General features: G+C 72.2%; 102 protein-coding genes, 3 pseudogenes and 1 riboswitch (1 of these 106 running past the window's edge). Of the genes and pseudogenes, 67 read left to right on the top strand and 38 right to left on the bottom strand.

The features are described 5' to 3' along the window. Positions 1-137: 137 nt before the first annotated feature. Positions 138-303 (top strand): annotated as a pseudogene (locus tag RLT58_RS05450) (IS256 family transposase); the annotation flags it as partial. A 604-nt stretch (positions 304-907) separates the two neighbouring features. Then, the gene (locus RLT58_RS05445) at positions 908-1690 is read left to right on the top strand and encodes a hypothetical protein (protein WP_311309249.1); all 783 of its coding nucleotides are present in this window, start codon (positions 908-910) and stop codon (positions 1688-1690) included. Between the two features lie 226 nt (positions 1691-1916). On the opposite strand, the gene RLT58_RS05440 is transcribed toward RLT58_RS05445, so the two are convergent. After that, a complete protein-coding gene (locus tag RLT58_RS05440; protein ID WP_311309248.1) occupies positions 1917-2525 on the bottom strand; it encodes a TetR/AcrR family transcriptional regulator in 609 nt (202 codons plus the stop codon). A gap of 123 nt (positions 2526-2648) precedes the next feature. Between RLT58_RS05440 and RLT58_RS05435 the strand changes: the two genes are divergently transcribed. After that, the gene (locus tag RLT58_RS05435) at positions 2649-2945 is read left to right on the top strand and encodes a putative quinol monooxygenase (RefSeq protein WP_311309247.1); all 297 of its coding nucleotides are present in this window, start codon (positions 2649-2651) and stop codon (positions 2943-2945) included. Positions 2946-3133: 188 nt separating this feature from the next. Here RLT58_RS05435 and RLT58_RS05430 read toward each other — a convergent pair whose 3' ends face one another. The 3 genes and pseudogenes from RLT58_RS05430 to RLT58_RS36070 all read right to left on the bottom strand — a co-directional run bounded on the left by RLT58_RS05430 (position 3134) and on the right by RLT58_RS36070 (position 3831). Then, complete coding sequence (locus tag RLT58_RS05430) at positions 3134-3286, bottom strand: hypothetical protein (protein WP_311309246.1); 153 nt, start codon at positions 3284-3286, stop codon at positions 3134-3136. Then, a pseudogene (locus tag RLT58_RS05425) lies at positions 3283-3474 on the bottom strand (IS3 family transposase); the annotation flags it as partial. The pseudogene RLT58_RS05425 and the gene RLT58_RS05430, both read right to left, overlap by 4 nt. A gap of 147 nt (positions 3475-3621) precedes the next feature. Beyond that, complete coding sequence (locus RLT58_RS36070; RefSeq protein WP_399131830.1) at positions 3622-3831, bottom strand: hypothetical protein; 210 nt, start codon at positions 3829-3831, stop codon at positions 3622-3624. Between the two features lie 386 nt (positions 3832-4217). On the opposite strand from RLT58_RS36070, the gene RLT58_RS05420 reads away from it, so the two are divergent. The 3 genes from RLT58_RS05420 (at position 4218) to RLT58_RS05410 (ending at position 7013) form a co-directional block, all read left to right on the top strand. Further along, entirely contained in the window at positions 4218-5495 is a 1278-nt protein-coding gene (locus tag RLT58_RS05420) for a bifunctional 3-oxoadipate enol-lactonase/4-carboxymuconolactone decarboxylase PcaDC (RefSeq protein WP_311309245.1), read from the top strand. 13 nt (positions 5496-5508) lie between these two features. Continuing rightward, complete coding sequence (locus tag RLT58_RS05415; protein WP_311309244.1) at positions 5509-6171, top strand: MBL fold metallo-hydrolase; 663 nt, start codon at positions 5509-5511, stop codon at positions 6169-6171. 62 nt (positions 6172-6233) lie between these two features. Then, a complete protein-coding gene (locus tag RLT58_RS05410) occupies positions 6234-7013 on the top strand; it encodes an exodeoxyribonuclease III (protein ID WP_311309243.1) in 780 nt (259 codons plus the stop codon). Here RLT58_RS05410 and RLT58_RS05405 read toward each other — a convergent pair. Beyond that, positions 6916-8193, bottom strand: a complete 1278-nt coding sequence (locus RLT58_RS05405; protein WP_311309242.1) for a Cmx/CmrA family chloramphenicol efflux MFS transporter — start codon at positions 8191-8193, stop codon at positions 6916-6918. The two genes, RLT58_RS05410 and RLT58_RS05405, sit on opposite strands and share 98 nt — an antisense overlap. Positions 8194-8676: 483 nt before the next feature. Here RLT58_RS05405 and RLT58_RS05400 point away from each other — a divergent pair, with 483 nt between their 5' ends. The 5 genes from RLT58_RS05400 to RLT58_RS05380 all read left to right on the top strand — a co-directional run bounded on the left by RLT58_RS05400 (position 8677) and on the right by RLT58_RS05380 (position 12452). Further along, positions 8677-9117 (top strand): DUF6278 family protein, encoded by a 441-nt coding sequence (locus RLT58_RS05400; protein WP_311309241.1) that lies wholly within the window; start codon positions 8677-8679, stop codon positions 9115-9117. A 135-nt stretch (positions 9118-9252) separates the two neighbouring features. After that, positions 9253-9996 (top strand): amino acid ABC transporter ATP-binding protein, encoded by a 744-nt coding sequence (locus RLT58_RS05395; RefSeq protein ID WP_311309240.1) that lies wholly within the window; start codon positions 9253-9255, stop codon positions 9994-9996. A 14-nt stretch (positions 9997-10010) separates the two neighbouring features. Continuing rightward, entirely contained in the window at positions 10011-10922 is a 912-nt protein-coding gene (locus RLT58_RS05390; RefSeq protein ID WP_311309239.1) for a glutamate ABC transporter substrate-binding protein, read from the top strand. Positions 10923-10938: 16 nt separating this feature from the next. Next, positions 10939-11583 carry an amino acid ABC transporter permease gene (locus RLT58_RS05385; RefSeq protein WP_311309238.1) on the top strand — a complete coding sequence of 215 codons (645 nt, stop codon included), beginning with the start codon at positions 10939-10941 and terminating at the stop codon, positions 11581-11583. After that, a complete protein-coding gene (locus RLT58_RS05380; protein ID WP_311309237.1) occupies positions 11580-12452 on the top strand; it encodes an amino acid ABC transporter permease in 873 nt (290 codons plus the stop codon). Before RLT58_RS05385 ends, RLT58_RS05380 begins: the two co-directional genes overlap by 4 nt. A gap of 113 nt (positions 12453-12565) precedes the next feature. Here the strand turns inward: RLT58_RS05380 and RLT58_RS05375 are convergent, their stop codons facing one another. Continuing rightward, the gene (locus RLT58_RS05375) at positions 12566-13789 is read right to left on the bottom strand and encodes a L,D-transpeptidase (RefSeq protein ID WP_311309236.1); all 1224 of its coding nucleotides are present in this window, start codon (positions 13787-13789) and stop codon (positions 12566-12568) included. Positions 13790-14014: 225 nt separating this feature from the next. Here RLT58_RS05375 and RLT58_RS05370 point away from each other — a divergent pair, with 225 nt between their 5' ends. From RLT58_RS05370 to RLT58_RS05350, 5 genes are read left to right on the top strand one after another with little or no spacing between them, the layout of a single operon-like run. Continuing rightward, positions 14015-15178, top strand: a complete 1164-nt coding sequence (locus tag RLT58_RS05370; RefSeq protein WP_311309235.1) for a lipid II:glycine glycyltransferase FemX — start codon at positions 14015-14017, stop codon at positions 15176-15178. Continuing rightward, positions 15175-16866 carry a murein biosynthesis integral membrane protein MurJ gene (gene murJ / locus RLT58_RS05365; RefSeq protein WP_399130948.1) on the top strand — a complete coding sequence of 564 codons (1692 nt, stop codon included), beginning with the start codon at positions 15175-15177 and terminating at the stop codon, positions 16864-16866. The genes RLT58_RS05370 and murJ overlap by 4 nt, the downstream gene beginning before the upstream one ends. A gap of 54 nt (positions 16867-16920) precedes the next feature. Beyond that, positions 16921-17604 (top strand): response regulator, encoded by a 684-nt coding sequence (locus RLT58_RS05360; protein WP_311309234.1) that lies wholly within the window; start codon positions 16921-16923, stop codon positions 17602-17604. Then, complete coding sequence (locus tag RLT58_RS05355) at positions 17601-19037, top strand: sensor histidine kinase (protein ID WP_311309233.1); 1437 nt, start codon at positions 17601-17603, stop codon at positions 19035-19037. The genes RLT58_RS05360 and RLT58_RS05355 overlap by 4 nt, the downstream gene beginning before the upstream one ends. After that, on the top strand, positions 19034-19564 hold the full coding sequence (locus tag RLT58_RS05350; protein WP_311309232.1) for a hypothetical protein: 531 nt from the start codon (positions 19034-19036) through the stop codon (positions 19562-19564). The genes RLT58_RS05355 and RLT58_RS05350 overlap by 4 nt, the downstream gene beginning before the upstream one ends. An 18-nt stretch (positions 19565-19582) precedes the next feature. Here the strand turns inward: RLT58_RS05350 and RLT58_RS05345 are convergent, their stop codons facing one another. Beyond that, on the bottom strand, positions 19583-20329 hold the full coding sequence (locus RLT58_RS05345; protein ID WP_311309231.1) for a hypothetical protein: 747 nt from the start codon (positions 20327-20329) through the stop codon (positions 19583-19585). A gap of 104 nt (positions 20330-20433) precedes the next feature. Here RLT58_RS05345 and ggt point away from each other — a divergent pair, with 104 nt between their 5' ends. Together ggt and RLT58_RS05335 are read left to right on the top strand one after the other, a co-directional pair. Beyond that, positions 20434-22242 carry a gamma-glutamyltransferase gene (ggt, locus tag RLT58_RS05340; RefSeq protein ID WP_311309230.1) on the top strand — a complete coding sequence of 603 codons (1809 nt, stop codon included), beginning with the start codon at positions 20434-20436 and terminating at the stop codon, positions 22240-22242. Positions 22243-22386: 144 nt separating this feature from the next. Beyond that, complete coding sequence (locus RLT58_RS05335; RefSeq protein ID WP_311309229.1) at positions 22387-23202, top strand: glycoside hydrolase family 75 protein; 816 nt, start codon at positions 22387-22389, stop codon at positions 23200-23202. 26 nt (positions 23203-23228) lie between these two features. On the opposite strand, the gene map is transcribed toward RLT58_RS05335, so the two are convergent. Next, a complete protein-coding gene (map, locus tag RLT58_RS05330; protein WP_311309228.1) occupies positions 23229-23996 on the bottom strand; it encodes a type I methionyl aminopeptidase in 768 nt (255 codons plus the stop codon). A gap of 41 nt (positions 23997-24037) precedes the next feature. Here map and RLT58_RS05325 point away from each other — a divergent pair, with 41 nt between their 5' ends. The 5 genes from RLT58_RS05325 (at position 24038) to RLT58_RS05305 (ending at position 28863) form a co-directional block, all read left to right on the top strand. Then, positions 24038-24307: a helix-turn-helix domain-containing protein gene (locus tag RLT58_RS05325; protein ID WP_311309227.1), complete on the top strand. Its 270-nt coding sequence runs from the start codon at positions 24038-24040 to the stop codon at positions 24305-24307. 38 nt (positions 24308-24345) lie between these two features. After that, positions 24346-24726, top strand: coding sequence for a PPOX class F420-dependent oxidoreductase (locus RLT58_RS05320; protein WP_311309226.1), 381 nt, complete (start codon positions 24346-24348; stop codon positions 24724-24726). Positions 24727-24880: 154 nt separating this feature from the next. Beyond that, entirely contained in the window at positions 24881-26557 is a 1677-nt protein-coding gene (locus RLT58_RS05315) for a hypothetical protein (RefSeq protein ID WP_311309225.1), read from the top strand. A 183-nt stretch (positions 26558-26740) separates the two neighbouring features. Continuing rightward, the gene (locus tag RLT58_RS05310) at positions 26741-27583 is read left to right on the top strand and encodes a nitrilase-related carbon-nitrogen hydrolase (RefSeq protein ID WP_311309224.1); all 843 of its coding nucleotides are present in this window, start codon (positions 26741-26743) and stop codon (positions 27581-27583) included. Beyond that, positions 27580-28863 carry an aspartate aminotransferase family protein gene (locus RLT58_RS05305; RefSeq protein WP_311309223.1) on the top strand — a complete coding sequence of 428 codons (1284 nt, stop codon included), beginning with the start codon at positions 27580-27582 and terminating at the stop codon, positions 28861-28863. The genes RLT58_RS05310 and RLT58_RS05305 overlap by 4 nt, the downstream gene beginning before the upstream one ends. Positions 28864-28911: 48 nt before the next feature. Here the strand turns inward: RLT58_RS05305 and RLT58_RS05300 are convergent, their stop codons facing one another. Continuing rightward, positions 28912-30456 (bottom strand): alkaline phosphatase family protein, encoded by a 1545-nt coding sequence (locus RLT58_RS05300; RefSeq protein ID WP_311309222.1) that lies wholly within the window; start codon positions 30454-30456, stop codon positions 28912-28914. 362 nt (positions 30457-30818) lie between these two features. On the opposite strand from RLT58_RS05300, the gene hydA reads away from it, so the two are divergent. From hydA to RLT58_RS05285, 3 genes are all read left to right on the top strand, one after another. Further along, positions 30819-32219 carry a dihydropyrimidinase gene (hydA, locus tag RLT58_RS05295; protein WP_311309221.1) on the top strand — a complete coding sequence of 467 codons (1401 nt, stop codon included), beginning with the start codon at positions 30819-30821 and terminating at the stop codon, positions 32217-32219. Between the two features lie 166 nt (positions 32220-32385). Beyond that, positions 32386-32841, top strand: coding sequence for an SRPBCC family protein (locus tag RLT58_RS05290; RefSeq protein ID WP_311309220.1), 456 nt, complete (start codon positions 32386-32388; stop codon positions 32839-32841). Between the two features lie 59 nt (positions 32842-32900). Further along, a complete protein-coding gene (locus RLT58_RS05285) occupies positions 32901-34508 on the top strand; it encodes a phytoene desaturase family protein (RefSeq protein ID WP_311309219.1) in 1608 nt (535 codons plus the stop codon). 109 nt (positions 34509-34617) lie between these two features. On the opposite strand, the gene RLT58_RS05280 is transcribed toward RLT58_RS05285, so the two are convergent. After that, entirely contained in the window at positions 34618-35355 is a 738-nt protein-coding gene (locus RLT58_RS05280) for a dienelactone hydrolase family protein (RefSeq protein ID WP_311309218.1), read from the bottom strand. Positions 35356-35710: 355 nt separating this feature from the next. Here RLT58_RS05280 and RLT58_RS05275 point away from each other — a divergent pair, with 355 nt between their 5' ends. Both RLT58_RS05275 and RLT58_RS05270 read left to right on the top strand, forming a co-directional pair. Continuing rightward, positions 35711-36379: a hypothetical protein gene (locus RLT58_RS05275; protein WP_311309217.1), complete on the top strand. Its 669-nt coding sequence runs from the start codon at positions 35711-35713 to the stop codon at positions 36377-36379. Positions 36380-36431: 52 nt separating this feature from the next. Beyond that, positions 36432-37034 (top strand): class F sortase, encoded by a 603-nt coding sequence (locus tag RLT58_RS05270; RefSeq protein ID WP_311309216.1) that lies wholly within the window; start codon positions 36432-36434, stop codon positions 37032-37034. A gap of 88 nt (positions 37035-37122) precedes the next feature. Here the strand turns inward: RLT58_RS05270 and cobF are convergent, their stop codons facing one another. Then, positions 37123-37914: a precorrin-6A synthase (deacetylating) gene (gene cobF, locus RLT58_RS05265; RefSeq protein WP_311309215.1), complete on the bottom strand. Its 792-nt coding sequence runs from the start codon at positions 37912-37914 to the stop codon at positions 37123-37125. Positions 37915-38094: 180 nt separating this feature from the next. Continuing rightward, a riboswitch (cobalamin riboswitch) is annotated at positions 38095-38274 on the top strand. A gap of 229 nt (positions 38275-38503) precedes the next feature. On the opposite strand from cobF, the gene RLT58_RS05260 reads away from it, so the two are divergent. The 5 genes from RLT58_RS05260 to RLT58_RS05240 are packed head-to-tail and all read left to right on the top strand — an operon-like array spanning position 38504 to position 43935. Beyond that, positions 38504-40003, top strand: a complete 1500-nt coding sequence (locus RLT58_RS05260) for a CoA-acylating methylmalonate-semialdehyde dehydrogenase (RefSeq protein ID WP_311309214.1) — start codon at positions 38504-38506, stop codon at positions 40001-40003. Positions 40004-40008: 5 nt separating this feature from the next. Further along, complete coding sequence (locus RLT58_RS05255; protein WP_311309213.1) at positions 40009-41157, top strand: acyl-CoA dehydrogenase family protein; 1149 nt, start codon at positions 40009-40011, stop codon at positions 41155-41157. After that, on the top strand, positions 41154-42221 hold the full coding sequence (locus RLT58_RS05250) for an enoyl-CoA hydratase/isomerase family protein (RefSeq protein ID WP_311309212.1): 1068 nt from the start codon (positions 41154-41156) through the stop codon (positions 42219-42221). The genes RLT58_RS05255 and RLT58_RS05250 overlap by 4 nt, the downstream gene beginning before the upstream one ends. After that, positions 42215-43156, top strand: a complete 942-nt coding sequence (mmsB, locus tag RLT58_RS05245) for a 3-hydroxyisobutyrate dehydrogenase (RefSeq protein ID WP_311309211.1) — start codon at positions 42215-42217, stop codon at positions 43154-43156. The genes RLT58_RS05250 and mmsB overlap by 7 nt, the downstream gene beginning before the upstream one ends. Continuing rightward, positions 43153-43935: an enoyl-CoA hydratase gene (locus RLT58_RS05240; RefSeq protein ID WP_311309210.1), complete on the top strand. Its 783-nt coding sequence runs from the start codon at positions 43153-43155 to the stop codon at positions 43933-43935. The genes mmsB and RLT58_RS05240 overlap by 4 nt, the downstream gene beginning before the upstream one ends. An 8-nt stretch (positions 43936-43943) precedes the next feature. Here RLT58_RS05240 and RLT58_RS05235 read toward each other — a convergent pair whose 3' ends face one another. Then, positions 43944-45389: a short-chain fatty acyl-CoA regulator family protein gene (locus RLT58_RS05235; RefSeq protein WP_311309209.1), complete on the bottom strand. Its 1446-nt coding sequence runs from the start codon at positions 45387-45389 to the stop codon at positions 43944-43946. Between the two features lie 199 nt (positions 45390-45588). On the opposite strand from RLT58_RS05235, the gene RLT58_RS05230 reads away from it, so the two are divergent. The 3 genes from RLT58_RS05230 to RLT58_RS05220 are packed head-to-tail and all read left to right on the top strand — an operon-like array spanning position 45589 to position 49202. Next, complete coding sequence (locus RLT58_RS05230; protein ID WP_311309208.1) at positions 45589-47109, top strand: MmgE/PrpD family protein; 1521 nt, start codon at positions 45589-45591, stop codon at positions 47107-47109. Further along, the gene (prpB, locus tag RLT58_RS05225; protein ID WP_311309207.1) at positions 47109-48014 is read left to right on the top strand and encodes a methylisocitrate lyase; all 906 of its coding nucleotides are present in this window, start codon (positions 47109-47111) and stop codon (positions 48012-48014) included. Before RLT58_RS05230 ends, prpB begins: the two co-directional genes overlap by 1 nt. Positions 48015-48056: 42 nt before the next feature. Next, on the top strand, positions 48057-49202 hold the full coding sequence (locus RLT58_RS05220; RefSeq protein ID WP_311309206.1) for a bifunctional 2-methylcitrate synthase/citrate synthase: 1146 nt from the start codon (positions 48057-48059) through the stop codon (positions 49200-49202). Positions 49203-49232: 30 nt separating this feature from the next. Here the strand turns inward: RLT58_RS05220 and RLT58_RS05215 are convergent, their stop codons facing one another. Next, a complete protein-coding gene (locus RLT58_RS05215; RefSeq protein ID WP_311309205.1) occupies positions 49233-49934 on the bottom strand; it encodes a TetR/AcrR family transcriptional regulator in 702 nt (233 codons plus the stop codon). Between the two features lie 115 nt (positions 49935-50049). Here RLT58_RS05215 and RLT58_RS05210 point away from each other — a divergent pair, with 115 nt between their 5' ends. The 3 genes from RLT58_RS05210 (at position 50050) to RLT58_RS05200 (ending at position 54069) form a co-directional block, all read left to right on the top strand. Continuing rightward, positions 50050-51198 (top strand): FAD-dependent oxidoreductase, encoded by a 1149-nt coding sequence (locus RLT58_RS05210; RefSeq protein ID WP_311309204.1) that lies wholly within the window; start codon positions 50050-50052, stop codon positions 51196-51198. A 258-nt stretch (positions 51199-51456) separates the two neighbouring features. Beyond that, positions 51457-52458 (top strand): TIGR03842 family LLM class F420-dependent oxidoreductase, encoded by a 1002-nt coding sequence (locus tag RLT58_RS05205; protein WP_311309203.1) that lies wholly within the window; start codon positions 51457-51459, stop codon positions 52456-52458. A 60-nt stretch (positions 52459-52518) separates the two neighbouring features. Continuing rightward, entirely contained in the window at positions 52519-54069 is a 1551-nt protein-coding gene (locus RLT58_RS05200) for an NCS1 family nucleobase:cation symporter-1 (protein ID WP_311309202.1), read from the top strand. On the opposite strand, the gene RLT58_RS05195 is transcribed toward RLT58_RS05200, so the two are convergent. After that, entirely contained in the window at positions 54032-54805 is a 774-nt protein-coding gene (locus RLT58_RS05195) for a hypothetical protein (RefSeq protein ID WP_311309201.1), read from the bottom strand. The two genes, RLT58_RS05200 and RLT58_RS05195, sit on opposite strands and share 38 nt — an antisense overlap. Positions 54806-55023: 218 nt before the next feature. Here RLT58_RS05195 and RLT58_RS05190 point away from each other — a divergent pair, with 218 nt between their 5' ends. Beyond that, positions 55024-55377 (top strand): hypothetical protein, encoded by a 354-nt coding sequence (locus tag RLT58_RS05190; protein WP_311309200.1) that lies wholly within the window; start codon positions 55024-55026, stop codon positions 55375-55377. On the opposite strand, the gene RLT58_RS05185 is transcribed toward RLT58_RS05190, so the two are convergent. Together RLT58_RS05185 and RLT58_RS05180 are read right to left on the bottom strand one after the other, a co-directional pair. Beyond that, positions 55361-55657 (bottom strand): hypothetical protein, encoded by a 297-nt coding sequence (locus RLT58_RS05185; RefSeq protein WP_311309199.1) that lies wholly within the window; start codon positions 55655-55657, stop codon positions 55361-55363. The two genes, RLT58_RS05190 and RLT58_RS05185, sit on opposite strands and share 17 nt — an antisense overlap. Further along, positions 55654-56328, bottom strand: a complete 675-nt coding sequence (locus RLT58_RS05180; RefSeq protein ID WP_311309198.1) for a hypothetical protein — start codon at positions 56326-56328, stop codon at positions 55654-55656. The genes RLT58_RS05185 and RLT58_RS05180 overlap by 4 nt, the downstream gene beginning before the upstream one ends. Before the next feature lie 185 nt (positions 56329-56513). Between RLT58_RS05180 and RLT58_RS05175 the strand changes: the two genes are divergently transcribed. Continuing rightward, the gene (locus RLT58_RS05175; protein ID WP_311309197.1) at positions 56514-57980 is read left to right on the top strand and encodes an amidase; all 1467 of its coding nucleotides are present in this window, start codon (positions 56514-56516) and stop codon (positions 57978-57980) included. A 20-nt stretch (positions 57981-58000) separates the two neighbouring features. Here RLT58_RS05175 and RLT58_RS05170 read toward each other — a convergent pair whose 3' ends face one another. Next, positions 58001-58921: an alpha/beta fold hydrolase gene (locus tag RLT58_RS05170; protein ID WP_311309196.1), complete on the bottom strand. Its 921-nt coding sequence runs from the start codon at positions 58919-58921 to the stop codon at positions 58001-58003. Between the two features lie 130 nt (positions 58922-59051). Here RLT58_RS05170 and RLT58_RS05165 point away from each other — a divergent pair, with 130 nt between their 5' ends. Next, positions 59052-59963: a LysR family transcriptional regulator gene (locus RLT58_RS05165; RefSeq protein WP_311309195.1), complete on the top strand. Its 912-nt coding sequence runs from the start codon at positions 59052-59054 to the stop codon at positions 59961-59963. Here the strand turns inward: RLT58_RS05165 and RLT58_RS05160 are convergent. Next, positions 59960-60433: a MarR family winged helix-turn-helix transcriptional regulator gene (locus tag RLT58_RS05160; protein WP_311309194.1), complete on the bottom strand. Its 474-nt coding sequence runs from the start codon at positions 60431-60433 to the stop codon at positions 59960-59962. The two genes, RLT58_RS05165 and RLT58_RS05160, sit on opposite strands and share 4 nt — an antisense overlap. A gap of 146 nt (positions 60434-60579) precedes the next feature. On the opposite strand from RLT58_RS05160, the gene RLT58_RS05155 reads away from it, so the two are divergent. After that, complete coding sequence (locus RLT58_RS05155) at positions 60580-61539, top strand: quinone oxidoreductase family protein (RefSeq protein WP_311309193.1); 960 nt, start codon at positions 60580-60582, stop codon at positions 61537-61539. A 6-nt stretch (positions 61540-61545) separates the two neighbouring features. Here the strand turns inward: RLT58_RS05155 and RLT58_RS05150 are convergent, their stop codons facing one another. Next, on the bottom strand, positions 61546-62610 hold the full coding sequence (locus RLT58_RS05150) for a lipoate-protein ligase LplAB (protein ID WP_311309192.1): 1065 nt from the start codon (positions 62608-62610) through the stop codon (positions 61546-61548). 368 nt (positions 62611-62978) lie between these two features. Here RLT58_RS05150 and RLT58_RS05145 point away from each other — a divergent pair, with 368 nt between their 5' ends. The 15 genes and pseudogenes from RLT58_RS05145 to RLT58_RS05075 all read left to right on the top strand — a co-directional run bounded on the left by RLT58_RS05145 (position 62979) and on the right by RLT58_RS05075 (position 84044). Further along, entirely contained in the window at positions 62979-63962 is a 984-nt protein-coding gene (locus RLT58_RS05145) for an ABC transporter permease (RefSeq protein ID WP_311309191.1), read from the top strand. A 1-nt stretch (position 63963) separates the two neighbouring features. Next, the gene (locus RLT58_RS05140) at positions 63964-64905 is read left to right on the top strand and encodes an ABC transporter permease (protein ID WP_311309190.1); all 942 of its coding nucleotides are present in this window, start codon (positions 63964-63966) and stop codon (positions 64903-64905) included. Further along, positions 64902-66986, top strand: coding sequence for a dipeptide ABC transporter ATP-binding protein (locus RLT58_RS05135; RefSeq protein ID WP_311309189.1), 2085 nt, complete (start codon positions 64902-64904; stop codon positions 66984-66986). Before RLT58_RS05140 ends, RLT58_RS05135 begins: the two co-directional genes overlap by 4 nt. Positions 66987-67047: 61 nt before the next feature. After that, entirely contained in the window at positions 67048-68730 is a 1683-nt protein-coding gene (locus tag RLT58_RS05130; protein WP_311309188.1) for an ABC transporter family substrate-binding protein, read from the top strand. Between the two features lie 361 nt (positions 68731-69091). Then, positions 69092-70375 (top strand): ricin-type beta-trefoil lectin domain protein, encoded by a 1284-nt coding sequence (locus RLT58_RS05125; protein ID WP_311309187.1) that lies wholly within the window; start codon positions 69092-69094, stop codon positions 70373-70375. Next, the gene (locus tag RLT58_RS05120) at positions 70375-71772 is read left to right on the top strand and encodes a ricin-type beta-trefoil lectin domain protein (protein WP_311309186.1); all 1398 of its coding nucleotides are present in this window, start codon (positions 70375-70377) and stop codon (positions 71770-71772) included. Before RLT58_RS05125 ends, RLT58_RS05120 begins: the two co-directional genes overlap by 1 nt. Before the next feature lie 50 nt (positions 71773-71822). Continuing rightward, complete coding sequence (locus RLT58_RS05115; RefSeq protein WP_399130929.1) at positions 71823-74072, top strand: pectate lyase-like domain-containing protein; 2250 nt, start codon at positions 71823-71825, stop codon at positions 74070-74072. A 91-nt stretch (positions 74073-74163) separates the two neighbouring features. Further along, positions 74164-75480 carry a ThuA domain-containing protein gene (locus RLT58_RS05110; protein WP_311309185.1) on the top strand — a complete coding sequence of 439 codons (1317 nt, stop codon included), beginning with the start codon at positions 74164-74166 and terminating at the stop codon, positions 75478-75480. 385 nt (positions 75481-75865) lie between these two features. Then, positions 75866-77251, top strand: a pseudogene (locus RLT58_RS05105) (ABC transporter substrate-binding protein). Further along, positions 77248-78201: an ABC transporter permease gene (locus RLT58_RS05100; RefSeq protein ID WP_311309184.1), complete on the top strand. Its 954-nt coding sequence runs from the start codon at positions 77248-77250 to the stop codon at positions 78199-78201. The pseudogene RLT58_RS05105 and the gene RLT58_RS05100 overlap by 4 nt, the downstream one beginning before the upstream one ends. Before the next feature lie 14 nt (positions 78202-78215). Then, positions 78216-79088, top strand: coding sequence for an ABC transporter permease (locus RLT58_RS05095; RefSeq protein WP_399131828.1), 873 nt, complete (start codon positions 78216-78218; stop codon positions 79086-79088). Then, entirely contained in the window at positions 79085-80179 is a 1095-nt protein-coding gene (locus RLT58_RS05090) for an ABC transporter ATP-binding protein (protein ID WP_311309183.1), read from the top strand. Before RLT58_RS05095 ends, RLT58_RS05090 begins: the two co-directional genes overlap by 4 nt. 65 nt (positions 80180-80244) lie before the next feature. Next, positions 80245-81219 (top strand): ABC transporter ATP-binding protein, encoded by a 975-nt coding sequence (locus tag RLT58_RS05085; RefSeq protein ID WP_311314419.1) that lies wholly within the window; start codon positions 80245-80247, stop codon positions 81217-81219. 68 nt (positions 81220-81287) lie between these two features. Continuing rightward, the gene (locus RLT58_RS05080; protein ID WP_311309182.1) at positions 81288-83153 is read left to right on the top strand and encodes a gamma-glutamyltransferase family protein; all 1866 of its coding nucleotides are present in this window, start codon (positions 81288-81290) and stop codon (positions 83151-83153) included. A gap of 63 nt (positions 83154-83216) precedes the next feature. Then, complete coding sequence (locus tag RLT58_RS05075) at positions 83217-84044, top strand: inositol monophosphatase family protein (protein WP_311309181.1); 828 nt, start codon at positions 83217-83219, stop codon at positions 84042-84044. A 15-nt stretch (positions 84045-84059) separates the two neighbouring features. On the opposite strand, the gene RLT58_RS05070 is transcribed toward RLT58_RS05075, so the two are convergent. After that, a complete protein-coding gene (locus tag RLT58_RS05070) occupies positions 84060-84905 on the bottom strand; it encodes an SDR family NAD(P)-dependent oxidoreductase (protein WP_311309180.1) in 846 nt (281 codons plus the stop codon). A 90-nt stretch (positions 84906-84995) separates the two neighbouring features. Here RLT58_RS05070 and RLT58_RS05065 point away from each other — a divergent pair, with 90 nt between their 5' ends. Continuing rightward, complete coding sequence (locus RLT58_RS05065; RefSeq protein WP_311309179.1) at positions 84996-85427, top strand: MarR family winged helix-turn-helix transcriptional regulator; 432 nt, start codon at positions 84996-84998, stop codon at positions 85425-85427. 9 nt (positions 85428-85436) lie between these two features. Here RLT58_RS05065 and RLT58_RS05060 read toward each other — a convergent pair whose 3' ends face one another. After that, complete coding sequence (locus tag RLT58_RS05060; RefSeq protein WP_311314418.1) at positions 85437-86222, bottom strand: nucleotidyltransferase domain-containing protein; 786 nt, start codon at positions 86220-86222, stop codon at positions 85437-85439. Between the two features lie 150 nt (positions 86223-86372). Here RLT58_RS05060 and RLT58_RS05055 point away from each other — a divergent pair, with 150 nt between their 5' ends. After that, positions 86373-87806, top strand: a complete 1434-nt coding sequence (locus tag RLT58_RS05055; RefSeq protein WP_311309178.1) for a phytoene desaturase family protein — start codon at positions 86373-86375, stop codon at positions 87804-87806. Between the two features lie 57 nt (positions 87807-87863). Beyond that, complete coding sequence (locus tag RLT58_RS05050; protein WP_311309177.1) at positions 87864-88403, top strand: O-acetyl-ADP-ribose deacetylase; 540 nt, start codon at positions 87864-87866, stop codon at positions 88401-88403. Positions 88404-88427: 24 nt separating this feature from the next. On the opposite strand, the gene RLT58_RS05045 is transcribed toward RLT58_RS05050, so the two are convergent. Further along, a complete protein-coding gene (locus RLT58_RS05045) occupies positions 88428-88736 on the bottom strand; it encodes a UBP-type zinc finger domain-containing protein (protein ID WP_311309176.1) in 309 nt (102 codons plus the stop codon). A 195-nt stretch (positions 88737-88931) separates the two neighbouring features. Between RLT58_RS05045 and RLT58_RS05040 the strand changes: the two genes are divergently transcribed. Both RLT58_RS05040 and RLT58_RS05035 read left to right on the top strand, forming a co-directional pair. Next, positions 88932-90419, top strand: a complete 1488-nt coding sequence (locus RLT58_RS05040) for an AlkA N-terminal domain-containing protein (RefSeq protein WP_311309175.1) — start codon at positions 88932-88934, stop codon at positions 90417-90419. Next, the gene (locus tag RLT58_RS05035; protein WP_311309174.1) at positions 90416-90940 is read left to right on the top strand and encodes a methylated-DNA--[protein]-cysteine S-methyltransferase; all 525 of its coding nucleotides are present in this window, start codon (positions 90416-90418) and stop codon (positions 90938-90940) included. Before RLT58_RS05040 ends, RLT58_RS05035 begins: the two co-directional genes overlap by 4 nt. A gap of 69 nt (positions 90941-91009) precedes the next feature. On the opposite strand, the gene RLT58_RS05030 is transcribed toward RLT58_RS05035, so the two are convergent. Next, positions 91010-91594, bottom strand: coding sequence for a TMEM165/GDT1 family protein (locus RLT58_RS05030; protein ID WP_311309173.1), 585 nt, complete (start codon positions 91592-91594; stop codon positions 91010-91012). A gap of 263 nt (positions 91595-91857) precedes the next feature. Then, positions 91858-92355: an NUDIX domain-containing protein gene (locus RLT58_RS05025; protein WP_311309172.1), complete on the bottom strand. Its 498-nt coding sequence runs from the start codon at positions 92353-92355 to the stop codon at positions 91858-91860. A 119-nt stretch (positions 92356-92474) separates the two neighbouring features. On the opposite strand from RLT58_RS05025, the gene RLT58_RS05020 reads away from it, so the two are divergent. Continuing rightward, the gene (locus RLT58_RS05020) at positions 92475-93602 is read left to right on the top strand and encodes a glycerate kinase (RefSeq protein ID WP_311309171.1); all 1128 of its coding nucleotides are present in this window, start codon (positions 92475-92477) and stop codon (positions 93600-93602) included. Between the two features lie 237 nt (positions 93603-93839). On the opposite strand, the gene RLT58_RS05015 is transcribed toward RLT58_RS05020, so the two are convergent. From RLT58_RS05015 to RLT58_RS05005, 3 genes are all read right to left on the bottom strand, one after another. Next, positions 93840-96212 carry a discoidin domain-containing protein gene (locus RLT58_RS05015; protein WP_311309170.1) on the bottom strand — a complete coding sequence of 791 codons (2373 nt, stop codon included), beginning with the start codon at positions 96210-96212 and terminating at the stop codon, positions 93840-93842. Positions 96213-96437: 225 nt separating this feature from the next. Further along, positions 96438-98582 (bottom strand): bifunctional serine/threonine-protein kinase/ABC transporter substrate-binding protein, encoded by a 2145-nt coding sequence (locus tag RLT58_RS05010; RefSeq protein WP_311309169.1) that lies wholly within the window; start codon positions 98580-98582, stop codon positions 96438-96440. Between the two features lie 31 nt (positions 98583-98613). Beyond that, positions 98614-99465, bottom strand: coding sequence for a hypothetical protein (locus tag RLT58_RS05005; RefSeq protein ID WP_311309168.1), 852 nt, complete (start codon positions 99463-99465; stop codon positions 98614-98616). A gap of 284 nt (positions 99466-99749) precedes the next feature. Here RLT58_RS05005 and RLT58_RS05000 point away from each other — a divergent pair, with 284 nt between their 5' ends. The 3 genes from RLT58_RS05000 to RLT58_RS04990 are packed head-to-tail and all read left to right on the top strand — an operon-like array spanning position 99750 to position 101085. Continuing rightward, positions 99750-100172, top strand: a complete 423-nt coding sequence (locus tag RLT58_RS05000) for a hypothetical protein (protein WP_311309167.1) — start codon at positions 99750-99752, stop codon at positions 100170-100172. Further along, positions 100172-100867, top strand: coding sequence for a DUF6338 family protein (locus RLT58_RS04995; RefSeq protein ID WP_311309166.1), 696 nt, complete (start codon positions 100172-100174; stop codon positions 100865-100867). The genes RLT58_RS05000 and RLT58_RS04995 overlap by 1 nt, the downstream gene beginning before the upstream one ends. Continuing rightward, a complete protein-coding gene (locus RLT58_RS04990) occupies positions 100864-101085 on the top strand; it encodes a hypothetical protein (RefSeq protein ID WP_311309165.1) in 222 nt (73 codons plus the stop codon). The genes RLT58_RS04995 and RLT58_RS04990 overlap by 4 nt, the downstream gene beginning before the upstream one ends. A 46-nt stretch (positions 101086-101131) precedes the next feature. Here the strand turns inward: RLT58_RS04990 and RLT58_RS04985 are convergent, their stop codons facing one another. From RLT58_RS04985 to RLT58_RS04935, 11 genes are all read right to left on the bottom strand, one after another. Further along, entirely contained in the window at positions 101132-103966 is a 2835-nt protein-coding gene (locus tag RLT58_RS04985) for a CHAT domain-containing protein (RefSeq protein WP_311309164.1), read from the bottom strand. 175 nt (positions 103967-104141) lie between these two features. Continuing rightward, positions 104142-104996: a CDP-diacylglycerol--serine O-phosphatidyltransferase gene (gene pssA / locus RLT58_RS04980; protein WP_311309163.1), complete on the bottom strand. Its 855-nt coding sequence runs from the start codon at positions 104994-104996 to the stop codon at positions 104142-104144. Beyond that, positions 104983-105630, bottom strand: coding sequence for a phosphatidylserine decarboxylase (locus tag RLT58_RS04975; protein WP_311309162.1), 648 nt, complete (start codon positions 105628-105630; stop codon positions 104983-104985). Before RLT58_RS04975 ends, pssA begins: the two co-directional genes overlap by 14 nt. 181 nt (positions 105631-105811) lie before the next feature. Beyond that, entirely contained in the window at positions 105812-107017 is a 1206-nt protein-coding gene (locus RLT58_RS04970) for an acyl-CoA dehydrogenase family protein (RefSeq protein WP_311309161.1), read from the bottom strand. Then, positions 107014-107547 carry a MaoC family dehydratase gene (locus tag RLT58_RS04965; protein WP_311309160.1) on the bottom strand — a complete coding sequence of 178 codons (534 nt, stop codon included), beginning with the start codon at positions 107545-107547 and terminating at the stop codon, positions 107014-107016. The genes RLT58_RS04970 and RLT58_RS04965 overlap by 4 nt, the downstream gene beginning before the upstream one ends. A gap of 2 nt (positions 107548-107549) precedes the next feature. Continuing rightward, positions 107550-108524, bottom strand: a complete 975-nt coding sequence (locus RLT58_RS04960; RefSeq protein WP_311309159.1) for an HpcH/HpaI aldolase/citrate lyase family protein — start codon at positions 108522-108524, stop codon at positions 107550-107552. After that, positions 108521-110533: an ethylmalonyl-CoA mutase gene (locus RLT58_RS04955; protein ID WP_311309158.1), complete on the bottom strand. Its 2013-nt coding sequence runs from the start codon at positions 110531-110533 to the stop codon at positions 108521-108523. Before RLT58_RS04955 ends, RLT58_RS04960 begins: the two co-directional genes overlap by 4 nt. Position 110534: 1 nt before the next feature. Then, the gene (gene ccrA, locus RLT58_RS04950; protein ID WP_311309157.1) at positions 110535-111872 is read right to left on the bottom strand and encodes a crotonyl-CoA carboxylase/reductase; all 1338 of its coding nucleotides are present in this window, start codon (positions 111870-111872) and stop codon (positions 110535-110537) included. Positions 111873-112244: 372 nt separating this feature from the next. Beyond that, a complete protein-coding gene (locus RLT58_RS04945; protein ID WP_311309156.1) occupies positions 112245-113057 on the bottom strand; it encodes a GNAT family N-acetyltransferase in 813 nt (270 codons plus the stop codon). 54 nt (positions 113058-113111) lie between these two features. After that, the gene (locus RLT58_RS04940; protein ID WP_311309155.1) at positions 113112-113927 is read right to left on the bottom strand and encodes a TetR family transcriptional regulator; all 816 of its coding nucleotides are present in this window, start codon (positions 113925-113927) and stop codon (positions 113112-113114) included. Positions 113928-114018: 91 nt separating this feature from the next. Continuing rightward, positions 114019-115019, bottom strand: partial view of a 3-hydroxyacyl-CoA dehydrogenase family protein gene (locus RLT58_RS04935; protein WP_311309154.1) — the 3' portion only. Its footprint extends 781 nt past the window's final position; 1001 of the gene's 1782 nt are visible here — the last part of the coding sequence; its start codon lies beyond the right edge, outside the window — the gene reads right to left on this strand; its stop codon occupies positions 114019-114021.

Raw genomic sequence — 115019 nt, 5'->3', positions numbered from 1 at the left:
TTGGGGCTCGTTGTCGCCGTCCTCGTGCTTGCGGCCTCCGCGCGCGAGGACACCGCCGGCCTCGCCCTGCTGGACCGGATCGCCGGGCGGGAGCGACGGTGTGAAGCAGGCCCTGGCAGACCAGGGCTTCAAGGCTCGGGCACTTCCCCAACGAGCAGGCCGCCCTGAAATGCGTCTGCATGGCCATCATGAGCCTGGACCCCACGGGTAAGGGCCAAGGCGTGCTGGACCATGCGCTGGAAGACCGCCCTGAATACCTTCGGCATCTCCTTCGACGGACGACTCTCCGCAGCCCGCCAGTAACCCCAACATCCCCAGTAGTTGCAGCGCTCGTCTGACAGATCCTGTCCAGCCCCGTCGAGTGGAGCCAGACCAACTTCTTACGCAGCGGAGCCACTTTCAGCCCGTGGGGTCGAGCCCAAAGAAGTGCTTGCAGGCAGCCGTCCGGACTCGCCCGGACAGGGGCCGGCGGCTGCGGGAGGAGGGCTCGACCATCCTGTTCGCGATCAACGCGGACGGCGTCACCCCGCTCGGCGAGGTGATGCTGCGACGCGCCCCGGAGGGCATGGAGCTGGGTTACGCCGTGGGCGCCGCCCACCATGGCTGCGGACTGGCCGCACGTGCGGTACGGCTGATGGCGGGGTGCGCCGGAACCGCGGGCGGGCAGGCCGCGTCTTTTGCCCCACACCATGAAAGGGACTCCCCCCACGCCGTGAAAGGGACTGAGATGGCCCCTGACTTACGAAGTCCGCGACCGCCTTCCCCTCCTCCGTACCCGCCCTGCCCTCCCCACCCCCCACGAGGTCCAGGCAACACACCGCGGCCGTACATGCCGTTGTACCGTCGGCTGCGTGAGGACGAATGGCCGCCATTGCGTGAGCTGGTGGGCGGCCGGGAACCCGGGAGCGTGCGGCCCGTCGTATGGGTGCTGATGGTCCCGTGCATGTGGTGGCTGACGGTGGTGCTGGTGACCTCCTACGTGGTTGCCCGGAACGCCCGCCGCGCTTTTCCTCCGCGCCCCGAGGGACGCATCGAGGACCGCACGGTACTGAAGGTGCAACGAGGTCGGGCGTGGGCGGCCCTCGCCATGTCGGGCGGGCTGCTGGCTGTCTACGGCGGGGTGTCGGACGCCTGGGATCAGTTCGTGCAACGGCTCTACCTGGCACCCTGGTTGGCGCTCGCGAGTGCGGTGCTGGTGGCGGCGGTGCTGTACTGGGCGGCCCGCCCGGAGAGGCGACTGCTCATGCGGGCGCAGTTCAGAGGCGCCAGCCTGTCCATCCTGGGGTACATCGGTGCCTGGGTGCTCGTACCGGTGCTGTTCGTGGCGACGCTCATGATCATGGGTGCCCTGCTGCCGCACACCGTCACCGAGGTGACCATGTTCCTCATGTACGTGCCCGTACTGGCCCTCTGGGCGCCGTTCTGGTGGATCGTCTACTTCGTGTGCTTCGCCTCCGGACCGGCGGTCCGCAACGGATGCAGCCTCTCCGCCGCCCATCCGGCGCTCCCCGCACTGACGACGTGCGCCGCGGTCTGGGTGTTCGCCCTCGTCAGCCGGGCGACAGCAGGCGGTCTGCCGCCGGTCCTGGAGCCGCTGGCGGCCTTCGGCGGCCCGGCATCGGTGACGGTACTGGTGTGGTGGGAGATTCACCGTCTGCGGCATCAGCACGGCATGCGCTGGCGGGGCTGACCTCACCCCGCGTCATGAAGGTGGCAGTGGTGGTCTGGATATCGGTGGCGGCAGGAATCATCGTGCTCTGTCCCGGCGTACACGAGGCTTACGGCCAGCACAGGTGTATTGATCACTAGGTTGGTGACACGAAGCATCAAGCGGGACCAGGGGCCGGCCGCCTCCAGCCGGATGCGCTCACGAAACGCCCGCAGCCCGGCTGCCGGACCGCCACGCTGCGGATACCTCATGACGCCGACGGACCGCCGCGGGCCTCGGGCGGCGCTTGCCGCGTCAGAAGGGGCAGTGCAATGCCGTCGACAATCCGTTCGATGGCTTCGTTGGAGACGGGCTTCAGTGTCATGAGGACCTCGTGGCGGAAGAGGTCGAAGGCTAGCGAGATAAGGCGCGGCTCCAGCAGGGATGCGTCCACCTCCTCCCTCTGGACGGCTCGCTGGACAATCGTCTCCGCAGCCGAGCGCCGGCCTGCCAGTATCTGTTCGCGGAGCTGATCCGGATTGGATCCCGTCTCCGAGAAGTACCCGTCGAGGAGGATCGCGGTCGCCACAAGGAGGTCGGTCCGCGATGCGTTGGCCGCCTGCATGATCGCGATCAGGTCGCCACGGAGTGTCCCCGTGTCCGGGATGTCGATGACCCGCTGAGAACTCGCGTGAGCGATGGCCGCCTGGACCATGACCGTCTTGTTGGCCCAGCGGCGATACATCACCGGCGTGCTCGTACCGGCCCGCTTCGCCACCGCCTCCAGCGTGAACGCCGCGTATCCCCGCTCCGCCAGCTCGGCCCACGCCGCCTCCAGCAGCGCATTCTCCAGATCCTTGCCTCGCCTGCGCTGCACTGCCTCTCCCTGCAGTTTACGTTTGTGCACCTTGCGGCGCCGCTGTATCCTCGCAAATTAAGAAGCACTAGCATATCTTATTTTCCCATGCTGGGCGGCCACACAGCACAGGAGCGCCCACTCGTGAGCAACGAGAGCACCATCACAGTCCTTATCGAGATCCACGCCAAGGCCGGGCAGGAGACGGAAGCGCGCGACGCGCTGCTCCACGCGATCCGGACCTCCGAGAAGCCGGGCCTGGTCAGCTCCACCGAGTACGAAGACGACAATGACCCCGCAGCCTTCTATGCCATCCAGGTCTGGGAGAACGCTGACGCCTTCCACGCACACATGGAGGATGCCGCCAAGTCCGGCATGAACGAGGCGATCCAGGTCCTGCGGGAGCGTCCCAAGACCGCCGTACTGCGCAGCATCAGCTGAACGCGCCTTGAGGAGCCGCATCTCAACCGAACGTGATCCCTTGATTTCATCTGGTCAGGCATGGTTTCGCTCGGGGTGAGGGAGGCATGCGGGAGGAGCTGGTCGAGGCTCTGGCCGTATCAGCCGGTGCGGATCACAGCGGCCAGGGCGTCGACGACCAGTTCGGTGCGCATGTGGTCCGCGATCGCTCAGCCGGTCAGACGGAGTGAGGCGAGGTCGATGACGATGGCCGGATAGAGGAACGTCCCGCCGTCCAGCGGGAGACAGGTGATGTCACCGACGTACTTGGTGTTCGTCTCGGCGGTGGTGAAGTCCCGGCCGATCAGGTCCGGGGCCTTCACCGAGGCCGGATCCGCCACCGTGGTGCGGTGCCCGCGCCGTAGCCGGACCCCTGCGGGCCGGTGCTCCGCATCACCCGCGCGATCCGCTTGTGGTTGATCCGTTCGCCGGCTTCGCGGAGCTCGGCGGTGATCCTCGGGACACCGTAGGTGCCGTGCGATTCGTGGTGCACGACCCGTATCCGGGCAGCGAGCGCGGCGTCCGCGGCCTGCCGGGCCGCCCGGTCATTGACTGTCGGTCGCCAGTAGCAAGCTGGAGCGGGCGATACCGAGGATGGCGCACGGCCGCTTCACGCCGTAGCGGCGGCGGTGGTGGCAGGCGACGAACTGGAAGCGGTTCACCAGCGCGTCTCCCCGGCGAAATACTTCGCCGCCTTGCGCAGGATCTCGCGTTCCTTCTCCAACTCACGCACCTTCCGCCGAAGAGTGGAGTCTTCCGCCTCCAGCGGCATCGGCGGCTCGGCCGGTGCGGCCGCCCGGCGGCCGCGAGGCCGGCTCGCACGGGCGTCCCGGACCCAGTTGCGAAGCGTTTCGGAATTGATCCCCAGATCGGCCGCGACTGGTACAGCGCAACCGCGTCCGCCTTGAACTGCGGCGGGTAGTGGTCCATGACCACGAGATGTCCGTCCTCAGATCCCCAGGAGCCAGTGTCTCGTGTGCCCAAGATCAGGGGCCAAGCCCCCAGCCTGGTCGTCCCGGCCTTTGGGAGGGCGCCATGCGATTTGCTGCAAACTCGAAACTGTCGGCAGCTCTGCTGATGAAGGAAGCGGCGCCTCGACGCGCTGACCAGGCGCGAGCGCGGCCGGCGGGACACGCTGCCTACAGGGCACCCGTGCACCTTGAGGATGCTTGAGGAGCCGAGCCGCGGACGCATCGGGCTGGCCGTCTTCCCCCGGCTGCGTGACATTTCGTGAGACGTGAGAGGGTGCGGGGCGTGAGTGATATACCGTCGAACACCCTGCAATACCGCTTTGACGGGCCAGAAGACGCCCCGGTCCTGATCCTCGGTCCCTCACTGGGTACCACCTGGCACATGTGGGACCGGCAGATACCCGAGCTCACCCAGCACTGGAGAGTCTTCCGCTACGATCTGCCCGGTCACGGCGGTGCGCCCGCCCGTCCGGCGTCCGCCGTCGGGGAGCTCGCCGACCGGCTGCTGGCCACGCTCGACGGGGTCGGGGTGCGGCGGTTCGGGTACGCGGGGTGTTCCATCGGCGGGGCGATCGGGGCCGATCTCGCGCTGCGGTATCCGCAGCGGGTCGCCACGCTGGCGCTGGTCGCCTCGTCGGCGCGGTTCGGGAGTGCGGACGAGTTCCGGCAGCGCGGGGTGATCGTCCGTACCAACGGGCTCGAACCCATGGCGCGTACGGCCCCGGAGCGCTGGTTCACCCCGGGGTTCGCCGCCGCGCAGCCGGCCATCGTCGAGTGGGCCGTCCAGATGGTGCGTACCACCGACCCCGGGTGCTACATCGCCGCCTGCGAGGCACTGGCCGCCTTCGACATCCGTACGGAACTGGCGCGCATCGGGGTCCCCACACTCGTCCTGGTCGGGGCCGAGGACCGGGTCACCGGGCCAGGGGACGCGCGCACCCTGGTCGCGGGCATACCGGACGCCCGGCTCGCCCTCGTCCCGGGCGCCTCGCACCTCGCCCCGGTCGAGCAGCCCGGGGCCGTCACCGATCTGCTGCTCACCCACTTCTCCACCGCCTGGCAGGACACCCAGGCGGCCATCCCCATGCCGTCCTTCGGCCCCCGGCTCTCCGCCCCCGTGCTGCCCGTCGCGGAGATCGCCGCGGCCACCCCGCAGCCCGAGGCGGCGGCCGGCGGACGGACCGACCCGTACGGGGCGGGCATGAGGATCCGCCGCGAGGTGCTCGGGGACGCCCATGTGGACGGGGTCCTGGCCGGCGCCGACGACTTCACCGGCGACTTCCAGGAGCTCGTCACCCGGTACGCGTGGGGCGAGGTGTGGAGCCGGGAGGGGCTGGACCGGCGCAGCCGCAGCACCATCGCGCTGACCGCCCTGGTCGCCTCCGGGCGTCTGGAGGACCTGGCCGCGCACACCCGGGCCGCCCTGCGCAACGGGCTCACCCCGGCCGAGATCAGGGAGGTCCTGCTGCAGACCGCCGTGTACTGCGGGATTCCGGCCGCGAGCGCCGCCTTCACGATCGCCCAGTCCGTGATTCAGGCGGAAACCACGCCTCCCGCGTAGCAGGATGGAAGCTATGAACGCCGCGAACCCCGAGCCCCTCGCGCTCACGCTGACCAAGAGGTCCCACTCCTGCATCCGCCTGGAGAAGGACGGGCGCGCGCTCGTCATCGACCCGGGCGGCTTCTCGGAGCGGGACGCCGCGATCGGCGCCGAGGCGATCCTCGTGACCCACGAGCACCCGGACCACTTCGACGAGGAGCGGCTGCGGGCCGGTCTGGAGGCCGATCCGGCCGCCGAGATCTGGACGCTGCGCAGCGTGGCCGACCAGCTCGCCGCAGCCTTTCCCGGGCGCGTCCACACCGTCGGCGACGGGGACACCTTCTCGGCCGCCGGGTTCGACATCCAGGTGCACGGCGAACTCCACGCGGTGATCCACCCGGACATCCCGCGCGTCACCAACATCGGCTTCCTGGTCGACGGCTCGGTCTTCCACCCGGGCGACGCCCTGACCGTGCCCGACCGGCCCGTCGACACGCTGATGCTCCCGGTGATGGCCCCCTGGAACAAGATCTCCGAGGTCATCGACTACGTCCGCGAGGTCAAGCCGCGCCGCGCCATCGACATCCACGACGCGCTGCTGACCGACCTCGCCCGGCCGGTCTACGACCGGCAGATCGGCGCACTCGGCGGCGCCGACCACGGCCGGATGGCACCGGGGGACTCGACGGGTGTGTGACGGGCGCCGCCCCGGCGGCGCCGCCCCCGCGCCTGTCAGTGTGAGCCGCTAGGTTTACGTACATGCGCATCGCCACCTGGAACGTCAATTCGATCACCGCCCGACTGCCGAGGCTGCTGGCCTGGCTGGAGAGCACCGGTACGGACGTGCTGTGCGTCCAGGAGACCAAGTGCACGGCCGAGCAGTTCCCGGCGGACGCGCTCCGCGAGCTCGGTTACGAGTCCGCGGTCAACGCCACGGGCCGGTGGAACGGGGTCGCGCTGCTCTCCCGCGTGGGCCTGTCCGACATCGTGACGGGGCTGCCCGACGGCCCCGGTTACGAGGACGTGCAGGAGCCCCGCGCGATCAGTGCGACCTGCGGCCCGGTGCGCCTCTGGTCGGTCTACGTGCCCAACGGCCGCGAGGTCGCCCATGAGCACTACGCGTACAAGCTGCGCTGGCTGGAGGCGCTGCAGAAGGCGGTGGCCGCCGATGCCGCCGGTGCGCAGCCGTTCGCCGTCCTCGGCGACTTCAATGTCGCCCCGACCGACGAGGACGTGTGGGACCCCGCCCTCTTCGAGGGCGCCACGCATGTCACCCCCGCCGAACGGGCCGCCCTCGCGGCACTGCGCGAGGAGGGCCTGTCCGACGTGATGCCGCGCCCCCTGAAGTACGACCGCCCCTACACCTTCTGGGACTACCGGGAGCTGCGCTTCCCGAAGAACAAGGGCATGCGCATCGACCTCGTCTACGGCAACGCCCCGTTCACCGCCGCCGTCCAGGACAGCTATGTGGACCGCGAGGAGCGCAAGGGCAAGGGCGCGTCCGACCACGCCCCGGTGGTCGTCGACCTCGACCTCTGAGGATGTGTGCGCGCTGGGCCCTGCGCTCCGGGGGCCGGGCGGCGGCGTGTCCGGACCCGGCGGCGACCGCCGCGCCGAGTGCCAGGGCCATCAGCAGCGCGCTCACCCACAGCGGGGAGCGGAAGCCGAGCCCCGCGCCGATCGCGAGCCCGCCCAGCCAGGGGCCGAGCGCCCCGCCCACGTTGAACGCGGCGGTGGCGAAGGAGCCGGCCAGGGTCGGCGCCCCCGCCGCCAGCCGGAACACATGGGAGATCAACGCCGTCCCGGTGCCGAACGCCAGCAGGCCCAGCACCGGGACGAGCACGACCACCGCCGCCGCGCTGCCCGCCGCCGACGCCAGCAGGGCCCAGCCTGCGGTCAGCGCCAGCAGGCCGCCCGCCGTCAGCGCGAGGGGCCGGCGGTCGATGATCCGGCCGCAGACGGTGACCCCGACGAACGACCCCGCGCCGAACAGCGCAAGCAGTGCGGGAACCCACGCGGGCCCCAGCCCGGTGATCCGGCGGGCGACCGGTTCGACGTACGAGAACGCGCAGAACGTCGCCCCCTGGACCAGCGCGCTCGTCAGCAGGGCCAGCAGCAGCCGGGGCCGGCCCAGCGTCCGCAGTTCGGCGCGGGCGTCCGGCAGCGCGGCGGGGCGGCCCGCCGGGACCGTCGCGGCGATCACCGCGACGGCCGGCAGGGAGACGAGGGCCACCGCCCAGAACGCCGCGCGCCAGCCCCACTGCCCGCCCAGCCAGGCCCCGGCGGGCACCCCCGCCACACAGGCCACGGTGACACCCCCGACCACCACGGACGTGGCCCGCGCACGCGCGCCGGGCCCCGCCAGGGCGACGGCCGTCACCAGGGCCACCGCCCAGAAGCCCGCGTTGGCCAGCGCACCGACGACCCGGGTCGCGAGCAGTACGCCGTAGCTGGAGGTGAGCGCGCCGGCGAGGTGCACGGCGGCAAAGACGCAGAGGAAGAACAGCAGCGCGCGGCGGCGCGGCCAGTTCCGCCCCAGCAGCGCCATCAGCGGTGCCCCGATCACCATCCCCACGGCGAACGCCGAGGTCAGCAGCCCTGCGGCGGGGATCGAGACGTGCAGGTCTGCGGAGATGTCGGAGAGCAGACCGGACAGCATGAATTCGGAAGTGCCCTGGGCGAAGACGGCGAGCCCGAGCGCGTAGACGGAAAAAGGCATGAAGGAACCCCATGGACGGTCGGTCGACGGACGGAACCGGTCGGGGATGCGGGCCGCACCCGCTCACCTCGGTGAGCGGCGACACGGCGGAACGGACGCCCGCGCCCCGGCCGTGACACGGCTCATCGGTGGCGGGTCCGTGATTCGGAAGGAGGCTCGACCCGGGTACGTACCGGGGGAGGCGAGGCCCGCATCGCGCGGGGTCCCGCGACGGCGTCCGCGCGGCGGCCCCGGCGCTGGGGAAAGGGCCGGGGCGCGGGGAGCCACCGGGGACCGGTGGCTAGCGTCTGTCGGACTCGGGGCTGCTCACGCCCGTGACCGTAGCAGCGCGCGGGCGCACACCTCCACCCCTTTCCGGCGGCCGAGGTACCGCGCCGAAGCGTGTGCGGATGAACACGAGGCGTACGTGTGGTGTTCGGCACTCGAACGACAGGCCGCGCGCCCTGTGGTGTGGAAGCGGGCCGGGATGCGACCCTGAGCAGTATGAACATCCCTTTCTTGGACAACTGGCGTAAGCGTCACGACGGGACACGCGAGGCGGGGCTCGCGGCCGCCGTCGACGCCGACCCGGAAGGCGTGGCCGCACTGCTCGCCGAGTGTGAGCTGCTCCGCGTCCGGGTCGGGGAGCGGGGGATCGAACTCGACGACAGCCCGGCCTCGTTGGCGGCCCTCGACCAACTGCCCCCGCGCTGGCGCGACGACCCGGAGGAACTGCCCTGGCTGGGCAACGACGCGGGTCTCTATCTCGGCACCGTCCTGGTGCGCAACGTCCCCGGAGCGCTCTGGCACATCTGGCCGAGCGGCCAGCCCGTCGTCCGGCTCGCCTCCGGCAGGGAGATCGACGTGGTCGAGGCCGGTCTGGACTGGGCGATGTCGGGCAGCCCCGAGCTGTCCCAGGTGTACGCGGAGTCGGCCGAGAACTGACGTCCGCGCGGGACGGACGGGTGCGGCGAGATAAAACGCCTTATGCCCCATTGGCGCGTGTCGGGTGAGAAGTCCCTTGCCGGGATGGATAGTTTGCGCTGACCTCGACAAAGCGATAAGTGGGTAGGGCAGCGTATGGCCGTCGATCCGTTGATCGAGCTGCGTGACGTCAATAAGTTCTACGGGAAGTTGCACGTACTGCAGGACATCAATCTCACCGTCGGCCGCGGGGAGGTGGTGGTGGTCATCGGCCCGTCCGGCTCCGGGAAGTCGACGCTCTGCCGGACCATCAACCGCCTCGAGACGATCGAGTCGGGCCACATCTCCATCGACGGCAGACCCCTCCCGGAGGAGGGCAAGGGACTGGCCCGGCTGAGAGCCGAAGTCGGCATGGTCTTCCAGTCGTTCAACCTCTTCGCGCACAAGACCGTGCTGGCCAACGTCTCCCTCGCCCAGCTCAAGGTCCGCAAGCGGAAGAAGGACGAGGCCGACCAGCGCTCCCGGGAACTCCTGGAACGGGTGGGGCTCGCCTCGCAGGCCGACAAGTATCCGGCCCAGCTCTCCGGCGGACAGCAGCAGCGCGTGGCCATCGCCCGCGCCCTCGCGATGGACCCCAAGGCGCTCCTCTTCGACGAGCCGACCTCGGCACTCGACCCGGAGATGATCAACGAGGTGCTGGAGGTCATGCAGCAGCTCGCCCGCGAGGGCATGACCATGGTCGTCGTCACGCACGAGATGGGCTTCGCCCGCTCCGCGGCCAACCGCGTCGTCTTCATGGCCGACGGCCGCATCGTCGAGGACCGCACCCCGGAGGACTTCTTCACCGCCCCGGAGAGCGACCGGGCCAAGGACTTCCTGTCCAAGATCCTCAAGCACTGACGGGAGGCCCTGTGTTGCGTACGAGGAAAGTACTGGCCGCCTGTGCCGGGCTGCTGCTGGCCGTCCTCGCCGCCGGCTGCGGCAAGGACGGCAGCCCGCCCGTCAAGGGTCCGCAGCCCGAGGCGCTGCCGGTCTACCGGACCGACGCCGGATTCCGGCTGCCGGACTCCAGGACCTGGCGGAACGCGAAGAAGCGCGGATATCTGCGGGTGGGCGCCAAGGAGGACCAGCCCTACCTGGGCGAGAAGGACCCGGCCACCGGGGTCTACTCCGGCTTCGACATCGAGATCGCCCGGATGATGTCGGCCTCGCTCGGCTTCGACCCGAAGACGATCCGGTTCAAGACGATCGCCTCCGCCAACCGCGAGACCGCGCTCCAGAACGGGCAGATCGACTACTACGTCGGCACCTACACCATCAACGACATGCGCAAGAAGATCGTCGGGTTCGCCGGGCCCTACTACATGGCCGGCCAGGGGCTGCTGGTCCGCACCGACGAGAACGACATCCACGGTCCCCAGGACCTGGCCGGCAAGACGGTCTGCTCGGCGGCCGGTTCGACGCCTTACCAGCGGATCGCCGCCGACTACCCCAAGGCGGACCTGGTCGCCTACGACACGTACTCGATCTGCGTGGACAACCTGCTGACGTACCAGGTCGACGTCGTCACCACCGACGACGCGATCCTGCTCGGCTTCGCAGCCAAGGCGCCCGACGAGATGAAGGTCGTCGGCAAGCCGTTCTCCGAGGAGCCGTACGGCATCGGGGTCCCGCGCAGCGACAACACCCTGCGGTTCGCGCTCGACGACGCGCTGGAGGCCAACGAGAAGAACGGCAACTGGAAGAAGGCGTTCGAGGCGACCCTCGGCCTGTCGGGAGCACCCGCGCCCAAGCCGCCGCCCATCGACCGCTACCCGGCGAACTGAGAGGACGGGCCTCCCCATGGACGTACTCACCGACAACTTCTCGCTCTACGGCAAGGGCTTCCTCGGAACCGTCGAACTCACCGTCTACGCCTCGATCCTGGCGATGGTCCTCGGCTTCGTGATGGCCTCCTGCCGGGTGGCGCCCGTCGGCTCGTTCCGGGTGCTCGGCACGGTCTGGGTGACGGTGCTGCGCAACACCCCGCTGACGCTGCTCTTCTTCGCCGTCCTGCTCGGGCTGCCGCGCTTCGGCCTGGTGCTGCCGTTCAACGTCTTCGCGGTCCTCGCGCTGGGCTGCTACACCTCCGCGTTCATCTGCGAGGTGCTGCGCTCCGGCATCAACACCGTGCCCACCGGGCAGGGCGAGGCGGCCCGCAGCCTGGGGATGACGTTCGGGCAGACGCTCGGCCAGGTGGTCCTGCCGCAGGCGTTCCGCTCGGTGATCCCGCCGATCGGCTCGACGCTCATCGCGCTCGCCAAGAACTCGGCCATCGCCGGGGCGTTCAGCGTCACCGAGCTGCTCGGCACCTACAAGACCCTCAACGAGCTGGGCTACAGCATCATCTGGACCTTCGTCTGGATCGCCGTCGGGTACCTGATCATCACTCTGTCCATCAGCGCGCTCTTCCACGTGCTTGAGAAGCGCTGGGGAGTCGCCCGATGACCACCCACTCCACCCCCCGCGCGACCGCGCTCTACGACATCCCGGGGCCGGTCACCCGCAAGCGCCACCTCGTCTACGGGATCGTCTCCACCGTCCTGATCCTCGCGCTGGTCGGCTGGGTCGTCCATCTGCTCTTCGACACCGACCAGTTCACCAGCGCCAAGTGGACCCCCTTCGAGTACAAGGGCATCCAGGAGCTGCTGCTGCGCGGGCTCGGCAACACCCTCAAGGCGTTCGCGTACGCCGCCGTGCTCTCGCTGGCGCTCGGGGCCGTCCTCGCGGTCGGGCGGCTCTCCGACCACCCGCCGGTGCGCTGGATCGCGACGGTCCTCGTCGAGTTCTTCCGCGCCATGCCCGTGCTGGTGATGATCTTCTTCATCTTCGTCGCGCTCAAGGTGCAGCCGCTGCCCGCCCTGGTGGCCGGGCTGACGCTGTACAACGGCTCGGTGCTCGCCGAGGTGTTCCGTACCGGCATCCAGTCGGTCGAACGCGGGCAGCACGAGGCGGCGTTCGCCCTCGGAATGCGCAAGACGCAGGTCACCACCTTCGTCCTGGCCCCGCAGGCGGTGCGCGCGATGCTGCCCACCATCATCAGCCAGCTGGTGGTGGCGCTGAAGGACACCTCGCTCGGCTATCTGATCACGTACGAGGAATTCCTCCACGCCGGCAAGCTGATCGCGTCCAACCTCGACTACGATCTTCCCTTCATCCCCGTGGTGATGGTGATCTCGCCGATCTACATCGGAATGTGCATGCTGCTCTCCTGGTTCGCCACCTGGGTGGCCAGGCGGCAGCGGCGCAATCCGAAGACGGAAGCGGCCGGGGTCGCCGAGGCCGAACCGGGGACCCTGATGCCGGGAGCGCGGTAGGCCCTGGAGCGGTGCCCGTCCGGCAGCAGCCGGTGATCACTCCTCGCGGGCACGGACCCGTACGACGGTCCGTGCGACGCGAGGAGAAGGTCAGCTGCGAGCCGGCGGGGACGTCAGGCGAGAGCGCTCCTGGTCCGCCAGTCGGCCCAGGAGACGTTCCACGCCCCGTAGCCGTTGCCCTCCGCGACCGTGCCCTTGGCGTCCGCGCCGGTGATCTCGAACGGGTCACCGACGTGCGCCTGCCGGTAGAGGGAAGCGGCGTCGGCGTCGCTCATGCCGACACAGCCCGAACTGTGGTTGGCCACCCCGAAGTACGCGGCGTTCCAGGGCGCCGCGTGCGCGTACATGCCCGACCAGGTCAGCCGCATCGACCAGTCGACCATCTTGTCGTAGGTGTGGCCGAGGCCGACCGTCTCGGAGCGCATGTTGATCGTGCCCTCCTTCGCCATCAGCACCGCCGTGCCCCGCCACGACGCCTTGTCGCCGCCCGGGGTGCCCGCCGACATGGGCACGTCCATGACCGTCCGGCCGTCCCGCTTCAGGGCCAGCCGGTGGCGGTCCAGATCGACCTTGACCACCTGGCTGCTGCCGACGGTGAACGTCGTGCTGTAGTCGCGGACGAACCAGCCGCCCGAGGGGCCCGAGTCGATGCCGTTGAGAGCGGCGTCGAGCGTGATGCGGGTGCCCGACTTCCAGTACTCCTTGGGCCGCCAGTCGACCCGGTCGCGGCCGGAGTAGTCCCGCAGCCAGCCCCAGGAGCCCTCGGTGTGGTTCGAGGTGGAGACCTTGAGCGCCTTCTCGACGGCCGCCCGGTCCTTCACCGGGTTGTCGAACACGATCGACAGCGGCTGGGCGATGCCGACCGTGGTGTTCTTGCCGGGCGCGAGCGTCAGCTTGTTCACCTTGTCCGCCGCGGCGGTCGTGAAGGAGGCCGTGTCGCTGCTGCCCCCGGTGTCCTGGGCCTCGACGCGGTACGCGGTGCCGGGCGCGGCCGGCCGGTCCGAGGTCCAGGTCCTGCCGCCGGCGGCGATCCGGCCGGTCAGGGCCTCGCCCTTGCCGGCCGAGACCGTGACCTTCCGCAGCTTCCCGGCCGCCAGGGTCACGGTCACCGGCTTGCCCGCGGCCGCCGCCGATCCCCGCAGGTTCACCGAGATCCGGGTGTCGGCCGCCCGGGAGGAGCCGTCCTTGCCGTCCTTGCCGGCCTCGCGGTCCGAGGCGGCGGCGCCACCGGAGCAGGCGGTGAGTGTGACGCCGAGCACCGCGGTGCCGGCGGCCAGTGCGAGCCGGGCCGCGCGAAGGGTGCGCGGGCGGGCGGATATCGGACGAGCGGTGATCAACGGAAAAACCTCCAGGGCCTTGCACTGTCGTCGTGGAAGAGGCATGCAGCGGAGCTTAAGTTCCTCAAATCCGAGGAAAAGCGGGAATTCCCTGTGTGACGGGGACCGCAGCGCAACGGTCATCGTCCGGTCACATCCGGCGCGCGGACCGGTCACGGACCGCTGTGAGCATCCTGTGCAGCCCCGCCGAGCCGACCGCGGGGCCCACGAGGGAGGGCCACGGACATGTCAGCGCTGCTCGCGACCGGAGAACGCAGCCGTGAACAGGAAGTACGGATACGCGTCCTCACGGCGGCCGAGCACCGGGCCCAGGTGGCGGCGCACGCCGATGCGAGCTTTCTGCAGTACCCGTCCTGGGCCGGGGTGAAGGACCAATGGTCCTCGGAAATGATTGGCTGGCACGGCGACGACGGTGAACTGACCGGCAGCGCGCTGGTTCTCTACCGGCAATTCCCCGGCACCCGCAAATACTTCGCCTATCTCCCGGAAGGACCGGTGGCCGACTGGTCCGATCCCGGGATCGACCGCTGGCTGCGGCCGCTGCTGGCCCATCTGCGGGCCGCCGGGGCGTTCGCCGTACGGATGGGGCCGTCCCCGGCCTACCGCCGCTGGGACACGCCCCGGCTCAAGGCGGGCACCGGTCCCGGCCGCACCGTCGGGGACGTCCTGGCGAGCGAGGTCGACCCGCTCGGCTCGGCCGTCGCGGACCGGCTGCGGGCCCGGGGCTGGCGGCGCTGCGGCGGGGACGGCGGGGATGCCGACGCCCAGCCCCGGTACGTCTTCCGGGTGCCGCTGGCCGGGCGCACCCGTGAGGAGCTGTGGGCGGGGCTCAACCAGGAGTGGCGCCGCAATGTGCGCAGGGCCGGGAAGGCGGGGGTGCGGGTCGTCACCGGCAGTGCCGCCGAACTGCCCGAGTTCCACCGGCTGCTGCGGATCACCGAGGAGCGCGACGGCTTCCGCCTCGGCCGCTCCCTTGCCTACTACCAGCGCCAGTACGCCGTCCTCAACGCGGAGGAGCCCGGCCGGATGAAGCTCTGCCTCGCCGTGCACGAAGGGGAGATACTCGCCGCCCACACCATGATCAGCACCGGCCGCCGCGTCTGGTACCAGACGGGTGCCTCCGCCGACCACCGCCGCGAGGTCCGCCCCAGCAACGCCCTGCAGTGGGGAATGATGTGCGAGGCCCTGGACCGGGGCGCCGAGGTGTACGACATGCGCGGGGTATCCTCCACCCTCGATCCCGACGACCGCCCCTTCGGACTGCTGCGCTGGAAGCTCGGCACCGGCGGCCAGGTCGTGGAGACCCTCGGAGAGTGGGAGACATCGGTGGGCGGAGCCGCCAACAACACGCTGTACCGGGCGTTCCAGGCCTACCTGGCACGCCGGTGACGGCCGCGGAGGTGCCCGCCGGCACGGCCACCGGGCAACCGGGCACACCGCAGGGCTCCGGCTCGGTGCTCCGCAGCGGCGCCGTCATGGCCGCCGGGTCCGTCGTCTCGCGCGCGACGGGGTTCATACGCTCGGCGGTCGTCGTCGCCGCGCTCGGCACCGGACTCGGCGCCGACGGCTACACGGTCGCCAACACCGTCCCCAACATCCTCTACATGCTGCTCATCGGCGGCGCCCTCAACGCGGTCTTCGTCCCCGAACTCGTCCGCGCCGCCAAGGAGCACGCCGACGGCGGCGCCGCCTACACCGACCGCCTGCTCACCCTGTGCACCGTCGGGCTGCTCGCCCTCACCGCGCTCGCCGTCGTCGGCGCCCCGCTGATCATCTCGGTGTACGCGCCCACCTACGACGGCCACCAGGCCGAACTCACCATCGCGCTGGCCCGCTACTGCCTGCCGCAGATCCTCTTCTACGGCCTCTTCACCCTGCTGGGACAGGTGCTGAACGCCCGTGACCGGTTCGGCGCGATGATGTGGACCCCGGTCCTCAACAACCTTGTCATTATCGCGGTGTTCGGGCTCTACCTGTGGATCGCGGCCGGCTCCGACGACACCCTGACGTCCGCCCAGGCGCAGTGGCTGGGCTGGGGGACCACGGCGGGCATCGCCGTCCAGAGCCTCGCGCTGATCCCGTCGCTGCGCGCCGCGAAGTTCCGCTGGCGGCCCCGGTTCGACTGGCGCGGCAGCGGACTGACCAGGCCGCTGCGCGCGGCCGGCTGGCTCGTCATGCTCGTGCTCACCAACCAGGCGGCCTACTGGGTCGTGACCCGGCTCTCCACCGCGTCCGGCCAGCACGCGGCCGACCGACTCGTCGACGGCGGCGCGGGCTACACCGCGTACAGCTACGCCTATCAGCTGTGGGTGGTGCCGCAGGGCATCGTGACCGTCAGCCTCGTCACCGCGCTGATGCCCCGGATGAGCCGGTACGCGGCGGCGGGCGATCTGGCCGGGGTGCGGCGCGACCTCTCCTACGCGCTGCGGACCTCCGCCGCCGCGGTGATCCCGGCGTCCGCCGCCCTGCTCGCGCTGGCGCCGTGGGTGATGGGCGCGGTCTTCGGCTACGGACGTACCGACGCGGCGGACGTCACGGTGATGGCGGGCATGATGGCGGCCTTCGCGCCGGGACTGATCGCCTTCTCCGGGCAGTACGTGCTCGCGCGCGGCTTCTACGCGATGAGCGACACCCGTACGCCGTTCCTGCTGAACCTGGTCATCGCCGCGCTCAACGCCGGGCTCGCGGTCGTCGCCTATCTGCTGCTGCCCCCGCGCTGGGCGGTGACCGGGATGGCGGGGGCGTACTCCGTCGCTCTGCTGGCCGGCTTCGCCGTCACCGCGTACGTCCTGCACCGCAGGGTCTCCCCGGCCGGTGCGGCGCGGCCCTCGCTCGCGCGCTCGCCCGGGGTGCGGGCGCATGTGCGGCTGGTCGTCGCGTGCGTACCCGCCGGAGCGCTGGCGTACGCGGCGGCGCGCGCCGTCGACACGGACGGGACGGGGCTCGGCGACTTCGCTGCCGTGGGGGCCGGCACGGGCGTCCTGGTCCTGGTCGTCGCGCTGCTGGCCAGGCCGCTGCGGCTGGCCGAGGTGAGCGGAGCACTGGACGCCGTCCGCGGCCGGCTGCGGCGCGCCTGAGCCCTCTCGCTCACCCTTTCGAATCCATTCCTTGATCGCTGGGATACTGACGCCATGCCACGCGTGCTGCTGATCGAAGACGACCCGTCCGTCCGTGAAGGGGTCGAACTGGGGCTGCGCCGGCGCGGGCACGAGATGCGGACCGTCGGTACGGGCGAGGCCGGGCTCGCCGCGCTGACGGAGTTCCGGCCCGACCTCGTCCTGCTGGACCTGATGCTGCCCGGCATGAACGGCGTCCAGGTCTGCCGCCGCATCCGGGAGACCAGCCAGCTGCCCGTCATCATGCTCACCGCGCGGGGCGACGACTTCGACGTGGTCGTGGGCCTGGAGGCCGGCGCCGACGACTACATCGTCAAGCCCGCCCGTACCGAGGTCATCGAGGCGAGGATCCGCGCCGTCCTGAGGCGGCTCGCGGAGCCCGCCGGGCGAGGCGGGCTGGAGTCGCACGGCGCCCTGACCGTGGACCGGGCGGGCCTCACGGTCGCCAAGACGGGCGAGCGGCTGCTGCTCGCCCCCTCCGAACTCAAGCTGCTCCTCTATCTGTCGGCCTCGCCCGAACAGGTCTTCAGCCGGCAGCAGTTGCTGGAGTACGTGTGGGAGCACAGCTACCACGGCGACGCCCGGCTGGTCGACGCCTGTGTGCGCAGACTGCGGCAGAAGGTCGAGGACGTGCCCGGCAGTCCGCGCTACATCCAGACCGTCCGCGGCTTCGGCTACCGCTTCGGACCCCTCGCATGAGACCGGTTGCCGCCCGGTTCGGCCTGCGCACCCGCCTCGTCGCCGCGTTCCTGTTCGTCGCCGCCGTCAGCGCTGCCACCACGGCCGCCCTGACCTACCGCGAGGCCCGCTCCGCGATCCTCCAGCAGGCGCAGGACACCGCCGTCTCGCAGTTCCGGGACCGGGTCGGCGCGCAGGGCATCAACCTCCCGCTGGACCGGGTCTGGATGCGCGACATGTGCCTCTCGCTCGCCCGCCAGGGCAAGTCGCACACCTGGACCGTCTTCGCCGAGTACGGGAAGCTGCGGGCCTCCTCGTCGGACCGGCCGACCTCCACCGTGATCACCCCCGGGCTGCGCGCCGCCGCCCGCGCCGGCACCCACGGCTCCTTCCAGCGCGTGGTCAAGGACGGGAAGCCGTGGCTGACCGTGGCGATGCCGACGGTCTTCGACCGGGGCGACGGGCGCCAGCCCACCGGGCTCGTCGTCTACGCCGTGATGCCGCTGTCCACCGAGGAGGCGAACGTGGCCGCCATGGTCACCGCCGCCCGCGACGGCGCCCTGCCCGCCCTGCTCGTCGCACTGGTCCCCGCCCTGCTCGCCGCGCGCAGCGTCCTGCGCCCGGTGCGCGAACTGCGCCGGGCAGCCGCCGGGATCGGCCGGGGCGAGCTGCGCACCCGGATCGCGGTGCGCGGCTCCGACGAACTCGCCGATCTGGCCTGGACGTTCAACGAGTCTTCGACCAAGCTCCAGGAGTCCGTGGAGGAGCTCCGGCAGGCCGAGGAGCGGGCCAGACGGTTCGCATCGGACGTCTCCCACGAGCTGCGGACGCCGCTCGCCGGCATGCTCGCCGTCACCGAGGTGCTCGACGAGGACGCCGCCGACCTGCGCCCCGACACCGCGGCGGCCGTCCGGCTGATCAGCGCGGAGACCGGGAAGCTCGCCACCCTCGTCGAGGACCTGATGGAGATGTCCCGCTTCGACGCCCGGGCGGCCGGTCTGCACCCCGACGAGGTCGACGTCGCCGAGACCATCCGCAAGACCCTGCAGGCCCGACGCTGGGAGGACCGGGTCGTGACCGAACTCCCGGACGGCATACGGGCGGTGCTCGACCCGCGCCGCTTCGACGTGGTCGTCGCCAACCTGGTGGGCAACGCCCTGCGCCACGGGGCCGAACCGGTCACCCTGCGCCTGCGGACCGTGCGGCGGGACGGGGCGGACGTGCTGGTCACGGAGGTCGAGGACAGTGGCCCCGGCATCGACGACACCGTGCTCCCGCACATCTTCGACCGCTTCTACAAGGCGGACGCGGCCCGCACCCGGTCGGCCGGCAGCGGGCTCGGCCTCGCCATCGCCCAGGAGAACGTCCGGCTGCACGGCGGCACCGTCCACGCGGCGAACGGGCCCACGGGCGGCGCGGTCTTCACCGTCGAACTCCCGCTGGAGGGAAGGTGAGGCGCGGGCGCGTCCTCGGCGCGCTGCTCCCCGTCGCCCTGCTCGCCGCCGGGTGCGGCATCCGCGCCACGGACGTCGTCGAGGCGGGCGAACCGGCGACGGTGCAGGTGGCGCCGGTCGGTGAGCTGGGCACGGTGCTGTACTTCGTCTCCTCGTCCTCGGCGTCGAGGCTGCTGCCCGTCGTCCGGCACGCTCCGCAGGAGGGCGAGGGCGGTGGCGGGACGAGCGAGGAGGACGCGCCCACCGGCGCGGCCCGGGCCCTGGACCTGCTCTTCGACGGGCCCAGCGGACCGGAGCGGGACGCCGGTCTGCGCTCGGAACTGCCGAACGGGCGTGTGAAGCTGAGCGTCGAGCTGAGTGCGCAGGGGGTCCTCGTCACCCTGGACGCCCCGGTCACCACCCTCTCCGAGGCCGCCCGCCAGCAACTGTTCTGCACCGCCGCCCGGGCCCGCACGGCCGACCGCACCGAGGCGGTGACGGTGACCGGCACCGACGGGGTCATCGGGCCGGCGCACTGCTCCGTGTGAGGGGGCGGCCGGCGGCCCTCAGCCGGCGCGGTGCGAGGTCCGGGCCGCCGGGGCGGGGGCCGGGGCCTGGGCCGCCCGGGTGACGTCGGCCACCAGCTCCACGACGTCGGGGCCGTAGGCCTGGGAGTTGACCACCTTCAGGAGCAGGCAGAAGGTGTTGTTGCCGTGCTTGCGGGCCAGGCGTTCGTGGTTGCGGGCCAGATAGCGGGAGGCGGCCTGGTTGGTGATGGCCTGCTGGCCGCAGAACAGGAAGACGGGACGGGCGTCCTGACCCGTTGTCAGCCGGGCCAGCAGCACGTACTCGCTGATGCCCTTCTCCGCCCGGTAGCGCTCGGAACCGATCTGGAAGGCCCCCCGGTCCGGGCCCGGTTCGGCATCGGTGTTGATCTTCACCCCGGGCAGCAGGGAGTGCAGGTGGGCGGCCATCCGACGGTTGGAGACCGGACCGCCGACGCAGAACTCGGTCCGTTCGCCGATGCCCTGCTGCGCGATGTCGTGGGACAGGATCTGGGCGTGGGCCGAGCAGTCCTTGATCAGGGCGGAGAGTTCCAGCAGGGCGAAGACGTCGTGGCGGTGGACGGCGCCGTCGCCGCCGGCGTCGCGGTTGACGACGAGCAGGCACTCGGAGTTCCCCGGCAGGCCGAAGAACGCCTGCTTGCGGCGGAGCTTGCGGCGCCAGAGATAGGTGCGTGCGAGCCAGCCGAGGGCGGCGCTGATGCCGGCGGCTATCACGCCCAGCACGATGTTGCGTACGTCGTCAGTCATGGGCGGGCATGTTAGCGGGCATTCGGCCTCAAGTTCGAGGCGGTCCTGACGGGGCGGGTGGGGCGGGGCTACCCTGCGCGGACGATCCTTCTCTGGAGGTGCGCATGCGACGTTATGTCGCGCGGAGTGTGTCGTTGTCGGCCGTTCTCGCCGCCGTGGTGTCGGTCGGGGCCGCCGCCCCGTCCTCGTCCGCCCCACCGACGGCGCCGCCGCCCAAGTCGCCCGTGGCGGTGGGGTACGGGGGAGCGGTCTCCAGCGTCGACGCGGATGCGACGGCCGCCGGTATCGAGGTGCTGCGCCAGGGCGGCAACGCGGTGGACGCGGCGGTGGCGACCGCGGCGGCCCTCGGTGTGACCGAGCCCTACTCGGCGGGGCTGGGGGGCGGCGGCTACTTCGTCCACTACGACGCCCGCACCCGTACCGTGCAGACCATCGACGGCCGCGAGACCGCTCCGCGCAGCGCCGACTCCTCGCTCTTCCTGGAGAACGGCAAGCCGCTCGCCTTCGAGGACGCCGTCACCAGCGGCCTCGGTGTCGGCACGCCCGGCACCCCCGCCACCTGGGACACCGCCCTGGACACCTGGGGCAGCAAGTCGCTGCGGCAGGTCCTGAAGCCCGCCGTGCGGCTGGCCCGCGACGGCTTCGTCGTCGACAGCACCTTCCGGTCCCAGACGGCGGACAACCAGGCGAGGTTCGCCGACTTCCCGGCCACCAGGAAGCTGTTCCTGCCGGGCGGGGCACCCCCGGCGGTCGGCTCGGTCTTCAAGAACCCGGATCTGGCCCGCACCTACGAGGAGGTCGGGCGCGGCGGCATCGACGAGCTCTACCGGGGCAAGCTCGCCCAGGACGTCGTACGCACGGTGCGCAACCCTCCCGTCGATCCCGCCTCGTCCCGCGTGGTGCGTCCGGGCGACCTCACCGCGAAGGACCTGCGCTCCTACCGCGCGCTGCGGCAGGCGCCCACCAAGGTGGACTACCGGGGGCTCGACGTCTACGGCATGGCGCCGTCCTCGTCGGGCGGCACGACGGTCGGCGAGGCCCTCAACATCCTTGAGTCCACGGACCTTTCGAAGCTGAGCGAGGCGCGCTATCTGCACCGCTTCATCGAGGCGAGCCGGATCGCGTTCGCCGACCGGGGGCGCTGGGTGGGCGACCCGGCCTTCGAGGACGTCCCCACCAAGGGGCTGCTCAGCCAGCGGTTCGCGGACTCCCGTGCGTGCCTGATCAAGGACGACGCGGTGCTGGTCAGTCCGCTCGCGCCGGGCGACCCGAGCCACCCGGCCGGCTGCCGGTCCGGCGGGAAGGCCGCCCCGACGACGTACGAGGGTGAGAACACCACCCATCTGACGACCGCCGACAAGTGGGGCAACGTCGTCGCCTACACCCTCACCATCGAGCAGACCGGCGGCAGCGGCATCACCGTGCCGGGGCGGGGCTATCTGCTCAACAACGAGCTGACGGACTTCTCGTTCGCCCCGGCGAACCCGGCCGTCCACGACCCGAACCTGCCGGGTCCGGGCAAGCGGCCGCGCTCCTCCATCTCGCCGACCATCGTGCTCAAGCACGGCAGGCCGGTGCTCGCCCTCGGCTCGCCGGGCGGCGCCACCATCATCACCACCGTGCTCCAGTCGCTGATCGGCAAGGTGGACCGGGGGCTGCCACTGGTGGACGCCATCGCGGCGCCCCGGGCCAGTCAGCGCAACGCGGCCGCCACCGAGCTGGAGCCGGCGCTGTGGAACAGCCCGCTGCGGGCTCAACTGGAGTCCCTGGGACACGTCTTCAAGCTCGTCCCGGAGATCGGGGCGGCGACGGGCGTGCAGCGGCTGCCCGACGGGCGCTGGCTCGCGGCTGCGGAGAAGGAGCGGCGGGGCGGCGGTTCGGCGATGGTGGTGAGGCCGAGCGGACGGCCCTGACGGGTCGTCACCAGCGGTACGGGCGGGGCCGGCCGGGCGCGGGGAGCGCCCGGTCCGGCCCCGAAGTCTTGACGTGAACATGCTTGGGGGGCATCTTGGCCGTGCTGGTAAGGAAAGTTTCCTAACAGAAGGGCACCCCCCACTGTGCGTATGCGAACGCTTGCCCTCGCCACAGCTTCCGGTGCCGCGCTGCTCGCGGCCGGGGCGCTGACCCCGGCCGCTCCGGGCGGCCCCGCCTCCCCGTCCGCAGCCCCGGCCCACGCGCCGGGTGCGGTGGCCGCCCCCCGCCTCGCGCCCGTCGCCCATGTCCGCCCGGCGTCCGACGACGGCGCCGGCTCCTCGGCGGACGACGCCGCCCCGGCCGCGATCAGGGAGGGTTCCGTGAGCGCGGCCGACCTGCTGGCCAAGGTCACCTCCTGCTCCCAGATCTCCAACGGCAAGTACCGCACCGACGAGGAGACTTCGGCGACGGTGCCGGTCTGCGGCAAGAACGGCGCCGTGTTCTGGAAGGCGGACATGGACATCGACTGCGACGGGCAGGTCACCGCCGCCTGCAACGAGAACACCGATCCGTGGTTCCAGGACGACACCGCGTTCCACACCTCGGGCGGCAAGCCGCTGAACGCGGAGAAGCTGCCGTACGTCGTCGTGCCGAGCGCCGGCGGCATCTGGAACTACGCCGACGCCGGGATCAAGGGCGGCGGGGTCGTCGCGGTGGTCTACGACGGGAAGGTGGAGTACGCCGTCGTGGGCGACACCGGGCCCGACAAGATCATCGGTGAGGCCTCCTACGCCACGGCGAAGGCGCTCGGCATCGACCCGGACCCGGAGACCGGCGGTGCCGGATCGGGGGTCACGTACATCCTGTTCAAGAACTCGGTGGTGTCCCCGATCGAGAGCCACGACGCGGCGGTGTCGGCGGGGGAGGCGCTGGCCGAGGAGTTCCTGCGGAACAACTAGCGTCGCGCGAGGCGTGGCCGGTGCGGTCAGAGGGCCGTCAGGATCCGGGGGCCCTCGTGGGTGATCGCCACGGTGTGCTCCGCGTGCGCGGCCCGGCTGCCGTCCGTCGAGCGCAGGGTCCAGCCGTCCCGGTCCGCGTAGAACTCGTCCCGGCCGCCGGCGATCAGCATCGGCTCGATGGCCAGCACCATCCCGTGGCGCAGCACCATCCCGCGGCCCGGGCGTCCTTCGTTGGGGACGCCCGGGTCCTCGTGCATGGCCCGGCCGATGCCGTGCCCGCCGAAGCCCTCCGGGATGCCGTAGCCGGCGGTGCGGCAGACCGTGCCGATGGCGTGCGCGATGTCGCCGATCCGGTTGCCCACCACGGCCGCCGCGATGCCCGCGTCCAGTGCCGCGAAGGCCGTCTCGATCAGCCGGGTGTCCTCGGGTCGGGCGCGCCCGACGGTGAGGCTGATCGCCGAGTCGCCGGCCCAGCCGCCGAGGGTCGCACCCCCGTCGACGCTCACCAGGTCGCCGTCGCGCAGCCGGTAGTCCGTCGGGATGCCGTGCACGATCGCGTCGTTGACCGAGGTGCAGACCACCCCCGGGAACGGGGTCGGGGCGAAGTGGGGGCGGTAGCCGAGGAAGGGTGATCCGGCGCCCGCCTCGCGCAGGACCCCGCGCGCCACCTCGTCGAGTTCGCGCAGCGAGACGCCGACCTTCGCCGCTTCCCGCGCGGCCGTCAGCAGCTGTGCCACGACGCGTCCGGTGTCGCGCATGGCTTCGATGGATGAATCTGTCTTGAGTTGCACCATGCCAATTACTATACCGGTCGCAGCGGTATTAGAATGACGGCATGGTACGTACCCCGCTCACCCCCGAAGAGCGCCTGCGCGGCGAACGGCTCGGCCTGCTGCTCCGCGAGGCGCGCGCCGGCCGCAGCATGGTCGACATCGCGCGCAGCGCCGGGATCTCGGCCGAGACCCTCCGCAAGATCGAGACCGGACGCGCCCCCACCCCCGCGTTCTTCACCGTGGCGGCCCTGGCCGGGGCCCTCGGCCTCTCCATGGACACGCTGCTCCAGCGCTGCGCCCCCGAGCCGGACACCGTCCCGCTGGCCGGATAGCGCGGGGCGGCGCGGGCGCCGCACGTAGGGTTGGGGCCATGAGCCTCCAGGACTTCGCCCGCAGCGAGTACGTCAGCCTCACCACGTACCGGAAGGACGGCACACCCGTCGCCACGCCGGTCTGGGCGGCGGTCGACGGGGACGAGCTGTACATCTGGACCAAGAGCGACTCCTGGAAGGTCAAGCGGCTGCGCAACGACAGCCGGGTCCGCGTCACGGTCTGCGATGTGCGCGGCCGGGTCGAGGAGGGCGCCCCCAGCGCCGAGGGGACCGGCCGGCTGATCGAGGGGCCGGGGATGGCGGCCGTGCGCCGTGTCATCGGCCGCAAGTACACCTGGAAGTACTGGCTGCTCGACTACCCCGCGATGATCTTCCGGCTGGGCAAGCGGCCGCACACGGGGATCGCCGTCACCTTCTGACCCCGCGCCCGCCCGTCCGCCCCGAGGGGCGTGCGGGCGCCGCCCGCGCATCGGCCGCCTCCGGCCCGCAAAGTGCGCGTAGCCGTCCTGTAACACGTCTGCGGTCGAATGCCGTCGGCTGGAACGTTCCAGTCGACGGCGGCCGAGGGCGACGATGACGGTGCATCAGCATGCGGTGTCCATAGGGGAGTTCGCGCGCCATCTGCGAGAGCTGGCGGCGCTGCTCGATCCCGCGCGGGGGTGGTACGGCGTCTTCTGCCGACGCGACCCGGCGGGGATGCGGGCCTGCCTGGAGGGGACGGAGCTCCCGCCCTGGGACGTGATGGAGTCCCTCTTCGCGGACCTGGCGGCGGTACGGGGTGCCGCGTACGCGGAACAGGCGTCGGTCCGGGCCGCCTCGCTCTACGCGGACTGCGCCGTCGCCCACGACCGGCGCCCCGGTGGGCGCGAGCAGCTGGTGGAGCGGCTCCAGCTGATGCTGCGCGAACAGGCGCACGCCGCGCACCGGCTGCGGGCGGCCCGGGAGGGCGGCGGGGGCGCCGGAGCGGACGCCGAGGCGGTCGCCTGGGCCCGCGACGACCACGAGCGTGCCACGGCCCGCTGCGCCGAGCTGCGCCGCCGCCTGGAGGCGGTGACGGAGCACCCGGAGCCGCCCGGCGAGGCGGGCGCCGCCGCGACGGTCCCGGAACAGCACCGCTCGCCCGGGGCGGAGTGGACATCGATGTCCACACCCACACCGTCGGCCGCTCCCGACGCGGAGCGGGCCGCAGCGCCCGGCCGCACTCCGCAGACCCCGCCCGGCGCGGAGTGGACCTCGGCGCCCGGCCGCACTCCGCAGACCCCGCCCGGCGCGGAGTGGACCTCGGCGCCCGGCCGCACTCCGCAGACCCCGCCCGGCGCGGAGTGGACCTCGGCGCCCGGCCGCACTCCGCAGACCCCGCCCGACGCGGAGCGGGCCACAGCGCCCGGCCGCACTCCGCAGACCCCGCCCGACGCGGAGCGGGCCACAGCGCCCGGCCGCACTCCGCAGACCCCGCCCGACGCGGAGTGGACCTCGGCGCCCGGCCGGGCCTCGCAGGCCGCTCCCGACGCGGAGCGGGCGCCGGCCCCCGGCGCCACGCCTCCCGCCCGGGTCCGCAAGAAGCCCCGCGGGGCCCGGTTCGCCGGTCTGGAGGCCGAGGACGAGGGGTTCGTGGAGGCCGTGCCCGTCCTGCCCGCCCCGCCCGCCGCCTCACCGCGCGGCGCGCGCTTCGGCGGCGCCCCGGCCGGGGAGGCCGACGCACCGAGGCCGGCTCCTCCCGACCCCGCCGCGCTCCGGTCCGCCCAGGCGACCGTCGGGGCGCTGCTCCGGCTGCGGGCCGAGGGCCGCAGCGGCGAGGCGCACGTGGTGCTCTGCGAGGCGGCGGCGCTGCCCGCCGAGCGACTGCCGCTCCTCGCCGTCGAACTCCACCGCGCGGGCCTCGGCGCGGACTGGGCGACTCTGCTGTGGGAGGTGGCCTCGCTGCCCCCGGCCGAGCTGGCCGCCGCCGCGGACGCGCTCGCGGCGGCGGGCCGCCCGGAGGACTGCGGTCAGCTGCTGCGCCAGGGCGTGGCCCGCCCGGCCGCCGAGATCGCCGACGCGGTGGTCGCCCTGGACCGGGCGGGGCGGGGCCCCCAGGCGCAGGCGCTGCTCGGCGCCTTCGTCCGGGTGCGCTCGCCGCAGGACGCGGCCAGGATCGCGGCGAGCGACCCGCGTCATCTCGTACCGCAACTGCTGGCGGCGGCCCGGACGGTGTCCGAGGCGCGGGAGCGGGATGTGGAGCATGCCCTGCGGGTGGCGGGGATCGGCTGAGGGGGGCGGGGAGCGGCGCCGCCCGGGACTGGACCGCACGGGTGTGAAACATGATCGACTCCGCCGGTTCACGGCGATGGTCTTGCCCCGCTGTGTGACGGGGCTTACGTTCTCCCCTACGCACGTGTCTACGGGCGTAGAAACGCGAAGAGGCTCTCTGACGCCGCGTCGAAGGAGCAGCTCATGTCCCAAGTCGTACGCGCCGCACTCGTCCAGGCGACCTGGACCGGCGACACCGAATCCATGATCGCCAAGCACGAGGAACACGCGCGCGAGGCCGCCCGGCAGGGGGCGAAGATCATCGGCTTCCAGGAGGTGTTCAACGCCCCCTACTTCTGCCAGGTGCAGGAGCCCGAGCACTACCGCTGGGCCGAGGCCGTGCCCGACGGCCCGACCGTGCAGCGGATGCGGGAGCTGGCCCGCGAGACCGGCATGGTGATCGTCGTCCCGGTCTTCGAGCTGGAGCAGTCCGGCTTCTACTACAACACCGCCGCCGTGATCGACGCCGACGGCTCGTACCTCGGCAAGTACCGCAAGCACCACATCCCGCAGGTCAAGGGGTTCTGGGAGAAGTACTACTTCAAGCCCGGCAACGTCGGCTGGCCGGTCTTCGACACCGCCGTCGGCAAGGTCGGCGTCTACATCTGCTACGACCGGCACTTCCCCGAGGGGTGGCGGCAACTGGGACTCAACGGGGCCCAGTTGGTGTACAACCCGTCCGCCACCTCGCGCGGCCTCTCCGGCTACCTCTGGCAGCTGGAACAGCCCGCCTCCGCCGTCGCCAACGAGTACTTCATCGCCGCGATCAACCGCGTCGGCCAGGAGGAGTACGGCGACAACGACTTCTACGGCACCAGCTACTTCGTCGACCCGCGCGGCCAGTTCGTCGGCGACGTCGCCAGCGACAAGGCCGAGGAACTCCTCGTACGCGACCTGGACTTCGGGCTCATCGACGAGGTCCGCCAACAGTGGGCGTTCTACCGCGACCGCCGCCCCGACGCGTACGAGGGACTGGTGGAGCCGTGAGCAGTCTGCACCGCCGCCATGTCGCGGTCAGCCCCGACTGGCTCGCGCTCTACTACCGCGACCCGCTGGAGATCACCCACGGCGAGGGCCGCCACGTCTGGGACGCGGACGGCAGGCGCTACCTGGACTTCTTCGGCGGCATCCTCACCACCATGACGGCCCACGCGCTGCCCGAGGTCACCAAGGCCGTCAGCGAGCAGGCCGGGCGGATCATCCACTCCTCCACGCTCTATCTGAACCGGCCCATGGTCGAGCTGGCCGAGCGCGTCGCCACGCTCTCCGGCATCCCCGAGGCCCGGGTCTTCTTCACCACGTCCGGCACCGAGGCCAATGACACGGCGCTGCTCCTGGCCACCACGTACCGCAGGTCGAACCAGATCCTCGCGATGCGCAACAGCTACCACGGCCGGTCGTTCTCGGCGGTCTCCGTCACCGGCAACAGCGGCTGGTCGCCCACCAGCCTCTCGCCGCTCCAGACCCTGTACGTGCACGGCGGCGTCCGCACCCGGGGGCCGTACGCGCACCTGGGCGACGGGGAGTTCATCGCCGCCTGCGTCGCGGACCTGGAGGACCTGCTCGGCCACACCCGGGCGCCGGCCGCGCTGATCGCCGAACCCATCCAGGGCGTGGGCGGGTTCACCTCGCCGCCCGACGGCCTGTACGCGGCGTTCCGCGAGGTCCTGGACCGGCACGGCATCCTGTGGATCTCCGACGAGGTGCAGACCGGCTGGGGCCGCTCCGGCGAGCACTTCTGGGGCTGGCAGGCGCACGCGCAGAACGGGCCGCCGGACATCCTCACCTTCGCCAAGGGCATCGGCAACGGCATGTCGATCGGCGGCGTCGTGGCCCGCGCCGAGGTGATGAACTGCCTGGACGCCAACTCCATTTCGACGTTCGGCGGCTCCCCGGTCACCATGGCGGCCGGCCTCGCCAACCTCTCGTACCTCCTCGAACACGATCTCCAGGGCAACGCCCGCCGGGTCGGCGGGCTGCTCATCGAGCGGCTGCGCGCGATCGGCGCGGCATCGGAGTGCGTACGGGAGGTGCGCGGGCGCGGCCTGATGATCGGTATCGAGCTGGTCAAGCCCGGTACGGACGAGGCCGACCCGGAGGCGGCCGCCGCCGTGCTGGAGGCGGCCCGCGAGGGCGGGCTGCTCATCGGCAAGGGCGGCGGCCACAACACCAGCGTGCTGCGGATCGCCCCGCCGCTCTCGCTGTCCGTCGCGGAGGCGGAGGAGGGCGCGGCGATCCTCGCCGACGCGCTGCGCGCGGTGGGCTGAGCCGAGGGGGCGGGGGTGCGGCGGCCGTCGCCGCACCCCCGCGCCCGGTCAGCCCGCCTGGCCGAACGCCACCTGGTCCACGGTCCAGAAGGCGCTGTTCGTGCCGGTGTAACGGAAGCTCAGCCGGGCCGTCCCGGCCCCGGCCGGGACGGTGAGCCGCAGCCGCTCGACCGTGTTGGCGTTCGCCCGGTACGACTTGACGAGCTGCGGGGCGCCGCCGTCGTAGGAGACGTACACATCACCGGTCTGCGGGCCGTCGACGCGGTAGTCCGTCGCGTACGAGAGGGTCGCCGACGCCGATCCGTCGAGCTGGTACGCGGGGCTGACCAGAGTGGAGTCGAACTGCCCGGCGTCGTGCGCCTTGTCGTCCCACTCGTCGGAGTCGGCGACCGCGAAGACGTTGCGGGCCCGGACGTTTGTCTCGCGGGCCTGGCCGAGCTGGGTGTTGGACCAGAACTCATCGGTGGCGAAGGACCAGCCGCGCCACTCGGTGACCCCGCCGGCCGGCATCCTCGAATTGTCGATGGACCAGCCGTTGGGTGCGGTGGTCGTCCAGCCCCTGGCGTCGGCGGGGAGCCCCGTCTCGTCGACGCGGGTACGGAGCGAGGGGCGCAGCGCGTCGAAGGCGTCCGGCTTCAGCTCGGCGAGCGCGGTGCCGTCGAGGTTCCACGCCGGGTCGGTGGCGACGCCCTCGTGGCGCAGGACGGTGGGCGCGATGTCGGTGATCTTCACGTCGTCGCGCACCGAGCCGGGCGCGATGCCGCTGCCCCGGGCGATCACGAAGGTGCCGCGCTCCAGCGGGGTGTTGCCGCCGTGGCCGCCGGTGGGCGTGTGACCGTGGTCGGCGGTGACGACGACGAGCCAGTCCTCGGAGGCGTACGTCGGCCGTGCGGCGACGGCGTCCAGCAGCCGGCCCACCTGGGTGTCGGCGGTGTGCAGCGCCGCGGCGTAGGCGGCGCTCGCCGAGCCGGAGCTGTGGCCGGCCTCGTCCACCTCGTCCAGGTGGACGAACGTGGAGTCGGGGTTGCCGTGGGCGAGGTAGTCCGCGGCCTTGGCGGTGGTGCCCTCGTCGTTGCCGCCCGCGATCCGCAGATCGGTCTTCGCCCCGAAAATGATCTCCGGGACGGGGCTCCAGGTGCCGACGACGAGCGTGGAGACGGCGGGGTCCGCCGTCTCCAGCCGGGTCGCGTAGTCGGGGTACTGACCGTAGTTGGGGTTGGTGAAGTTGTTGTCCTTCACGTTGTGCTTGTCGGGCCAGACGCCCGTGGCGATGGTGGACCAGCCGGCGCCGGAGACGGTCGGCGCCATCGGCTCGGCGTACAGGTTGCTCCGTGCGGTGAGGCCCTGGGCCCGCAGTCGGTCGAGGTGCGGCACATCGGCGCGCGCGAACACGTCGAAGGCGGCGCCGTCCACGCCGATGACCAGCGTCTTCTTCTGCTTGGTGCCGGACGGCAGACCGGCGTACGGAGCGGCGGCGGCGCTCGCGCCGAGCCGGGCGCCCTGGGCGTGGGCGGCGGTGGAGGCGAGCGGGAGGGCGACGGCGGCGACGGTGGCGGTCGCCAGCACGGTACGCGCGGAGCGCGAGAGGGACACGTGATCCTCCGGGATCGGTGGGTGGGCGCCGGGCCAACTCGGGCCGCCCGGCGGCGAGTCCGAGACTCCCGGCCGGTGGTGAGCGGACCGCACCGGGGACGGGGCGAGCGCATGAACCGTACTCAACATTTGGACCAGACCCGTGACCGTACCGTTATCGAGAGGGTGGGGGAACCCCTCGGACGAGGGCGACGGGAGGTCTGCCGCGCGCTGGGCCGGTCGAGTGCCGGACGGGTGAAACAGAAACGTCTTCAGCGGTTAGCGGCAGCGGTATTGCCACAGTGGGTAACCCACTTCTACGTTCTTCACCACGCACCTTGTCTACGTGCGTAGACCCATTCCGCCACAGTGAGGAGGGGTACATGAGCCGCACCGTCATCCACGGCGGCCTCGTCATCACCGCGTCCGACGAGATCCACGCCGACGTACTCATCGACGGCGGCCGTGTCGCCGCACTCGCCGCGCACGGCACCGACGCCGCAGCCGGCTGGACCGCCGACCGGACCATCGACGCCACCGGCAAATACGTCATCCCGGGGGGCGTCGACGCGCACACCCACATGGAGATGCCGTTCGGCGGGACGTTCGCAGCCGACACCTTCGAGACCGGCACCCGGGCCGCCGCCTGGGGCGGCACCACCACGATCGTCGACTTCGCCATCCAGTCCGTGGGCCGCTCGCTGCGCGAGGGTCTCGACGCCTGGTACGCGAAGGCGGACGGCAACTGCGCCATCGACTACGCGTTCCACATGATCCTGGCCGACGTGAACGAGTCGTCGCTCAAGGAGATGGACCTGCTGGTCGCGGAGGGGGTCACCTCCTTCAAGCTGTTCATGGCCTACCCCGGCGTCTTCTACAGCGACGACGGACAGATCCTGCGGGCCATGCAGCGCGCCGGGTCCAACGGCGGCCTGATCATGATGCACGCGGAGAACGGCATCGCCATCGACGTCCTCGTCGAGCAGGCACTGGCCGAGGGCCGCACCGACCCGCGCTACCACGGAGACGTACGGAAGGTGGCCCTGGAGGCCGAGGCCACGCACCGCGCGATCCAGCTCGCCCGCGTCGCCGGCTCCCCGCTCTACATCGTGCACGTCTCCGCGGACGAGGCCGTCGCCGAGATCGCCGCCGCCCGCCACAAGGGGCTGCCGGTCTTCGGCGAGACCTGCCCGCAGTACCTCTTCCTGTCCACCGACAACCTCGCCGAGCCGGACTTCGAGGGTGCCAAGTACGTCTGCTCCACGCCCCTTCGGCCCAGGGAGCATCAGGAATCGCTGTGGCGGGGCCTGCGCAACAACGAGCTCCAGGTCGTCTCCACCGACCACTGCCCCTTCTGCTTCTCCGGGCAGAAGGAGATGGGCCGCGGTGACTTCTCGAAGATCCCCAACGGCATGCCGGGCGTCGAGAACCGGATGGACCTGCTGCACCAGGCGGTGGTGGACGGCCATATCTCCCGCCGCCGCTGGATCGAGATCGCCTGCGCCTCGCCGGCCCGGATGTTCGGCCTCTACCCGAAGAAGGGCACCATCGCGCCCGGTTCGGACGCCGACATCGTCATCTACGACCCGCACGCCGAGCAGACCATCTCCGCCGAGACGCACCACATGAACGTCGACTACTCGGCGTACGAGGGCAAGCGCGTGACCGGGCGGGTGGAGACCGTCCTGTCGCGCGGGGTTCCCGTGGTCGACAACCGCGCGTACGTGGGGAAGCCCGGCCAGGGCGCCTACGTGCCTCGGGGCATCAGTCAGTACGCGCACTGACGCGCCCTTCGATCGTCGCGCTCCGCCCGGTCGCCCGCATCTGGATCACGCCGCCGGGCACCGGGCGGGCGGCGGATCCTCCGGATGCTTGCGAGAGTGAAGGGGTGGGCCCGAATGGTCCGGGTGCGGGAGGGTCCCGGCGCACCCGACGAGATCTGGAGGACTGATGGCCGTACGCCACCGACTGATCGAACGCACCGTTGACGACGTCTGGGCCGTTCTCGCGGACGGCACCCGGTACGGCGACTGGGTCGTGGGGACGTCGGAGTCCCGGCCCGCCGAGGGGGCGTGGCCACAGGCCGGCTCCAGCATCGCGTACACGGTCCGGCTCGGCCCCTGGTCCACGACGGGCCGGACGATCGTCCGGCGTTGCGAGGCGCCCGGAGTGCTGGAACTGGAGGTGGACAGCGGCCGGCTCGGCACCGTACGGATCGCGCTGAAGGTGCAGCCCTGGGGCGGGAACGCCCTGGTCACCATCGACGAACACCCCTTGCGCGGGCCCGCCGGAAAGCTCCACAACACCGCCGTGGACGCGGTGATCCAGCTGCGCCACCGCAGCATGCTCGCCCGACTGGCGGACACCGTCGAGAACGCCCCTCGCCCCAGGACCCGGGCAGCCTGACCGCCGCCCGGCCGCTCCCCGCAGGGCGGCGGCCGGCGGCCGAGCACATGGAGGTGTCCATGCCGGACGCGGTGGTCATCGGCGCGGGACCCAACGGCCTCGTGGCGGCCAACCTCCTCGCCGCCTCGGGCTGGAGCGTGGAGGTGCTGGAGGCACAGCCGGAGCCCGGCGGCGCGGTCCGCAGCGACCGGGGCGTCCACCCCGACTACGTGAACGACCTCTTCAGCGCGTTCTACCCCCTGGCCGCCGCCTCTCCCGTCCTGGCAGGGCTGGACCTGCACGACGAGGGCCTCACCTGGAGCCGCGCCCCGCGCGTCCTGGCGCATCCGCTGCCGGACGGCCGCTGCGCGGTCCTGGACGGCGCGGCCGAGGACACCGCGGCGGGGCTGGACACGTTCGCCCCTGGCGACGGCGCCGCCTGGCTCGACCTGTACGGCACATGGAAGCGCCTGGGCCCCGACATCCTGGGCGCCCTGTTCACCCCGTTCCCGCCGGTGCGCTCCGGCGTACGTCTCGCCGCCAGGCTCCGGGCGGCCGGCGGCCTCCGGATGGCCCGGATGCTGCTGCTGCCCGTCCGGCGGCTGGGGGAGGAGCAGTTCCGCGGCGAGGCGGGCAGGCTGCTGCTCGCGGGCAACGCGCTGCACGCGGACCTCGGCCCGGAAGCGGCGGGCAGCGGGGGCTTCGGGTACCTGATGTCCATGCTCGGCCAGACCTACGGGTTTCCGGTGCCGGTCGGGGGCGCCGGCGCGCTCACGGCGGCCCTGGTGCGGCGGCTGGAGCGGCACGGCGGAGTGGTCCGCTGCGGGGAGCGCGTGACCGGGATCGTCGTACGGGGCGGGCGCGCCGTCGGCGTACGCACCGCGGGCGGTGAGTCCGTACCGGCGTCCCGGGCCGTCCTCGCCGATGTGTCCGCACCGGCGCTGTACGGCGAGCTGGTCGACGCGCGGTATCTCCCCGACCGGCTGTTGAAGGACCTGCGCGGGTTCCAGTGGGACTTCGCCACGTTCAAGACCGACTGGGCGCTGAGCGGGCCGGTGCCCTGGACCGCAGGCGAGGCGCGTTCGGCGGGAACCGTCCACCTCGCCGACGGGGTCGACGGGCTCACCCGCTTCGCCGCGCAGATCGCCACGGGCCGGGTGCCCGACCGCCCCTTCCTCCTCTTCGGGCAGATGACCACCGCGGACGCGAGCCGCTCACCCGCCGGCACCGAATCGGCCTGGGCCTACACCCACGTACCGCACCGGATCAAGGGAGACGCGGGCGAGGACGGGCTCACGGGGCGGTGGGACCGGCGGGAACAGGAGGCCATGGCCGATCGCATGGAGAACGAGGTCGAGCGCTGGGCCCCCGGATTCCGGTCCCGCATCGTCTCGCGCCGGCTGCTCGCACCGACCACCCTGGAGTCCCTGGACGCCAACCTGCTCGGCGGTGCGATCAACGGGGGAACCACGGCCGCCCACCAGCAGTTGGTGTTCCGCCCGGTGCCGGGCCTCGGCCGGCCCGAGACCCCGGTGAAGAGCCTCTACCTCGCCTCGGCCTCCGCCCACCCCGGCGGCGGGGTCCACGGGGCTCCCGGTGCCAACGCCGCGCGCGCCGCGCTGCGCGGCGCGCGCGGCTTCGGGCCGCACGCGCCGTGGGGGCGCCGGGCGGGACGGCGTACCGGCTGACGGCCGGAGCCGTCACCCGCGCGGCGGTCCGGGGGCAACGCCGCGCGCGCCCGCCGGCCGGACCGGGGCACGGGCCGCCGTCCGCGCGAGCGCGTCCGTGTCCCCCGGGTCATCCCCCCAGGTCCTCCGTCACGGGCAGGCACTCGGCGAGCAGGTCGACGACGTCGCGCCAGGCTCGCCGCGCGTGCTGGGGGTGGTAGCCGACGCCGGGGACCGTGGGGTGGTCGACCGGCGGGTGGTGGAAGGCGTGCAGGGCGCCGCCGTAGACCGTGAGGCGCCAGTCGACGCCCGCATCCTGCATCTCGGCGGTGAACGCGCTCCGTTGCGCGGGCGGCATGATCGGGTCTTCCGACCCGACCCCGGCCCACACCGGGCAGCGGATGCGCGCCGACTCGCCCGGTCGGCCCGTGGTGGTGGCGTTGACGGTGCCGATCGCGCGCAAGTCGACGCCGTCGCGCCCGAGTTCCAGTGCGATGGCGCCCCCGGTGCCGTAGCCGACGGCGGCGATCCGGTCGGGGTCGGTGCGCGGTTCGGTGCGCAGCACGTCGAGTGCCGCGTGGCCGATGCCCCGCATCCGGTCGGGGTCGGCGAGCAGCGGCAGGCAACGGGCCAGCATTTCTTCGGGGTTGCCCACATAGCGCCCGCCGTGAAGGTCGAAGGCCAGCGCCACATATCCCAGTTCGGCGAGAGCGTCGGCCCGGCGGCGCTCGACATCGCCGAGTCCCATGCCCTCGGGTCCGAGCAGCACCGCGGCCCGGCGGTCGGCACCGGCAGGGAGCGCGAGGTGCCCGACCATCGTCAAACCGTCGGCCGGGTACTCGACCGTGCGTGTCGTGATCGTCGTCATGAGTCCGGACTGTAGTGAGCGTCGGGCCCGGTCCGGCCGGTGTTCCGCCGCCGGCGAACCGAAGCGGACGCGGCGCCTTCGGGGCGGCGCCCCAGGCGCCCCAGGCACCCAGGCGTCCCGGGCACCCGCCCCCGCGCCCTGAGCTGACGCCCGCTCAAGGCTCCGCGCCCTGTCCTGTCCTGCCCTGTCCTGTCCTACCTCTGTTGGAGTGCCCCTTTACGGGGTGCTATCGGCTACTCAGGGTACTTGCGCGACGTTTTCAGAGTGTTACGCGATCTTTATTTGCCGATTCATGGCATCTCTTAGGCGTTCGCCTGATTCGTACGACAATCATCCCGGCTTGAAGGAGTTCGTCATGCGCATTTCCGCTACCGTCCGTTCCCGCAGTGTCCGCGCAGGTGCCGCCGTGGCCGCCGCGGTAGCCGTCGCCGGAGCCACCCTGGCCGGCGCGTCCACCGCCTACGCCGCCCCCGGCGACAGCGGCGACATCGACATCCGCTCGGTCGGCTGGAACTCTCGCGGTGGTGACGGCGTCGAGGTCTGCAAGTTCGTCCTCTCCGCCAGCAACTTCGAGTCGTTCCCGGCCGTGCCCTGGACGATCACCGCGCAGCCTCCGACCGTCCCCCCGGGCGACACCCTCCAGAGCACGCTGCCGCTCGTGAACGGCTCGGCGCGCAGCCAGGAGTACCTGCTCCCCGAGGGCACGTACCAGCTGGTGTGGATCGTCCCGGCGGGCCCGAAGCAGAAGAGCTTCCGCGTCGACTGCTCGAAGCCCGCCAACGGTGCGGGCGGCTCGCAGAACGGCGGCCGTGACTCGTCCGCTTCGGGTGCCGAGTCCGGTTACAGCCGTCCGTCGGGTGCGGTGCCCGCCGGCGGCGGCGGTGTGCCGGACCTGGACAGCGTCAGCTCCGAGAACGACTCGAACGTCGGCGCCACCGCCGCGCTGGCCGCCGGAGCGGCCGGGGCCGCAGGGCTGATCATGGTTCGCCGAGCCGCACGCCGCCGTGCCCGCAACGAGGCATAACGGCCGCAGCAGACGGCGGCGGCGGGGGCCGAGCCGCGCATGTCGCCTCACGATGACGCTGGGCGTGCTCTCCGCGCTGGTGAGCGGCATCGTGTGGGCGAGCTCGGACTCGCCCGCCGCCCGCGGCGGTGACGCCGCGGGCGGCGGCGACCAGCCGGCCCGGCAGGTGGCTCCGCACGCACCCCTGTCCCGCTCCCGCCCGGTGAAGATCACCGTGCCCGCCATCTTCATCGAGGCCCCGGTCACCGGTCTGGGGCTCGACAAGAAGGGCCATCTCGGCGCCCCACCGCTGAGCAGGCCGAAGCTGGTGGGCTGGTACCAGGACGGCCCCTCGCCCGGTGAGGCGGGGACCTCCCTCATCGTCGGCCACCGCGACACCGAGACGGGACCGGCGATCTTCCTCAACCTCAACGCGCTGCACCGAGGTGACACGGTGAAGGTCGCCCGGGCCGACCGGGTCACCGCCGTCTTCGTCGTCGACGAGGTCAAGACCTACACGAAGGACAAGTTCCCGGACGACAAGGTGTACGGGACCACCCGCCGTCCGGAACTCAGGCTCATGACGTGCGGCGGGCGCTTCAACAAGAAGAACGGCTACTCGGCCAATGTCGTCGTCTTCGCCCATCTGACGTCCCTGAAGAAGCAGACGGTCTGAGCCGTCAACGGTATGGAGCGGCCGGTGCCCCGAGCGGGCACCGGCCGCCCGCGTGTCCACCGGGACGGGGAGAAGGGCGTGGGGCCTGTCAGGCGTCCGGGCCTTCGGGGCGCCGCCGCAGCAGGTAGGTGTCCATGATCCAGCCGTGTTCGGCGCGGGCCTCGGCGCGTGTGTGCCGGATGCGGTCGGCGACCTCGTCGAGGGGGCCGGCGATCAGGATTTCGTCCGGCGTGCCGAGGTAGGCGCCCCAGTGGATCCAGACGCCGCTGCCCGCCAACTGCCCGAAGGACTCGTGGGCGTCGAGCATGACGACGATGTCGGAGTCGTCGGGCGGAAGGCCCTCGGCGAGGCGTCGCCCCGGGGTGATGTGGACGGGGCGGCCGACCCGGTTGAGGGTGATGCGGTGGCGGGCGGCGAGGGCGGAGACGCTGCTGATGCCGGGGACCACCTCGCAGGTGAAGTCCACCTCCCCGCGGGCCCCGATGTCCTCCAGGATGCCGAGCGTACTGTCGTACAGCGACGGGTCGCCCCACACCAGGAACGCCCCGCACTGTCCGGGCGCCAACTCCTCGCGGATCAGCCGGGCGCAGAGGTCGGCGCGGCGCCGGCGCCAGTCGCGCACGGCGTCGGTGTATCCCGCGTCCGATGCCTGGCGGCGGTCGCGCCAGGGGTCCTCGGCCTCGACGACGCGGTACGGCCCCGGGAGATGCTCATCGAGCACGTCCCGCCGCAACCGGGTGAGGGCGGATTTCTCCCGGCCCTTGCCGAGTACGAAGAAGACATCGGCCCTGCGCATGGCGCGCACGGCGCCGAGCGTGAGGTGGTCGGGGTCGCCGGCGCCGATCCCGATGACGAGGAGATGCCGGGCGGCGGTACTCATGCGCTGCTCCCGGTGGCCGTCCGCAGGGCGCGGTGCGGATCCGGGGCGAGCGGGTCCGCTTCGGGGCGGATGCGCATGCGTACACGGCCTTTCCGGTCCGGCGCCGGGTGGGCCGCGCGGGGCGGGGCCCCGGCTGCCACGCGTCGCGAGTGGCGGGGTGGACTTAGTAGGACGTCCAACTATATCTTCGGGGGACAAGGTCCGCGGTGCAGGGAAGCCGGTGTGAATCCGGCACGGTCCCGCCACTGTGACCGGGGAGTGTGCTGCCATCCACACGCCACTGGCGAGGTACTGCCGGGAAGGCGGGCGGCGCGCGGAGATCCGGGAGTCAGGATACCGGCCGCGGACGGTTCCGTGTTTTCCACGAGGATGGAGACGACACGCATGGCACCGGTCCGTACGCACACACACGACCCTGGTGATCCGGCGGGGCGCGCGCACATCCCTGCGCGCCCGTAGACCTCCGAGGCCCTCCGGCCCCACTGTCCGCTGTCCCACGGCATTCCCCGGCACCGCGCCCGCCTCTCTGCGCGCGGGCCGGCGGCTCGCCGTGCCGTCCCCGGATCCCACCTGACGAGAGCAGGCACCCATGGTCCGTGAACTCACCCATTTCATCGGCGGGAAGCACACCGCCGGTACGTCCGGTCTCTTCGGCGACATCCACGACCCCAACACCGGTTCCGTACAGGCGCGTGTGCCGCTCGCGGGCCGCGCCGACGCCGGGACGGCCGTCGCCGACGCCGTCACCGCCCAGCGGGAGTGGGGGCAGTGGAACCCCCAGCGGCGCGCCCGCGTCCTGCTGCGCTTCCTCCAACTCGTCGACGCGGAACGCGAATCCCTGGCGCGCCTGCTGTCGTCGGAGCACGGCAAGACCGTCGCCGACGCGCACGGGGACATCCAACGCGGCCTGGAAGTCGTCGAGTTCGCCGCCGGGATTCCCCATCTGCTCAAGGGGGAGTTCACGGACAACGCCGGCACCGGCATCGACGTGCACTCGCTGCGCTCCCCGATCGGTGTGGTCGCCGGGATCACCCCCTTCAACTTCCCCGCGATGATCCCGCTCTGGAAGGCGGCACCCGCTCTCGCCTGCGGAAACGCCTTCATCCTCAAGCCGTCGGAGCGCGACCCGTCCGTCCCGCTGCGGCTGGCCGAACTCTTCCTGGAAGCCGGTCTGCCGCCCGGCGTGCTGAACGTCGTCAACGGCGGCAAGGAAGCGGTCGACACACTCCTGGAGGACCCGAGGGTGGGCGCGCTCGGTTTCGTCGGCTCCACCCCCGTCGCCGCGCACCTCTATGCCACCGCCGCCGCCCACGGCAAGCGCGCCCAGTGCTTCGGCGGCGCCAAGAACCACATGATCGTGATGCCGGACGCCGACCTCGACCAGGCCGCCGACGCCCTGATCGGCGCCGGATACGGCTCCGCCGGCGAGCGCTGCATGGCGATCTCCGTCGCCGTCCCCGTCGGGGAGGAGACCGCCGACCGGCTCGTCGCCGCGCTCAAGGAGCGCATCGCCACCCTCCGGATCGGCCGCTCCGACGACCCGGACGCCGACTTCGGGCCCCTGGTGAGCCGGGACGCCGTCGAGCGGGTCCGGCGGTATGTGGACATCGGCGTCACCGAGGGCGCCGAACTCGTCGTGGACGGGCGGGACTTCACCCTCCCTGGGCACGAGGACGGCTTCTTCGCCGGGGCGACCCTCTTCGACCGCGTCACCTCGCGGATGCGGATCTACCGCGAGGAGATCTTCGGCCCCGTCCTGTGCGTCGTCCGGGCCGCCGGCTACGAGGAGGCGCTGCGGCTGCCCAGCGAGCACCCGTACGGAAACGGGGTCGCGATCTTCACCCGGGACGGCGACACCGCCCGCGACTTCACCCGCCGGGTGGACACCGGCATGGTCGGCGTCAACGTCCCGATCCCGGTCCCCGTCGCCTATCACACCTTCGGCGGCTGGAAGCAGTCCGGATTCGGCGACCTGAACCAGCACGGCCCGGACGCCATCCGCTTCTACACCCGCACCAAGACCGTCACCTCGCGCTGGCCCTCGGGCGCCAGGGAAGGCGCGAGCTTCACCCTGCCCACCATGGGATGAGCGCCATGACTCTCACCTCCCTCACCGAGGACCAGCAGGCCCTGGTGGAGACCACCCTCGACTTCGCCCAGGACCACCTGGCACCCCATGCCGTCCGGTGGGACCGCGACAAACACTTCCCGCTCGACGTGCTGCGCAAGGCCGCCGGGCTCGGACTCGGCGGCGTCTACGTACGGGAGGAGTCCGGCGGCAGCGGACTCTCCCGCGCCGACGGTGTCCTCGTCTTCGAGGCCCTGGCCTCCGGCTGCCCCTCCATCGCCGGCTATCTCTCCATCCACAACATGGTCGCCTGGATGCTCGACACCTACGGCGGCGCGGACCAGCGCGCACGGTGGCTGCCCCGGCTGTGCGCCATGGACGACCTCGCCAGCTACTGCCTCACCGAACCGGGCGCCGGCTCGGACGCGGCCGCGATCAGCACCCGCGCCGTCCGCGACGGCGACACCTATGTCCTGACCGGCGTGAAGCAGTTCATCTCCGGGGCGGGCGCCTCCCAGCTCTACCTGGTCATGGCGCGCACCGGGGGAGCGGGCCCCGACGGGATCTCCGCGTTCCTCGTGGACCGGGACGACCCCGGGCTCTCGTTCGGCCCGAACGAGGCGAAGATGGGGTGGAACGCCCAGCCCACCCGCCAAGTGGTCCTGGACGGGGTCCGGTTGCCCGAGGACCGGCTGCTCGGCCGGACGGGCGACGGCTTCCGGATCGCGATGAGCGGGCTGAACGGCGGCCGGCTCGGCATCGCCGCCTGCTCCCTGGGCGGCGCCCGCAGCGCCCTCAGTAAGAGCCTCGCGCATCTCGCGGGCCGCGAGGCGTTCGGCGCGCGGCTCCTGGACGCGCAGGCGCTGCAGTTCCGCCTCGCCGACATGGCGACCGAACTCACCGCCGCCCGCGCCCTGGTCCACCAGGCCGCCACCGCCCTGGACCGGGCGGACCCCCAGGGCCCGCAGCTGTGCGCGATGGCCAAGCGCTTCGCCACCGACACCGGCTACTCCGTCGCCGACCGGGCCCTGCAGCTCCACGGGGGCTACGGATACGTCAACGAGTACGGCATCGAGAAGATCGTCCGTGACCTGCGGGTCCATCAGATCCTGGAAGGAACCAACGAGATCATGCGCGTCATCGTGGCCCGCGGCCTGACGGAGGCGTTCCGGTGACCGCCGACGAGGAACACGTACTGCTCCGCACCGAGGGCCGCGCCGCCCGCCTCACCCTCAACCGGCCCCGGGCGCTCAACGCCCTCACCCACGGCATGGTGCGCCGCATCGACGAGGCGCTGACCGCCTGGGAGCACGACCCGGCCGTGGAGACCGTGATCCTCACGGGGGCCGGTGAGCGCGGACTGTGCGCGGGCGGCGACATCCGCTCCATCTACGAGGACGCCCGCGCCGGCGGCACCGCGTCGGCCGGCTTCTGGCGGGACGAGTACCGGCTCAACGCCCGGATCGCCCGCTACCCGAAGCCGTATGTGGCCGTCATGGACGGCATCGTGATGGGTGGTGGCGTCGGTGTCTCCGCGCACGGCAGCGTCCGCATCGTCACCGAGCGCTCGCGCGTCGCGATGCCGGAGACCGGCATCGGCTTCGTCCCCGACGTCGGCGGCACCTATCTGCTCGCCCTCGCCCCCGGCGAACTCGGCACCCACCTCGGGCTGACCGGGGCGCCCGTCGGCGCGGCCGACGCCCTGCTGTGCGGACTGGCCGACCACTTCGTCCCCTCCGCCGACCTGCCCCGGCTGCTGACCGACCTCACCACGAAGCCGGTACGCGACGCCCTCGGCCCGTACGTACAGCAGCCGCCACCCGGCGAACTCGCGGACCACCGGGACTGGATCGACGCCTGCTACGGGGCCGACACGGTCGAGGAGACCGTCGCCCGGCTGCGCGCCCATGGATCGCGCGCGGCCGCAGCGGCGGCCGGCACACTCGCGGCCAGGTCGCCCACCGCCCTCAAGGTCACACTCACCGCACTGCGCCGGGCCCGCCGGCTCGGCCCGCTGGAGCGCGTCCTGGAACAGGAGTACCGCGTCTCCACGGCCGCGCTCGCCTCCCACGACCTGGCCGAGGGCATCCGCGCCCAGGTCATCGACAAGGACCGCAGCCCGCACTGGGCACCGGCCACCCTGGCCGAGGTCACCGGCACGGACGTGGCGCGCTACTTCGCCCCGCCCGCCGAAGGCGGACTCCACCTGGCCACAACCCCACAGGAGATGCCGTGGTGAACAGCAGCCGCACGATCGGATTCATCGGCCTCGGTCACATGGGCGGCCCGATGGCCGCCAACCTCGTCGAGGCGGGCCACCGGGTGCTCGGTCACGACCTGGTGCCCGGGCTCCTCGACGCGGCGGCCGCCGGCGGGGTGGAGCCCGCCGGATCGTCGGCGCAGGCCGCGGCCGCGGCGGACGTGGTGATCACCATGCTGCCGGCCGGGCGGCATGTGCTGGCCCTCTACCGGGAGGAGGGACTGCCGGCCGCCGCCCGGCCGGGCACCCTGTTCATCGACTGTTCGACCATCGATGTGGCCGACGCGCGCGCCGCCCACGAAGCGGCGGCCGCCGCCGGGATGCGGTCCCTGGACGCCCCCGTCTCCGGCGGGGTCGTCGGCGCCGAGGCGGGCACCCTCACCTTCATGGCGGGCGGGGGAGAGGCCGAGTTCGCGCAGGCCGAGCCGCTGCTCGCGGTGATGGGCAGGAAGGCCGTGCACTGCGGCGGCCCGGGTGCCGGGCAGGCCGCGAAGATCTGCAACAACATGATCCTCGGGATCTCGATGATCGCGGTGAGCGAGGCGTTCGTCCTCGGGGAGAGCCTGGGCCTGTCCCACCAGGCGCTGTTCGACGTGGCCTCCACCGCCTCCGGCCAGTGCTGGTCGCTGAGCGTCAACTGCCCCGTGCCGGGCCCGGTCCCGGGCAGCCCCGCCAACCGCGACTACCGTCCGGGCTTCGCGGCCCCGCTGATGGCCAAGGACCTCGGACTGGCCGCCGGCGCCGCCAGGGCGGCCGGGGTCGACGCGGAACTCGGCCTGAGAGCGGCAGAGTTGTACGCCGCCTACGCCGAAGGTCCCGGCGTCGAGGAGGACTTCTCCGGGATCGTCCGAGCGATCCGGGACCGGTCGCGGTCACTGCGGCCACTCACCGCACCTGAAGGAGGCACCGCATGAGCACCGACTCCTACGAGACCATCCGCGTCGAACGCAGGGGCCGTACCGCCCTTCTCACGCTCGACCGCCCCAAGGCCCTGAACGCGCTCGACCTGCGGCTGATGAACGAGGTCGTCGCCGCGACGGCGGAGCTGGACCGCGACCCCGGCATCGGCTGCGTCGTCCTCACCGGATCACCGAAGGCCTTCGCGGCCGGGGCCGACATCAAGGAGATGCGGTCGCAGAGCTACATGGACATGTACCTCGGCGACTGGTTCACCGCCTGGGACCGGCTCGGAGCCCTGCGCACACCGACGGTCGCCGCCGTCTCCGGGTACGCGCTCGGCGGCGGCTGCGAGCTGGCGATGCTCTGCGACATCCTGCTGGCCGCCGACACCGCCGTGTTCGGGCAGCCCGAGATCAAGCTGGGCGTGATCCCCGGCATCGGCGGCTCGCAGCGCCTGACCCGCGCGGTGGGCAAGGCCAAGGCCATGGAGATGTGCCTGACCGGCCGCACGATGGACGCCACCGAGGCGGAACGGGCCGGACTCGTCTCGCGGGTGGTGCCCGCGGGGGACCTCCTCGGTGAGGCGCTGGCCGTCGCCGAGACCGTCGCGGGGATGTCGCTGCCCGTCGCGATGATGGCCAAGGAAGCGGTCTCCCGGGCCTTCGAGACGACGCTCGCGGAAGGCGTCCGCTTCGAACGCCGCCTGTTCCACGCGGTGTTCGCGACCGCCGACCAGAAGGAGGGCATGGCCGCGTTCGCCGACAAGCGGCCGCCGGGCTTCACGCACTCCTGACCCCGGACCTATGTCCCGTTCCCCGTCTCCACGGGGTACGGGACATAGGTGCGCCGGTCGGGGTCGACGGCCAGCAGCCCGCCCGCCGGGGGCCGGGCCCGCTGGGCGCAGTCCCGGCGCTCGCAGATCCGGCAGCCCAGACCGATCGGTGTCGCGGCCCGGGGATCGTCCAGCGCGACGCCCTCCGCGTACACCAGGCGGTGCGCATGGCGCAGCTCGCACCCCAGGGCGACGGCGAACTCGGCCCGAGGCGCGTGATGCCCCGCACCGCCCCGTACCACGGTGCGCGCCACCCAGAAGTACCGCTTGCCGTCCGGCATTTCGGCGACCTGGGTGAGGACACGGCCGGGGGAGGAGAACGCCGCGTACACCGTCCACAGCGGGCAGGTGCCGCCGAGCCGGGAGAAGTGGAAGTCGGTCGCCGACTGCCGCTTGGAGACATTGCCCGCCCGGTCCACCCGCAGGAACGAGAAGGGCACCCCGCGCCGCCCGGACCGCTGGAGCGTGCTCAGCCGGTGGCACACCGTCTCGAACCCGACGCCGAAGCGTGCCTGGAGCAGCTCGATGTCGTAGCGCAGTTCCTCGGCCGCCGACCGGAACGCCGTGTACGGCATCAGCAGCGCCCCGGCGAAGTAGTTCGCCAGACCGATCCGGGCCAGTCCCTCGGCCTGGGGCGAGGTCAGCCCGCCCGCGTCGACCAGCGTGTCGAGCAGCGGCCCGTGTTCCAGCAGCGCGATCTGGGTGGCGAGCTGGAACGCCCGCTGGCCCTCCTTCAGCCAGGGCGACAGGAACACCAGCCGGTTCACCGGATCGAAGCGGCGGGCGTCCACCGAGCGCTCGGGTGCCGCCTGGACGACCGTGACCCGGTGACGGTCGGCGAGCCGGCGCCGCAGGACCTCCGCCGCCGGCCCGGCCGATTCGGTCCCCCAGGCGCGCGACGCGCGCTCCGCCTCGCTGTCCAGCGGTTCGAAGTGGTTGTGATGGGCGTAGAAGAAGTCGCGCACCTCGTCGTGCGGTTCGGCCGGGAGCAGTGCGGTGGCGGGGCCGTCGGCCGAGGCGGAGGCCAGCGCCGCCACCTGCTCGGAGGCGTCCCGGTAGCGGTGGTGCAGGGCGACCAGCGCGCGGGCCACCTCGGGGTGGTCGCGCGCCACCTCGACGGCTTCCTCTACCGAGGCGGACACCCCGGTCGCCTCGTCCCCGAGGGCGGCCCGCAGATCGGTGGCGAGCCGTTCCTCGGCGGCCTCCGAGAAGAACTCGGGTTCCACGCCCAGGACTTCGGCGATACGGATCAGCACCGGAGCCGTCAGCGGGCGCCGGCTGTGCTCGATCTGGTTCAGATAGCTCGTCGAGATGCCCAGCGCGCGGGCCAGCTCGACCTGGTTCATCCCGCGTTCGGAGCGGAGCCTGCGCAGCTTGGCGTGCGCGTAGACCTTCCGTGCGGGAGGACGTGCCATGGTGCCGCACCTCCTTCGTCCGTCCGCTTCGACTGCCCGCCGGGCCTGTGATTGCGAAGTTATCATCCGCATCTTTCGCATAATTCGCATTTTCACAGCCTCCGGCGGGATGGATTTCGCAGATTGGAGCCGTCGCCCCGGGCTCTCGGTGCGGGAATGATCGGTGGGGAAGACACCCCCGCCGACCGTGAGGAGTCCCGTGATCGACCACCAGGTACGCGTCCACCCCAGCGCAGACCGGCTGCCCCGCGAGGAGCAGCTGGCCTGGAAGCTGGCGGCCGTCGCCACCGGCACCGGGGAAGCGGGGGAACCGGATCCGGAGGCCGCCGCCATGGCGGCCAACCGGGTGATCGACAACGCCTCGGTCGCGGTCGCGTCGCTGCTGCGCCGGCCGGTCGCCGTGGCCCGTGCCCAGGCCCTCGCCCACCCGGCCCGGCCCGGCGCCTCGGTCTTCGGTGCGGACCCGGCGCTGCGCGTGTCGCCCGAGTGGGCGGCCTGGGCCAACGGCACGGCGGTCCGGGAGCTGGACTTCCACGACACCTATCTCGCCGCCGACTACGCGCACCCCGGCGACAACATCCCGCCGCTGCTCGCCGTCGCCCAGCACACCGGACGCGCCGGGGCCGATCTGCTGCGCGGCGTCATCGCCGCGTACGAGATCCATGTCGCCCTCGTGAAGGGCATCTGCCTGCACGCGCACCGCATCGACCATGTGGCGCACCTGAGCGCCGCCACCGCCTGCGGGCTCGGCGCGATGCTGCGGCTGCCGACGGAGACCGTGTACCGGGCGGTCGGACAGGCGGTGCACACGACGACCGCGACCCGGCAGTCCCGCAAGGGCGAGATCTCCAGCTGGAAGGCGTTCGCCCCGGCCTTCGCCGGCAAGGCCGCGATCGAGGCCGTGGACCGGGCGATGCGCGGCGAGGGGGCGCCGGCGCCGGTGTACGAGGGGGAGGACGGGTTCCTCGCCTGGATGCTCGACGGCCCGCAGGCCTCGTACACGGTCCCGCTGCCCGGGCCGGGCGAGGCGCGGCGGGCGATCCTCGACACCTACACCAAGGAGCACTCGGCGGAGTACCAGGCGCAGGCGGTCATCGACCTCGCGCGGCGGCTGCGCGAGAAGACCGGCCCGCTCGACCGGGTCCGCTCCCTCGTGCTGCACACCAGCCACCACACCCACCACGTCATCGGGTCCGGGGCGAACGACCCGCAGAAGTACGACCCGGAGGCCAGCCGGGAGACCCTCGACCACTCGGTGCCGTACATCCTCGCCGTCGCCCTGGAGGACGGCGCCTGGCACCACGAGCGCTCCTACGCGCCCGACCGCGCCCGCCGTCCGGAGACCGTGGAGCTCTGGCGGAAGATCACCACCGTCGAGGACCCGGAGTGGACCCGCCGCTACCACGACCCCGACCCGCTGCGCCGCGCCTTCGGCGGGCGGGCCGTGGTCACGCTCGACGACGGGACGGTCGTCGAGGACGAACTCGCCGTCGCCGACGCCCACCCGGCGGGTGCCCGCCCCTTCGGCCGCGACGGCTACACCGCCAAGTTCCGCACCCTCACCGAGGGCCTGGTCGCGCCGGCCGCCCAGGACGCGTTCCTGGAAGCGGCGGGAGACCTGGCCGGCCTGGACACCGCCGGTCTCGCGGCCCTCTTCCCCGCCGTCGACACGGGCGCGTCCGCCGCCTGCGACGCACAGCTGCCGAAGGGACTGTTCTGATGCCGCACACCCGCACCACCCCTGCCGAACGCCGCCGGTCCCTGCGCGAACAGCTCGCTTCCGGGCGGCTGCTGATGATGCCGGGGGCCGTCAGCCCGTACACCGCGAAGCTCATCGAGGAGCACGGCTTCGAGGCCGCCTACCTCTCCGGCGCCGTCCTCGCCGCCGAGCTGTGCCTCCCCGACATCGGGCTCACCACCTCCACCGAGATCGCCGCCCGCGCCCAGCAGGTCACCCGCGTCACCGACCTGCCCGTCCTCGTCGACGCGGACACCGGATTCGGTGCGCCCGTCAACGCCGCCCGCACCGTCCAGCTCTTCGAGGACGCCGGCCTGGCCGGGATGCACCTGGAGGACCAGACCGGCACCAAGCGCTGCGGGCACCTCGACGGCAAGATGCTCGTCACCCGCGAGGAGATGGTGCAGCGGGTCCGCGCCGCCGTCGGCGCCCGGCGCGACGACGGCTTCCTGCTGATGGCCAGGACCGACGCCCGCTCCGTCGAGGGCCTGGACGCGGCGATCGACCGGGCCAAGGCGTACGTGGACGCGGGCGCCGACGCGGTCTTCCCCGAGGCCCTGGCCGACGCGTCCGAGTTCGCGGCGTTCCGCGCGGCCGTCGACGTACCGCTGCTCGCCAACATGACGGAGTTCGGCAAGAGCCCTCTGCTCACGGCCGGGGCCCTCGCGGACCTCGGCTACAACATCGCGCTCTACCCGGTCACCCTCTTCCGCCTCGCCAACGGAGCCGTCGAGGACGGACTGCGCACGCTCGCCGCCGAGGGGACCCAGGAATCCCTGCTGCCCCGCATGCAGACGCGCTCCCGGCTCTACGAGGTGCTCGGCTACGAGGAGTACACGGCCTTCGACTCGGCCGTCTTCGACTTCACCCTCCCGCCCGGCACCTGAACCGCCCCGGCCCGTCCCGCCCCGCCCCTCGCTGGAGGACCCATGACCACCGCCCCGCCCGCCACCCCGGACGTCCACCGCGGCCTCGCCGGCGTCGTCGTCGACACCACGGAGATCTCCACCGTCATCCAGGAGACCAACTCCCTGACGTACCGCGGCTATCCGGTCCAGGACCTCGCCGCACACCGCTCTTTCGAGGAGGTCGCGTATCTGCTCTGGTACGGGGAACTCCCCGACCCCGCGCAGCTCACCGGGTTCCGCGCCCGCGAGCGCGCCCTGCGGCCCCTGGACCGCACCACCGGGGAACTCCTGGCGCGGCTGCCCGAGACCTGCCACCCCATGGACGTCCTGCGCACGGCCGTCAGCTTCTTCGGGGCCGAGGACCCCACCGAGGACGACGGCAGCCCGGAAGCCAACCAGGCCAAGTCCCTGGCCCTGCTGGCGAAGCTGCCGACGGTCGTCGCAGCCGACCACCGCAGGCGCCGGGGCCTCCCGCCGGTCCAGCCCGACCCGTCCCTCGGCTACGCCGAGAACTTCTTCCACATGTGCTTCGGCCGCGTGCCCGAGCCCGAGGTGGTCCGCTGCTTCGAGGTCTCGCTCATCCTGTACGCCGAACACAGCTTCAACGCCTCGACGTTCACCGCCCGCGTCGTCACCTCCACGCTCTCCGACCTCTACAGCGCCGTCACCGCCGCGATCGGGGCGCTCAAGGGCCCGCTGCACGGCGGCGCCAACGAGGCCGTGATGCACATGCTCCACGAGATCGGCGACCCGCGCGGGGCCGGGGAATGGCTCGACGAGGCGCTGGCATCGAAGCGCCGGATCATGGGCTTCGGCCACCGTGTCTACCGGCACGGCGACTCCCGCGTGCCGATCATGCAGGAGGCCGCGGACCGGCTCGTCGCCCGCGCCGGCGACCCCGAGGTCACCCGGCTGGCCACCCTGCACGCCGCCCTTCGCCACGCGATGATCAGCCGCAAGGGCATCCACCCCAACCTGGACTACCCGGCCGGGCTCGCGTACCACCTCATGGGCTTCGACATCCCCGCCTTCACCCCGATCTTCGTGATGAGCCGGATCACCGGCTGGAGCGCCCACATCACCGAACAGCTCGCCCACAACGCCCTGATCCGCCCCCTGGGCGCCTACACGGGCCCCGGACAGCGGGCCGTGCCGCACCCCGGATGAGCCCGCGCCCCGGCCGTGGTGCGCCCGGGCTCACGCGGGCGGTCGCGGGTCCGCGCCCGTCCTCAGCCCCGCCAGGAGCAGGCCGAGGCCGGTGGTGAACTGGTCGCGGTCGTCGTGGTCGCGCAGGTCGGCGGTGGTGCGCGTCAGGAAGGGATAGTCCTCGGGGTCGAGCTCCGCCCAGCGCTCGGCGGTCCGGGCGAGGTAGTCCTCGCGGCCGGTGTCCGCGCGGACGGAGGCGTGCGGCGCGACGATCTGGGCGCTGACACCGGTGATGTAGTACGAGATCGCGGTGGCGACCGCGAACTGCTGCCCGGCCGGCAGTCCGGTCCCCGCCACCAGCGTGCCGATGCGGTCGAGCAGGTGCAGGGCGTGGGGCAGCGTGGCCGGCGCGTTGACGTGGACCGCCGCCCACGGGTGGCGGTCCAGGGCGTCGAAGACGGCGACGGCCAGCGCGCGCAGCCCGGCGACCGGGCCCTCATCGGTGGTGGAGGGAACGGTGGCGAAGGCGCCGCCGAGCACATGGTCGGCGGCCAGCGCGACCAGCTCGTCCTTGTTCGCCACATGCCAGTACAGCGCCCCGGGGCCCGTCTTCAGCCGGGTGGCCAGCAGCCGGAAGGTGAGTCCCCGCTCGCCGCGCTCGTCCAGCAGCTCCACGGCCGCGCCGACGATGATCTCGCGCGACAGGGCGCCGGCGCGCCCTCCGGTGGGCGCTCTTCCTCGTGTCCGTGGCATGACCTCATTTTGACACACCCTGGACCGGCGTTCCATATTGGTTATGGAACGCCGGTCCATATTGATGTCCGAAGGTGTCGGCCCGGTGCTCCTCCCGCGAGAAACGAGGAAGACCATGACCACCACCCACCACCCGATCGCCGTCGTCGGCGCCGGTCTCGGCGGCCTGACGCTCGCCCGCGTCCTTCACGTCCACGGCATCGCGGCCGCGGTCTACGAGGCCGACGCCTCGGACCGGTCCCGCACCCAGGGCGGCCAGCTCGACATACACGAGGAGGACGGGCAGCGCGCGCTCGCCGCCGCCGGCCTCACCGAGGAGTTCCGCGCGATCATCCACGAGGGCGCCGAGGCGTCCCGCGTGCTCGCCCGGGACGGCTCGCTGCTCTTCGACGCCCCCGACGACGGCACCGCACGGCGCCCCGAGGTGCTCCGGGGCGATCTGCGCCGCATCCTGCTCGACTCGCTGCCCGAGGGGACGGTGCGCTGGGGCCACAAGATCACCGGGGTGCGGTCCCTCGGCGACGGGCGGCACGAGCTGACGTTCGCCGACGGCGCGACCGTGACCAGCGGGCTGCTCGTCGGGGCCGACGGCGCCTGGTCGAAGGTCCGCCCCCTGGTCTCGGACGCCGTGCCCGCGTACATCGGCACGACGTTCATCGACACCTACCTGTACGACGCCGACGAGCGGCACCCGGCCGCGGCGGCGGCGGTCGGGGCCGGCGCGATGTACGCGCTGGCCCCGGGCAAGGGGATCGTCGCGCACCGCGAGGCGGGGAACATCCTGCACACCTACGTCGAGCTGAACCGCCCCGCCGAGTGGTTCGCCGGCATCGACTTCACCGACACCGCCGCCGCGACCGCCCGGATCGCGGCCGAGTTCGAGGGGTGGGCCCCGGAGCTCACCGCGCTGATCGCCGACGGCGAGACCGCTCCGGTCGCGCGCATGATCCACAGCCTGCCGGACGGACACCGGTGGGAGCGGGTGCCCGGGGTGACGCTCCTGGGCGACGCCGCCCATCTGATGCCGCCGTCCGGCGACGGCGCGAACCTCGCGATGCTCGACGGCGCCGAGCTCGGCAGGGCCGTCGCCGCCCACCCCGGCGACGTCGAGGCGGCACTCGCCGCCTACGAGGAGGCCCTGTTCGCACGGACCGAACCCTTCTACGCCGACGCACACGAGATCCTGGACCTCTGCCTCGGCGAGCGCGCCCCGGCCGGGTTCGTCGAGCTCTTCGGGGTTGGTCCCGCCGGAGCCGACGGGTGATCAGTTGTCGCGCGTAGACCCCCTCTTCCCAAAGTCCGGAAAGCGGTCCAGAATCATCCCTCCGCGACGCGCGTGCGGCGCGGCGTCGTACCGGGTCAGGCACCTGCTCGTGTGGAAGGATCTGCCGGAGCAGCCCGGTACGCGGACGCCGCCGCACGGGAGGGCGCGTCATCGGCCGCCGTGCGTCCACCGGCCGCGCCGGCCACGGCACGACACCCCGCGCGCCACCTGTCAGCACCTGGACTAGGAGCACCTGGCATGGACTTCGGACTCGTTCTCCAGACGGACCCGCCCGCCTCCGCCGTCGTCGGCCTGATGCGCCGCGCCGAACGCAACGGCTTCCGCTACGGCTGGACCTTCGACTCGGCGGTGCTCTGGCAGGAGCCCTTCGTCATCTACAGCCGCATCCTCGAACACACCGAACGGCTCGTCGTCGGGCCGATGGTGACCAACCCGGGGACCCGCACCTGGGAGGTGACGGCCTCCACCTTCGCCACCCTGAACGACATGTACGGCAACCGGACGGTCTGCGGCATCGGCCGGGGCGACTCGGCGATGCGGGTCGCCGGCCGCCGCCCCAACACCCTGGCCCGGCTCGGCGAGGCCATCGACACCATCCGCGACCTCGCCGAGGGCCGCGAGGCGGTCGTGGACGGACAGCCTGTCCAGATCCCCTGGATCAAGGAGGGCAGGCTGCCGGTCTGGATGGCCGCGTACGGCCCCAAGGCCCTGGCGCTCGCCGGACAGAAGGCCGACGGCTTCATCCTCCAGCTCGCCGATCCCTTCCTCACCGAGTGGATGATCAAGGCGGTACGGGACGCGGCGGCCGAGGCCGGACGCGACCCGGACTCCGTGACCATCTGCGTGGCCGCACCCGCCTACGTGGGCGACGACCTCGACCACGCCCGTGAGCAGTGCCGCTGGTTCGGCGGCATGGTCGGCAACCACGTCGCCGACCTGGTCGCCCGCTACGGCGAGCACTCCGGCCTCGTCCCTGACGCCCTCACCGCGTACATCGCCGGACGCTCGGGGTACGACTACAGCCACCACGGCCGTGCCGGAAACCCCGACACCACCTTCGTGCCGGACGAGATCGTCGACCGGTTCTGCCTGCTGGGCCCGCCCGAGGCGCACATCGAGAAGCTCCGGGCCCTGCGCGACCTCGGCGTCGACCAGTTCGCCGTGTACAACATGCACGACGCCCGCGAGGCGACCATCGACGCCTACGGTGCCGAGATCATCCCCGCACTCACGGACTGACCCACCCCCCCCGCGCCCCGCCCCGCACGGCACCGTCTCCGAGCGAAGGGTTCAGCCGCCATGACATCGACCGTTCCGCCGCCACCACCCCGGGACCGGATAGCCGAGGCCCCCGACCGGGTCGAACTCGCCCCCGGCGCCGCCCCCGACGACGCCCGCTTCGTCAACGAGGACCTGCTGCCCGTCCCCCTGGAACGGCGCACCTGGTCCACGTACAACTTCGCCGCGCTCTGGGTCGGCATGGCCCACAACATCCCGTCGTGGCTGCTCGCCTCCGGGCTCGTCGCGCTCGGGATGGACTGGAAGCAGGCCGTCCTCACCATCGCGCTCGCCAATCTGATCGTGCTCGGGCCGATGCTGCTGACCGGGCACGCCGGGCCCAAGTACGGCATCCCCTTCCCGGTGCTGGCCCGCGCCTCGTTCGGGCTGCGCGGCGCCAATCTGCCCGCGCTGATCCGGGCGGCGGTGGCCTGCGCGTGGTTCGGCATCCAGACCTGGATCGGGGGCGTCGGCATCTTCACCCTGCTCGGGAAGATCTTCGGCGGCTGGGCCGAGGCGTCCGAGATCGGCGGCCAGCCGTGGACGCTCTGGCTTTGCTTCGTCCTCTTCTGGGCGCTCGAACTCGCCATCATCTACCGGGGGATGGACACCCTGCGCCGGTTCGAGAACTGGGCGGCGCCCTTCGTCATCGTCGGCGCCCTGGTGCTGCTGGTCTGGGTGGCCGTCAAGGCGGGAGGGTTCGGGCCGCTGCTCGACCAGCCGTCGAAGCTCGGCTGGGGCAAGGAGTTCTGGCCGGTCTTCTTCCCGTCCCTGATGGGCATGATCGCCTTCTGGGCCACGCTCTCCCTGAACATCCCCGACTTCACCCGCTTCGGCGCCGGCCAACACGCCCAGATCCGGGGCCAGTCGCTCGGGCTGCCGACGACAATGACGCTCTTCGCCCTGCTCTCGGTCCTGGTCACCTCCGGCTCGCAGGCCGTGTACGGGGAGGCGATCTGGGACCCGGTCCAGCTCGTCGCCCGTACCGACAACGTCTTCGGGCTGCTGTACGCGCTGGTGACGGTCCTGGTCGCGACGGTCTCCGTGAACATCGCGGCCAACGTGGTCTCACCCGCCTACGACCTGGCGAACCTCGCACCGAGAATCATCAACTTCCGTACGGGCGCCCTGGTCACGGGGGTGGTGGGCGTGGTGATCATGCCGTGGAAGCTCACCGAGACGCCCGAGCTGTACATCTTCACCTGGCTCGGTCTCGTCGGCGGGCTGCTCGGTACGGTCGCCGGCATCCTGATCGCCGACTACTGGATCGTCCGGCGCACCGTGCTCGACCTCGCGGACCTGTACCGGCCCGGCGGCCGCTACTGGTACACGAACGGCTGGAACTGGCGGGCCGTCGCCGCCTTTGCCGTCGGCGGGGTCCTGGCGATCGGCGGTTCGCACTCGGAGCCGGGCAAGGGGCCGTTCCCGGCGGACGGGCTCGTCCCGTTCCTGAAGCCGCTCGCCGACTACGGCTGGGCGGTCGGCCTGGCCTCCTCGCTGGTGCTGTACGTGCTCCTGACCGGGCGCGGGGGCGTCACACCGAGCCGGCCGAGCGGCTCAGCAGCGCACTGACGTCGAAGGTGTCGTCGGAGGGCGGCGTGGTCCTGGGCACCGGCGTGTCGAAGCCGGAGAGGCCCACGACCGCGTCCGCCCCGTTGCCCCGCAGGGTGAGTCGCAGCGGGTAGGGCTTGCCCGTGGCCGCCACGTCCACGGTCAGCGTCGTGCCGGCCCGCATCCTGGTCAGCGGTACGACGGACGCGCCGTCGAGTGTGGTCTTCGGGCCCTTGTTGAGCGTGCCGGTGTCGTTGTTGGCGTTGTCGCTGACCAGCTTCTGGAAGGTGTTGAGGTCGCAGGTCTTCACCAGCCCGTTCAGCCGGGGGTCGTCGGCCCTGCCCTTCAGATAGCGGTCGCCCAGGATCGCGGCGAAGGCCGAACCGCCGTTGGGCACCTGGTTCTTCCAGAAGTCGGCGTCCGGCTTCAGCCAGACGTCGTCGCCGCGTTTGACGATCACGACCGATCCCTGGCCCCGGCCGAGATCCACCGAGCCGTTGCAGTTGCCGTCGCGGTCCAAGGTGAGTTCGAGGGCCATCGAAGGCGAGCCCCGGCCGAGGTCCCCGCGCGAACTCAGGTGCACCGCGTGCGCGCCGAGCAGCGCGTCGCGGGAACGGTCGGCGATCTGCTGGGCGGTGAGTGTGTCGATGTCCTCCGCGTGTGCCACACCGCCGGCGGCCAGGCCGCCACCGGTGACGCAGAGCACGATCGCCGCGGTCCAGGCGGCCGGGCGGGTGCCGAGGTGGGGACCGGTCACGTCGCCTCCTCGAAAGGTCGTGGCGGGACAGTTCGGTCTGCGGTCCGATCACTTGAGCGTACGCCGGGCGCCGGGCCCGCGCCCGGCGGGGAACGTCCCCCGGGCGCGTACACAGCGTGACGTTTCGGGGCTGTTTCGGTTAAAGGGGCCGGGGGAGACCACCCCCCGGCCGCCTTCGGCCACCGCCGGGTGCGGCCGACCACGACCGAGAGGCACACATGAAGAAGTCCCTGGGGAGTCTGTCCCGGGCCGCCCTGCGCCCTGCCGCCGTCGCGGGGCTGACCGCGGCCCTCGCGGTGTCCACCGGCCTGGCCGTCGCCGCCCCGGCGGCGGCGACACCGCCGGGCCTGTCCTGCGAGACGGGCAAGCACGCCATCGACGACTACACCGGCTACGCCCTGTGCCGGAACAACGGCAGCACCACGCAGACCTTCTGGGTGCACCTGGTCTGCGGCTGGTCCCCGGACGTGGACGGCGAGCACGTCACCCTCGCCCCGGGCCAGTCCGGCCAGTCGACCGCGCACTGCGCCGGTCTGGGCGCCGGGATCGGCGAGATCAGCGTCCAGCCGTAGGGCCCGGGGTGCGCGGGCGGCCGGAGAGGCGGGCGAGCGCCGCCGCCGGCCGCCCGCGCATCCGGTCCGCGTCATCGTCGCCCGGCTCCCGCGCCGCCGTGCCCAGCCACGCCCGCAGCGGGAGGCTGCCCCGCAGGGCCGGCCCGTCGCCCCACGGGGAGGCGGCGATCACCTCCGGCAGATGGTCCTGGACCGCGCGGTGGGCCGCCCGCCGGGGCCGGGCCGCGGACGGGGCGCCGAACACGGGATCCCCGGGCGCCGGCCGCGCGAAAGTGCTCATACGGCCGCCCCGGACCGCTCCTCCATCCAGCCCGCGTCCACCGCCGGGCAGTCGTCGTACACCACGAACTCCTCCTCGCACTCCAGCACGTCGAGCCCGGCGGAGTTCAACGAGGCCAGCAGCGCGTCCAGTTCGGTCCGGGCCCCTGGCCGGCCGACGCCCCGGCAGCGCTGGGTGACGAAGCGCTCGTGACGCCCCCCGGTCACGGTGCGGCGGGCGTTGCGCGACAGATGCGCGCTGTGGCGCCCGGCGACCGCCCGCGCGAGGGCGAGGTCCGGTCCGTCCCGGAGCAGCAGCTTGATGTGGTGCTCGAAGTGGCAGACGGGGGAGAGCGCCGCCGCCTCGGCGGCCGTCCGGGGCACGTCCTCGTTCCAGGGGGCCGCCTCGATCTTCACCCGCACGACGGGGAACCCCGCCGAGGCCAGCGCCTCCGAGCGGAGCCGGGCCGCGGCCCGCAGGGCGGTGAGCGACCCCCGGCCGCCCTCGGTCAGCATGGGCTGGTCGGGGGTGGCGCCCCGGTCCAGCAGAATGCGGGTGAGCTTGAGGCCGAGCGCCCGCGCCCACTGCTCCAGGCGGGCGAATTCCGCCGTGTCGTCGGCGGCGCCCCCGGCGCCCGCGTCCAGCCGCACCGTCAGATGCGTCTCGAACTCACCCTTGAACTCCGCGCGCACGCGCCCCACCCGTACCTTTGCCGCCCCATTGCCGACCCCTCCGGTCCGCCTCCCCGAACGTAACAAGAGGCACTGACACTCCGTGCCGAACGGTTGAGCGGACCGCCACGACTCGTTACCCTCCAGTAAGTTCGTTCGGCGGACAGGTGCGCGCACCTGACGGTACGAGGAAGGCGGACAGCCCCATGTCCTCAGCGAAATCCACCGGAACGGACGTCGAGGGGCCGGACGTCTCGGCCCCCGCCGGACTGGCCGACAGTGCGCGGGCCCTCGCGGACGGCCGCACGACCGCCACCGGGCTGGTCACCGGGGCGCTCGCCCGGATCGAGGCGAGCCGGGGCACCCTCAACGCCTTCCGCCACGTACGCGCCGAGGCCGCGCTCACCGAGGCGGCCGAGGCCGACCGCCGGCTCGCCGCGGGGGAGCGGCTGCCGCTGCTCGGTGTGCCCGTCGCGGTCAAGGACGACACCGACATCGCCGGGATGCCCACCCACTTCGGCTGCGCGGGGGAGCTGCCCGCCGCTGCCGCCGACAGCGAGGCCGTACGCAGGCTGCGCGCGGCCGGGGCCGTGATCGTCGGCAAGACCAACTCCTGCGAGCTGGGGCAGTGGCCGTTCACCGAGGGGGCCGCCTTCGGCGCCACCCGCAACCCCTGGCACACCGACCACACCCCGGGCGGCTCCTCCGGCGGTTCGGCGGCCGCCGTCGCCGCCGGGCTGGTGCCCGCCGCGCTCGGCTCGGACGGGGCCGGGTCCGTCCGCATCCCCGCCGCCTGGACCCATCTCGTCGGCATCAAACCGCAGCGCGGCCGGATCTCCGTGCACCCCCACAGCGACGCCTTCCAGGGCCTCACCGTCAACGGCCCGCTGGCCAGGACCGTCGCGGACGCCGCGCTGCTGCTGGACGCGGTCGCCGGACCGCACCCCGACGACCCGCACCGCCCGCCGCCCGTCGACGCCTCGGCCGCCGCCCGCCGCGACCCGGGACGGCTGCGCATCGCCCTCGCCTGGCGGCCCCCCTTCACACTGACCCGCGCGGCCCCCCACCCGGACGTACGCCGCGCGGTCGCCGATCTGGCCGAGGCGCTGGCCCGGCTCGGCCACCACGTGGAGGAGGCCCGGCCGCGCTACGGGCTGATCGGCCTCGGCTTCGTCCCCCGCGCCACCGCCGGCATCGCCGAACTCGCGGCGCTGCACCCCGATCCCGCGCTCCTGGACGTGCGCACCCGCAGCGCCCTGCGCACCGGCACCCGGCTCGGCGGCCGGGTGGTGCGGGCGGCCAGGGAGCGGGAGGTGCACCAGCACCGGCGGATCGGCGCGCTGTTCCAGCCGCCGCGCGGCCGGGGCGGACCCGGGTTCGACGTGCTGCTCACCCCGACGACCGCCCTGCCGCCACCGCGCATCGGCAGGTTCGACGGGCTGAGCGCCTGGCGCACCGATGTGGCGATCACCGAGGCGTGCCCGTACGCCTGGCCGTGGAACGTGCTGGGCTGGCCGGGCATCAATGTCCCGGCGGGCTTCACCCCCGAGGGCCTGCCGGTCGGCGCCCAACTGCTCGGCCCGTCCCGCAGTGAGGAGCGGCTGATCTCCCTCGCCGCCCAGCTGGAGGCCGACCGCCGGTGGTACGAGCACCGGCCGCCCGGCTTCGCGTAGCGTGCCGGCCCCGGGGCGCGTCACACCGCGCGGGTGGCGGCCCCGTGCGGCGGCGCGAAGTCCAGCAGCGCCGCGGTGAACGCGGCCGGGTTCTCCTCGGCGATCCAGTGCGCCGTCCCGGGGACGATGAAGCCGGTGACGTCGTCGGCCACCTCGCGCATCATCTCCTCGATCAGCGCCCCCGATGTGCTCATGGCCCCGCCGACCGCCAGCACCGGCACGGTCAGCCGTCCGCCGCGGGCCAGGGCCGCGCGGTTGTCCTCGGCGTCCCGGTCGAAGGCCCGGTACAGCTCGAAGCCCGCGCGCATCGCGCCCGGGGCGGAGTAGGCCGCCACATAGATGTCGAGGTCGTGGTCCGTGATCGCCGAAGGATCGGAGTTGCGCACGGCGAAGAAGGCCTGGAGATAGGGCCGTTCGCGTCCGGTGACCAGCATCTCCGCCACGTCCCGCGCCCCGTGGAAGGCGAAGTGCCACACGCGCGGATCGCTGCGCAGCCGGTCGAAGACCCCGGTTCCGGGCAGCGGGGCGTCCATCACCACCAGGTGCGAGACGTCGTCGCGGAACTGCTGCGCGTACGCGTAGGCGACCATCAGCCCGATGTCATGACCCACCATCACCACCGGTTCCCGCACCCCGAGATGGTCATGAAGCAGGGTGTGGATGTCGCGTGCCACCGTCCATTTGTCGTAGCCGCCGGCCGGGCGGAAGGAGTGCCCGGCGCCCCGGTAGTCGGGGGCGACCACCCGGTACCCGGCCTCGGTGAGGGGCCCGATCACCCGGTGCCACTCCCACCAGGTCTGGGGGAAGCCGTGCAGCAGGACGAGGGTGCGGTCCCCGTCGCCCGCGGACACGTAGTGCAGCCGCAGGCCCGGCTCCACATCGGCCATGCCGTGGGTGAGGGCGGGCGCCCCGTCGGGCCGGTCCTGGGGGAATGACGACATGGTCGTGGCTCCTGGGTGAGGGGTGGGGACGCGGGCGAGGGCCCGGGCAGCTCTGCCGCCACTCCACCGTGCGCCCCGCAACCCGACAGCACAAGTGAAATGATCTATACCTACTGTTAACCTCTGCTGCATGCTCGACATGAGGCGTATGCAGATCCTGCGCGCGGTGGTCACCAGCGGCTCGGTCACCGCGGCGGCGGCCAACCTCGGGTACACCCCCTCCGCGATCAGTCAGCAGGTGGCGGCGCTGGAGCGGGAGGCGGCCGTCCCGCTGCTGGAGCGGGCCGGGCGCGGCGTGCGCCCCACCGAGGCCGGCCGCCTGCTCAGCGGCTACGCGGCCGCCCTCGGCCGGACCGTCGCCGAGGCGGAGACGGCGCTCGCCGATCTGCGCGAGGGGCGCACCGGGCGGGTGGCCGTGCGGTACTTCGGCACGGCGGGCGCCCCGCTGATGGCCCCCGCCCTGGCCCGGCTGCGTGCGAGCCACCCTGGTGTCCGGTTCGACCTCAGGCTGATCGACCCCGACGACCCGCTGCCCGAGGTCCGCCACGGCCGGGCCGACGTGGCGGTCGTGGTGCGGCCACCGGACGGGGAGCCGGCCGGTCTGACCCTGCTGCCGCTGCTCGACGACCCGTACCGGGTGGCGCTGCCCGCCGGACATCCGCTCGCCGGCCGGTCCGTGCTCTCCCTCGGGGATCTGGCCGACGAGCCCTGGGTGGGCAGCGAGCGCGCCTCGGACCCCTGTCTGGCGCTGGTCCTCGACGCATGCGCGGCGGCGGGCTTCAGTCCCGGGTTCGTCGTGGAGAGCGGCGACTACGCCACGGCGCTGGGCTTCGTGGCCGCCGGGCTCGGTGTGGCACTGATCCCGCGGCTCGGGCTGCGCGGGGTGCCGCCGGGCGTCGTCGTGCGCGAGGTGCGGGGGCCCGAGCCGGTGCGGTCGATCTGCGCGGCGGTCCGGGAGTCGATGCGGGTCCCGCCCGCCGTACGGGCCCTGCTCGACGCGCTTGCCGAGGCGGCCGGGGATCTGGAACCGTCGGCCGGCTAGCCGGTGCAGCCCGCGGGCTCCGGCGGGCGGCCGCTCACGACCGTACCGGCGAGGCGGGTCAGCGCCGCCCGCTCGTCGTCGGTCAGGGGCGCGGTCAGCTCGGTGACCCGGCGGCCGATCTCGTCGGCGCACCGGGCGGTCAGCTCGGCGCCGAGCGGCGTGAGCGAGACCAGGACCGCGCGGCCGTCGTGCGGGGACGGCGAGCGCCGCACCAGGCCGCGCTTCTCGGCGCGGGCGACGAGGCCGGTCATGGAGGACTTGTCCAGGCCGAGGTGGCGGCCCAGTTCGAGCATGCCCGCCTGCCGGTCGCGCAGGATGCCGAGCAGCCGGATCTGGACGACCGACAGATCGTGCTCGCCGCCGACGGCGGTCAGGACGCGCTGGGTCAGGAAGGACAGCTGCACCAGCGCGTCCACCGTGTCGAGGGGGTGGCCGCCGGTGAGGCCCGCCGGGGTGGATTCGGTCGTCATGGGGCCAGCTTAGTTGACTTGGTACGCGCCGCAAACTACTTTCGGAACCAGGAAGTAGTACGTGCCGCAAACCTCTTCCGGGGTGGCGGCAGCCACACCTTCGCGCGCCCGGCCGTCATCGCCCCGGGCCCGGACAGGAGACCCCCATGCACGCCGCAGTCGTCCACTCCTTCAGTGCCCCGCCCCGGTACGACACCGTGCCCGAGCCCGTCGCGACCGGTGAGCACGAGATCCTGGTCGATGTCCTGGCGGCCGGTCTGCACCCCCGGGTGCGCTCCGCCGCCGACGGGAGCCACTACACCTCCGACGGCACCCTGCCGATGGTGCCCGGCATCGACGCGGTCGGCCGCACCCCCGACGGGGGACTCCTCTACTTCGTCGCCGCCGACTCCGCGCCGGGCACCATGGCGGAGCGGGCCGTCGTCGACCGCCGCCGCGCCATCACCCTGCCGCCCGGCACCGACCCCGCCGCCGTCGCCGCCGCGATGAACCCCGGGATGTCCTCCTGGGTCGCACTGCGCCGGCGTGTCTCCTTCCGGCCCGGCGGCTCCGTCCTGGTCATGGGCGCCACCGGCAACGCCGGACAGCTCGCCGTCCGCATCGCCCGGCACCTGGGAGCCGCCCGCGTCATCGGTGCGGGCCGGGACCCGGAGCGGCTCGCCCTGGCCGAGAGCCTGGGGGCGGACGAGGTGGTCGCGCTCGACGGCGACGACAAGGAGGTGGCCGACCGGCTCGGCCGCGCCGCCGCCGACGTGGATGTCGTCCTGGACTATCTGTGGGGGCCGCCCGCCGTCCTGGCCATGACCGCGCTGCTCACCGCCCGGACCGGCCGCTCCAAGGCGCTCGCCTGGGTGCAGATCGGCTCCATGGCCGGCCAGGACATCACTCTGCCGTCGTTCCTGCTGCGCGCGGGAAACCTGAACATCCTGGGCAGCGGCCAGGGCTCCGTCACGACCGCCGGCATCCTTGCCGAACTGCCCTCCCTCGCCGAGGAGGTCGCCTCAGGCGCGCTGGCCGCGGATGTCCTGCCGATGCCGCTCGACCAGGTCGAGCGGGCCTGGAACACCCCGGTCGCCCCGGGCCGCCGCGTCGTCCTGACGCCGTAGGGCGCCCTACGGAACCCGGGCCGTCCACGCCTGGGTGGCGAACTTGGTGCGGACGAGCTCCTCGGCGGCGGTCAGCTCCTCGGGGGTCACCCGCCCCTGGGTCAGCCCGTGCCGATTGCGGAACGACTCGATCATCCGCTCGATGACGGCCTGACGGGGCAGCCCGGTCTGCCGGCGCAACGGGTCGACGCGCTTCTTGGCGCTCCTGGTGCCCTTGTCGGACATCTTCTCCTTGCCGATGCGCAGGACGTCCAGCATCTTGTCGGCGTCGATGTCGTACGACATCGTCACGTGGTGCAGCACCGCGCCGGGCCCGCCGTCCGGCCCCACCACCCGCTTCTGCGCGGCCCCCGCGATCTTCCCGACCTCGGTCGCGATGTCGTTGAGCGGCTGGTACCAGGCCTTGATCCCCATGTCGCCCAGCGCTTCGAGCACCCAGTCGTCCAGATAGGCGTAGCTGTCGGCGAAGGACAGCCCGGAGACCAGGGACTGGGGGACGGCCAGCGAGTACGTGATGGTGCTGCTCGGCTCCGCGAACATCGCGCCGCCGCCGGAGACGCGCCGGACCACCGTGACCCCGTGGCGCTCGGTGCCCGCCGGGTCGACCTCGTTGCGCAGCGACTGGAAGCTGCCGATGATCACCGCGGGAGAGTCCCACTCCCACACCCGGAGCGTCGGCGGGCGGCGCCCCGCGGCGACCTCCGCCGTGATGACCTCGTCCAGGGCCATGTGGAGCGCGGGGGACTGCGGGGCGTCGTGGATGAGCTGCCAGTCGTAGTCGCTCCACTCCGTGGCATGCGCCAGCGCCCGGCGCACGGCCACCGCCACGCCCTCCGAGGTCAGCCCGAGCATCACCGTCGACGGGGGCAGCGCCGCGTCGATCCTGGCGGCCAGGCCCACCGTGTCCGTGGTGGCCGGGGCGCCCTCCAGTGCCGCGTCGATCGCGAGGATCGCCTCGTCCGGTTCCAGGAAGAAGTCACCGGCGACCCGGACGTCCCGCAGCGCCCCGCCCCGGACGTCCAGGTCCACCACGACCAGCTTGCCGCCCGGGACCTTGTACTCACCGTGCACAGTCTTGCCTCCGTATCCGTCCGGCCCGTATGCCGACGCATGGGCTCCGACCAGGCACAACGCCCCCGCCGTGAGGTTTAGTCCGCCGATTGCACAGCGGCGGACCCGGTGTCGCCGGTAAGCGCTTGCGTACAAATCATGATCTATCCGGGCCGTTTGATACGGCGGTATTGCGACGTCGTGGCGGGACCGGTCCAGACCTGGTGCCGGCGCCGGAGCCCGGTCCAGACTGGCGCTCGCACATACGTGCTCACGCACTCCTCCCCACGTTCTCCGACCCCCCAGAAAGCACCACCGCGCATGCAAACGTCCCCCAGACCCGGCGCCTTCGCGGCGCACCTCCTGTGCGCGGTGAGGAGGTGCCGCCCGTGCTGCGCTATGTGACGCGCAAGGCGACGGGCTGGCTCCTCATGATCGTGGTGGCGACCAACGCCACCTACTTCCTGGCCAGTTGGTTTCTGGACCCGCGGGCGAACTTCAAGGAGCTGCGGCCCGTCCGCACCGAGGCCCAGATCGACCGGGCCCTCGCGCCGTACAACCTGGACCCGCAGGTGCCCGTGGTGCAGCGGTGGTGGGACTGGTTCACCTCCGTGGTCGTCCACTTCGACTGGGGGAAGTCACCGACGGGCGTCTCCGTCAACGGCGAGATCGGCTACCGCTCGCTCGTCAGCGCCGAACTGGTCGTCATCGCGACGATCCTGTCCGTCGTCGTCGGGGTGGCCCTGGGCGTGTACACCGCGTCCCGGCAGTACGGCTGGGCCGACCGCTTCACCCAGGCGGTGTCCATCGCGGTGTTCAACGTACCCACCTCCGTCGCCGCGCTCGCCGTGGTCTTCGTCGCCATCTGGCTCAACCAGCACGCCGGGCTGCACTTCCTCTACGTCGCCGGGGAGAACTCGCCCAACGTCGAGGGACTGCTCCCGACCGTCGGGGACCGGCTGCTGCACCTGATCCTGCCGACCCTGACCCTGACTCTGATGGGGTACGTCGGCTACCACCTGACGCAGCGTTCGCTCCTGCTCGACACGATCAACGCCGACTTCGTGCGCACCGCCCAGGCCACCGGGCTCACCCGTGCCCAGGCGATCCGCCGGCACGCGCTGCGGACCGCGCTCATCCCGACGGCGACCTCCGTGGCGTTCAGCGTGCCGGCCATCTTCACCGGCGCCATCATCACCGAGACGATCTTCGGCTGGAACGGCATGGGCCGCTACTTCATCCAGACCATCAGCAAGAACGACGTGCACGGCGCGGTCGCCACGGCCGCCTTCGCCGCCGCCCTGACCGCGATCGGCGCGATCCTCGCGGACATCGCCACGGTCTTCCTCGACCCGCGCGTGAGGGTGAGCTGACATGACCGCCGACCTGACCACCGGCGCCGCCGCCGACCGGCTGCCCGCGACCGTGCCGCCCGCTCCGAAGGACGGGCGCAACCTCGGCCTCGCCCGGCTCTACCTGAGACGCTTCCTGCGCAACCGCCTCGCCGTCGTCGGCGTGGTCATCTTCGTCCTGCTGGTGCTCTTCAGCCTGTTCGGCGGGCTGTTCACCCCGTACGCGTACTCCGACGCCGACTTCGCCGCACTCACCCAGCCGCCGAGCGCCACCCACTGGTTCGGCACCAACCAGGGCGGCAACGACATCTACGCCTCGGCCGTGCACGGGCTCCAGCGCTCGCTGGCCATCGCCGTGAGCGTCTCCGTCCTGACCATCGTCGTCGCCGCCGTCATCGGCTCCAGCGCCGCGTACTTCGGCGGCCGGGCCGAGAAGGCGACGCTCGCCGTCATCCACTTCCTGCTGATCGTGCCCTCCTTCCTCATCCTGGCCCTGGTCTCCCACCGCCTCGCCGGCGACTGGCGGGTCCTCATCGTCGTGCTGACGGTGTTCGGCTGGATGTCCACCGCCCGGGTGATCTGGTCCGTCTCGACCTCCCTGCGGGAGCGGGACTACGTGACGGCCGCCGAGTTCATGGGCGTGAAGCCGCTGCGCATCATCCTGCGCCACATCATCCCCAACCTCGGCTCGCTCCTGATCGTCAACCTGACGCTCGGCGTGGTCGCGACCGTGCTCAGCGAAACCGCCCTGTCGTTCCTCGGGTTCGGCGTCCAGACCCCGGACGTCTCCCTCGGCACGATGCTCGCCGACGGCGCCGGCACCGTCACCAGCGCGCCCTGGCTCTTCGCCTACCCCGCGGGCCTGGTCGTCCTGCTCACCGTGTCGATGACCTTCGTCGGCGACGGACTGCGCGACGCCCTGGACCCCACATCCGTGACCGGTGCGGCAGGAGGCCGACGATGACCCTGGCGACGACCCTGTCCAAGGCCCCGCCGCCCGGCGACGCGGGCACCCCCGTCCTCTCGGTGCGGGACCTGAGGATCTCCTTCCCGTCCGAGGCCGGCCCCGTCGAAGCGGTGCGCGGCGTGGACTTCGACCTCCTGCCCGGCCGCACCCTCGGCATCGTCGGCGAGTCCGGTTCCGGCAAATCGGCCACCGCCATGGGCATCATGGGCCTGCTGCCGCCCTCCGCCACCCTGAGCGGGCAGGTCCTGCTCGGCGGCCGGGACCTGGTCGGCCTCGGCGACAAGGCGCTCTCCGCGATCCGGGGCAACGCCATCGGCATGGTCTTCCAGGACCCGCTGTCCGCGCTCACCCCGATCTTCACCGTGGGCCGGCTGCTCTCCGACGCCCTGCGCGTCCACCAGGACCTGACGAAGCGGGCCGCCTGGGACCAGGCTGTAGAACTGCTCGACCTCGTCGGCATCCCGGACCCGCGCGAACGGGCCAAGTCCTTCCCCCACGAGTTCTCCGGGGGCATGCGCCAGCGCGTCGTCATCGCCATGGCCATCGCCAACAAGCCCTCCGTCCTCGTCGCCGACGAGCCCACCACCGCCCTCGACGTCACCGTCCAGGCGCAGATCCTCGACGTGCTGCGCCTCGCCCAGAAGGAGACCGGCGCCGGACTCGTCCTCATCACCCACGACCTCGGCGTCGTCGCCGGGCACGCGGACGACATCGCCGTCATGTACGCGGGCCGGTTCGTGGAGCGGGCGGGCGTCGACGAGCTCTTCGCACGGCCCGTCATGCCCTACACCGCCCGGCTGCTGGCCGCCGTCCCCACCGTGGACAGCGGGGTGCACCGGCCGCTGGTCCCGATCGGCGGCGAACCGCCCGCCCTCGTCGGCCTCCCGGTCGGCTGCCCCTTCGCCGGCCGCTGCGCCGTCGCCCTCGACGACTGCCGCACCGACGAACCCGCCCTGCGCGAGGTCACCGGGCACGGCCATGCGGCGTGCCTGCGCGCCGACGAGATCGCCGACGGGTCGCTCGACCCGGCCGGGAACGCCGAGCCGGTCGAGACCGCCGGTCCCGAGGTCCGCCCCGCCGGGGAGGTGGTACTGCGGGTCGAGGACCTGGTCAAGACCTTCCCGGTCACCAAGGGGGCCGTCCTCAAGCGCCGGGTCGGCACGCTGCGGGCGGTCAACCGGGTGGGCTTCGAGCTGCGGGCCGGGGAGACCCTGGGCCTGGTGGGGGAGTCGGGCAGCGGCAAGACCACCACGCTGCTGGAGATCCTGCGCCTCAAGCGGCCCGAGAGCGGGCGCATCGAGATCGCCGGAACCGACGTCGGCGCGGTGGGATCCGCCGCGCGCGTCAGGGAGCTGCGGCGGGACGTACAGATCGTGATGCAGGACCCGCTGGGCGCGCTGGACCCCCGGCTGCCCGTCTACCAGCTGCTCGCCGAACCCCTCCAGGCCATCGGGCGCGACCGCGAGTCGATCCGGGCGCGCATCCATGAACTCCTCGCCCTGGTCGGCCTCGACGACTCCGTGAGCGACCGTTTTCCGGCCGCGCTCTCCGGCGGCCAGCGCCAGCGCATCGGCATCGCCCGCGCCCTGGCGACGGAGCCGAAGCTGCTGGTCCTCGACGAGCCGCTGTCCGCGCTGGACGTGTCCGTGCAGGCGGGCGTGATCAACCTGCTGGCCCGGCTCAAGCGCGAACTCGGCCTCGCCTACCTGGTGGTGGCCCACGACCTCGCCGTCGTCCGGTACATCTCCGACCGCATCGCCGTGATGTACCTGGGCCACATCGTGGAGACCGGGGACACCGAGACGCTGTTCTCGGACCCCCGGCACCCGTACACCCGGGCGCTGCTCTCGGCCATTCCCGTCCCCGACCCGCAGCGCGAACGCACCCGCGAGCGCGTCGTGCTGGAGGGCGAGCAGCCGAGCGCCGCCCGGCTGCCGGCGGGCTGTGTGTTCGTCGACCGCTGCCCGCTCCACCGCACCGCCGACGAGACAGTGCGCGCACGTTGTCGTACGGAGCGCCCCGCGCCCACCGAGGCGGCGGGGCAGCCCGGCCACACGTACGCCTGTCACGCCGTCTGAGGCCGTTCCGCCCCCCACGGGCACCTGTCCCGCCCACCGATCCAGAAGGAACCTTTCCGCCATGCGCGCAAGACTGGCCCTGCCCGTCGCCCTCATCGCCGCCGTCTCCGTCGCCGCCACCGCGTGCTCCTCGTCCTCCGGGGACGACGGCTCCGGAGGGGCGAAGAAGGACGCCCCCAAGGCCGCGTCGGCCGCGGTCGACTACAACCCCCAGCCGTACGAGAACATCAAGGACGGCGGCACCTACACCACCGCCGGGACCTTCGACGACCAGGGCAACCCGTTCAACGTCAACGCGACGCTGACCGCGTCCCGGGTCTGGGGCTGGTACAACGCCGACGCGATCACGTACTCGCCGACCGGTGAGGTGCAGTACAACCCCGACTACTACAGCGATGTGAAGGTCGCGGTCGAGGGCGGCAACCAGAAGGTCACGCTGACGATCAACCCGAAGGCCGCCTTCAACGACGGCACGCCGATCGACTGGAAGGCCATCGAGGCCACCTGGAAGGCCAACAACGGCTCCGACAAGGAGTTCGCCGCCTCCTCCACCGACGGCTACGACAAGATCACCTCGGTGGCGAAGGGCAAGGACGCCAAGCAGGCCGTCATCACCTTCAAGGGCGTCAACGCCTCCTGGTCCACCCTGTTCACCACCTTCCTGCACCCCAAGGCCGCCACCGTCGCCAACTTCAACAAGGCGTACGTGAAGAAGGCGCACCCGGAGTGGGGTGCGGGGCCGTACACGGTCGGCAAGTGGGACACCCACTCGGGCAACATCACCTTCGTCCGCAACCCGAAGTGGTGGGGCCGCAAGGGCAAGCTCGACAAGCGCGTCTACGTCAACCTGGAGTCGACCGCCGCCGTCAACGCCTTCAAGAACGGCCAGCTCGACTACACCTCCGCCGTCGACGCGGAGAGCCTCAAGCAGGTCAAGGGCCTCAAGGGCACGGAGATCCGCAGCGGCGGCAGCCCGTTCGAGTACTCGCTGTACTTCAACACCAAGTCGGCGGCCCTCTCCGACAAGACGGTCCGCAAGGCCGTCGAGCAGAGCGTGGACCGGGCCCAGATCGCGAAGATCCAGTTCCAGGGCCTCGACTACAAGGAGCCGCTGCCCGGCTCGGCTGTGCTCTACAGCTTCCAGAAGGGCTACGAGGACAACCTCTCGTCCGTCCTGAAGTACGCGCCGGACGAGGCGAAGAAGTCCCTGGACGCGGCCGGCTGGAAGCCCGGGAGCGACGGTGTGCGCGTCAAGGACGGCAAGAAGCTGGAGGTCGGCTACACCCTGCTGGGCGACGACCCGCTGGACAAGGCCATCGCGGGCGCCTTCGTCGCGATGCTGAAGCCGGTCGGCGTCAAGCTCGTGATCAAGAAGGCGGACGAGGCGGACTTCTCCAAGATCCTCAGCGACCGCAGGTTCGACATCTTCCTGGCCGGCAACCGCTCCATGGACCCGTTCGGCGCCCGCTACCTGTGCGACTTCTTCTGCTCGGACCGTGACTCCAACCTGACCGGTGCCGGTTCCCCGGCCCTGGACAAGGAGATCCGCGCGACCACCGAGATCGCCGACCTCGACGAGCAGATCGCCGCGGTCAACAAGGTCGAGAAGAAGGCGCTCCAGGACTACGCCTTCCTCCCGCTGTTCAGCGGCCCGTCGACCTACAGCGTGAAGAAGGGGCTCGCCAACGTCGGCGCGACCATCTTCTTCTCCCCGCTGCCGGAGACGATCGGCTGGCAGAAGTAGCACCGGCCCCGGAGCGCTCCGGGGGAGTCACCGCGTCCGCGCCGGTCCGCAGGCATGCAGTCAATGCCTGCGGACCGGCGCCGTGTTTTGCGGTCCTGTCGCTTCGACTCTTGATGGACGTCAGTGGTATGTACCAAGCTCTTGACACCCGCTTAGTTCACTTCTTAAATCACGTAGTGAACTAAGAGTTCCCGCTGTCGCACCCCGCACGCTGTACGTCACACGGCACCCCCACATCGGTCGGCGCAGCTCACGCACCTCCTCGCGCCCTGCATCTGTCATGCCTACGTCATTCACATATGTGACTTTCGTGTATATGGCAGATTCCCCTTCCTCCCCTCATGCACCGGAAGGGAGAGTCATGGACTCCCCACGCCGTACGCGGCGCCTGCTGCACTCCGTACTCCCGGCCCTCGCACTGGCCCTGGTCACGACCGCTCTCGCGGGCGGCGGCAACTCCGCCTCCGCGACCGTGACCCCGAAGCAGGAAACGGTGGCAGCCGCCGCCGTGACGACGTTCTCCGACGAGTTCGACGGCGCCGCCGGATCGGCGGTGAACGCAGGCAAGTGGCAGATCGAGACCGGCGACAACGTCAACAACCACGAGCGGCAGTACTACACGTCGGGCAACAAGAACGCCGCGCTGGACGGCCAGGGCCACCTGGTCATCACGGCCCGCAAGGAGAATCCGTCCAACTACCAGTGCTGGTACGGCACCTGCCAGTACACCTCCGCGCGGCTCAACACCTCGGGCAAGTTCACCCAGGCCTACGGGCATGTCGAGGCCCGCATGAAGATCCCGCGCGGCCAGGGCATGTGGCCCGCGTTCTGGATGCTGGGCAGTGACATCGGACAGGTCGGCTGGCCCATCTCCGGCGAGATCGACATCATGGAGAACGTCGGCTTCGAGCCCTCCACCGTCCACGGCACCCTGCACGGACCGGGCTACTCCGGCTCGGCGGGCATCGGCGCCGGCTACACCCTCCCCGGCGGCCAGGCGTTCGCCGACGCGTTCCACACCTTCGCCGTCGACTGGGCGCCCAACTCCGTGACCTGGTCGGTGGACGGCACCGTCTACCAGCGCCGCACCCCGGCCGACACCGGCGGCAACACCTGGGCCTTCAACAAGCCCTTCTTCCTCATCCTCAACCTCGCGGTCGGCGGCTACTGGCCCGGCGACCCCGACGGCAGCACCACCTTCCCGCAGCAGCTCGTCGTCGACCACGTCCGCGTCACGACCAGCGACAGCCAGCAGCCCGGCGGGGGCGGCACGATCACCGGCCTGGCCGGCAAGTGCGTGGACGTCGCGGCGGCGAACACCGCCAACGGCACCCCGGTCCAGCTCTACGACTGCAACGGCAGCAACGCCCAGCAGTGGACCGTGGGCACGGACGGCACGATCCGCGCCCTCGGCAAGTGCCTCGACGTCGCCTCGGGCGGCACGGCGGACGGCACCCCGGTCCAGCTGTGGGACTGCAACGGCTCGGCCGCCCAGCGCTGGGCCGTCAGCGGGGCGCGCGACATCGTCAACCCGCAGGCGGACAAGTGCCTGGACGTCACGGGCGACAGCTCGGCCAACTCCACCCGGCTGCAGATCTGGACCTGCACCGGTGCCGCCAACCAGAAGTGGACGGTGAACAGCTGATGAGCGACCACCTCTCGCGGATGCGCGTCCCCGCGCTGCGCGGTGTGCTCGGCGCGGGCGCGGCGGCCGTCCTGCTCGCCGGGCTGACCGGCACGCCCGCCATGGGCGCGGCGGCGGCCACCGGGCAGATCACCGGCCTGGGCGGCAAGTGCGTCGATGTCGCGGCGGCGGGCACCGCCAACGGCACCCCGGTCCAGCTCTACGACTGCAACGGCAGCAACGCCCAGCAGTGGACGGCCGGTTCGGACGGCACGCTGAAGGCGCTCGGCAAGTGTCTGGACGTCACGTCCGGCGGCACGGCGAACGGCACCACCGTCCAGCTGTGGGACTGCAACGGCTCGGCCGCCCAGCGCTGGACCCTCACCGCTGCCCGCGACATCGTCAACCCGCAGGCCGACAAGTGCCTGGACGTCACGGGCAACACCTCGGCCAACTCCACCCGGCTGCAGATCTGGACCTGCACCGGTGCCGCCAACCAGAAGTGGACGGCGCCCGCCGGCGGCGGGGGCGACCCGACACCGCCGGCCGGAGCGATGGCCGTCGCCCCGTACCTCTACAACGGCTGGGGCAGCCCGCCCAGCCCGGCCACCGTCATGAACGCCACCGGCGTCAAGTGGTTCACCCTGGCCTTCGTCCTCAGCAACGGCTACTGCAACCCGCAGTGGGACGGCGGCCGGCCGCTGAGCGGAGGCGTCGACCAGCAGACGATCAACACCGTCCGGGCGGCGGGCGGCGATGTCATCCCGTCCTTCGGCGGCTGGAGCGGCAACAAGCTGGAGAGCTCCTGCTCCAGCGCGGGTGAGCTGGCCGCCGCGTACCAGAAGGTCATCAACGCCTACGGGCTCAAGGCCATCGACATCGACATCGAGGCCGAGGCGTACAGCAGCGCCACGGTCCAGCAGCGCACCGTGGACGCGCTGAAGACCGTCAAGGCCAACAACCCCGGCATCAAGGTGTACGTCACCTTCGGCACCGGGCAGACCGGGCCCGACGACAGCCTGATCCGCAAGGCCTCCGCGTTCGGGCTGACCGTGGACAGCTGGACGATCATGCCGTTCGACTTCGGCGGGGCCGGCAAGAACATGGGCAACCTCACCGTGAGCGCCGCCGAGGGCCTGAAGAACACCGTCAAGAGCGCCTACGGCTACTCGGACGACCAGGCGTACCGGCACACCGGCATCTCGTCGATGAACGGCATCACGGACGACAACGAGACCGTCACCGTCGCCGACTTCCGCACCATCCTCGGCTACGCGCAGCAGCGCCACCTCGCCCGGCTGACCTTCTGGTCGGTCAACCGGGACCGTCCGTGCACCGGGGGCGGCGCCGACACCTGCTCGGGCGTCTCCCAGCAGCCCTGGGACTTCACCAAGGTCTTCGCCCAGTACGCCGGCTGACCGTCCGGCCCCCCCCCAGCGACCGAGCCTCCACCCGCCCAGGAGAAGCCGTGCTCAGATCCGTCCGAAGAAGACCCGCCGAGGGGCCGGCCCGCCCCTCACCGGCCCGCCGCAGGCGGGCGCCGGCCGCGCTGTTCGCGGCCGGCGCCCTGGCCGCCTCGCTGCTGGCCGCCGCACCCGCCCCCGCCGGGGCGGCCCCCCGTGCCGCAGCCGCGGCCCTGCCGACCGGCTGGGCCACCGTCGTCAACAGCGGCAGCGGCAAGTGCCTGGACGCCCGCGCCGCCGGGACCGTCAACGGCACCGCCGTCCAGCAGTACACCTGCAACAGCTCCACCGCCCAGCAGTGGAGCCTGACCGCGACCAGCGGCGGCTATGTGCGCATCAACAACCGCAACGACGCGGGCCAGGCCGTGGACGTGAGCGATGTGTCCACCGCCGACAACGCCGCCGTCCATCTGTGGGCGTACGGCGGCGGAAACAACCAGCAGTGGCAGCCGGTCGACGAGGGCGGCGGCGCCTACCACTTCGTCAACCGCAACAGCGGGAAGTGCCTGGACGTGCCCGCCGCCTCGACGGCCGACAGCGTCCAGCTCGTCCAGTACACCTGCAACAACTCCGCCGCCCAGCGGTTCCAGGTCACCCCGGTGACCACCGCACCGGGCGACGTCGACCTCGGCCCCAATGTGGCGGTCTTCGACCCGTCGATGCCCTCGGCCACCATCCAGGGCCGGCTGGACTCGATCTTCCGCCAGCAGGAGACCAACCAGTTCGGCAACCAGCGCTACGCGGTGATGTTCAAGCCGGGTACGTACAGCAATGACGTCAACGTGGGCTTCTACACCCAGGTGCTGGGACTGGGGCAGTCGCCCGACTCGGTGACGGTCAACGGGGCCGTGCACGCCGAGGCGGACTGGTTCCCGCCGCAGAACGCCACCCAGAACTTCTGGCGCGGCGCCGAGAACCTGTCGGTCAACCCGACCAGCGGCACCGACCGCTGGGCCGTGTCCCAGGCGGCCCCCTACCGGCGCATGCACGTGCGGGGCAATCTCGCCCTGGACGACGGCGGCTGGGCCAGCGGCGGCTTCATGGCCGACACCAAGATCGACGGCCAGGTCCGCTCGGGTACGCAGCAGCAGTGGATCACCCGCGACTCCACCCTCGGCAGCTGGACCGGTTCCAACTGGAACATGGTCTTCGTCGGCAGCCAGGGCGTCCCGGCCACCAGCTTCCCCAGCCCGCCCTACACCACGGTGAACCAGGCCCCGGTGGTCCGGGAGAAGCCGTTCCTGTACGTGGACGGCGCCGGCGCCTACCAGGTGTTCGTGCCGGCCCTCCGTACCAACGCCACGGGCACCACCTGGGCGGGCGGCAACGCGGCGGGCACCTCGATCGGCATGGACCAGTTCTACGTCGTGAAGGCCGGCGCCACCGCAGCGCAGATCAACGCCGCCCTGGCCGCGGGCAAGAACCTGCTGGTCACCCCGGGGGTCTACCACCTGGACCAGACCCTGAAGGTGACCAGGCCCGACACGGTGGTGCTGGGCCTCGGGCTCGCCACGTTCATCCCGGACAACGGGGTCACCGCCATGACGGTGGCCGACGTCGACGGGGTCAAGGTCGCGGGCATCCTCTTCGACGCCGGCACGACCAACTCGAACACCCTGATGGAGGTCGGTCCTGCGGGCGCCTCGGCGCGGCACGCGGCCGACCCGACCTCGCTGCACGACGTGTTCTTCCGCGTCGGGGGCGCGGCCGTCGGCCGGGCGACCACCAGCCTGGTGGTCAACAGCGACCACGTCATCGGCGACCACATGTGGATCTGGCGCGGCGACCACGGCAGCGGCATCGGCTGGAACAGCAACCGGGCCGACACCGGGCTCGTCGTCAACGGCGACGACGTGACCATGTACGGACTGTTCGTCGAGCACTACCAGAAGCACCAGACGGTGTGGAACGGCAACGGCGGGCGCACGTACTTCTACCAGAACGAGATGCCGTACGACGTGCCCGACCAGGCGTCCTGGATGAACGGCTCCACCCAGGGCTACGCCGCCTACAAGGTCGCGCCCTCGGTCACCAGCCACCAGGCGTACGGGCTCGGCAGCTACTGCTTCTTCAGCTCCAACCCGGGCGTGGCGGCCGAGCACGCCTTCGAGGTGCCGGACAGCCCGAACGTGCGGTTCCAGAGCATGGTGACCGTCTCGCTGGGCGGCACCGGGACCATCCGGCACGTCATCAACAGCCGGGGCGGACCCTCCAACTCCTCCTCGAACGTGGCCAATCTCGTCAGCTACCCCTGAGCGGCGCGACGTCCCCAGGACACACCGGGCCGGATCCGACGGAGTTCGGGTCCGGCCCGGCCCCCACTCGGTTCGGAAAGGACGGTTCCGCATGACCACCTCCAGGCCCGGCGCCCGTACCGCAGGAGGGCTCGGCCGGCTGTGCCGGGGGCTCCTGCTGCTGCCGGCGTTGCTCATCGGGCTCGCCGGGGCCCCCGCGCACGCGGCGCCCGCCGCCGCGCAGGCACCCGCCTTCAACGTCATCGCCTTCTACAACGGCACCTGGGACGCGGCGCACATCAGCTTCGTCCAGGAGGCCAACCGGTGGTTCCCCGCCACCGCGGCGGCCAACGGCTTCACCTACACCTCCACCAACGACTGGGGACGGCTCGCCGGCATCACCCCGGACCAGTACCAGGTGGTGCTCTTCCTCGACGACGCCCCGCAGACCGCCGCCCAGCGCACCGGATTCGAGCGCTACATGCGCGCGGGCGGTGCCTGGATGGGCTTCCATGTCTCGGCGTTCACCACCGAGGCCCAGCAATGGCCCTGGTACTACGACGAGTTCCTCGGCAGCGGCAACTTCAGGTCCAACACCTGGGGACCCACCACCGCGACCCTGCGCACCGAGGACCGCACGCACCCCTCGACCACCTCGCTGCCCGCCACCTTCGCCTCGTCGGTCAGCGAGTGGTACGCCTGGCAGAACAACCTCCGCGCCAACCCGGACATCAAGGTCCTGGCCTCCGTGGACCCGGTGAGCTTCCCACTGGGGACGGACCCGGACCAGTCCTGGTACAGCGGCGACTACCCGATCCTGTGGACCAACACCCACTACCGGATGCTCTACGCCAACTTCGGTCACAACGCCATGGACTACGGCTCGAACACGACCCTGTCCTCGACCTTCGCCAGTGAGACGCAGAACCGGTTCGTGGTGGACGGGCTGAAGTGGCTGGGCGGGAAAGGGGGAGCGCCCGGCCCCGAGGACCCGGCCTCCGGCACCTCCGTCCACGCGCTCGTCTCCGAGGCGAACGGCACCTGCGTGGACGCGCGGGCGGCGGCCACCGCCAACGGCACGGCGATCCAGCAGTACACCTGCAACGGCACCGCCGCCCAGCGCTACCGGTTCACCGCCACGGACGGCGGCTACGCCCGGATCTCCCCGGCGGCCGACACCCGGCAGGCCGTCGACGTGGTGGACGTGTCCACCGCCGACGGGGCCCCGGTGCAGCTGTGGGCCTACGGGGGCGGGGCGAACCAGCAGTGGAAGCCGGTACGGGAGGCCTCCGGCGCGTACCGCCTCACCGCCCGGCACAGCGGGAAGTGCCTGAGCACCCCGGCGTCCGGCGCGGCCGGCGTCCAGCTGGTCCAGCGCACCTGCGACGGCTCGGCCGCGCAGCGGTTCCGGCTGGCCGTCCAGGGCTGATCCCGGCGGGTGCGGAGGGTGTCTTCACATCTTCCGCACCCGCCGTTATCCGATCGTCAGGTAAATCCGTCCGCTATGTGGGCGCTCCTCTTGCCTTGCGGACTGTATGCGAAATACGGTCTGCGATATTCGTTGATCACCCCATGGCGGGAGGTAGGCCCTCGTGCGCCGAAAAGCGGTTGCCCTGGCGGCGGTTGTCTTGGTGTCCCTCACCTCGGGCTGCGCGTCGTTGCAGTCCTCGGCGACCGAGGTCGGCGGTGTACGCACCACCGACGACCGGTCCGTACGCGACGGCGGGACACTCACCGTCGCCCTCAACTCGGACCCGGACAAACTGGACCCCACACTCGCCCAGACCCTCGTCGGCCGCACGGTCTTCGCGGGCATGTGCGAGAAGCTCTACGACATCGACCGGAGCGGGGCGCTCGTGCCGCAGCTCGCTGCCGCACTCCCCACCACCTCGTCCGACGGCCGCACCGTCACCCTGAAGGTGCGGCACGACCTGACGTTCAGCGACGGCACCCGGCTCGACGCCGCGGCCGTCGTCACCTCGCTGCTGCGCCACCGCGATCTGCCCGGATCCGCGCGCGGCACCGAACTCGCCCCGGTCACCTCCATCGAGGCCACCGGCCGCTACACCGTGCGGATGAGGCTCAAGCAGCCCTACGTACCGCTCACCGGTGTCCTCGCCGACCGGGCCGGGATGGTGATGTCACCGACCGCGCTCAAGAAGTACGGGAAGAACTTCACCAACCACCCCTCCTGCGTCGGCCCCTTCCGCTTCGTCGAGCGGGTCGGCGGCGACCGGATCGTGCTGAAGAAGGACCCGCACTACTACGACGCGGACAAGGTCCACCTCGACGGCGTCGTCTAAAAGCCCATACCCGACGGCAACGTCCGGCTGGCCAACCTGCGCTCCGGCGACCTCCAGGTCGGCGACCAGATGGGCCCCGTCGACGTACAGAGCGCCCTCACCGAACCGAAGCTCCAGCTCTTCAACTCGCCCTCCCTCGGCTACCAGGGCATCGGGCTCAACGTCGGCAACGTCGACGGGCTGGGCAAGAAGCCCGGAAAGCTCGACACCCCGATCGCCCGTGACGTACGCGTCCGGGAGGCGTTCGAGCTGGCCATCGACCGCGACACCCTCAACAGGGTCGTCTTCCAGGGCATGTACGAACCGGCCTGCGGTCCCATCTCCCCGCAGTCCGCCATCGCCCCCGGCATCAAGCCGGCCGACTGCCCCGGGCGCGACGTCGCCAAGGCCAGGAAGCTCCTGAAGGAGGCCGGGGTGAAGACCCCGCTCAGGATCGAGCTGAAGACCTCCACCACCCCCGAACAGGGGCGCGTCGGGCAGGTCCTCCAGGCCATGGTCAAGGAGGCGGGCTTCGACCTCTCGCTGCGGCCCACCGAGTACGCCACCATGCTCTCGGAGACCGACGACGGGAACTACGACGTCTTCACCAGCGGCTGGTCCGGCCGGCTCGACCCCGACGGCAACGTCTCCAACTTCCTCAGGACCGCCGGCGCCATGAACGCCTACGGACTCGGCGACCCCGCGATCGACAAGCTCATCGCGGAGGGCAGCACCGTCTCCGACCCGGCCCGGCGCACCGAGATCTACGACGAACTCACCCGGCGGGTCAACGACGCCCACGCCCTCATCTACCTCTACCGGCAGAAGAACTACGTCGTCGCCACCAAGGACGTCGCGGGCATCCGCGTCTACGGCGACGGACTGGTCCGGGTCACGACTGCGGGGTACACCCGATGACGAAATATCTGCTGACGCGCCTGCGCCAGTCCCTGATCACCCTCTTCCTGGTCTCCGTCGTGGTGTTCGCCGGCATCCGGGCCCTGCCCGGCGACCCGGCCCTCGCCCTCGCCGGCGAGGAGCGCAGCCCCGAGGCGCTCGCCGCGATCCGGTCGGCGTACGGCCTCGACGACAACCTCGTCGTGCAGTACGCCCGGTTCATCGGGCACGCCCTCACCGGCGACCTCGGCACCTCCTCGCGCACCGGGCTCCCGGTCTCCGACGCCATCGGACAGGCCCTCCCGGTCACCCTGGAGCTGGCCGCGCTCTCGCTGCTGCTCGCCGTGGTCCTCGGCATCGGCGCCGGGGTCGTCGCCGCCGTGCGGCGCGGGAAGCCCGAGGAGTGGATCGCCAACGTGATCGCGCTGATCGGGCTCTCCATCCCCACCTTCTGGCTCGGCATCGTGCTCGTCCTCGGATTCGCCATCGCGCTCCCGGTGTTCGCCGCCTCCGGCTACGTACCCTTCGGCACCGACCGGGTCGACAACCTGCGCCGCATGGTGCTGCCCGCCATCGTGCTCGGCTCCGGACTCGCGGCCGTCGTGATGCGCCAGACCCGGGCCGCGATGCTCGACTCGCTCTCCGCCGACTACGTGCGCACCGCCCGCGCCAAGGGGCTGTCCAAGCGGTCCGTCGTCGGCGGCCACGCCCTGCGCAACTCGCTGGTCACCGTCGTCACCGTGCTCGGCCTCCAACTCGGGCACCTGATCTCCGGCGCGGTCGTCACCGAGCAGATCTTCGTCCTGCCCGGCTTCGGCAAGCTCACCATCGACGCCGTCTTCACCCGCGACTACGCGACGCTCCAGGCCGTGGTGCTCTGCACCTCCGCCGCGTACATCCTCATCAACCTGCTGGTCGACGTGGTCTATTCGGTCATCGACCCGCGCATCCGGCTCGGAGGTGCCCGGTGACCACAGCGACCCCAGTGCTCCCCACCGTCCCGCCCACCGCCAGGAGGCGGACCGGCGGCGGACGGCTGCGCGCCCTGCGCAGGAACCGCCTCGCCCTCACCGGCGGCGTCATCGCGGCCGTCTTCGTCCTGGCCGCGCTCCTGGCCCCGCTGATCGCCCCGTACGACCCCTCCCAGCCCAACTTCGGTAACGTCCTGGCCGCGCCGGGCGGGTCCCACTGGCTCGGCACCGACGATCTGGGACGCGACCAGCTCTCCCGGATCGTGTTCGGGGCGCGCGCCTCCATGCAGGTCGGCCTCGTCGCCGTCGTGCTCGCCTTCGTCGTCGGCGTACCGCTGGGCCTCGTCGGCGGCTACTACGGCAGGTTCGCCGACGGCGCCGTCTCCCGGCTCACCGACACCATGCTCGCCTTCCCGTTCCTGGTGCTGGCCGTCGGCCTGGCCGCGATCCTCGGCCCCTCCCTCACCAACGCCACCATCGCCATCGGCATCTCCCAGATCCCCGCCGTCATCCGCATCACCCGGGCCGAGACACTGCGGCTCAAGCACGTCGACTACGTCGGCGCGGCCATCGCCAACGGCGGCGGCGACGGGACCGTGCTCTTCCGGCACATCCTGCCCAACGCCACCTCCGCCCTGATCGTCCAGGCGACCGTCGGCATCCCGGCCGCCATCATCGGCGAGGCGCTGCTCAGCTTCCTCGGCCTCGGTGTCCAGCCGCCCGACCCCTCCCTCGGCGTGATGCTCTCCGGCGCCCAGTCCTTCCTGGCCCCCGCTCCCTGGCTCGCCGTCTTCCCCGGCCTGGCGATCGTCGCGGCGACCCTGGCCTTCAACCTGCTCGGCGACGGACTGCGCGACGTCCTCGACCCCCGTGGAGGCACCCGATGACCGAGACCGTGCTCGCACCCGCACCGGAACCGGTGCGCGAACCCGTCCTGAGCGTCCGCGACCTGTCCGTCTCCTTCCGCTCCGACACCCGCACCGTGCACGCCGTCGACGGTGTCTCCTACGACCTGCACCCCGGCGAAGTCCTCGCCGTCGTGGGGGAGTCGGGCTGCGGCAAGTCCGTCACCTCGATGGCCGTGATGGGCCTGCTCCCGCCCACCGCCCGCCTCGGCGGCTCCATCCGGCTCGGCGGCCGGGAACTGGTCGGCGCGCCCGAGAAGGCGCTCCGGAAGATCCGCGGCAAGGACATCGCGATGATCTTCCAGGAGCCCATGACCTCCCTCAACCCGGTCCTCACCATCGGCCGGCAGATCGGTGAGGTGCTCCGCAGGCACCAGGGGCTCAGCCGCAAGGAGGCCCGGGAGCGCTCCGTCGACCTCCTCGACCTGGTCGGCATCCCCGCCCCGCGCAGCCGTATCGACGAATACCCCCACCAGCTCTCCGGCGGGATGCGCCAGCGGGTGATGATCGCCATCGCCGTCGCCTGCGACCCCTCCGTCCTCATCGCGGACGAACCCACCACCGCGCTCGACGTCACCGTGCAGGCCGGCATCCTCGAAGTCCTCCAGTCGCTGCGCGAACGGCTCGGCACCGCCATCGTCCTGGTCACCCACGACCTCGGCGTGGTCGCCGACGCGGCCGACCGGGTCCTGGTGATGTATGCCGGACGCTCCGTCGAACAGGCCCCCGTCCACGACCTGTTCGCCACCGCCCGGCACCCCTACACCCGGGGCCTGCTCGGCGCCGTCCTGCGCCCCGGCGGCGAGGGCAAGCGCCGGCTGCCCGAGATCCCCGGCCTGGTGCCCAGCCTCGACAGCCAGCCCGACGCCTGCACCTTCGCGCCGCGCTGCGGCCGCGCCGACGACAGCTGTACGGCCGGCCGCCCCGGCTTCCGGGCCGTGGACCGCACCGCCGGGACGAACGCCGCGCACCGGGCCGCCTGCTGGCACCCGTACGCCGCCGACGAGACGACCGACGCCCGCCCGGCCACCCCCGCCCCGCTCGCCCGAACCGACCAGGAGGCCGGACAGTGACCGCAGCACAGACCGCCCCCGCCCCGCGCGACAGCGCCGGGGACACCGCGGACCCCCAGCAGCCCGTGCTGCGGATCGACGCCCTGGAACGGCACTTCGGCGCCTCCGGCGGAGGCACCGTCCGGGCCGTGGACGGCGTCTCGATCACCATCGGGCGCGGCGAGGTCGTCGGCCTGGTCGGCGAGTCCGGCAGCGGCAAGTCGACCGTCGGCCGCTGCGCCGTACGACTCGACGAACCCACCGGCGGCACCGTCCACATCAACGGCACCGACATCACCCACCTGTCGCGACGCGCCCTGCGCCCCCTGCGCAAGGACTTCCACCTGGTCTTCCAGGACCCCTCCTCCTCGCTCGACCCGCGCATGACCATCGGCCAGATCGTCGCCGAGCCGATCAGGCTGCACCGCCGGGCCCGGGGCGCCGCCGTGCGCCAACGCGTCGAGCAGCTCCTCGCCCAGGTCGGACTGCGCCCCGAGCACGCCGACCGCCACCCGCACGAGCTCTCAGGAGGCCAGCGCCAGCGCATCTCCATCGCCCGCGCGCTCTCCTGCGACCCGGACCTCGTCGTCGCCGACGAACCGACCTCCGCGCTCGACGTCTCCGTCCAGGCATCCGTCCTCAACCTGCTCGCCGACCTCCAGCGCGACCGCGGCTTCGGCTGCCTGTTCATCACCCACGACCTGGCCGCCGTCGAATTCCTGGCCGACCGGATCGCCGTGATGTACCTCGGCCAGATCGTCGAACAGGCCTCCACCGCCGACCTGTTCGCCGCCCCCAAGCACCCCTACACCCAGGCGCTGCTCTCCGCCGCGCCCGTCCCCGACCCGGCACTCCAGCGCTCGCGCGAACGCATCGTGCTCCACGGCGAGCTGCCCAGCCCCCTGGACCCTCCGCCCGGCTGCCGCTTCCACACCCGCTGCCCGCTCGCCACCGAGCGCTGCCGCACCGAGGTCCCCGCCCTGCGCGAGCTGCCCGGAGGCCGCCAGGTCTCCTGCCATCTCGTCACCGACGACGGCACCGCCCCGGACGCGGCCGGCTGACCTCCCGTACGTACCATCCGGACCACCGGCCACAAGAACCCCGCACGTCGCAGCAAGGAGCCGCATCCGTGTTCACCACCCGGCCCACCCTCCAGGGCACCTTCGGCATGGTGTCCTCCACCCACTGGCTCGCCTCGCAGTCCGCGATGGCCGTCCTGGAGGACGGCGGCAACGCCTACGACGCCGCAGTCGCCGCCGGATTCGTCCTGCACGTCGTCGAACCCCACCTCAACGGGCCGGCCGGCGAGGTCCCCATGATCCTCGCGCCGAAGGACGGCGAGGTGCGGGTGCTGTGCGGCCAGGGCCCCGCCCCCGCCGGGGCCACCACCGCCCACTACCGCGCGCTCGGCCTCGACCTCGTCCCCGGCACCGGACCGCTCGCCGCCGCCGTGCCGGGCGCCTTCGACGCCTGGATGCTGCTCCTGCGCGACCACGGCACCAAGACCCTCGCCGAGGTGCTGCGGTACGCCATCGGCTACGCCGAGGACGGGCACGCGCCCGTCGAGCGCGTCGGCCAGACCGTCGAGACCGTCCGCGAGCTCTTCGAGACCGAGTGGCGGACCTCCGCCGATGTCTACCTGCCCGGCGGCAGGTCCCCGCAGCCCGGCGAGCTGTTCCGCAACCCCGCACTCGCCGCGACCTGGCGCCGGCTGATCGCCGAGGCCGAGGAGACCGGCGGCGACGACCGCAGCGCGCAGATCGAGGCCGCCCGCGCCGTCTGGCGCGAAGGCTTCATCGCCGAGGCACTGGTCCGCCAGGCCGCCGTCCCCACCATGGACACCAGCGGCACCCGCCACACCGGCACCCTCGCCGCCGCCGACCTCGCCGGCTGGTCCGCGTCCTACGAGGCCCCCGCCACGTACGACTGGAACGGCTGGACGCTCGCCAAGGCCGGCGGCTGGAGCCAGGGCCCCGCCTTCCTCCAGCAGCTCGCCCTCCTCCCCGCCGAGCTGCCGGCGTACGGCTCCGCCGCCTACGTCCACCTGCTCATCGAGGGCTGCAAGCTCGCCATGGCCGACCGCGAGGCCTGGTACGGCGACGCCGCCGACGTACCGCTCGGCGCGCTGCTCTCCGAGCCGTACAACACCGCCCGCCGCGCCCTGATCACCGACGAGGCCTCGCACGAACTGCGTCCGGGCAGCCCCGACGGCCGCACCCCCGTGCTGAGCGCCCACGCCCACGCGGTCGCCGCCGGTGAGTCCGGCTTCGACGCGATGGGCATCCCGGCCGCCGGCGTCGGCGAGCCGACCGTCGCCAAGGAGGGCGCGGGGGAGCCGACCGCCACGGCGGACCGGGCGGGCGAGCCGACGGTCGCCGGGAACGGCGCGACCCGGGGCGACACCTGCCATGTCGACATCGTCGACCGCTGGGGCAACATGGTCTCCGCCACCCCCAGCGGCGGCTGGCTCCAGTCCAACCCGGTGGTGCCCGAGCTGGGCTTCCCGCTCGGCACCCGGCTCCAGATGGCCTGGCTGGACGAGGGACTGCCCAACACCCTCACCCCCGGCAGGCGCCCGCGCACCACCCTCACCCCGTCCCTCGCCCTGCGCGACGGCGTCCCCGTGATGGCCTTCGGCACCCCGGGCGGCGACCAGCAGGACCAGTGGCAGCTGCACTTCTTCCTCGCGGTCGCCCTGCGCTCCGAGGTCCGCGGCGGCCTCGACCTCCAGGGCGCCATCGACGCCCCGAACTGGCACAACGACAGCTTCCCCGGCTCGTTCTTCCCGCGCGGAATGCGCCCGGGCAGCGTCACCGTCGAGGCGGGCATGGACCCCGGGGTCGTCGAGGAACTGCGCCGGCGCGGCCATGACGTCACGGTCGGCGACGCCTGGTCCGAGGGCCGGATGTGCGCGGTCGCCCGCGACCCGGAGACCGGGGTGCTCTCGGCGGCGGCGAACCCGCGCGGCATGCAGGGGTACGCCGTCGGACGCTGACCGGCCACCTTCCGGTCATGACCGGGTCGCCGGCGTCCGCGGCGCCCGTGCTTAGCTGGGGGCATGATCGATGACTTTCTTGCCGGAGACCTGACCGAGGTCGAGGCGGCGGTCCGCGCAGCGGCCGCCGCCGAGATCATGCCGCGCCACCGGCAGCTCGCCGCCCACGAGATCATCGAGAAGAACGGCCCGCACGACCTCGTGACGACCGCCGACCGGCTCGCCGAGGAGCACCTCACCGCCTCCCTGAGCCGGATCCTGCCCGGCTCCGTAGTCGTCGGCGAGGAGGCGGTCCACGCCGACCCGAAGGTGTACGGGGCGCTGGGCGGCGACGCGCCCGTGTGGATCGTCGACCCGGTCGACGGCACCCGCCAGTTCGTCCGGGGCGAGACGGGCTTCTGCACCCTGGTGGCCCTCGCCCACCGCGGCGAGCTGCTGGCCTCCTGGACGTTCGCCCCCGCCCGCGACGAACTGGCCGTCGCCGTGCGCGGCAAGGGCGCGACGGTCAACGGCACCCCGATACGGTCCGGCTCGCCCGCCCCCGGCGCGGTGCTCCGCGTCGCGATGTCGCACCCCGACTACACCACCGACGCGCAGAAGCGGGCCCTGCTCGGCCTGCGCACCGAAGGCATCGAGGCCCGCCCCTGCGGCTCGGCGGGCCTCGAATACCTCGCCGTGGCCCGCGGCGACCTGGACGGCATCGCCTTCAACTGGGAGTACGCGTGGGACCACGCGGCGGGGCTGCTCCTGGTCACCGAGGCGGGCGGCACCCAGGCCACGCTGTCCGGCGCGCCGTTCCGTGTGACCGGTGGCAACGACCTGCCCTTCACCGCCGCCCGCGACCGCGCGACGGCCGACCGCATCCTGACCGCGCTGCGCGCGGACCTCTGAGCGGCGGTACTCCTTTCAGAGCTCCAGCAGCTCACGGGTCAGTGCGGCGAGGCGCTTGCGGGCCTGCGGGTCATAGGCCTGGTCGTGCGCGGCCGAGTCCGTGAACCGGTCGAAGTACCGGCCGCTGACCTCGGCCAGGGCCGGGTCCGTGATCAGCCGGACCGTGGGACGCACCCCCTCCTCGACGGGGACGGCCGGTGTCAGCCCGTACGCCCGCACCCCCTCGGTGTCCATCAGATGCGCCGGGTGCAGCGCGTTGAAGGTGACCCCGCTGCCCGGCGTCTCCTCGGCGGCCAGGTCGAACGTCGACATGATCATCGCGAGCTTGCTCCGGCAGTACGCCTCGAGACCTTCGTAGCCCCGCTCCATCATCACGTCGTCGAAGTCGACGGGTGACTGGCCCACCGAGGCCACCTGGACCACCCGCGCCGGCGCCGAGGCGGTCAGCAGCGGAAGCAGCTCGCGGATCAGCAGATACGGCGTCAGATAGTTCACGGCGAACCGGAGTTCATGCCCCTGGGCGCTGAGCTCGCGGCGCAGCGGCTCCGCACCGCCGCCGGCCACCGCGTTGTTGACGAGGGCGTCGAGCCGGGGCTCGGCCGCCCGGACGGCGGCGGCCAGGGAGCGGACCTGGTCCAGGTCGGACAGATCGGCGAGATAGGTGCGGACCTCGCCGCGCCCGGCCGAGATCCCGCGGACCTCGGCGGCGGCCCGGTCGAGCCGCTCGCGGTCGCGGCCGTGCAGCAGCAGCGTCGCGCCGCGCCCGGCCAGGTCGCGTGCGAGGTGGAGCCCGAGGCCCTGGGTGGCGCCGGTGATGAGGACGGTTCCGTCGTAACGCGTTTCCGCGCCGGTTGTGTTCATGGGCTGAGTTATATCAAGACATTGATATGAACACCATGCCTGTCTCATGTTCGTCTTCTGCTGTATGCCCGTGGCTGTACGCTCGCGGGCATGGGAATGACCGCCGGCGACCGCCTCGGCGCGGACATCAAACGCGCAGAACAGGCCCTCATGGCAGCCAAGAGCGCCGCACTGAGGGGCGCCGATCTGAGCGTCGCGCAGTACGCGGCGCTGTTCGCGCTCGCCGACAACCCCGGGATCTCGGGGGCGGCCCTGGCACGGGCGTGTCTGGTGACGCCTCAGGCGATGGCGGCGGTGCTCAAGCACCTGGAGGAACGCGGGCTGATCGTCAGGTCCGCCCACCCGTGGCACCAGAAGATGCTGGAGACCCGGCTGACCGAGGCCGGGACCCGGACCCTGCGGCTGGCCGACGAGCAGGCGGTACGGATCGAACGCCGCATCGCGGACGAGTTCAGCCCCGAGGAGCGCGACACCCTGCGCGAACTGCTCGCCCGCTGCGTCACCGCCATCCGGCGCGACTGAGCCGCCCGGTCAGCCCGCCGTCGTCCGCAGGACCGCGCGCACGTCCCGTACGACCCCGGCGGCCGTCTCCACCGCCGCAGGGTCCAGCCCCCGCAGCGCCTCGCCGGTCCGCTCCTCGAAGTCCGCGGGGGTGTCCGGCAGGGCGGCGGCCGCCGCCAGCGCACCCTTCTCGTTGAGGCACCAGGTGCGGTGGTGGGCGTGCAGGGACTGGGCCAGGATGCCGAAGGCCCGCGAGAGGCAGAGCGAGACATGCAGCCGGTCGCCCGCCGGGGCCGACTTGCGGGCCGACGCGACCGAGAACTTTGCCTCCCAGGCCGCCTCGGCGAGCGCCTGCCGCAGCGGCTCCGGGTAGTGGGCCGTCTGCCGCTGAAGCGCCGTCAGCTCGCCGTGCGGATCGGCGAGTACGCGGCCGAGGGCGACCTCGCCCGGATAGGCGGGCGACCAGAACCCCAGCGGATGGCCGGGCTGGATGCCCACCTCGTAGCGCCCCTGCCGGCAGCCCGACCAGACCTCCTCGACCCGGTCCAGATCGCGCAGGATCCAGTCGACCTGCACCCCGTCCACGCGCAGCCAGGCCCCGCCGTTGACCCACGGCCCCCAGCCCCCGGGCCCGGCCACCTCGACCGGGGAGCCCTGGAAGGAACCGGCCAGCGCGGCCAGGGCGGCGGTGTCCGGGGTGCCCCGGTAGTAGAGGCCCAGATCCCAGTCGGAGTCGGGGCGATGGGTGCCCCGGGCCCGGCTGCCGCCGAGGACCACGGCCCGGATCCCGGGCAGTTCGGTGAGCCGTCCGGCCATGTCGTCGATCCGGCGGCGCAGTACGGAATCGTCCGGCGGCCGGGTGGGCTTCTCGTCGCTCATCGGACGGGGACCCTACCCGCCCCCGTGCTGTCGGTGCCTGTGAATATCCTGGGTGCTCAGACCGTCGGCTGACAAAGGAGTCCGAAGGTGCCGTCGATGCTCGATGCAGTCGTCGTGGGGGCAGGGCCCAACGGACTGACCGCCGCGGTCGAACTGGCCCGCCGCGGCTTCGCCGTGGAGGTCTTCGAAGCCGGGCCCGCCGTCGGCGGCGGAGCCCGCACCGAGGAGCTCACCCTCCCCGGCTTCCGCCACGACCCCTGCTCGGCGGTCCACCCCCTGGGCATCGGCTCGCCCGCCTTCGACGCGATGCCGCTCGCCCGGCACGGCCTGGAGTGGCTTCAGCCGAGGCTCGCCCTCGCCCACCCCTTCCCGGACGGCTCCGCCGCCGTGCTGGCCGCGTCGGTGGGGGAGACGGCGATGGCGCTGGGGCCGCGGGACGCCGGGGCGTACCGACGGCTGGTCGCCCCCTATCTCGGCCACTGGGACACCCTCGCCCAGGACTTCCTGCGCACCCCGTGGGACGGACTGCCCCGCGACCCGTACCGCTACGCGCGCTTCGGCCTCGACGCGATCCAGCCCGCCGCGCTGCTGTCCCGCCGCTTCCGGGACGCGAAGGCGCGCGGTCTGATCGCCGGCCTTGCCGCCCACGCCATAGCGCCCGGCACCGGTCTCGCGACGGGCGGTGTCGCGCTGCTCTTCGCGCTCGCCGCCCACGAGCGCGGCTGGCCGGTGCCGCGCGGCGGCTCCCAGGCCATCTCCGACGCCCTCGCCTCCTACCTGCGCGAACAGGGCGGCACCATCCGTACGGACACGGAGGTCAAGCGGCTCGACGAACTGCCGCCGGCCCGCGCCTATGTCTTCGACACCTCCCCGACGGCGCTGGCCAGGATCGCCGGGCTCGGTCACGCCTACCGGGGCTACCGCTACGGCGCCTCCTGCTTCAAGATCGACTACGCGCTGTCGGGCCCGGTCCCCTGGACCGCCCCGGAGGCCCGCAGGGCCGGCACGGTCCATGTCGGCCCCACGGCCGCCGAGATCGACTCCGCGCTGCGCGCCGCCGTCGGAGGCCGCGACCCGCGCGTGCCGTTTCTGATCACCGCCCAGCCCAGCCTGGTCGACCCCACCCGCGCCCCCGAGGGCAAGCAGGTGTTCTGGGTGTACGGACATGTCCCGGCGGGCTGGCGGGGCGATGCCACCGACGTCATCGAACGCCAGCTGGAGCGGTTCGCCCCCGGCTTCCGCGACCTGGTGCTCGCCCGCGCGGTCACCGGCCCGCCCCAGCTCGCCGCCCGCAACGCGAACTACGTGGACGGCGACATCGCCTGCGGCGCCTTCTCCGGACTGCAGACGGTGATCCGCCCCAAGCTCGCCCGGGTGCCGTACGCGACCGCGCACCCCGCGGTCTTCATCTGCTCCTCGGCCACCCCGCCCGGCCCCGGCGTGCACGGGATGTCCGGACACCACGCGGCCAGAGCCGTCTGGCGGCGGCTGCGGGAGACGGGGCCGTCCGCCGGCCATTGACCCCGGTCTTGCGCGGTCGCCCGCGCGGCACGCCTCCGTACGGGCATGATGGGCCGCATGCCCAGCCCCTCCGCAGTCACCGTCACCCTCGTACGGGGAGACATCACCCGGCAGTCCGCCGATGTCGTCGTCAACGCCGCGAATTCCTCCCTGCTCGGCGGGGGCGGGGTGGACGGCGCGATCCACCGGCGCGGCGGCCCCGAAATCCTGGCCGCCTGCCGGCAGCTGCGCGCCTCGCAATACGGCAAGGGCCTGCCTACGGGCCGGGCCGTCGCCACCACGGCCGGGAAGCTGGACGCCCGCTGGGTCGTCCACACGGTCGGCCCGGTCTGGAGCGGCGCCGAGGACCGCTCCGCGCTGCTGGAGTCCTGCTACCGCGAATCCCTGGCCGTCGCCGCCGAGCTGGGGGCGCGCACCGTCGCCTTCCCGGCCATCTCCACCGGCATCTACGGCTGGCCGATGGACGACGGGGCCCGCATCGCCGTGCGTACGGTGCTGGCGTGCGCGGCCGCGCCCGTCGAGGAGGTGCGGTTCGTGCTGTTCGACGCGCACGCGTACGTGGAGTTCGAAGAGGCGCTCGCGGCAGCCCTGGCCTGAGCGCCCTGCGGGGGCGCGGGGCGCTCAGGCCGCCCGTGCGGGGCCCACACCCTCCACGTCGAAGGTCACCTGGTCCTCGTAGCACCACCACCAGGTCTCACCGGGCTCGTAGGAGCGGATGAGAGGGTGCCCGGTGGCCGCGTTGTGCGCGGTGGCGTGCTTGTTCTTCGAGGAGTCGCAGCAGCCGACGTGCCCGCAGCCCTGGCACTCGCGCAGATGCACCCAGGTGTCCCCCTGCTCGACACACTGCGTACAGGAATCGGGACTGTCCGGGGTGACGCGCCGCACCTGGTCGAGATGCGAGCAGATCAGCGCGGACGACGCGTCCGTCATGTGGGATCTCCCTTGCGTTCCGTGGCGGTGTTCTCCGTGTCCTGACGTATCCGGGGCCCTCTCCAGGCTCTCACCGGGGTGCCGCCTGTCAACTCATGGCGGGCCCCGCCCGGGCCCGGGGCAGGCCCTGGCAGTCCGACCGTGATGTCGGATTCCCGCCAGCCCCGCGCCCGCACCGTGGCCCATGCTGGTGCCATGCACACCGACACCGAGCGCTGCGTACGGGCCGTCCGGTCCAAGGACGCCCGCTTCGACGGATGGTTCTTCACCGCCGTCCTGACCACCCGGATCTACTGCCGTCCGAGCTGTCCCGTTGTGCCGCCCAAGGACGAGAACATGACGTTCTACCCGAGCGCCGCCGCCTGCCAGCAGGCCGGATTCCGGGCCTGCAAGCGGTGCCGGCCCGACACGAGCCCCGGATCGCCGGAGTGGAACGCCCGCGCCGACTCCGTGGCCCGCGCGATGCGGCTCATCCGGGACGGCGTCGTCGACCGCGAGGGCGTCCCCGGGCTCGCCACCCGGCTCGGTTACTCGGCCCGGCAGATAGAGCGCCAGCTGCTCGCGGAACTCGGCGCCGGGCCGCTCGCCCTGGCCCGCGCCCAGCGGGCGCAGACCGCCCGGGTCCTCATCGAGACCACCGCGCTGCCCATGGCCGAGGTCGCCTTCGCCGCCGGCTTCTCCTCGATCCGCACCTTCAACGACACCGTCCGCGAGGTGTTCGCCCTGGCGCCGGGGGAACTGCGCGCCCGCGCGACCCGGTCCGCCCGGCCGCCCGCCACCCCCGGCGTGATCGCGCTGCGCCTCCCGTACCGCGCACCGCTCAACCCCGGCAACCTCTTCGGGCACCTCGCCGCGACCGCCGTCCCGGGCGTGGAGGAGTGGCGCGACGGTGCCTACCGCCGCACGCTCGACCTCCCGCACGGGCACGGCATCGTCGCGCTGGCCCCGCAGAGCGACCACATCGCCTGCCGGCTCTCGCTCACCGACCCGCGCGATCTCACCCTGGCCATCAGCCGGTGCCGCTGGCTGCTGGACCTGGACGCCGACCCGGTCGCCGTCGACGGGCAACTGCGCGCCGATCCGCTGCTCGCCCCGCTGGTCGACGAGGCCCCCGGCCGCCGGGTGCCGAGGACCGTCGACGGCCCGGAGTTCGCCGTCCGGGCCGTGCTCGGCCAGCAGGTGTCCACGGCCGCCGCCCGGACCCATGCCGCCCGGCTGGTCACGGCGCACGGCACGCCCGTGGACGACCCGGAGGGCGGTCTCACCCACCTCTTCCCGGCCCCCGCCGCCCTGGCCGGGCTCGACCCCGGGCGGCTGGCCCTGCCGGGCAGCCGGCGCCGCACGCTCACCACCCTCGTCCGGGCCCTGGCGGACGGCTCGCTGCGCCTGGGCACCGACACCGACTGGGAGAAGGCGCGGGCCGAGCTGACCGCGCTGCCCGGTTTCGGCCCCTGGACCGTCGAGGTCATCGCGATGCGGGCGCTCGGCGACCCGGACGCCTTCCTGCCGACGGACCTCGGCATCCGGCGAGCGGCGCAACAGCTAGGCCTGCCCTCGACACCGGCGGCCCTCACCGCCCGCGCGGCGGGCTGGCGGCCCTGGCGCGCCTACGCCGTGCAGTATCTGTGGACCGTCGACGACCACCCCATCAACCACCTTCCCGCACAAGGAAGTTCCTCGTGACCGCAGCACGCACCAGCACCGCGACCCGGCAGCACACCGTGGTCGACAGCCCCTACGGACCGCTCACCCTCGTCGCCACCGACGGGGTCCTCGCCGGCCTCTACATGAGCGGCCAGCGGCACCGCCCGCCCGAGGAGACCTTCGGCGAGCCGGACCCGCGCCCCTTCACCGAGGCGGTCCGGCAGCTGGACGCCTACTTCGCCGGCGAGCTGCGGCAGTTCGACCTCCCGCTGCGCCTGGACGGCACGCCGTTCCAGCGCAGCGTCTGGGACCAGCTCCAGCAGATCCCGTACGGCGAGACCCGCTCGTACGGGGAACTGGCCGAGAACCTGGGCAGACCCGGTGCCTCCCGGGCGGTGGGCCTGGCCAACGGCAAGAACCCGGTCGGCATCATCGTCCCCTGCCACCGGGTGATCGGCGCCTCGGGCAGCCTCACCGGCTACGGCGGCGGCCTCGACCGCAAACAGCGGCTGCTGGCCTTCGAGAACGGCACCGAGGGCACCATGCCGGGGCTGTTCTAGGCGCACGCGTACGGCGAAGGGCCCCGCACCCGCGCGGGGCCCTTCGCCGTGTTCCGTTCCTGCCCCGGGTCAGCCGGTGAAGATCTCGATCACCGTCCAGATCGCCAGGCCCAGCATGCAGAGCCCGCCGATGCGCTGCACCGTCTTGAGCGGTACGCGCTTGGCGATGAACCGGCCCGCGAGCAGTGCCAGGGCCGATACGGACATCAGGGCGGCGGCGGAGCCGATCGCGGTGGACCAGGCGCCGTTGCTCGCGGCCAGGTTGGCCGTCGTGATCTGGGTGAGGTCGCCCCATTCGCTGATGAACACGGCCATGAAGGCGGTCGAGTACACGGGCCAGAAGCCGGTCACCGTCTTCGGGCCGTCCTCGTCCTCGCCCTCGCCCGCGTCGGCCCGGAGCAGCATGAAGGCGCCGAAGGCGAACAGGCAGGCCGAGACGAGCTTGACGATCCAGTCGGGCAGCAGGCCGAGCAGGCCGCCCGCCCCGACGGCGATGGCGACATGGACGATGAACGCGGACGACGTCCCGAACCAGACGTACAGCGGGCGCATGCGCGTGCCCATGGCCAGCGACGCGAACATCGTCTTGTCGGGGAGTTCCGCGAGGAAGATCAGCCCGAAAGCGGTGATGATCGCCAGGGGGTCGAGATGCATTCCGGGTGGCTTTCTGTAGGAGCCGGGCCCCGGATCTTCCGCGAAGTGCCGCTGAGGCGTTTCGGAGGACCACTCGGCCCGGCATGACGGCACCGCCCACGGGGCGTGGGCGTGTCATACCTGACCGAAGGTCTCGCCCGCCCGTCATGATCCACGAGCCCGGCCACCGGGAACCCGGAGGTTCCAGTGTGTCGACGACCGGTTTGCAGGGCTACTCCCCTTCGCAGCCGTCAACGATACCGCACCCGGTCGGGGCGGCCCGGTCAGCGGTTGCCGACGGGGCTGCCGTTCTCCAGCTCCACCGTGCCCGCGCCGGACCCCAGCGCGTCCAGGGCCGCGCGCACCCGGCTGCTGAGCCGCTCGGGCAGGTAGCCGTCCAGGTCCGCGGGCTCGACCAGCCGCCACGACAGCAGCTCCTCCTCCTGGAGCCGGATCGCCTTCAGCTGCGACTCGTCCAGGACGCCGCCGTCGTACACATAGGCCACGATCGGCGGCCGCGCGGGGCCCTGGGTCCAGTCGACCGCGAGCAGCCGGCCCGGCTCCAGGTCGAGGCCGATCTCCTCGGCCGACTCGCGCCGCGCCCCCTGGCGGGGCGTCTCGCCCTGGTCCGACTCGACCGTGCCGCCGGGCAGCGTCCAGCCCTCCCGGTAGTTCGGCTCGACGATCAGCACCCGGCCCCGCGCGTCACGGAAGACACAGGCCGCGCCTGCGAGGACCTTGGGGAGTCCGGCGATGTAGGTGGCGTAGTCGTTGGTGGTCACGCGAGCAGCCTAGGGCCTGGCCGGCAGGTCCAGAGCCCGGACGGCCATGGGCAGGGAGGGGGTGTGCCGGATAGGGTCGGGGCGGCGCGACTGCCTGTTCGAAAGCAGAGGAAATCAAGGTGGCGGACGGAGCAGTGACCGCACGCGTGCTCGTCGCGGCGGACAAGTTCAAGGGCTCGCTCACGGCCGTGCAGGTCGCGGAGCGGGTGACGGCCGGGCTGCGGCGGGTCGCCCCCGAGGTACGGGTCGACGCCCTGCCCGTGGCGGACGGCGGCGACGGCACGGTCGCGGCTGCGGTGGCCGCCGGGTTCGAGCGCCGCGAGGCGCGGGTGACCGGGCCGCTCGGCGACCCGGTGACCGCGGCGTACGCGCTGCGCGACACCACCGCGGTGGTGGAGATGGCCGAGGCCTCCGGCCTCCAGCATCTGCCCGAGGGCGTGTTCGCCCCGCTCACGGCGACCACGTACGGCTCCGGCGAGCTGCTGCTCGCCGCGCTGGAGGCGGGGGCGCGGACCGTCGTGTTCGGGGTCGGGGGCAGTGCGACCACGGACGGCGGGGCCGGGATGCTGACCGCGCTCGGCGCGCGGTTCCTGGAGGCGGACGGCAAGCCCGTCGGGCCGGGCGGCGGCGGGCTCGCCGCTCTCGCCGAGGCGGACCTCTCCGGGCTCGACCCGAGGCTCAAGGGGATCGACCTGGTCCTCGCGAGCGACGTCGACAACCCGCTGACCGGGCCCAAGGGGGCGCCGGAGGTCTACGGGCGCCAGAAGGGCGCGAGCGAGGACGACATCGCGGTGCTCGACGCGGCGCTCGCCCACTACGCCTCCGTCCTGGGACCGGAGCAGGCGGAGCTGCCGGGGGCCGGGGCGGCGGGCGGCATCGGGTACGGGGCGCTGGTCGCGCTCGGTGCGCGGTTCCGGCCCGGGATCGAGGTCATGCTCGACGTGCTCGGCTTCGCGCCCGCGCTGGAGCGGGCCACACTGGTGATCACCGGCGAGGGCTCGCTCGACGAGCAGACCCTGCACGGCAAGGCCCCGGCCGGGGTCGCGGCGGCGGCCCGCGCTGCGGGCATCGAGGTCGTCGCGGTCTGCGGCCGGCTGGCGCTGGCGCCGGAGGCGCTGGGGCGGGCGGGGATCCGCCGCGCGTACGCGCTGACCGCGCTGGAGCCGGATCCGGTGGTGTGCATGGCCGAGGCGGGTCCGCTGCTGGAACGGGTGGCGGAGTCGATCGGGCGGGACTTCCTGCGGTGAAGGCCCGCTGACCAGGGGCTCTGCCCCGGGCCCGCCCCTCAATCGCCGGAGGGGCTTGAGGGTGCCGGCCGGACGTGGAGTCTCAGCCTCGTCGGCGTTTGAGGCGCGGGGTCCGGGGCGGAGCCCCGGTTACGGGAACGGGCGGGTGGGGGACATTCGCGCCGCGCCCGCCGCCGGCACCACGGCCGGCGGGCGGCACGCGTCGCGCGTACCGCCCGCCGGCCGGCATGTGCCGGATCAGCTGGTGTAGGCCTCCAGTTCGGAGAGCTGCGCGGCCGGCCAGCCGGTGTTGGCGGTGAACGTCAGCTTCAGGTAGCGGGCCGACGTACCGGGCAGGGTGACGGTCGCCTGGTTGCCGCTCGACGGGTTGAAGGTGTAGCCCGCCGACGCCTTGAGCGAGTTGAACGTGTTGTTGTCGGTGCTCCCCGACACGCTCAGCGTCTGCGTACGGGTGGCCCAGGCCGCCGCCGGCGGCAGCTTCAGGACCAGCCGCTTGACGGACTTCGAGGCGCCGAGGTCCACGGTGATGGTCTGCGGGAAGGCGTTGTTGGTGCTCTCCCAGTAGCTGTTCGCGTCGCCGTCCACGGCCCTGGACGCGGTGTACACGTCGGCGTGGCCGGACTCGGTGACGTTGCGGCCCTGGGCGAGGTTGCCCGTCTCGGCGGGCGGGTCGGTGGGCGGGTCCGTCGGGTCGGTCGGCGGGTCCGTGGGCGGGTCGGTCGGGCCGCTGCCGTCGCCCGGGACTCCGCCGTTGGTCCACACCGGGTCGGGCCAGGTGCCGGTGCAGGCCGGCGGGTCGGCGTACCAGCCGGAGTTGCCGGCGCCCCGGGTGATCTGGAAGCCGCTGCCGACGCAGTTGTGGATGGGGTTGGACTGCGCGATGTGGGTGGCCTTGACGTTGGTGAACGTGGCCGTGCCCGGTGCCTGGACCTGGAGCGCGTAGGTGCCCGCGCCGTCGATCTTGATGTTGTCGAAGTGCAGCCCGTTGGTCGCGCCCTCGATGAGGTGGATCGCGGCGTAGGAGCTGTCCAGGATCTCGCTGTCGGAGATGTTGACCGTGGCGTTGATCGGTTCGTTGAGCCCGCTGAACCAGATCGCGCCGACCCCGAACTGCCAGTTGTAGTCGTTGTTCCCGGTCCGGATCAGGGTGTTGCGGGCCGCCGTGGTGGTGCCGGAGACGGCCGTGCCCTGACCGGAGTTGACTCCGGGGTAGCGGTTGGCGATGTGCAGCCCGCCGCCGTTGGTGATGGTGTCCGACATGACGTTGTCGGAGATGGTGATGTCCTTGCCGCCGTACGTGACGATGTTGTTGGCGAGGATCGGCAGGATCACGGTGTTGAACGTGAACTTGTTCTTCACGTTCGGGACGTTCTCCGCCCACATGGCCAGTCCGTCGTCACCCGTGTTGCGGACGAAGGTGTTGGTGACGGTCGAGTTGGTGACCCCGTAGTGGAAGTTCACGCCGTCGGCGGTCTGGTCCAGGATGCGGCTGTTCTTGATGGTGAAGTTGTCCATCGGGCCGTCCATCCAGGCGCCGCACTTGGTGTGCTGCATCCAGACGTTGTCGACGGTGGAGTTCGACAGGGCGCCGCCGATGGCGTTGACCTGGTCGTTGTCCTCCCGCTCCCGGATGTCGCCGATGATGGCGAAGTCCTTGAGCATGACGTTGCTGCTGCCGCCGTTCGCGGCGTACTTGCCGTAGACGCCGACGGCCTTGCTCCGGTTGGACGGGTCGCGCCCGGTCAGGACGGAGTACCAGGGACCGGCGCCGCGCAGCGTCACCTTGTCCACGATGATGTGGTCGCGGACCTGGAAGGTGCCCTGCGGGATGTACACCTCCTTGCCCTGCGTCCTGCCCGCGTCCACGGCCGCCTGGATCTTCGCGGTCGAGTCCGCGCCCCCGGTCGGGTCGGCGCCGAAGTCGGCGACGACGTCGAGGGCGCCCGAGGGCTTGGCGATCGGCGCGGCCACCTGCTCGAAGTCGGCCAGGTCGATGGTGAACGACGGTGAGGCCGAGGTGGAGGAGACCTGCAGCCGGACCTTCGTACCGATGGCGAGGGCGGACCCGAACATGGTCCGGGCCTCGTCGTAGAAGTGGTGCGGGTTGGTGTCGCCCGGATTGTTGTTGAACGGGTAACCGCCGTAGTACCAGCCGTACTTGGAGGTGACGGGCACCGCCTTGGGCGATCCGCCGTTCACCCGTACGTCGATCGAGGCGTCCCGGCCCGATCCGGCGGCGTTGTCCGGCAGCGAGTAGCGGAAGGACATCGCGTTGGCCGGGGCGGTGAGCGTGAACTCCACGTACTCACCGACCGCGTCCAGCGTCACGGCCTGCCGGCCCGAGGCCTCGGAGGGCAGCGTGCCGTAGAGGCGGTTGGGGCCGATCAGGGTGCCGTTGGTGGCCGCGTACTCGGCCTCCTGCTCCTTGAACGGAACGGTCGCGCCGCGGCCGGGAACCGCGAGCGGGGAGGGGGCGGGGACCCCGGCGGCCTGGGCGGCCGGGGCGCCGGTCAGGACCACGGCGGCGGCGGTGCCGAACGCGGCGAGGGCCAGCGAGAGGGAGGCGGACAGGGATCGTCTGAGCAGGGGGCGTCTGGGTGGTGGGGTCACAGGGGTGTCGTCCTTGCGGCTCGTGGGGCTCTTCGGACGCCCCACAGGCTAGGAGCACCCCCGCAAGGAAGTCCACGGCGCTGCGCAAGATTCCGCTCTCACAGCTAAAATTTGTGACGTAAACCTGTCAGGAATGCGTTGAGTGCGGGGATTGGAGGGGGAATTGGCGCGACGGCATCCCCACCCGGCGCAAGTCGTTTGCGAGTGGGGGGAAGTGGCGGCGGGTCAGATTCTGCGGCCGTCCATGCCCAGATAGCCGAACCGGCCCCGCTCGACCCGGTAGATGAACACGCCCGTCCCGGCGTACATTCCGTTCGCCGGCTCGAAGGCATAGCTCTTGGACACGCCCTTGAACGTGGTGGTCCGCAGCACGGGCAGCAGATCCTGCCGCGTCACCTTCTCCCGCTTCAGCCCCTCGGCGCACGCGGCGATCAGCCCCACCGCGTCGTAGGCCTCCGCGGCGAACAGCGGGGGAGCCGCGCCGAACCGTTTGCGGTACGCCGTCGCGAACCGGCGCACCGAGGGCACCGTCTCCGGATCGGCCGAGGTGGACACCACGAGCCACCCCTCGGCCGCCGCCCCGGCCTCCCGCACGAACCGGGGGTCGTGCACCGCCTGGGTGGCGATTCTCGGCCCCCGGTACCCGGCGTCCGCGAGCGCCCGCGCGAACCGCGCCGCGTCCTGCCAGGCACCGCCGTGCACCACCGCCCCGGGCCGCCCGGCCGCGATCCGCGCCGCACTGGCCCCGACGTCCCGGGCGTCCGTGCGCACCGTCTCGGCGCGCACCGTACGGCCGTTGCCCCGCAGCGCCTCGCTCAGGAACCGGGTCGCCTGCCTGCCGTACTCCGTGCCGTTGTCCACCAGCGCGATGTCGTCCAGGCCGTGCGCGCCGAGGTACTGCGACACCGGCAGCATCTGCATCGCGTCGTTGGGACGGGCGCAGAGGAAGATCCGGCCCAGATGGGTGGTGTCGCCGTCGACCACGCTGACCACCGGCAGCCCGGCCTCGTCGTACGCGGTCAGCGCCTCCCGCGCCGCAGAGGTACCGGTCGCCCCCAGCACGGCCACCGTCTTCGGATCGGCGGCCAGTCGACGCACCGCCGCCGCGGCCCGGGCGTCCTGGCCCCGGTCGTCGACCGACGTCAGCTTCAGCGCGAACGGCGCGTCCGCGCGGGCGTTGTGCTCCTCGACCGCCAGCCGCGCCGCCCGTTCCTGCCCCTTGCCGAGCGCCGCCGACGGCCCGGTGAGATCCGCCTGCAGCCCGATGTGCAGCTCCGGCCGGGCCTGGGGGCTCCCGTCGCCGTCCTTGCCGCCCCCCTTCGTCCGCGCGTCTCCGGACGACGCGAGCCAGGCCGCGACCGAGCCGCCGGCCGCGACGACGACGCCCCCGGCCGCGTACGCCAGGAACCGCCGCCGGGGCTGCGCCTGCGGCACCTGCGCGGTGGTGTGCGGGGCGTCGTCGGTACGGGCGTCCAGCCGGGTCGCCTCGATGTCGGGCAGGCTCAGCATCCGCGCCGAACGCTCGGCGATCAGATGCGTGACCGGTGCGGGCAGCCAGCTCCCGCCCGGCGCGTCCTGCGCCAGCGCCCGCCGGATCGTCCCGGCGTCCGGGCGGCGCGCCGGATCCTTGGACAGACACGCCTCGGCCAGCGGCAGCAGCCCGGCGGGCAGCCCCGTCAGATCCGCCGGATCGTGCACCGTACGGAACAGCATCGCCTCGGCCGGACCGCTGCCGAAAGGCCGCCGCCCGGTGGCCGCGTACACCAGCACACAGCCCAGCGAGAAGATGTCGCTCGGCGGCCCGATCCGGCGCCCCTGGGCCTGCTCAGGCGAGAGGAAGCCCGGTGAGCCGACGATGGCGTCGGTCGCCGTCAGCACGGTGTCGTCCAGGGCGCGGGCGATCCCGAAGTCGATCAGCCGGGGCCCGTCCAGGCCGAGCAGCACATTGCCCGGCTTGACGTCCCGGTGCACCAGACCCGCCGCGTGGACGGCCTCCAGCGCCTCGGCCAGCATGGCGCCGAGCGCCCGCACACTGCCCTCGGGCAGCGGCGAGCCGGCCCCGACCGCCTCGCTGAGCGAGGGCCCCGGCACGAACTCGGTCGCCAGCCAGGGCGCCGCCGCCTCCGTGTCCGCGTCGACCACGGGCACCGCCCAGCGGGTGCGGACCTGCCGGGCGATGGCCACCTCGCGGCCGAAGCGGGTACGGAACCCGGCGTCGTCCGCGTACTCGGCGCGGATCACCTTGATGGCGGCCAGCGAACCGCCCGGTGAGCGGCCGAGCACCACGACGCCCATGCCGCCGGCACCGAGCCGGCCGAGGATGCGGTACCCGGCGATACGCGCCGGGTCCGTGGAGCGCAACGGTTCCATCAGCGGGAATGCCCCAGAATTTCGAGTGCGGTCACTTCAGCGCCAGTTCGATCCGGTAGAGGATCTTCGCGGCGCCCTCGGCGGCGATCCGCAGCAGATCGGTGTTCTCGTAGCCCTTCGCGCCCTTGACCGAGACGGCCGCGGTGACCGTGCCGATCCGGGACTTGCTCCAGACGTAGTGATGGCTGCCGCCCGAGCCCGGCCCCTCGTACTTCCCCGCCTCGAACAGCGACGCGTCCGCGTTGCGGACGTCCTTCTGGTCCATCTGGAGCGACATCAGCCCGCTGAGCCGCTGCCCGGCGCCCAGCTCCTGGTCCGGGCAGCGGAAGCTCTCCTGCACGGTGTCCTTGATCTCCCGGTCGGCGTCCGCGACCGTCCGGTGCACCGTGACCGTCATCGCCCCCTGCACCCGGCCCTTGCCGTCAGCCGCCGGCACGTCGAGCCGCCGGGTGAAGCTGTCCAGGACGTGGTCCGGCAGACCCGCCCGGCTCCAGACGCAGGAGCTCTCCAGCACCGTCCAGGTACCGCTGCTCTCGTACGGCTGGTGCACGACCATGCCGGCCGTCCAGTCGTCGGGCCCCAGCATCGCCCGGTGCGTCAGCTTCCGTGCCCGGGCGGCCGACTTGGGCACCTTCGCCGGGTCGGGCGTGAAGTCGTACGCGTCCGGCAGCTCGCCCGGCTCGGTCGTCGGACCGGAGTCCGGTGTGCCGGACGGCCCCGGCGACTCCTTCCCGCTCACCGGAGCGGACGGCTTCGGCGGCGGAGCGCCGTCCGTCCGGGCCTTCGTCTCCCCGCAGCCCGCCAGCAGCACGGCCGCCGCGGCGATCACCACCGCGACCGCCGTCGGCGCCCCCGTGCGCCGTCTCCCCGTCACAAGCCCCATGTCATGGACCCCCGTCCCCCGAACCGGCAAGTGCCGTGATTCTAGAAGCCGGGACGCACCGGGGGAGTGGGTACGCGTACTCATTCCGCGCTCCCGGCCACCCGGTCCCGCCCGAGCACGCGCCCTCTGGCCACGCCCGCGCACACCAGCTCCGTTGTTCCGACACCGTATTCACCCGAAAGAGCGACCTCGATGTACTGCGGACCCGACTAGCCTTTCCCGTAAGGAAATTGAGGCCGACGAAGGATCGGACGAAGGACCGGAAGCGGGGGGAGGCACGGTCCATGCATGTCCCGGAGCAGGTGGTGTACGGGCTGGTGCTCGCGCTCGTCCTCCTGTCGCCGCTCATCGGCTTCGGCCGCGCCAAGTGGATGACCGTGTTCGCCCTGCTGAACATCGGTGAGTACCGGGTGCTCCTGGGCGAGGACCCGTTCGCCATGGCGGTGGCCGTGACGGCGCTGCTCGGCGCTCTGCTGCTGCTCGTGGAGATGAGCGCGCCCAGCAAGCTGTCCGGCGGGCTGTGGATGTTCTGCGGGCTGCTGGTGGCCCTCGCCTTCGCCCGCCAGGAGACCACCGCCGCCTGGATCGTGGCGGCGAGGCCCTGGGTGGCGATATCGACGGCGGTGGCGGCCGCCGTGCTCGCGGTCAGGGCGCGCCGGGCCCGGCTGATCGCGCAGGACCCCTCCGAGGGGCTGCGGGGCATGTGATGGGACAGGCGCCCTCCACCGTGCTCCAGATCATGCTGCTGGTACTGGTCGTCCTGCCGGGCATCACCTACCAGTTCCTCCGGGAGCGGATGCGCGGACCCGTCCCCGGCGAACGCGACCTGGGCGAGCGGGTGCTGCGGGCCGTCGCGGCCTCCGTCGTCCTGGACACCCTGTATCTGGTCGTGGCGGGACCCCAGCTGGTCCGCTTCGCCCGGCACACGGGCACGGGTGGCTGGGAGGCCGCCGCCCGGCAGCCCCGGTCGGCCGGACTGCTCGGGCTCGCGCTGTTCGTCGTGGTCCCGGCCCTCGCGGCCGCAGCCGTCACGCGTTGGCAGCGGCGGCTGCGGCCCGCGCGCTACGGCTCGACGCCCACCGCCTGGGACCACCTGTTCCGCCGCTCCGGCCCCTGCTTCGTCCGCATGCGGCTGCGGGACGGCGCCTGGGTGGGCGGCTGGTACGGGAACAGGTCGTACGCCACCTCGTATCCGCAGCCGCCCGAGATCTACCTCGAATCCGCCTGGCTGATGAATCCGGACGGCAGCTTCGTGCGGCCCGTCCGCGACAGCGCCGGCCTGCACATCCGCGCGGCCGACACCGATGTCCTGGAACTGCTCCACCCGCCCACCGAGGGGCCGCCGCCCGACACCACCCCGGCGGCCGTCCCCGCCGCCCGATCCGGTGAGGAGCCGACATGACCGCGTCCCGCCCCGACGAGCCGGAACTCACGGACTTCGAGAAGGCATTGGCCGAGAGGGGCAAGGGCGACTACCGGGGCTACACCCCCGGCGCCCCCGTGGCCGAACCGACCCGGGGCCCGTCGGACCCGGCCGGAGTCTCCGTCCCCCGGCAGGACACCGCCCCGGCCGCCGGATCCCCGGAGCCGACGACGCCGGGTCCCGACCACTCCGGATAGCCCGCCCAGCACCACCCGCCCCGGCCCCCGATCACCCGCCCGCGCCTCAGCACCCCACGTGCAGATAGCTCGCCCAGAACTGCGGCCGGTTCGGGCACAGCGCGCGGACGGCCAGGGTGGCGCGGTGCACGGCTGCCGCCGCGTCGACCGGCGCGCCGGACCGTACCGCGCCCGCGAGCTCCGTGTAGACCCGCTCGGCGAAGACCGAGCCGACCGCGTCCTGCACCGGCCACAGCGTCGCGACGACCTGGCGGTAGCCCGCCAGCTGGAACGCCGTGGCCAGATGGATGGCCTCGTCCGCGTGGCGGGGCGCGGTGCGAGCGGTCTCGCACGAGGAGAGATAGGCGAGCTCGGGACGGCCCAGATCGAGGGCCGACACGTCCTCGACGGTCAGCGCCCGCCGGTGGTGGTCGTGCAGCAGCAGCCCGCCGCGCGAGGGCACGTCACGGTCGGCCACCGCGTGGCAGGCGAAGTGCGCCCAGGCGTGTCGCGGCAGCTCCCGCAGCACCCGCTCGCGCGTCGCTTCCTCGTCGGTGAGCCGGACCGTGCCCGGGAAGAGCCGGCTCACCATTCGCGCCTCCGCCTCGGCGCCCGCCAGCGGTCCGAGGCCCGGGGTGCGGGACATGGTGACGGCGAGGGGCGCCCGGGGACCGGCGGGGCCGGCCGGGGCGGCCCGGGCCGTGGTCAGCGACCGCACCGTCGGGGTGTAGGACGAGATCACCCGGTCCAGCAGGGCGCGTGAGCCGTCCCGGTGTCCCGCCGCGTGCACGGGCAGCAGCGCCAGCGACCCGGTCGGCACCCACCACACCCGGGGCGGCCCCGGCCCCTCGTGCGCGGCGTGCAGGTCCTTCAGGGCGTCGAGCACGGGTTCGGCGACGGTGTCCCACAGCCAGCCGAGCACCTCGTGGACGGCCGCCGCCCTCTCCTGCTCACCGGTGGCGCGCCGGGGGGCCAGCGCGGCGTCCAGGGCGCGCTGCCGGTGCCCGGCGTCCTCCGGGGTCACCCGCAGCGGGACGGAGCGGATGCCGTCGGGCGTGATGAGCACGGCATCGGAGCGGTACCGGCTCACATTCAGGTAGACGACGGCCCCCTCGGCCGCCCCGGCGACCAGCCGCTCCGGGGACGGCGGCCCCGCGAACTCCGCGAGCCCGTCGAGCGCGCGGATCTCGCGCAGCAGCGCGTCCCAGCGCTCGCCCTGCTCCCGGCGCCGGGACCGGGGGTCCCCGGTGTCCGGGGCACTCGGGGACCGTTCGCCGGGCGCCCCGGCCAGGGCGGCCCGCAGCTCCTCGAACGCGCTCGCCAGCCGGGGATCGCGGGCCCGCAGCTCACGGATGTCGGCCCGCAGGTCCAGCTCCCGGGACAGCAGCACCCCGCGGCCCTGTTCGAGCAGGGCGACCGCCCGCTCCGTCGCCCCCTCGGCGAGGGCGCACGCGGCGGCGTCCGCCGCGATGCCGGTGTACCGGCCGAGCCGGTCCTCCTGGTCGGCCCGCCGCAGCTCACGGCCGGCCAGCCGGGGCAGCAGCGCGATGACCGTCTCGAAGGCCGCCGTCGCGTCCCCGTACCGGCCGGCCGAGGCCGCGATGTCGCTCCAGAGCAGCCCGGCCCGCAGCCGCGTCGGCACATCGGCCCGTACGTGCTCCGCCGCCTCCCGTGCCGCGTCGAGGGCCTGCCCCAGTCTCCCGGCGCCGGATCCCTCCGGGGCGCGGTCCGTGTCGTACCGGGCGCGGTCCCGCAGCGCCAGGGCCGCGACGACCTGGAAGACCGCCCGCTCGGGCGCGTCGGCGGGAACCGTGGCCAGCGCCCGCTCGCTCAGCCCGATCGCCTCGTCCAGGTCGGCCGGGGTCCGCGGTCCGGTGCCGTCGGCGCCCATCGCGTCGCGGGTGCGCAGCGCCAGCCCGAGGTTGCTCAGGGACGTCGCGTACAGCGCCTCGCCCGGAGCGGTGCTCTCCAGGGCCTCCCGCCCCAGCTTCACGGCCCGGTCGAGGTCCACCGGGCTGCCGGTCCGCCTGCCCCGCTGCACGAGGAGGTGGCACAGCGTGGCCCGGTCCGCCGCGCGCCGGTAGCCGCGCCCGTCGGCCCACTCCACCGCCGCCGACACCTGGGCCACGGCCTCCTCCAGGACGGCGAGGTCGTCGGTGTGCAGAAAGTCGCTGTGCAGCGCGGCGCCGAGGTGGCCGCAGGCACCGGGGTGGTACGGGCTGCGGGGCGGGACCAGCCGGACGGCCTCGCGGCCGGCGGCGACGGCCCGCGCCAGGTCGTCCGCCGCGCCGAGGTGGTCGTAGCGCAGCCGCAGCGCGGCCCCGAGCTGGGAGTGCAGGCGGCCGCGGACCGCCCGCCCGCCCCGGGCCGCGTCCGTCCGCTCGCCCGCCCGGACCGTTTCGTCGAGGTCCTGGATCCGGCCGAGCCGCTCGTACCGCATGCGCAGGGCCCGGACGAGCTCGGTGACGTACCCGGGGTGCGGGCCGTGTCCGACGCTCTTGCCGACGGCGGTGCGCAGGTCGTCCACCGCGAGGTCGAGGACGGCGAGGTCGTCGGACGCGGCGTACTCCCGCAGCCGCTCCCGGCCCCGGCCCGCCCGCTCGGCGGCCCCCGTCGGGTCGTTCTCCGGGTTGGCCCGCTGCTGGTGGCCGCCGGGTGCCAGGCGTACGAGGGAGACGGCGCCGGACACCGCACAGGCGGCATAGGTCGACGGGCCGTACCAGGAGGGGGTGGTGCCGGGGAAGACCCAGACGCCCTCCTGGACCATCTGCGAGACGACGAAACCCAGCATGCCCCAGGGCATCCGCCCGCCGGCGGCGCCGGCCAGGCGGTCACCGGCGCAGAAGTAGAACAGCATCGTCAGCGTTCCGAGCACACCGATCGCCAGCGGCCAGTCCGACATCCGGCGGTCCCCCTTCCGGGCCCGCCGCGCCCCGGCCGGCCCCCGGGCACCGTACCGCCGGTCCCGGCGCGGCAGGGGCGGAGTTCCCGTACGGATGAGGGGCGGCCGGGCCGGGACGCACGAGGGCCCGGATGCCGGGGAGCATCCGGGCCCTCGTGTCCGTGGTGCGGTGGGGCTACGGCAGCTGTGCCGCCCGTGCCTCGCGCCGGTTGTCGCGGAAGGTGTTCACCCGGCGGGCGGTCGCGAAGAGCGGGATGACCGCTCCCAGGACCACCTGGAGTGCGCAGCCGGTCTGGAGCAGCAGCTGACCGCCGGGGGCGTCGAACGCCCATGCGGCCAGCAGGCCCATCGCGGCCACGATCCAGCCGAGCATCGCCACCGCGAGGACACCCCGCGGCTTGGGGTACTCGACCCGGCTGACCATCAGCCACGCCACTCCGATGATCGCGAGCAGCGTCGGCACGAAGGGGAGCTCCAGGAGCACGATCGAGATGACCGTGAGCGCTCCGAAGGGGCTCGGCATGCCCTGGAACATGCCGTCCTTCATGGTCACGCAGGAGAATCTGGCAAGCCTGAGCACCACCGCCAGCAGCACGACGATCGCCGCGAGCGCCGAGACCCGCTGGTGTGCGTCGTCCGCGACCATGCCGTACACGAGGACGAAGTACGCCGGGGCGAGCCCGAAGCTGATCAGGTCCGAGAGGTTGTCCAGCTCGGCACCCATCGGCGAGGAGCGCAGCTTGCGGGCCACGAGGCCGTCGAACAGGTCGAAGACCGCGGCCATGAGCATGAGGATCACGGCGGTGGCCGCGGAGTGCCGCGCCATGCCGCTCTCGTCGCTGCCCGTGAGGTGCGGGATGAGGATTCCGGTGGTGGTGAAGTACACCGCCATGAATCCGCAGGTGGCGTTACCGAGGGTGAGGGTGTCCGCTATCGACAGCCGCATGGAGAGCGGCATGTCCTCGGCGTCGTCCTCCGCCTCGGCCTCCGGCACCCAGCCGGCCTGAGTATCAGGATCAATCACGGTCAATGCGAGTCACCCCCGCGGTGGTGGCCTGGCCGACCTCGACCGCGACGTCCACACCTTCCGGAAGGTAGATGTCGACACGCGATCCGAAGCGGATCAGGCCGATGCGTTCGCCCTGCTCGACCTTGGTGCCCTGCGGGATGTAGGGGACGATGCGGCGGGCGACGGCTCCGGCGATCTGCACCATCTCGATGTCACCGAGCTCGGTGTCGAAGTGCCAGACAACGCGCTCGTTGTTCTCGCTCTCCTTGTTGAACGCCGGCACGAAACCACCGGGGACGTGCTCGACCGAGGTCACCGTGCCGGCCAGGGGCGCGCGGTTGACGTGGACGTTCAGCGGGCTCATGAAGATCGCGACGCGGGTACGCCCGTCCTTCCACGGCATGATGCTCTGCACCACGCCGTCGGCCGGAGAGATGACGCGGCCCTCGGTGATCTCGCGCTCGGGGTCACGGAAGAACCACAGCATGCCCGCCGCGAGCGCGGTGGTGGGCACGGCTACCGCCGCCCAGCGCCCGGACCTGCGGGCGCGGGTCAGGCTGAGGGCGGCGGTGGCGACGGTCGGCAGGAGCCACGGCGAAGCTCCGCGTGCGATGCGGACCCCGCCGCGTGGTGCAGGAGTATGACTGTCGGGCATGGATGACCTTCGTAGCGGATGAGGCCGCGCTGGCAACGGGGGACGGCGGCTTTTCCGGCGATGTTATCGGTTGCGGGCCGCAACTGGGCAAGCCAGCAGCCGAGTCGGACGTCTGGAAGGCACCGGATGAGGATGACAGGGTGTGATCTTCTTCGCGGTTAAATCACCTCGAATGGGACAATCAGCCCTGGAAACGGTACTCCTCGAGGAGTCGGCGCCCGATGATCATTTTCTGGATCTCGGCGGTACCTTCACCGATCAGCAGCATCGGGGCCTCACGGTAGAGGCGCTCGATCTCGTACTCCTTGGAGAAGCCGTAACCGCCGTGGATACGGAAGGCGTCCTCGACGACTTCCTTGCAGTACTCGGAGGCGAGGTACTTCGCCATCCCTGCCTCCAGGTCGTTTCGTTCCCCGGAGTCCTTTTTGCGCGCTGCATTTACCATCATCGCATGCGCCGCTTCGACCTTGGTGGCCATTTCGGCCAGCTTGAACTGGATCGCCTGGTGCTGGGCGATCGGCTTTCCGAAGGTGTGGCGCTGCTGTGCGTAGGAAACGCCCAGTTCGAATGCACGCTGTGCGACGCCGCAGCCACGCGCGGCGACATTGACCCGGCCGACCTCGACTCCGTCCATCATTTGGTAAAACCCTCGGCCCGTGGTGCCGCCGAGTACACGATTGGCCGGAATGCGTAGTCCGTCCATGATGAGCTCGGTGGTGTCGACCCCCTTGTAGCCCATCTTGTCGATCTTCCCCGGGACGGTGAGGCCGGGGCGCACTTCGCCGAAGCCGGGCTCCTTCTCGACCAGGAACGTGGTCATCGACTTGTGCGGGGGCGTGCCCTCGGGGTGTCCTTCGTCACTCCGGCACAGCACGGCGACGAGCGAGGACGTGCCGCCGTTCGTCAGCCACATCTTCTGGCCGTTCAGGACGTACTCGTCGCCGTCCCTGACGCCCTTGGAGCTGATCGCCGAGACGTCCGAGCCGAGCGCCGGCTCGGACATCGAGAACGCGCCGCGCACCTCGCCCAGTGCCATCCGGGGCAGGAAGGTGTCCTTCTGCTCCTGGGTGCCGTGCTGCTTGAGCATGTACGCCACGATGAAATGCGTGTTGATGATTCCCGACACGCTCATCCAGCCGCGGGCGATTTCCTCCACGCACAGCGCGTATGTGAGAAGCGACTCACCCAGGCCGCCGTACTCCTCGGGAATCATCAGCCCGAACAGGCCGAGTTCCTTGAGGCCCTCGACGATCTCGGTGGGGTACTCGTCGCGGTGCTCCAGCTGGGTCGCGACCGGAATGATCTCCTTGTCGACGAAATCCCGGATCGTGGAGAGGATTTCCTGCTGGACGTCGCTGAGACCGGCCGTCCGGGCGAGTCGCGTCATGACTGCTTCTCCACGTTCTTCGGCGAGGGCCGCTTCGGCTCCGGGCGGCCGGGCTGCTCCCCGCCGCGCTCCTTGATGTACGTCTCGGTGGGGACCATGACCTTGCGGCGGAACACACAGACCAGCGTGCCGTCCTGCTTATAGCCCGTGGTCTCCACGTAGACGATCCCGCGGTCGCTCCTGGACTTCGACGGGGTCTTGTCCAGGACCGTCGTCTCGCCGTAGATCGTGTCGCCGTGGAAGGTCGGCGCGACGTGCTTCAGCGACTCGACCTCCAGATTGGCGATGGCCTTTCCGGAGACGTCCGGCACCGACATCCCGAGCAGCAGCGAGTAGATGTAGTTGCCGACGACAACGTTCTTGCCGAAATCGGTGGTGCTCTCCGCGTAGTTGCTGTCCATGTGCAGCGGGTGATGATTCATGGTCAGCAGACAGAAGAGGTGGTCGTCGTATTCGGTGACCGTCTTTCCGGGCCAGTGCTTGTAGACGGCACCGATCTCGAATTCCTCGTATGTGCGTCCGAACTGCATGATCAGGCCTCCGGGGCTTCGAACTTGGAGGTGCGCTGCATGCCGGCCGCGCGGCCCTTGCCCGCGATGACCAGCGCCATCTTGCGGCTGGCCTCGTCGATCATCTCGTCGCCGAGCATCGCGGAGCCCTTCTTGCCGCCCTCCTCGGATGTGCACCAGTCGTAGGCGTCGAGGATCAGCTCGGCGTGGTCGTAGTCCTCCTGCGAGGGCGAGAACACCTCGTTGGCGGCGTCGACCTGGCCGGGGTGCAGCACCCACTTGCCGTCGAAGCCGAGGGCGGCGGCACGGCCGGCGACCTCGCGGTAGGCGTCCACGTCGCGGATCTGCAGGAAGGGGCCGTCGATCGCCTGGAGGTCGTGGGTCCGGGCGGCCATCAGGATGCGCATGAGGATGTAGTGGTAGGCGTCTGCCGGGTAGCCGGGCGGCTGCTGGCCGACGACCAGGGTCTTCATGTTGATCGAGGCCATGAAGTCGGCCGGGCCGAAGATCAGGGTCTCCAGCCGGGGCGAGGCGGCGGCGATGTCGTCGATGTTGACGAGGCCCTTGGCGTTCTCGATCTGCGCCTCGATGCCGATCTTCCCGGCCTCGAAGCCCATCGTCTTCTCGATCTGGGTGAGCAGCAGATCCAGCGCGACGACCTGCTGGGCGTCCTGGACCTTGGGCAGCATGATGCAGTCGAGGTTGGGGCCCGCGCCCTCCACGACCGTGATGACGTCGCGGTACGTCCAGTGCGTCGTCCAGTCGTTGACCCGCACGACCCGGGTCTTGCCCGTCCAGTCGCCGTTGTTCAGCGCGTCGACGATGTGGTGCCGGGCGCCCTCCTTGGCGAGCGGGGCGCAGGCGTCCTCCAGGTCCAGGAACACCTGGTCGGCCGGGAGGCCCTGGGCCTTCTCCAGGAACCGCGGGTTGGAACCCGGCACGGCCAGACACGAGCGGCGCGGGCGCAGCCGGTTCACGGGGGCGGTGGGCGTGGTCATGCGGGGACCTCCAGAGGGTCGAGCTTGTTCGCTTTCCGGATCTCGTCGACGATACGGCCGATGATCTCCGTGATGCCGAAGTCCTTCGGGGTGAATACGGCGGCGACACCGGCCCTGATCAGCGCCTCGGCGTCGGCCGGGGGAATGATCCCGCCCGCGATCACCGGGATGTCACCGGCGCCGGTGCCGCGCAGCCGGGTCAGTACGTCGGGCACCAGCTCGGCGTGCGAGCCGGAGAGGATCGACAGCCCGACGCAGTGCACGTCCTCGGCGACGGCCGCCGAGACGATCTGTTCGGGCGTCAGGCGGATGCCCTGGTAGACCACTTCGAACCCGGCGTCGCGGGCTCGCACGGCGATCTGCTCGGCGCCGTTGGAGTGCCCGTCCAGGCCGGGCTTGCCGACCAGCAGGCGCAGCCGGCCCACGCCCAGATCACCGGCGGTCCGCGTGACCTTCTCGCGTACGAGGGCCAGCGGGGTGCCCTCCTCGGCGGTCACCGCGACCGGGGCGGACGACACTCCGGTCGGTGCGCGGAACTCGCCGAAGACGTCCCGCAGCGCCCAGGACCACTCGCCGGTGGTGACCCCCGCGCGGGCACACTCGACGGTCGCCTCCATCATGTTCTCGGTGCCCGCGGCTGCCTTCTTCAGGGCGGCCAGCGCCTCGGTGGCGCGGGCCTCGTCGCGGTTGTCGCGCCACTCGTGCAGTGCGGCGACGACCTTGGCCTCGTTCGCCGGGTCGACCGTCATGATCGCGCCGTCGAGGTCGGCCGTGAGCGGGTTGGGCTCGGTCGTCCCGTAGATGTTGACGCCGACGATCTTCTCCTCGCCGCCCTCGATCCGGGCCCGCCGGGCCGCGTGCGAGGAGACCAGCTCGGACTTCAGATAGCCGGACTCGACGGCCGCCATGGCGCCGCCCATCTGCTCGATCCGGTCCATCTCGGCGAGCGACTCGGTGACCAGCTCGTCCACCTTGGCCTCGATGACGTGCGAGCCGGCGAAGATGTCCTCGTACTCCAGCAGGTCGCTCTCGTGGGCCAGCACCTGCTGGATGCGCAGGGACCACTGCTGGTCCCACGGGCGGGGCAGCCCCAGCGCCTCGTTCCACGCCGGCAGCTGTACGGCCCGGGCGCGGGCGTCCTTGGAGAGGGTGACGGCCAGCATCTCCAGCACGATGCGCTGGACGTTGTTCTCCGGCTGCGCCTCGGTCAGGCCGAGCGAGTTGACCTGGACGCCGTAGCGGAACCGGCGCTGCTTGGCGTCGGTGATGCCGTAGCGCTCACGGGTGACGCGGTCCCAGATGCGGCCGAAGGCGCGCATCTTGCACATCTCCTCGATGAAGCGGACGCCCGCGTTCACGAAGAACGAGATCCGGGCGACCACATCGCCGAACCGGTCCTCGGGCACCTGCCCGGAGTCGCGTACGGCGTCGAGGACCGCGATGGCCGTCGACATGGCGTACGCGATCTCCTGGACCGGGGTGGCCCCGGCCTCCTGGAGGTGGTAGCTGCAGATGTTGATCGGGTTCCACTTGGGGATGCGGTTGACCGTGTACGTGATCATGTCGGTGGTCAGCCGCAGCGAGGGCCCGGGCGGGAAGACGTGCGTCCCGCGCGAGAGGTACTCCTTGACGATGTCGTTCTGGGTGGTGCCCTGGAGCCTGCCCGGATCGGCGCCCTGCTCCTCGGCGACGACCTGGTAGAGCGCCAGCAGCCACATCGCGGTGGCGTTGATCGTCATCGAGGTGTTCATCTGCTCCAGGGGGATGTCCTGGAACAGCCTGCGCATGTCGCCGATGTGCGAGACGGGCACCCCGACCCGGCCGACCTCGCCGCGGGCGAGGATGTGGTCGGGGTCGTAACCCGTCTGGGTCGGCAGGTCGAAGGCGACCGACAGACCCGTCTGGCCCTTGGCGAGGTTGCGCCGGTAGAGCTCGTTGGACGCCTCGGCCGTCGAGTGGCCGGCGTACGTCCGCATGAGCCAGGGGCGGTCCTTCTGACGGCCACTCATGTCAGACGTTCCTGAATCGGTTGATGGCGTCGATGTGCCGCTCGCGCAGCTCGTGGTCGCGCACGCCCAGGCCCTCGCGCGGCGCCAGCGCGAGGATGCCGACCTTGCCCTGGTGGACGTTGCGGTGGACGTCGTGCGCGGCCTGGCCGGTGTCCTCCAGGGAGTAGACCTTCGACAGGGTCGGGTGGATCTTGCCCTTGGCGACCAGCCGGTTGGCCTCCCACGCCTCGCGGTAGTTGGCGAAGTGCGAGCCGACGATCTTCTTGAGCGACATCCACAGGTAGCGGTTGTCGTACTCGTGGGTGTAGCCCGAGGTCGAGGCGCAGGTGACGATCGTGCCGCCCTTGCGGGTCACGTACACACTCGCGCCGAAGGTCTCGCGGCCCGGGTGCTCGAAGACGATGTCCACGTCCTCGCCGCCGGTCAGCTCGCGGATGCGCTTGCCGAACCGCTTCCACTCGCGCGGGTCCTGGTTCTGCTCGTCCTTCCAGAACCTGTAGCCCTCGGCGTTGCGGTCGATGATCGCCTCGGCGCCCATCTTCCGGCAGATCTCCGCCTTCTGGTCGCTGGAGACGACACAGATCGGGTTGGCACCGCCGGCCAGCGCGAACTGCGTGGCGTACGAGCCGAGTCCGCCGCTGGCGCCCCAGATCAGGACGTTGTCGCCCTGCTTCATGCCGGCGCCGTTGCGCGAGACGAGCTGGCGGTAGGCGGTGGAGTTGACCAGTCCGGGTGCCGCCGCCTCCTCCCAGCTGAGGTGGTCCGGCTTCGGCATCAGCTGGTTGGACTTGACGAGCGCGATCTCGGCCAGCCCGCCGAAGTTGGTCTCGAAGCCCCAGATGCGCTGCTCGGGGTCGAGCATCGTGTCGTTGTGGCCGTCCGAGGACTCCAGCTCGACCGAGAGGCAGTGCGCGACGACCTCGTCACCGGGCTTCCAGGCGTTGACGCCCGGGCCGGTGCGCAGGACGACGCCCGCCAGGTCGGAGCCGATGACGTGGTACGGCAGGTCGTGGCGCTTGGTGAGCTCGCTGAGCCGTCCGTAGCGCTCCAGGAAGCCGAAGGTGGAGACGGGCTCGAAGATCGAGGTCCAGACGGAGTTGTAGTTCACCGAGCTGGCCATGACCGCGACCAGTGCCTCGCCGGGGCCGAGTTCCGGCACCGGCACCTCGTCGAGGTGCAGCGACTTGCGGGGGTCCTTGTCGCGGGTTTCGAGCCCGGCGAACATCTCCGCCTCGTCCTTGTGCACGGTCACGGCGCGGTACGACTCGGGGAGGGGCAGCGCCGCGATGTCCGCGGCCGTGCTCTCCTGCGATTGGATCGCGTCCAGGATTTCCTTCACGGGTGCCTCCGGCGGTGCTGCGTTCGGGGGAACGCTCGAGGGGTCCCTGAGAACAGGGGGAACGGTGTGTGGAGGTGTGCCGTCGGTTCGGCGGGTGGAGCTTCGGCGCTTGCTCTGTGGAGCAGAAGGGGTTGCCTGTGACGCAGGCGTCCGGGCGCGCAGGCACGTGGCTTGCGGGGACAGCCGGCGTACGTGAGATCCCAGCACGCCGGCCGCCCGGACGACTTCAACGTATGGCACTCCGTGACAGCTGGCAAGGCACTCGGTGCCAGTAATTTCCCTCAATTGTCGCCGGAGTGCCTCGCATGAGCAACGCGGGAGCCGTTCTGGAGTGATTTGCCCGGAGCGGGGGTGTTCGGGGGCGGTCTGCGTTCAGGGGCGAGTGCCGCGGTAGACGTACGGGGTCGTGGTGCCCAGGGCCGTGAATCCGAGCCGCTGGAGGATCGGGCGGCTGTCCTTTGTCGCGTCGACCTGGAAATACCGGTAGCCGCGCTCGGCCGCGATCCCCGCCCGGAAGGCGATCAGCGCCCGGTAGACGCCCCGGCCGCGCCACGCCTCGACCGTGCCGCCGCCCCACAGCCCGGCGAAGCCGGTGCCCGAGTAAAGCTCCATGCGGGCCGAGCTGACCGGCTCGTCGCCCGCCATGGCCAGCACCCCGACGAAATGGTCCGGGTCCTCCTTCAGCCGGGCCAGCACCTGGTGGCGCAGCCGCGACCAGTCGGAGCCGAACGCCTGCTCGTGGGCGCGCGCCATCAGCTCCACATCGGCCTCGTCGCGCACGGTGCGCAGCCGTACGCCCTCGGGGAGCACCACCTCCGTCGGCAGGTCCGCGACCGGCGCCACGAGCAGGGTCTCCGGCTCCTCGGCCTCGAAACCGGCGGCCAGCAGCCGCGCCCCGAGGTCGGCGGGGCGGTCGTGCGCGTACAGCTTCCACTCGAACTCGTCGTACCCGTGCCGCTCGCAGTGGGCCACCTGGGCGGCGATCGCCGCGTCCGCCCGTTCGGCGTCCAGGTCCGGCGACGACCAGACCACCCCGTTCCAGTCATGGGCGGCGCCCACCTGCCGGACGATGCCACCGGCGCGCTCGACGCGGACGCCGGGGCCGTCGGGGCGGGCGTGTTCGCGCATCTCCCGGTCGAAGACGGCGAGCAGGGCGGCGCGGTCGGCTGTCACATGATCGGTCATGCGCACACCACAGCACCGGGGTGCCGCCCCGGCAACAGGGTTTCCGCGCCCGGCTCAGCGCTTCTCGATGGCCTGCCGGATCGTCCGCATCACTTCGTCCAGCGGGGCGTCCGTACGCGCCACGGCGACCAGCACCTCGCCCTGGGTGCTCACCGAGGCGGCCGGCGGCTTCGCGGGCTCGGCGCCCGCGGTCCGGCCCGCGCCGATCCCGGTGCCGAACGTCTCCCGGACGATCGCGAAGGCCTGGTCGAGCTGCGCCTCCACATCGCCCTGCCCGTCCGCCCGCAGCCAGCGCCGCAGCACATGGTTGTGCGCGGTGACCACGGCGGACGCCGCGACCTCCGCCAGCAGCGGGTCGTCGTTGCCGGGCTGGTGGTCGCGCTCGTCGAAGTGGCCCAGCAGATAGCGCGTGAACAGCCGCTCGTAGCGGGCCACCGAGGCGATCTCGGCCTGCCGCAGGGTGGGCACCTCGCGGGTCAGCTTGTAGCGGGCCACGGAGACCGCCGGCTTCGCCGCGTACATCCGCATGACTTCCTTGATGCCCTGGCAGACCGTGTCGAGCGGGTGCTCGTGCGCGGGGGCGGCGTTGAGGACCGCCTCGGCCCGTACGAGCGTGTCGTCGTGGTCCGGGAAGATGGCCTCTTCCTTGGAGCGGAAGTGCCGGAAGAAGGTTCTCCGGGCCACACCCGCGGCGCCCGCGATCTCGTCGACCGTCGTGGCCTCGTACCCCTTCGTGGCGAAGAGCTCCATCGCCGCGGCGGCCAGTTCGCGGCGCATTTTGAGGCGCTGGGCGGCGGCTCGGGTGCCGGCGGCACTCTCCGGGACGTCGGGCGTGGCGGACACACGGGTGGACCTGGCGGGCTGGGACATGGTGTGAACGTACTGCATCGGTGCAGGAGAGCGCGCCTGCGGGGGCGGGCCGCCCGAGGGTCCGAGCAGCCCGCCCCACGCGCCGGCCCGGTCAGCGGCGGGCATATTCGCGGAAGCCGCGCCCCGTCTTGCGGCCGAGGCAGCCCGCGGCCACCAGGTGCTCCAGGAGTGGCGCGGGCGCCAGGCCCGGATCGCGGAACTCGCCGTGCAGCACCTTCTCGATGGCGAGCGAGACATCGAGACCGACGACGTCCAGCAGCTCGAACGGACCCATCGGGTAGCCGCCGCCCAGCTTCATCGCGGCGTCGATGTCGTCGAGGGTCGCGTAGTGCTCCTCGACCATCTTGATCGCGTTGTTGAGGTACGGGAACAGCAGCGCGTTGACGATGAACCCGGCCCGGTCCCCGCAGTCCACCGGGTGCTTGCGCACCTTCGCACAGACCTCGCGGACCGTGGCGTGCACATCGTCGGCGGTGAGCACGGTACGCACGACCTCGACCAGCTTCATCGCCGGCGCCGGGTTGAAGAAGTGCATCCCGATGACGTCCTCGGGCCGCGCGGTGGCCCGGGCGACGGCCACGACCGGCAGTGAGGAGGTGGTGGTGGCGAGCACCGCGCCCGGCCGGCACACCTTGTCCAGCGTGGCGAACAGCTGCTGCTTGACCGCCAGGTCCTCGGCGACCGCCTCCACGGCGAGGTCCACCTCGGCGAACGCGTCCAGCGAACCGGCCGCGGTGATCCTGGCGAGGGTCTCGTCCCGTGCCTCCTCGGTCAGCCGGCCCTTGGTGACCGACCGGTCCAGGGACTTGGCGATCCGGCCCCTGGCGGTGTCCGCCTTCTCCTGGCTCCGCGCGGCCAGCACGACGTCGTACCCGGCCTTCGCGAAGACCTCGGCGATCCCCGAGGCCATGGTCCCGGAGCCGGCCACGCCCACCGAGCGCACGGTGCGCCCGGCCGGCTCCCCGACGCCCGGGGCGGGCGTCAGCGCGTCCGGCACCACGCTCTGGCTGCCCGGCTCCGCGTACGTGTAGAAGCCCCGGCCCGACTTGCGGCCGGTCAGCCCGGCGGCGCTGAGCTGGCCGAGGACGGGCG

The organism is Streptomyces sp. ITFR-16 (assembly GCF_031844705.1).
Taxonomy (GTDB): domain Bacteria; phylum Actinomycetota; class Actinomycetes; order Streptomycetales; family Streptomycetaceae; genus Streptomyces.
Note: the sequence above shows the minus strand (reverse complement) of the source record. Positions and strands in the feature narration are given on the sequence as shown.

Coding starts and splice junctions, on each gene's coding strand:
- RLT58_RS05415 (WP_311309244.1), top strand. CDS start 5,509: ATGAACGCCGCGAACCCCGAGCCCCTCGCGCTCACGCTGACCAAGAGG.
- RLT58_RS05410 (WP_311309243.1), top strand. CDS start 6,234: ATGCGCATCGCCACCTGGAACGTCAATTCGATCACCGCCCGACTGCCG.
- RLT58_RS05405 (WP_311309242.1), bottom strand. CDS start 8,193: ATGCCTTTTTCCGTCTACGCGCTCGGGCTCGCCGTCTTCGCCCAGGGC.
- RLT58_RS05400 (WP_311309241.1), top strand. CDS start 8,677: ATGAACATCCCTTTCTTGGACAACTGGCGTAAGCGTCACGACGGGACA.
- RLT58_RS05395 (WP_311309240.1), top strand. CDS start 9,253: ATGGCCGTCGATCCGTTGATCGAGCTGCGTGACGTCAATAAGTTCTAC.
- RLT58_RS05385 (WP_311309238.1), top strand. CDS start 10,939: ATGGACGTACTCACCGACAACTTCTCGCTCTACGGCAAGGGCTTCCTC.
- RLT58_RS05380 (WP_311309237.1), top strand. CDS start 11,580: ATGACCACCCACTCCACCCCCCGCGCGACCGCGCTCTACGACATCCCG.
- RLT58_RS05370 (WP_311309235.1), top strand. CDS start 14,015: ATGTCAGCGCTGCTCGCGACCGGAGAACGCAGCCGTGAACAGGAAGTA.
- RLT58_RS05360 (WP_311309234.1), top strand. CDS start 16,921: ATGCCACGCGTGCTGCTGATCGAAGACGACCCGTCCGTCCGTGAAGGG.
- RLT58_RS05355 (WP_311309233.1), top strand. CDS start 17,601: ATGAGACCGGTTGCCGCCCGGTTCGGCCTGCGCACCCGCCTCGTCGCC.
- RLT58_RS05345 (WP_311309231.1), bottom strand. CDS start 20,329: ATGACTGACGACGTACGCAACATCGTGCTGGGCGTGATAGCCGCCGGC.
- ggt (WP_311309230.1), top strand. CDS start 20,434: ATGCGACGTTATGTCGCGCGGAGTGTGTCGTTGTCGGCCGTTCTCGCC.
- map (WP_311309228.1), bottom strand. CDS start 23,996: ATGGTGCAACTCAAGACAGATTCATCCATCGAAGCCATGCGCGACACC.
- RLT58_RS05325 (WP_311309227.1), top strand. CDS start 24,038: ATGGTACGTACCCCGCTCACCCCCGAAGAGCGCCTGCGCGGCGAACGG.
- RLT58_RS05320 (WP_311309226.1), top strand. CDS start 24,346: ATGAGCCTCCAGGACTTCGCCCGCAGCGAGTACGTCAGCCTCACCACG.
- RLT58_RS05315 (WP_311309225.1), top strand. CDS start 24,881: ATGACGGTGCATCAGCATGCGGTGTCCATAGGGGAGTTCGCGCGCCAT.
- RLT58_RS05310 (WP_311309224.1), top strand. CDS start 26,741: ATGTCCCAAGTCGTACGCGCCGCACTCGTCCAGGCGACCTGGACCGGC.
- hydA (WP_311309221.1), top strand. CDS start 30,819: ATGAGCCGCACCGTCATCCACGGCGGCCTCGTCATCACCGCGTCCGAC.
- RLT58_RS05290 (WP_311309220.1), top strand. CDS start 32,386: ATGGCCGTACGCCACCGACTGATCGAACGCACCGTTGACGACGTCTGG.
- RLT58_RS05285 (WP_311309219.1), top strand. CDS start 32,901: ATGCCGGACGCGGTGGTCATCGGCGCGGGACCCAACGGCCTCGTGGCG.
- RLT58_RS05280 (WP_311309218.1), bottom strand. CDS start 35,355: ATGACGACGATCACGACACGCACGGTCGAGTACCCGGCCGACGGTTTG.
- RLT58_RS05275 (WP_311309217.1), top strand. CDS start 35,711: ATGCGCATTTCCGCTACCGTCCGTTCCCGCAGTGTCCGCGCAGGTGCC.
- RLT58_RS05270 (WP_311309216.1), top strand. CDS start 36,432: ATGACGCTGGGCGTGCTCTCCGCGCTGGTGAGCGGCATCGTGTGGGCG.
- cobF (WP_311309215.1), bottom strand. CDS start 37,914: ATGAGTACCGCCGCCCGGCATCTCCTCGTCATCGGGATCGGCGCCGGC.
- RLT58_RS05260 (WP_311309214.1), top strand. CDS start 38,504: ATGGTCCGTGAACTCACCCATTTCATCGGCGGGAAGCACACCGCCGGT.
- RLT58_RS05255 (WP_311309213.1), top strand. CDS start 40,009: ATGACTCTCACCTCCCTCACCGAGGACCAGCAGGCCCTGGTGGAGACC.
- RLT58_RS05240 (WP_311309210.1), top strand. CDS start 43,153: ATGAGCACCGACTCCTACGAGACCATCCGCGTCGAACGCAGGGGCCGT.
- RLT58_RS05235 (WP_311309209.1), bottom strand. CDS start 45,389: ATGGCACGTCCTCCCGCACGGAAGGTCTACGCGCACGCCAAGCTGCGC.
- prpB (WP_311309207.1), top strand. CDS start 47,109: ATGCCGCACACCCGCACCACCCCTGCCGAACGCCGCCGGTCCCTGCGC.
- RLT58_RS05220 (WP_311309206.1), top strand. CDS start 48,057: ATGACCACCGCCCCGCCCGCCACCCCGGACGTCCACCGCGGCCTCGCC.
- RLT58_RS05215 (WP_311309205.1), bottom strand. CDS start 49,934: ATGCCACGGACACGAGGAAGAGCGCCCACCGGAGGGCGCGCCGGCGCC.
- RLT58_RS05210 (WP_311309204.1), top strand. CDS start 50,050: ATGACCACCACCCACCACCCGATCGCCGTCGTCGGCGCCGGTCTCGGC.
- RLT58_RS05205 (WP_311309203.1), top strand. CDS start 51,457: ATGGACTTCGGACTCGTTCTCCAGACGGACCCGCCCGCCTCCGCCGTC.
- RLT58_RS05200 (WP_311309202.1), top strand. CDS start 52,519: ATGACATCGACCGTTCCGCCGCCACCACCCCGGGACCGGATAGCCGAG.
- RLT58_RS05190 (WP_311309200.1), top strand. CDS start 55,024: ATGAAGAAGTCCCTGGGGAGTCTGTCCCGGGCCGCCCTGCGCCCTGCC.
- RLT58_RS05185 (WP_311309199.1), bottom strand. CDS start 55,657: ATGAGCACTTTCGCGCGGCCGGCGCCCGGGGATCCCGTGTTCGGCGCC.
- RLT58_RS05175 (WP_311309197.1), top strand. CDS start 56,514: ATGTCCTCAGCGAAATCCACCGGAACGGACGTCGAGGGGCCGGACGTC.
- RLT58_RS05170 (WP_311309196.1), bottom strand. CDS start 58,921: ATGTCGTCATTCCCCCAGGACCGGCCCGACGGGGCGCCCGCCCTCACC.
- RLT58_RS05165 (WP_311309195.1), top strand. CDS start 59,052: ATGCTCGACATGAGGCGTATGCAGATCCTGCGCGCGGTGGTCACCAGC.
- RLT58_RS05160 (WP_311309194.1), bottom strand. CDS start 60,433: ATGACGACCGAATCCACCCCGGCGGGCCTCACCGGCGGCCACCCCCTC.
- RLT58_RS05155 (WP_311309193.1), top strand. CDS start 60,580: ATGCACGCCGCAGTCGTCCACTCCTTCAGTGCCCCGCCCCGGTACGAC.
- RLT58_RS05140 (WP_311309190.1), top strand. CDS start 63,964: ATGACCGCCGACCTGACCACCGGCGCCGCCGCCGACCGGCTGCCCGCG.
- RLT58_RS05135 (WP_311309189.1), top strand. CDS start 64,902: ATGACCCTGGCGACGACCCTGTCCAAGGCCCCGCCGCCCGGCGACGCG.
- RLT58_RS05130 (WP_311309188.1), top strand. CDS start 67,048: ATGCGCGCAAGACTGGCCCTGCCCGTCGCCCTCATCGCCGCCGTCTCC.
- RLT58_RS05125 (WP_311309187.1), top strand. CDS start 69,092: ATGGACTCCCCACGCCGTACGCGGCGCCTGCTGCACTCCGTACTCCCG.
- RLT58_RS05120 (WP_311309186.1), top strand. CDS start 70,375: ATGAGCGACCACCTCTCGCGGATGCGCGTCCCCGCGCTGCGCGGTGTG.
- RLT58_RS05110 (WP_311309185.1), top strand. CDS start 74,164: ATGACCACCTCCAGGCCCGGCGCCCGTACCGCAGGAGGGCTCGGCCGG.
- RLT58_RS05100 (WP_311309184.1), top strand. CDS start 77,248: ATGACGAAATATCTGCTGACGCGCCTGCGCCAGTCCCTGATCACCCTC.
- RLT58_RS05090 (WP_311309183.1), top strand. CDS start 79,085: ATGACCGAGACCGTGCTCGCACCCGCACCGGAACCGGTGCGCGAACCC.
- RLT58_RS05075 (WP_311309181.1), top strand. CDS start 83,217: ATGATCGATGACTTTCTTGCCGGAGACCTGACCGAGGTCGAGGCGGCG.
- RLT58_RS05070 (WP_311309180.1), bottom strand. CDS start 84,905: ATGAACACAACCGGCGCGGAAACGCGTTACGACGGAACCGTCCTCATC.
- RLT58_RS05065 (WP_311309179.1), top strand. CDS start 84,996: ATGGGAATGACCGCCGGCGACCGCCTCGGCGCGGACATCAAACGCGCA.
- RLT58_RS05060 (WP_311314418.1), bottom strand. CDS start 86,222: ATGGCCGGACGGCTCACCGAACTGCCCGGGATCCGGGCCGTGGTCCTC.
- RLT58_RS05050 (WP_311309177.1), top strand. CDS start 87,864: ATGCCCAGCCCCTCCGCAGTCACCGTCACCCTCGTACGGGGAGACATC.
- RLT58_RS05045 (WP_311309176.1), bottom strand. CDS start 88,736: ATGACGGACGCGTCGTCCGCGCTGATCTGCTCGCATCTCGACCAGGTG.
- RLT58_RS05040 (WP_311309175.1), top strand. CDS start 88,932: ATGCACACCGACACCGAGCGCTGCGTACGGGCCGTCCGGTCCAAGGAC.
- RLT58_RS05030 (WP_311309173.1), bottom strand. CDS start 91,594: ATGCATCTCGACCCCCTGGCGATCATCACCGCTTTCGGGCTGATCTTC.
- RLT58_RS05010 (WP_311309169.1), bottom strand. CDS start 98,582: ATGGAACCGTTGCGCTCCACGGACCCGGCGCGTATCGCCGGGTACCGC.
- RLT58_RS05005 (WP_311309168.1), bottom strand. CDS start 99,465: ATGGGGCTTGTGACGGGGAGACGGCGCACGGGGGCGCCGACGGCGGTC.
- RLT58_RS05000 (WP_311309167.1), top strand. CDS start 99,750: ATGCATGTCCCGGAGCAGGTGGTGTACGGGCTGGTGCTCGCGCTCGTC.
- RLT58_RS04995 (WP_311309166.1), top strand. CDS start 100,172: ATGGGACAGGCGCCCTCCACCGTGCTCCAGATCATGCTGCTGGTACTG.
- RLT58_RS04990 (WP_311309165.1), top strand. CDS start 100,864: ATGACCGCGTCCCGCCCCGACGAGCCGGAACTCACGGACTTCGAGAAG.
- RLT58_RS04985 (WP_311309164.1), bottom strand. CDS start 103,966: ATGTCGGACTGGCCGCTGGCGATCGGTGTGCTCGGAACGCTGACGATG.
- RLT58_RS04975 (WP_311309162.1), bottom strand. CDS start 105,630: ATGCCCGACAGTCATACTCCTGCACCACGCGGCGGGGTCCGCATCGCA.
- RLT58_RS04970 (WP_311309161.1), bottom strand. CDS start 107,017: ATGACGCGACTCGCCCGGACGGCCGGTCTCAGCGACGTCCAGCAGGAA.
- RLT58_RS04965 (WP_311309160.1), bottom strand. CDS start 107,547: ATGCAGTTCGGACGCACATACGAGGAATTCGAGATCGGTGCCGTCTAC.
- RLT58_RS04960 (WP_311309159.1), bottom strand. CDS start 108,524: ATGACCACGCCCACCGCCCCCGTGAACCGGCTGCGCCCGCGCCGCTCG.
- RLT58_RS04955 (WP_311309158.1), bottom strand. CDS start 110,533: ATGAGTGGCCGTCAGAAGGACCGCCCCTGGCTCATGCGGACGTACGCC.
- RLT58_RS04945 (WP_311309156.1), bottom strand. CDS start 113,057: ATGACCGATCATGTGACAGCCGACCGCGCCGCCCTGCTCGCCGTCTTC.
- RLT58_RS04940 (WP_311309155.1), bottom strand. CDS start 113,927: ATGTCCCAGCCCGCCAGGTCCACCCGTGTGTCCGCCACGCCCGACGTC.